The sequence below is a fragment of the Halomonas sp. ATBC28 genome, assembly GCF_005937175.1.
Taxonomy (GTDB): domain Bacteria; phylum Pseudomonadota; class Gammaproteobacteria; order Pseudomonadales; family Halomonadaceae; genus Vreelandella; species Vreelandella titanicae.
The window spans coordinates 115,343-230,275 of sequence record NZ_VCQL01000010.1 but is presented as its reverse complement, the minus strand read 5'-3'; the positions used below and the strand labels follow the sequence as shown (position 1 = coordinate 230,275).

Annotated in this window: 102 protein-coding genes, 4 tRNA genes and 1 rRNA gene (1 of these 107 running past the window's edge); 43 read left to right on the top strand and 64 right to left on the bottom strand. The window is 54.3% G+C overall.

Annotated features, from left to right (window positions below; genetic code table 11):
• From E0L35_RS13790 to E0L35_RS13770, 5 genes are all read right to left on the bottom strand, one after another.
• A 16S ribosomal RNA gene (locus E0L35_RS13790) occupies positions 1-117 on the bottom strand; the annotation flags it as partial.
• A gap of 562 nt (positions 118-679) precedes the next feature.
• Positions 680-2,485: an acyl-CoA dehydrogenase C-terminal domain-containing protein gene (locus tag E0L35_RS13785; protein WP_138800559.1), complete on the bottom strand. Its 1,806-nt coding sequence runs from the start codon at positions 2,483-2,485 to the stop codon at positions 680-682.
• 247 nt (positions 2,486-2,732) lie between these two features.
• A complete protein-coding gene (locus tag E0L35_RS13780) occupies positions 2,733-3,500 on the bottom strand; it encodes an SDR family NAD(P)-dependent oxidoreductase (RefSeq protein ID WP_138800558.1) in 768 nt (255 codons plus the stop codon).
• 99 nt (positions 3,501-3,599) lie between these two features.
• Complete coding sequence (locus E0L35_RS13775; RefSeq protein ID WP_138800557.1) at positions 3,600-5,270, bottom strand: AMP-binding protein; 1,671 nt, start codon at positions 5,268-5,270, stop codon at positions 3,600-3,602.
• Positions 5,271-5,459: 189 nt separating this feature from the next.
• Positions 5,460-6,029 (bottom strand): TetR/AcrR family transcriptional regulator, encoded by a 570-nt coding sequence (locus E0L35_RS13770; protein ID WP_138800556.1) that lies wholly within the window; start codon positions 6,027-6,029, stop codon positions 5,460-5,462.
• Positions 6,030-6,155: 126 nt separating this feature from the next.
• On the opposite strand from E0L35_RS13770, the gene E0L35_RS13765 reads away from it, so the two are divergent.
• The gene (locus E0L35_RS13765; RefSeq protein ID WP_138800555.1) at positions 6,156-7,343 is read left to right on the top strand and encodes an acetyl-CoA C-acyltransferase; all 1,188 of its coding nucleotides are present in this window, start codon (positions 6,156-6,158) and stop codon (positions 7,341-7,343) included.
• A 47-nt stretch (positions 7,344-7,390) separates the two neighbouring features.
• On the opposite strand, the gene E0L35_RS13760 is transcribed toward E0L35_RS13765, so the two are convergent.
• The 3 genes from E0L35_RS13760 to E0L35_RS13750 form a co-directional block, all read right to left on the bottom strand.
• Positions 7,391-8,452: an SLC13 family permease gene (locus E0L35_RS13760; RefSeq protein WP_283241538.1), complete on the bottom strand. Its 1,062-nt coding sequence runs from the start codon at positions 8,450-8,452 to the stop codon at positions 7,391-7,393.
• Positions 8,453-8,607: 155 nt separating this feature from the next.
• The gene (locus E0L35_RS13755; RefSeq protein ID WP_138800553.1) at positions 8,608-10,308 is read right to left on the bottom strand and encodes a methyl-accepting chemotaxis protein; all 1,701 of its coding nucleotides are present in this window, start codon (positions 10,306-10,308) and stop codon (positions 8,608-8,610) included.
• Positions 10,309-10,332: 24 nt separating this feature from the next.
• The gene (locus E0L35_RS13750) at positions 10,333-10,746 is read right to left on the bottom strand and encodes an arsenate reductase ArsC (RefSeq protein ID WP_138800552.1); all 414 of its coding nucleotides are present in this window, start codon (positions 10,744-10,746) and stop codon (positions 10,333-10,335) included.
• A 151-nt stretch (positions 10,747-10,897) separates the two neighbouring features.
• On the opposite strand from E0L35_RS13750, the gene arsH reads away from it, so the two are divergent.
• The 3 genes from arsH to E0L35_RS13735 all read left to right on the top strand — a co-directional run bounded on the left by arsH (position 10,898) and on the right by E0L35_RS13735 (position 13,097).
• Positions 10,898-11,635 carry an arsenical resistance protein ArsH gene (gene arsH, locus E0L35_RS13745; protein WP_138800551.1) on the top strand — a complete coding sequence of 246 codons (738 nt, stop codon included), beginning with the start codon at positions 10,898-10,900 and terminating at the stop codon, positions 11,633-11,635.
• Between the two features lie 13 nt (positions 11,636-11,648).
• Entirely contained in the window at positions 11,649-12,728 is a 1,080-nt protein-coding gene (gene arsB, locus E0L35_RS13740) for an ACR3 family arsenite efflux transporter (protein ID WP_138800550.1), read from the top strand.
• A gap of 75 nt (positions 12,729-12,803) precedes the next feature.
• Entirely contained in the window at positions 12,804-13,097 is a 294-nt protein-coding gene (locus E0L35_RS13735; protein WP_022522929.1) for a CC/Se motif family (seleno)protein, read from the top strand.
• A gap of 55 nt (positions 13,098-13,152) precedes the next feature.
• On the opposite strand, the gene E0L35_RS13730 is transcribed toward E0L35_RS13735, so the two are convergent.
• The 17 genes from E0L35_RS13730 to E0L35_RS13645 all read right to left on the bottom strand — a co-directional run bounded on the left by E0L35_RS13730 (position 13,153) and on the right by E0L35_RS13645 (position 34,803).
• Positions 13,153-14,304 carry an aminotransferase class I/II-fold pyridoxal phosphate-dependent enzyme gene (locus E0L35_RS13730; RefSeq protein ID WP_009288026.1) on the bottom strand — a complete coding sequence of 384 codons (1,152 nt, stop codon included), beginning with the start codon at positions 14,302-14,304 and terminating at the stop codon, positions 13,153-13,155.
• A 270-nt stretch (positions 14,305-14,574) separates the two neighbouring features.
• Positions 14,575-15,741 carry an organoarsenical effux MFS transporter ArsJ gene (gene arsJ, locus E0L35_RS13720; protein WP_101148356.1) on the bottom strand — a complete coding sequence of 389 codons (1,167 nt, stop codon included), beginning with the start codon at positions 15,739-15,741 and terminating at the stop codon, positions 14,575-14,577.
• Between the two features lie 52 nt (positions 15,742-15,793).
• The gene (locus tag E0L35_RS13715) at positions 15,794-16,840 is read right to left on the bottom strand and encodes an ArsJ-associated glyceraldehyde-3-phosphate dehydrogenase (RefSeq protein ID WP_138800549.1); all 1,047 of its coding nucleotides are present in this window, start codon (positions 16,838-16,840) and stop codon (positions 15,794-15,796) included.
• A gap of 159 nt (positions 16,841-16,999) precedes the next feature.
• Positions 17,000-17,839 carry a phosphate ABC transporter ATP-binding protein PstB gene (gene pstB / locus E0L35_RS13710; RefSeq protein ID WP_009288023.1) on the bottom strand — a complete coding sequence of 280 codons (840 nt, stop codon included), beginning with the start codon at positions 17,837-17,839 and terminating at the stop codon, positions 17,000-17,002.
• A 26-nt stretch (positions 17,840-17,865) separates the two neighbouring features.
• Positions 17,866-19,032, bottom strand: a complete 1,167-nt coding sequence (gene pstA / locus E0L35_RS13705) for a phosphate ABC transporter permease PstA (RefSeq protein ID WP_009288022.1) — start codon at positions 19,030-19,032, stop codon at positions 17,866-17,868.
• 18 nt (positions 19,033-19,050) lie between these two features.
• Positions 19,051-20,301, bottom strand: a complete 1,251-nt coding sequence (gene pstC, locus E0L35_RS13700) for a phosphate ABC transporter permease subunit PstC (RefSeq protein ID WP_009288021.1) — start codon at positions 20,299-20,301, stop codon at positions 19,051-19,053.
• 95 nt (positions 20,302-20,396) lie between these two features.
• Entirely contained in the window at positions 20,397-21,410 is a 1,014-nt protein-coding gene (locus E0L35_RS13695) for a PstS family phosphate ABC transporter substrate-binding protein (protein ID WP_138800548.1), read from the bottom strand.
• Between the two features lie 130 nt (positions 21,411-21,540).
• A complete protein-coding gene (locus E0L35_RS13690) occupies positions 21,541-22,272 on the bottom strand; it encodes a sulfite exporter TauE/SafE family protein (protein ID WP_138800547.1) in 732 nt (243 codons plus the stop codon).
• A 59-nt stretch (positions 22,273-22,331) separates the two neighbouring features.
• Positions 22,332-23,519 (bottom strand): multidrug effflux MFS transporter, encoded by a 1,188-nt coding sequence (locus E0L35_RS13685; protein ID WP_138800546.1) that lies wholly within the window; start codon positions 23,517-23,519, stop codon positions 22,332-22,334.
• A gap of 140 nt (positions 23,520-23,659) precedes the next feature.
• Complete coding sequence (locus tag E0L35_RS13680; protein WP_022522924.1) at positions 23,660-24,178, bottom strand: STAS domain-containing protein; 519 nt, start codon at positions 24,176-24,178, stop codon at positions 23,660-23,662.
• Positions 24,168-25,361, bottom strand: a complete 1,194-nt coding sequence (locus E0L35_RS13675) for a SpoIIE family protein phosphatase (RefSeq protein ID WP_027958456.1) — start codon at positions 25,359-25,361, stop codon at positions 24,168-24,170. Before E0L35_RS13675 ends, E0L35_RS13680 begins: the two co-directional genes overlap by 11 nt.
• 8 nt (positions 25,362-25,369) lie before the next feature.
• Entirely contained in the window at positions 25,370-26,194 is an 825-nt protein-coding gene (locus tag E0L35_RS13670) for a VacJ family lipoprotein (protein ID WP_138800545.1), read from the bottom strand.
• 42 nt (positions 26,195-26,236) lie between these two features.
• Positions 26,237-27,358, bottom strand: coding sequence for a beta-ketoacyl-ACP synthase III (locus tag E0L35_RS13665; RefSeq protein ID WP_138800544.1), 1,122 nt, complete (start codon positions 27,356-27,358; stop codon positions 26,237-26,239).
• A gap of 127 nt (positions 27,359-27,485) precedes the next feature.
• Complete coding sequence (gene hrpA / locus E0L35_RS13660; protein WP_138800543.1) at positions 27,486-31,520, bottom strand: ATP-dependent RNA helicase HrpA; 4,035 nt, start codon at positions 31,518-31,520, stop codon at positions 27,486-27,488.
• A 131-nt stretch (positions 31,521-31,651) separates the two neighbouring features.
• Positions 31,652-33,322 carry an AMP-binding protein gene (locus E0L35_RS13655; protein WP_138800542.1) on the bottom strand — a complete coding sequence of 557 codons (1,671 nt, stop codon included), beginning with the start codon at positions 33,320-33,322 and terminating at the stop codon, positions 31,652-31,654.
• 212 nt (positions 33,323-33,534) lie between these two features.
• Positions 33,535-34,314 carry a class II glutamine amidotransferase gene (locus E0L35_RS13650; RefSeq protein ID WP_027958452.1) on the bottom strand — a complete coding sequence of 260 codons (780 nt, stop codon included), beginning with the start codon at positions 34,312-34,314 and terminating at the stop codon, positions 33,535-33,537.
• A gap of 63 nt (positions 34,315-34,377) precedes the next feature.
• A complete protein-coding gene (locus E0L35_RS13645; RefSeq protein ID WP_138800541.1) occupies positions 34,378-34,803 on the bottom strand; it encodes a hypothetical protein in 426 nt (141 codons plus the stop codon).
• A 62-nt stretch (positions 34,804-34,865) separates the two neighbouring features.
• On the opposite strand from E0L35_RS13645, the gene E0L35_RS13640 reads away from it, so the two are divergent.
• Positions 34,866-36,968: a prolyl oligopeptidase family serine peptidase gene (locus tag E0L35_RS13640; protein ID WP_138800540.1), complete on the top strand. Its 2,103-nt coding sequence runs from the start codon at positions 34,866-34,868 to the stop codon at positions 36,966-36,968.
• 15 nt (positions 36,969-36,983) lie between these two features.
• Here E0L35_RS13640 and E0L35_RS13635 read toward each other — a convergent pair whose 3' ends face one another.
• The 8 genes from E0L35_RS13635 to grxD all read right to left on the bottom strand — a co-directional run bounded on the left by E0L35_RS13635 (position 36,984) and on the right by grxD (position 43,033).
• Positions 36,984-37,439: a YcgN family cysteine cluster protein gene (locus E0L35_RS13635; protein WP_041159210.1), complete on the bottom strand. Its 456-nt coding sequence runs from the start codon at positions 37,437-37,439 to the stop codon at positions 36,984-36,986.
• A 31-nt stretch (positions 37,440-37,470) separates the two neighbouring features.
• Positions 37,471-38,049 (bottom strand): ACP phosphodiesterase, encoded by a 579-nt coding sequence (locus tag E0L35_RS13630; protein ID WP_138800539.1) that lies wholly within the window; start codon positions 38,047-38,049, stop codon positions 37,471-37,473.
• Between the two features lie 12 nt (positions 38,050-38,061).
• Positions 38,062-38,376, bottom strand: a complete 315-nt coding sequence (locus E0L35_RS13625) for a YcgL domain-containing protein (RefSeq protein WP_022522914.1) — start codon at positions 38,374-38,376, stop codon at positions 38,062-38,064.
• Positions 38,376-39,509 carry a ribonuclease D gene (rnd, locus tag E0L35_RS13620; protein ID WP_138800538.1) on the bottom strand — a complete coding sequence of 378 codons (1,134 nt, stop codon included), beginning with the start codon at positions 39,507-39,509 and terminating at the stop codon, positions 38,376-38,378. The genes E0L35_RS13625 and rnd overlap by 1 nt, the downstream gene beginning before the upstream one ends.
• Before the next feature lie 47 nt (positions 39,510-39,556).
• Positions 39,557-40,162 (bottom strand): recombination mediator RecR, encoded by a 606-nt coding sequence (recR, locus tag E0L35_RS13615; protein WP_009288010.1) that lies wholly within the window; start codon positions 40,160-40,162, stop codon positions 39,557-39,559.
• A 3-nt stretch (positions 40,163-40,165) separates the two neighbouring features.
• Complete coding sequence (locus E0L35_RS13610; RefSeq protein WP_022522912.1) at positions 40,166-40,492, bottom strand: YbaB/EbfC family nucleoid-associated protein; 327 nt, start codon at positions 40,490-40,492, stop codon at positions 40,166-40,168.
• Positions 40,493-40,567: 75 nt separating this feature from the next.
• Entirely contained in the window at positions 40,568-42,520 is a 1,953-nt protein-coding gene (dnaX, locus tag E0L35_RS13605) for a DNA polymerase III subunit gamma/tau (RefSeq protein WP_138800537.1), read from the bottom strand.
• Positions 42,521-42,682: 162 nt separating this feature from the next.
• Positions 42,683-43,033: a Grx4 family monothiol glutaredoxin gene (gene grxD / locus E0L35_RS13600; RefSeq protein ID WP_022522910.1), complete on the bottom strand. Its 351-nt coding sequence runs from the start codon at positions 43,031-43,033 to the stop codon at positions 42,683-42,685.
• 261 nt (positions 43,034-43,294) lie between these two features.
• On the opposite strand from grxD, the gene argF reads away from it, so the two are divergent.
• Entirely contained in the window at positions 43,295-44,215 is a 921-nt protein-coding gene (gene argF, locus E0L35_RS13595; protein ID WP_009288008.1) for an ornithine carbamoyltransferase, read from the top strand.
• A 73-nt stretch (positions 44,216-44,288) separates the two neighbouring features.
• Here the strand turns inward: argF and E0L35_RS13590 are convergent.
• Positions 44,289-44,364 (bottom strand) — tRNA-Ala (locus tag E0L35_RS13590).
• A 196-nt stretch (positions 44,365-44,560) separates the two neighbouring features.
• On the opposite strand from E0L35_RS13590, the gene uvrY reads away from it, so the two are divergent.
• The 7 genes from uvrY (at position 44,561) to nadB (ending at position 50,079) form a co-directional block, all read left to right on the top strand.
• Positions 44,561-45,211, top strand: a complete 651-nt coding sequence (gene uvrY / locus E0L35_RS13585; RefSeq protein ID WP_138800536.1) for a UvrY/SirA/GacA family response regulator transcription factor — start codon at positions 44,561-44,563, stop codon at positions 45,209-45,211.
• A 41-nt stretch (positions 45,212-45,252) separates the two neighbouring features.
• Entirely contained in the window at positions 45,253-47,067 is a 1,815-nt protein-coding gene (uvrC, locus tag E0L35_RS13580; RefSeq protein ID WP_009288006.1) for an excinuclease ABC subunit UvrC, read from the top strand.
• A gap of 95 nt (positions 47,068-47,162) precedes the next feature.
• Positions 47,163-47,711 carry a CDP-diacylglycerol--glycerol-3-phosphate 3-phosphatidyltransferase gene (gene pgsA / locus E0L35_RS13575; protein WP_027958445.1) on the top strand — a complete coding sequence of 183 codons (549 nt, stop codon included), beginning with the start codon at positions 47,163-47,165 and terminating at the stop codon, positions 47,709-47,711.
• A gap of 84 nt (positions 47,712-47,795) precedes the next feature.
• A tRNA-Gly gene (locus E0L35_RS13570) sits at positions 47,796-47,870 on the top strand.
• Positions 47,871-47,971: 101 nt separating this feature from the next.
• Positions 47,972-48,045, top strand: a tRNA-Cys gene (locus tag E0L35_RS13565).
• 69 nt (positions 48,046-48,114) lie between these two features.
• Positions 48,115-48,201 (top strand) — tRNA-Leu (locus tag E0L35_RS13560).
• A 270-nt stretch (positions 48,202-48,471) separates the two neighbouring features.
• Complete coding sequence (gene nadB, locus E0L35_RS13555; protein ID WP_138800535.1) at positions 48,472-50,079, top strand: L-aspartate oxidase; 1,608 nt, start codon at positions 48,472-48,474, stop codon at positions 50,077-50,079.
• Here the strand turns inward: nadB and E0L35_RS26660 are convergent.
• Entirely contained in the window at positions 50,076-50,504 is a 429-nt protein-coding gene (locus E0L35_RS26660) for a hypothetical protein (protein ID WP_230805493.1), read from the bottom strand. The genes nadB and E0L35_RS26660 overlap by 4 nt on opposite strands.
• Entirely contained in the window at positions 50,464-50,757 is a 294-nt protein-coding gene (locus E0L35_RS13545; protein ID WP_022522904.1) for a succinate dehydrogenase assembly factor 2, read from the bottom strand. The genes E0L35_RS26660 and E0L35_RS13545 overlap by 41 nt, the downstream gene beginning before the upstream one ends.
• A gap of 206 nt (positions 50,758-50,963) precedes the next feature.
• On the opposite strand from E0L35_RS13545, the gene E0L35_RS13540 reads away from it, so the two are divergent.
• The 3 genes from E0L35_RS13540 (at position 50,964) to lapB (ending at position 52,861) form a co-directional block, all read left to right on the top strand.
• Complete coding sequence (locus E0L35_RS13540) at positions 50,964-51,260, top strand: integration host factor subunit beta (RefSeq protein WP_008959540.1); 297 nt, start codon at positions 50,964-50,966, stop codon at positions 51,258-51,260.
• An 89-nt stretch (positions 51,261-51,349) separates the two neighbouring features.
• Positions 51,350-51,655 (top strand): LapA family protein, encoded by a 306-nt coding sequence (locus E0L35_RS13535; protein ID WP_027958442.1) that lies wholly within the window; start codon positions 51,350-51,352, stop codon positions 51,653-51,655.
• Positions 51,656-52,861, top strand: a complete 1,206-nt coding sequence (gene lapB / locus E0L35_RS13530) for a lipopolysaccharide assembly protein LapB (protein ID WP_009288003.1) — start codon at positions 51,656-51,658, stop codon at positions 52,859-52,861.
• A 30-nt stretch (positions 52,862-52,891) separates the two neighbouring features.
• On the opposite strand, the gene pyrF is transcribed toward lapB, so the two are convergent.
• Positions 52,892-53,593 carry an orotidine-5'-phosphate decarboxylase gene (pyrF, locus tag E0L35_RS13525; protein ID WP_009288002.1) on the bottom strand — a complete coding sequence of 234 codons (702 nt, stop codon included), beginning with the start codon at positions 53,591-53,593 and terminating at the stop codon, positions 52,892-52,894.
• A 271-nt stretch (positions 53,594-53,864) separates the two neighbouring features.
• On the opposite strand from pyrF, the gene E0L35_RS13520 reads away from it, so the two are divergent.
• Positions 53,865-54,146, top strand: coding sequence for a ComEA family DNA-binding protein (locus E0L35_RS13520; RefSeq protein WP_039860098.1), 282 nt, complete (start codon positions 53,865-53,867; stop codon positions 54,144-54,146).
• 78 nt (positions 54,147-54,224) lie between these two features.
• On the opposite strand, the gene prpD is transcribed toward E0L35_RS13520, so the two are convergent.
• The 6 genes from prpD to E0L35_RS13490 all read right to left on the bottom strand — a co-directional run bounded on the left by prpD (position 54,225) and on the right by E0L35_RS13490 (position 62,784).
• Positions 54,225-55,709 (bottom strand): 2-methylcitrate dehydratase, encoded by a 1,485-nt coding sequence (gene prpD / locus E0L35_RS13515; RefSeq protein WP_138800534.1) that lies wholly within the window; start codon positions 55,707-55,709, stop codon positions 54,225-54,227.
• 54 nt (positions 55,710-55,763) lie between these two features.
• The gene (prpF, locus tag E0L35_RS13510) at positions 55,764-56,963 is read right to left on the bottom strand and encodes a 2-methylaconitate cis-trans isomerase PrpF (RefSeq protein ID WP_138800533.1); all 1,200 of its coding nucleotides are present in this window, start codon (positions 56,961-56,963) and stop codon (positions 55,764-55,766) included.
• Positions 56,964-57,064: 101 nt separating this feature from the next.
• Positions 57,065-59,674, bottom strand: coding sequence for a Fe/S-dependent 2-methylisocitrate dehydratase AcnD (gene acnD, locus E0L35_RS13505; RefSeq protein WP_138800532.1), 2,610 nt, complete (start codon positions 59,672-59,674; stop codon positions 57,065-57,067).
• A gap of 67 nt (positions 59,675-59,741) precedes the next feature.
• Entirely contained in the window at positions 59,742-60,869 is a 1,128-nt protein-coding gene (prpC, locus tag E0L35_RS13500; protein ID WP_022522897.1) for a 2-methylcitrate synthase, read from the bottom strand.
• Positions 60,870-61,101: 232 nt separating this feature from the next.
• Entirely contained in the window at positions 61,102-61,992 is an 891-nt protein-coding gene (gene prpB / locus E0L35_RS13495; protein ID WP_138800531.1) for a methylisocitrate lyase, read from the bottom strand.
• A 48-nt stretch (positions 61,993-62,040) separates the two neighbouring features.
• On the bottom strand, positions 62,041-62,784 hold the full coding sequence (locus E0L35_RS13490; RefSeq protein ID WP_138800530.1) for a GntR family transcriptional regulator: 744 nt from the start codon (positions 62,782-62,784) through the stop codon (positions 62,041-62,043).
• A gap of 233 nt (positions 62,785-63,017) precedes the next feature.
• Between E0L35_RS13490 and pabB the strand changes: the two genes are divergently transcribed.
• Both pabB and E0L35_RS13480 read left to right on the top strand, forming a co-directional pair.
• Entirely contained in the window at positions 63,018-64,373 is a 1,356-nt protein-coding gene (gene pabB, locus E0L35_RS13485; protein WP_138800529.1) for an aminodeoxychorismate synthase component I, read from the top strand.
• Positions 64,374-64,490: 117 nt separating this feature from the next.
• Complete coding sequence (locus E0L35_RS13480) at positions 64,491-65,111, top strand: phosphoadenosine phosphosulfate reductase family protein (protein WP_022522893.1); 621 nt, start codon at positions 64,491-64,493, stop codon at positions 65,109-65,111.
• 14 nt (positions 65,112-65,125) lie between these two features.
• Here E0L35_RS13480 and cysB read toward each other — a convergent pair whose 3' ends face one another.
• Entirely contained in the window at positions 65,126-66,100 is a 975-nt protein-coding gene (gene cysB / locus E0L35_RS13475; RefSeq protein ID WP_009287995.1) for an HTH-type transcriptional regulator CysB, read from the bottom strand.
• Positions 66,101-66,491: 391 nt separating this feature from the next.
• On the opposite strand from cysB, the gene trxA reads away from it, so the two are divergent.
• On the top strand, positions 66,492-66,815 hold the full coding sequence (trxA, locus tag E0L35_RS13470; protein ID WP_007113240.1) for a thioredoxin: 324 nt from the start codon (positions 66,492-66,494) through the stop codon (positions 66,813-66,815).
• Between the two features lie 68 nt (positions 66,816-66,883).
• Here trxA and E0L35_RS13465 read toward each other — a convergent pair whose 3' ends face one another.
• Positions 66,884-67,987 carry an AI-2E family transporter gene (locus E0L35_RS13465; RefSeq protein ID WP_138800528.1) on the bottom strand — a complete coding sequence of 368 codons (1,104 nt, stop codon included), beginning with the start codon at positions 67,985-67,987 and terminating at the stop codon, positions 66,884-66,886.
• Positions 67,988-68,191: 204 nt separating this feature from the next.
• On the opposite strand from E0L35_RS13465, the gene E0L35_RS13460 reads away from it, so the two are divergent.
• Positions 68,192-69,049, top strand: a complete 858-nt coding sequence (locus tag E0L35_RS13460) for an SIMPL domain-containing protein (protein ID WP_138800527.1) — start codon at positions 68,192-68,194, stop codon at positions 69,047-69,049.
• On the opposite strand, the gene serS is transcribed toward E0L35_RS13460, so the two are convergent.
• Positions 68,994-70,271, bottom strand: a complete 1,278-nt coding sequence (gene serS, locus E0L35_RS13455) for a serine--tRNA ligase (RefSeq protein ID WP_138800526.1) — start codon at positions 70,269-70,271, stop codon at positions 68,994-68,996. The two genes, E0L35_RS13460 and serS, sit on opposite strands and share 56 nt — an antisense overlap.
• A 419-nt stretch (positions 70,272-70,690) precedes the next feature.
• Between serS and E0L35_RS13450 the strand changes: the two genes are divergently transcribed.
• The 3 genes from E0L35_RS13450 to E0L35_RS13440 all read left to right on the top strand — a co-directional run bounded on the left by E0L35_RS13450 (position 70,691) and on the right by E0L35_RS13440 (position 76,003).
• A complete protein-coding gene (locus E0L35_RS13450) occupies positions 70,691-71,938 on the top strand; it encodes a dicarboxylate/amino acid:cation symporter (RefSeq protein ID WP_009287993.1) in 1,248 nt (415 codons plus the stop codon).
• A 162-nt stretch (positions 71,939-72,100) separates the two neighbouring features.
• The gene (locus E0L35_RS13445) at positions 72,101-72,691 is read left to right on the top strand and encodes a DUF4202 domain-containing protein (protein ID WP_022522879.1); all 591 of its coding nucleotides are present in this window, start codon (positions 72,101-72,103) and stop codon (positions 72,689-72,691) included.
• Between the two features lie 102 nt (positions 72,692-72,793).
• Entirely contained in the window at positions 72,794-76,003 is a 3,210-nt protein-coding gene (locus tag E0L35_RS13440; RefSeq protein WP_138800525.1) for an FAD-binding and (Fe-S)-binding domain-containing protein, read from the top strand.
• Here E0L35_RS13440 and trpC read toward each other — a convergent pair.
• The 3 genes from trpC to E0L35_RS13425 are packed head-to-tail and all read right to left on the bottom strand — an operon-like array spanning position 76,000 to position 78,520.
• Positions 76,000-76,803: an indole-3-glycerol phosphate synthase TrpC gene (gene trpC, locus E0L35_RS13435; RefSeq protein ID WP_022522875.1), complete on the bottom strand. Its 804-nt coding sequence runs from the start codon at positions 76,801-76,803 to the stop codon at positions 76,000-76,002. The two genes, E0L35_RS13440 and trpC, sit on opposite strands and share 4 nt — an antisense overlap.
• A gap of 24 nt (positions 76,804-76,827) precedes the next feature.
• Positions 76,828-77,847 carry an anthranilate phosphoribosyltransferase gene (gene trpD, locus E0L35_RS13430; RefSeq protein ID WP_009287989.1) on the bottom strand — a complete coding sequence of 340 codons (1,020 nt, stop codon included), beginning with the start codon at positions 77,845-77,847 and terminating at the stop codon, positions 76,828-76,830.
• A gap of 37 nt (positions 77,848-77,884) precedes the next feature.
• A complete protein-coding gene (locus E0L35_RS13425; RefSeq protein ID WP_009287988.1) occupies positions 77,885-78,520 on the bottom strand; it encodes an aminodeoxychorismate/anthranilate synthase component II in 636 nt (211 codons plus the stop codon).
• Between the two features lie 384 nt (positions 78,521-78,904).
• Here E0L35_RS13425 and E0L35_RS13420 point away from each other — a divergent pair, with 384 nt between their 5' ends.
• Entirely contained in the window at positions 78,905-79,819 is a 915-nt protein-coding gene (locus tag E0L35_RS13420; protein ID WP_022522808.1) for a zinc ABC transporter substrate-binding protein, read from the top strand.
• A gap of 14 nt (positions 79,820-79,833) precedes the next feature.
• Here the strand turns inward: E0L35_RS13420 and E0L35_RS13415 are convergent, their stop codons facing one another.
• The gene (locus E0L35_RS13415; RefSeq protein WP_138800524.1) at positions 79,834-80,577 is read right to left on the bottom strand and encodes a phosphoglycolate phosphatase; all 744 of its coding nucleotides are present in this window, start codon (positions 80,575-80,577) and stop codon (positions 79,834-79,836) included.
• 103 nt (positions 80,578-80,680) lie between these two features.
• On the opposite strand from E0L35_RS13415, the gene E0L35_RS13410 reads away from it, so the two are divergent.
• Positions 80,681-81,979 carry an NAD(P)/FAD-dependent oxidoreductase gene (locus E0L35_RS13410; protein ID WP_138800523.1) on the top strand — a complete coding sequence of 433 codons (1,299 nt, stop codon included), beginning with the start codon at positions 80,681-80,683 and terminating at the stop codon, positions 81,977-81,979.
• A gap of 21 nt (positions 81,980-82,000) precedes the next feature.
• Here E0L35_RS13410 and rpe read toward each other — a convergent pair whose 3' ends face one another.
• Positions 82,001-82,693 (bottom strand): ribulose-phosphate 3-epimerase, encoded by a 693-nt coding sequence (gene rpe / locus E0L35_RS13405; protein WP_138800522.1) that lies wholly within the window; start codon positions 82,691-82,693, stop codon positions 82,001-82,003.
• A 252-nt stretch (positions 82,694-82,945) separates the two neighbouring features.
• Here rpe and cysP point away from each other — a divergent pair, with 252 nt between their 5' ends.
• The 4 genes from cysP to E0L35_RS13385 are packed head-to-tail and all read left to right on the top strand — an operon-like array spanning position 82,946 to position 86,755.
• A complete protein-coding gene (gene cysP, locus E0L35_RS13400; protein WP_009287983.1) occupies positions 82,946-83,956 on the top strand; it encodes a thiosulfate ABC transporter substrate-binding protein CysP in 1,011 nt (336 codons plus the stop codon).
• A 26-nt stretch (positions 83,957-83,982) separates the two neighbouring features.
• Positions 83,983-84,837 carry a sulfate ABC transporter permease subunit CysT gene (gene cysT / locus E0L35_RS13395; protein ID WP_027958424.1) on the top strand — a complete coding sequence of 285 codons (855 nt, stop codon included), beginning with the start codon at positions 83,983-83,985 and terminating at the stop codon, positions 84,835-84,837.
• Positions 84,837-85,664: a sulfate ABC transporter permease subunit CysW gene (gene cysW, locus E0L35_RS13390; protein ID WP_022522802.1), complete on the top strand. Its 828-nt coding sequence runs from the start codon at positions 84,837-84,839 to the stop codon at positions 85,662-85,664. Before cysT ends, cysW begins: the two co-directional genes overlap by 1 nt.
• Positions 85,661-86,755 (top strand): TOBE-like domain-containing protein, encoded by a 1,095-nt coding sequence (locus tag E0L35_RS13385; RefSeq protein ID WP_138800521.1) that lies wholly within the window; start codon positions 85,661-85,663, stop codon positions 86,753-86,755. Before cysW ends, E0L35_RS13385 begins: the two co-directional genes overlap by 4 nt.
• A gap of 62 nt (positions 86,756-86,817) precedes the next feature.
• On the opposite strand, the gene E0L35_RS13380 is transcribed toward E0L35_RS13385, so the two are convergent.
• Complete coding sequence (locus E0L35_RS13380) at positions 86,818-87,426, bottom strand: alpha-ketoglutarate-dependent dioxygenase AlkB (protein ID WP_138800520.1); 609 nt, start codon at positions 87,424-87,426, stop codon at positions 86,818-86,820.
• Between the two features lie 280 nt (positions 87,427-87,706).
• Between E0L35_RS13380 and E0L35_RS13375 the strand changes: the two genes are divergently transcribed.
• Complete coding sequence (locus E0L35_RS13375) at positions 87,707-88,609, top strand: DMT family transporter (protein WP_022522798.1); 903 nt, start codon at positions 87,707-87,709, stop codon at positions 88,607-88,609.
• Positions 88,610-88,902: 293 nt separating this feature from the next.
• Entirely contained in the window at positions 88,903-89,496 is a 594-nt protein-coding gene (locus tag E0L35_RS13370; protein ID WP_138800519.1) for a YajG family lipoprotein, read from the top strand.
• A gap of 49 nt (positions 89,497-89,545) precedes the next feature.
• Here the strand turns inward: E0L35_RS13370 and E0L35_RS13365 are convergent, their stop codons facing one another.
• The 3 genes from E0L35_RS13365 to E0L35_RS13355 form a co-directional block, all read right to left on the bottom strand.
• Positions 89,546-90,178 (bottom strand): thiopurine S-methyltransferase, encoded by a 633-nt coding sequence (locus tag E0L35_RS13365; protein WP_022522795.1) that lies wholly within the window; start codon positions 90,176-90,178, stop codon positions 89,546-89,548.
• 54 nt (positions 90,179-90,232) lie between these two features.
• Entirely contained in the window at positions 90,233-90,868 is a 636-nt protein-coding gene (locus E0L35_RS13360) for a TIGR04211 family SH3 domain-containing protein (protein WP_138800518.1), read from the bottom strand.
• Between the two features lie 88 nt (positions 90,869-90,956).
• Positions 90,957-91,286 (bottom strand): DUF1820 family protein, encoded by a 330-nt coding sequence (locus E0L35_RS13355; protein WP_022522794.1) that lies wholly within the window; start codon positions 91,284-91,286, stop codon positions 90,957-90,959.
• A gap of 208 nt (positions 91,287-91,494) precedes the next feature.
• Here E0L35_RS13355 and E0L35_RS13350 point away from each other — a divergent pair, with 208 nt between their 5' ends.
• From E0L35_RS13350 to E0L35_RS13340, 3 genes are read left to right on the top strand one after another with little or no spacing between them, the layout of a single operon-like run.
• Entirely contained in the window at positions 91,495-92,718 is a 1,224-nt protein-coding gene (locus E0L35_RS13350) for a hypothetical protein (RefSeq protein ID WP_009287975.1), read from the top strand.
• A 30-nt stretch (positions 92,719-92,748) separates the two neighbouring features.
• Positions 92,749-94,821: a hypothetical protein gene (locus E0L35_RS13345; protein ID WP_022522793.1), complete on the top strand. Its 2,073-nt coding sequence runs from the start codon at positions 92,749-92,751 to the stop codon at positions 94,819-94,821.
• Between the two features lie 30 nt (positions 94,822-94,851).
• Positions 94,852-95,610, top strand: a complete 759-nt coding sequence (locus E0L35_RS13340) for a TlyA family RNA methyltransferase (RefSeq protein ID WP_022522792.1) — start codon at positions 94,852-94,854, stop codon at positions 95,608-95,610.
• 20 nt (positions 95,611-95,630) lie between these two features.
• Here E0L35_RS13340 and mscK read toward each other — a convergent pair whose 3' ends face one another.
• Entirely contained in the window at positions 95,631-98,939 is a 3,309-nt protein-coding gene (gene mscK / locus E0L35_RS13335) for a mechanosensitive channel MscK (RefSeq protein WP_283241539.1), read from the bottom strand.
• 221 nt (positions 98,940-99,160) lie between these two features.
• Here mscK and E0L35_RS13330 point away from each other — a divergent pair, with 221 nt between their 5' ends.
• The 4 genes from E0L35_RS13330 (at position 99,161) to E0L35_RS13315 (ending at position 101,324) form a co-directional block, all read left to right on the top strand.
• Positions 99,161-100,192, top strand: a complete 1,032-nt coding sequence (locus tag E0L35_RS13330) for a phospholipase A (RefSeq protein WP_022522790.1) — start codon at positions 99,161-99,163, stop codon at positions 100,190-100,192.
• Between the two features lie 109 nt (positions 100,193-100,301).
• Positions 100,302-100,634: a DUF883 family protein gene (locus E0L35_RS13325; RefSeq protein ID WP_022522789.1), complete on the top strand. Its 333-nt coding sequence runs from the start codon at positions 100,302-100,304 to the stop codon at positions 100,632-100,634.
• On the top strand, positions 100,634-101,038 hold the full coding sequence (locus E0L35_RS13320) for a phage holin family protein (protein ID WP_022522788.1): 405 nt from the start codon (positions 100,634-100,636) through the stop codon (positions 101,036-101,038). Before E0L35_RS13325 ends, E0L35_RS13320 begins: the two co-directional genes overlap by 1 nt.
• The gene (locus E0L35_RS13315; RefSeq protein ID WP_022522787.1) at positions 101,013-101,324 is read left to right on the top strand and encodes a YqjK family protein; all 312 of its coding nucleotides are present in this window, start codon (positions 101,013-101,015) and stop codon (positions 101,322-101,324) included. The genes E0L35_RS13320 and E0L35_RS13315 overlap by 26 nt, the downstream gene beginning before the upstream one ends.
• Positions 101,325-101,535: 211 nt before the next feature.
• Here the strand turns inward: E0L35_RS13315 and E0L35_RS13310 are convergent, their stop codons facing one another.
• Genes E0L35_RS13310 through E0L35_RS13295 form a run of 4 tightly spaced genes read right to left on the bottom strand, consistent with a single transcriptional unit; the run spans position 101,536 to position 105,176 of the window.
• Positions 101,536-102,825: an MFS transporter gene (locus tag E0L35_RS13310; protein ID WP_022522786.1), complete on the bottom strand. Its 1,290-nt coding sequence runs from the start codon at positions 102,823-102,825 to the stop codon at positions 101,536-101,538.
• A complete protein-coding gene (locus tag E0L35_RS13305; RefSeq protein WP_138800517.1) occupies positions 102,818-103,822 on the bottom strand; it encodes an alcohol dehydrogenase catalytic domain-containing protein in 1,005 nt (334 codons plus the stop codon). The genes E0L35_RS13310 and E0L35_RS13305 overlap by 8 nt, the downstream gene beginning before the upstream one ends.
• On the bottom strand, positions 103,822-104,640 hold the full coding sequence (locus E0L35_RS13300; protein WP_138800516.1) for an SDR family NAD(P)-dependent oxidoreductase: 819 nt from the start codon (positions 104,638-104,640) through the stop codon (positions 103,822-103,824). The genes E0L35_RS13305 and E0L35_RS13300 overlap by 1 nt, the downstream gene beginning before the upstream one ends.
• Before the next feature lie 8 nt (positions 104,641-104,648).
• The gene (locus E0L35_RS13295) at positions 104,649-105,176 is read right to left on the bottom strand and encodes a 2,4'-dihydroxyacetophenone dioxygenase family protein (protein WP_022522783.1); all 528 of its coding nucleotides are present in this window, start codon (positions 105,174-105,176) and stop codon (positions 104,649-104,651) included.
• Between the two features lie 225 nt (positions 105,177-105,401).
• Between E0L35_RS13295 and E0L35_RS13290 the strand changes: the two genes are divergently transcribed.
• Positions 105,402-107,204: a sigma-54-dependent Fis family transcriptional regulator gene (locus E0L35_RS13290; RefSeq protein WP_138800515.1), complete on the top strand. Its 1,803-nt coding sequence runs from the start codon at positions 105,402-105,404 to the stop codon at positions 107,202-107,204.
• 184 nt (positions 107,205-107,388) lie between these two features.
• On the opposite strand, the gene E0L35_RS13285 is transcribed toward E0L35_RS13290, so the two are convergent.
• Positions 107,389-108,573 carry an NAD(P)/FAD-dependent oxidoreductase gene (locus E0L35_RS13285; RefSeq protein ID WP_138800514.1) on the bottom strand — a complete coding sequence of 395 codons (1,185 nt, stop codon included), beginning with the start codon at positions 108,571-108,573 and terminating at the stop codon, positions 107,389-107,391.
• A gap of 136 nt (positions 108,574-108,709) precedes the next feature.
• Here E0L35_RS13285 and E0L35_RS13280 point away from each other — a divergent pair, with 136 nt between their 5' ends.
• Both E0L35_RS13280 and E0L35_RS13275 read left to right on the top strand, forming a co-directional pair.
• The gene (locus tag E0L35_RS13280) at positions 108,710-109,792 is read left to right on the top strand and encodes an efflux RND transporter periplasmic adaptor subunit (protein WP_138800513.1); all 1,083 of its coding nucleotides are present in this window, start codon (positions 108,710-108,712) and stop codon (positions 109,790-109,792) included.
• Positions 109,792-112,914 carry an efflux RND transporter permease subunit gene (locus E0L35_RS13275; RefSeq protein ID WP_022522779.1) on the top strand — a complete coding sequence of 1,041 codons (3,123 nt, stop codon included), beginning with the start codon at positions 109,792-109,794 and terminating at the stop codon, positions 112,912-112,914. Before E0L35_RS13280 ends, E0L35_RS13275 begins: the two co-directional genes overlap by 1 nt.
• 140 nt (positions 112,915-113,054) lie before the next feature.
• Here the strand turns inward: E0L35_RS13275 and E0L35_RS13270 are convergent, their stop codons facing one another.
• Positions 113,055-113,483, bottom strand: coding sequence for a DUF3617 family protein (locus E0L35_RS13270; RefSeq protein ID WP_022522778.1), 429 nt, complete (start codon positions 113,481-113,483; stop codon positions 113,055-113,057).
• Between the two features lie 147 nt (positions 113,484-113,630).
• Between E0L35_RS13270 and E0L35_RS13265 the strand changes: the two genes are divergently transcribed.
• Positions 113,631-113,840 (top strand): CPXCG motif-containing cysteine-rich protein, encoded by a 210-nt coding sequence (locus E0L35_RS13265; RefSeq protein WP_027958413.1) that lies wholly within the window; start codon positions 113,631-113,633, stop codon positions 113,838-113,840.
• Between the two features lie 6 nt (positions 113,841-113,846).
• Here E0L35_RS13265 and E0L35_RS13260 read toward each other — a convergent pair whose 3' ends face one another.
• Both E0L35_RS13260 and E0L35_RS13255 read right to left on the bottom strand, forming a co-directional pair.
• A complete protein-coding gene (locus E0L35_RS13260; RefSeq protein ID WP_027958412.1) occupies positions 113,847-114,674 on the bottom strand; it encodes an ABC transporter permease subunit in 828 nt (275 codons plus the stop codon).
• Positions 114,674-114,933 carry the 3' end of an ABC transporter permease subunit gene (locus E0L35_RS13255; RefSeq protein WP_027958411.1) on the bottom strand. The gene runs 649 nt beyond the window's last position, so 260 of the gene's 909 nt are visible here — the last part of the coding sequence; the start codon falls outside the window, past its right edge; it ends in the stop codon at positions 114,674-114,676. The genes E0L35_RS13260 and E0L35_RS13255 overlap by 1 nt, the downstream gene beginning before the upstream one ends.

Here is a 114,933-nt window from a genome sequence, read left to right as displayed (position 1 = left end):
TACTCACCCGTCCGCCGCTCGTCAGCGGGTAGCAAGCTACCCCTGTTACCGCTCGACTTGCATGTGTTAGGCCTGCCGCCAGCGTTCAATCTGAGCCATGATCAAACTCTTCAGTTTAAGATCTATGCGGTTCTTACCTGCCACCCGAAAGTGACAGAAGCGAACCAAACTTGGCTCAAGGTTCAAACGAATTCATTCAAAACAGGTTTCGAAAAACCTTATTGCTTGAGTCGCTTGCCTTGATATTTGGTGATTTGTCACCAACATCAGCAAGCGCCCACATGAATTACCTGATCAAATTGTTAAAGAGCTGTTTCGCTGTGGTGGCTAGCTAATAAACCAACTGGGCCACACGGCTTGCCGTTGAACTGGCTTGCCTCAGCGAGGAAGGCGTATTCTACGCATTTCCTGGTGGTTGTCAAGGGCGTTGTTTTCGATGCAAACCTGACCACATCCAAAACCGCTAACTCTTTGACAAACCGAAGCTTTTACACTTCATTCACCGCTGGTAACGCTTGGCGTCCCCGGCAGCGGATGCGTACTTTAAGGCCTGACTAATAAGATAGCAAGTAAAAGAAGTTATTGCGTATAAAAAAGCGGCAGAAGGCTACCCTTCTGCCGCAAACCACCGATCAGAACGCCTGATCAGAGAGTGCTCTTTTCACATTTTAGCCGTTAATTAAATTTCAAATCCCAGACCAAAATCTTCGCTGGAGATGGCCATCAGGCTTGCAGCACCTGCTTGTATCATCTGCGCATGGGCCTTGGTACGCGGCAATAGACGCTGATAATAGAAGCGAGCAGTATTCAATTTTGCAGCGTAGAAGGCCTTATCGTCACCTTCTAAAGAAATAGACGCCTGTTTGGCCGCGCGTGCAAATAGGTACGCCAGGGTGACATAGCCTGAATACATTAGGTAATCAACACTCGCCGCACCTACTTCCTCACGGTCTTGCATTGCCTTCATCCCCACGCCCATAGTCAGTTCGCCCCACTCTGCATTCAGCTTGGCGAGCGGCCCAACAAACTCTTTGAGTGCAGGGTTGTCGGCTTCAGCTTTACAGAACTTATGGATCTCTTTGGTGAATACCTTCAGCGATTCACCCTGACTCATTAGTACTTTACGGCCTAGCAGATCAAGCGCCTGGATACCGGTAGTACCTTCATAGAGTCGAGTAATGCGAGCATCGCGCACCAATTGCTCCATGCCCCACTCTTTAATGAAGCCATGACCACCGTAGATCTGTACGCCCTCGTTAGTGCTTTCAAAACCAACTTCGGTCAGGAAGGCTTTAACAATAGGCGTTAGCAAGCCAAGCAGGGTTTCAGCGTGATCTCGCTCTTCACCCGGCTCACCATGCTCCACCAAATCGAGCATTTGCGCGGTATAAAGCACCAACATACGCCCGCCTTCGGCGAAGGCTTTCTGGGTCAGCAGCATGCGGCGCACATCAGGGTGGACGATAATCGGATCAGCGGGCTTTTCAGGAGCCTGTTTGCCCGATAAGCCGCGCATCTGTAACCGGTCACGGGCATAGCTCAATGAATTCTGGAAACTGGCTTCAACCAACCCCAGCCCTTGAATCCCCACCCCAAGACGCGCAGCGTTCATCATGGTGAACATGCACGCCAGCCCTTTATTGGGCGGCCCTACCAAGTAGCCGGTTGCGTCGTCGAAGTTCATCACACAGGTGGCATTACCATGAATGCCCATTTTGTGCTCGAGCGAACCGCAGGTGACGCCATTACGCTCACCCACATTACCTTGGGCATCGGGCAAGAACTTAGGCACTACAAATAGCGAAATACCTTTAGAACCTTCCGGTGCGCCAGGCAGTTTTGCCAATACCAGGTGGACAATGTTTTCAGCCAGATTATGCTCACCGGCCGAGATAAAGATTTTGGTGCCAGTAATCGCATAGGCATCGCCATCAGCGGGCACTGCTCGCGTCTTGATCAATCCTAGGTCAGTGCCGCAGTGCGGCTCGGTTAGGCACATAGTGCCCGTCCATACCCCTTCTACCAGCTTGGTGAGATACGTCGCCTTCTGCTCATCGGTGCCATGATGGCGAAGTGCGTCTGCCGCACCATGAGAGAGCCCTGGGTACATGCCCCACGCCAAGTTAGTGGCGCAGATCATTTCCGACAACAGCATCGCCAATGAAGGCGGCAGCCCTTGACCACCATGAGCAGGATCGGCGGCCAGACTCGGCCACCCCCCCTCTACGTACTGCTGGTAGGCCTCTTTGAAACCGTTAGGCGCTTTGACCTCGCCCCCTTCCAGTAGGCACCCTTCTTCATCGCCACTCTGATTGATCGGCAGCAGTACATCGCGGGCGAAGCGTGCCCCCTCTTCCAAAATAGCGCTGACAACATCTGGCGATGCATCGTCACCGCTTGGCAGGCGCGCGTAGTGAGCAGGGTAGTCAAGCATCTCGTCCATAACGAAACGCATATCACGAATAGGGGCCTGATAGCTGGGCATCACACTTCTCCTAAGAAAGGGGGGGGGTTGAAAGCCAAGCAACTCTTAATGGCAGAGAGCTTTCAAACACATGTTTGAAAATTAGCGCGGGCGCCCCTCAGAGTCAAGCGAGCGTTTGAATTTAGCCCAAAAACACTCTAGAACTTTGGTCGCCCAACCAGTAAACCCCTGGTGCAAATAATAAAAAAACTCGCCAACCAAAAGCCGACGAGTCGTTTTATTTTTCTTTTACCTACTGACCATCTAGTTACTGCATGCGAATGCCACCGTCTAAGCGGATCAGTTCGCCATTGAGCATGAGGTTGGTAATAATCTGCTCGGCTAATTGAGCAAACTCATCTGGCTTACCTAAACGCTTAGGAAAAGGTACCGCCGCCGCTAGTGCCTGGGCCGCCTCGTCAGGAATTTCACTCATCATCGGCGTTTCAAATACGCCAGGGGCGATGGCCATCACCCGAATAGCATGGCGCGACAATTCCCGCGCCGCTGGCAAGCTCATACCCACAACACCCGCTTTAGAGGCACTATAAGCACACTGGCCTACCTGCCCATCAAAAGCAGCAATGGACGCAGTATTAATAATCACCCCGCGCTCACCACTCTCATTCGGCGCGTTTTTAGCCATGGCGGCAGCCGCAAGGCGCATGACGTTAAAAGTACCGACCAGATTGATATTGATCGTTTTCATATAGCTTTCTAAATCAGCCGGGTTGCCTTCACGATCAACCAGCTTGGCCACGCTAACCACACCCGCGCAGTGAACTACGCCTGAAAGCCCGTGCTCGCCACCCAGCGCTACCGCCGCATCTACGGCCTGCTGCATCTGTTCGCCTGACGTAATATCCGCCAGAATGGCGCGTGCGCTTGCCCCCAGCTGCTGGGCATGGGCATTGACACTGTCGTTTAAGTCGCATAACACGACGCGAGCGCCTGCAGCGACTAAGCGCTCAGCGGTAGCCGCCCCAAGACCAGAGGCAGCCCCGGTAATTAAAAAGGTACTCTCCTTAACCTGCATTTCCGTATCCCTTTGGTCGTTATGTATGGTTGATATATATCGTGGTGGGTTTATTCACTCGCTTTTTTATTCATTTGATTTGGCTACTCACTTGATGGGCTATTGACTTGCTTTGGCTTCTTCTACTGCCTGGGCACGTAATTTAAAGCGCTGAATCTTGCCGCTGGGGGTTTTAGGCAACTCATCGACAAACTCAATAATGCGCGGAAAAGCGTGGGTCGAAAGCCGCTCGCGCACTCGTTGTTTGATTTCATCAGCAAGCTCGTCACTGGCTTCATAGCCTTCGCGGAGCACGATATACGACTTGATCACCTCGCCGCGGATCTCATCAGGCTGCCCCACTGCCGCCGATTCGGCGACTGCAGGATGCGTCATCACACTATTTTCAACGTCCGTTGGCCCCACCCGATAACCCGCGGTGGTAATAATATCGTCATCACGCCCGGCAAATTGAAAGGTACCGTCTTCATTGCGGATAACCACATCGCCCGTCAGGTAATAGCCTTCCACAAAGGGATTCTTCTCTTGCCAGGTGTAGCCCTGGAAGAAGTGTGCCGGGGAGTTCTTGATATCGACGGCGAGGACACCAGGCTCCCCGGCAGGCAGCTCTTTATACTCCGCGTCCAAAATCGCCAGTCGATAACCCGGCATCGGCACGCCCATTGCGCCCACATGCTTGAGATGGTCAAGGGCATGGTGGTTATTGCACGTCATGCCGGTTTCGGTCTGGCCGTAGTGATCCATAACCGGGCATCCCAACGACTTCTCAACCCAGGTCACTACTTCAGTATTTAGAGGTTCACCCGCCGAGCTAGCCGCACGCAGCTCAAGCTTTTCATGGGCGTCATCAAATAGCCCTGACGCTTTCATTAGACGGTAAGCGGTCGGCGCGGCAGCAAAATTGGTAATGTGGTGGCGCTTCATAAACGCCAGCGCCCCCTCGGCGCTAAATCCTGCCTCACAAAAATGCGTCGTCACACCAAGCAGTAAAGGCCCGGCAATCGCATAGTAGAGACCATAAGCCCAACCGGGATCGGCCATATTCCAGAAGCGGTCATCATTACGCAGGTCAATGGCCAGCTCCATATAGATCGCAAAAGCAGTCATCCCTGCCAGTGGAACGGCAACGCCTTTCGGCTTGCCCACGGTGCCAGAGGTAAACATTTGCAGAAATGGTGCTTCAGGCGCGAGCCTCGGTGGTTTGTCGCTCATTGACGTATGCGTCAACGCCGCCTGCCAGTCGTGATCATCGGCATGCTCACTGGTCGCCCCGCCCACAGCCAGTACCGGCGGGCATTGGCTAAGGCCATCGAATTTATAGCGGTTAGCGTGATCAGTAATCACCAACTTGGTGCCTGCACGCCCTAGCCGATAGTCCACCGCATCGGGGCCAAAGGCGGTAAACAGCGGCTGATAGACCGCACCAATACGCCAAGTGGCGAGCACTGCAATCAATAGCTGTGGTGACCGGGGCAGCATGCAGGCAATGCGGTCGCCTATACCCAACCCCTGGGATTGAAACCACCCTGCCAACTTTGCACTCTGTTCATCTAGCTCGGCGTAGCTCAGGGTATGCATATCACCTTGAGAGTCCTCTTGAACCAGCGCCAGCACCTCGCCGCGGCCAGCGCGCACATGACGCCCACAGCAGGCCTCAAAGGCATTTAGCAGGCCGTCTTGGTGGTCATCCAGGCGAGCGATAACGCTATCCACGGAAAAGTTATCGAGATAGTGGTGATAGTCGGGCAGTGATTGTGATGTCGCTGTCATGATCGCTCTCTTGTGTTATTAGAAATGAGCTCGTAGTGAGAATAAGCGCAAGCAATGTTGTTATATTTATCCGTTGACGTTAACGTAAGCTAAAAGATAATAGCAACGCTAAAAGTAAATGGCGCAGAGAGCAAGCACTGATATAAGCTTCAGCGTTAGACGTTGGTCGAGGCTGTTGTCATCAGAGTATTAAGCAGAGGTGGGCATAATCATGGCGACCAGCTCGTCAGCGAGGTCATCAGGCGAGCGTGGCCCGTTTGGGTCGTACCAGCGCACTGTCCAGTTCAGCGCCCCCAAAACAAAACGCGAGACAAGAAAGCGGTCACCATGGATCAAGCCTGCTTCCAACGCATCGTCAATAACAGTGACCCACAGCGCCTCGTAAGCATCGCGTAAGTGGCTCAAATGAGCACTGGCCGCCGGGTCGAGTCGGCGCCACTCAAAGAGTGCCACCACATGGGCATTGCGGTCGGTAAAGAGGGTTTCGAGATGAGCACGCGCCATGGCACGCAGGCGTACTTCAGGCTCTGCGTCGCATTCGTCGAGCGCTTTACGCGCAATCATCAAGGCATTTTGAGTGCCCTCTTCAATGACCGCAGCAAGGATTTCCTGCTTATCTTTAAAATGATGAAACAAGCTACCGGACTTAATACCCATTTCCTGCGCCAGCATTCGCACCGTCGTGCGATCAAAGCCCTCTTGGACGAATAGCTGAGCAGCGAGGCGCGTCAGTTCCTTGCGGCGAGGGGATGCATTCATTACATTCATGTCATTTACACTAGCGCTTGCTTGGTTACTTTGGAGAGAACCACAGCACCGCCTACGGGTCAACGTATCAACTACCACTTGGCATGATAATCACAATAATCCTGAAGGAGATTGGCCATGAGCAACCCCACCGATGTGGTATTTCTCGCTGCCAAACGCACGCCAATGGGCGGCATGATGGGCAGCCTGGCAAGCATGACAGCCCCACAGCTTGGCGCAGCCGCCATCAAAGCGGCCATTGAAGAGGCGGGAATTGACCCGGCCCTGATCACCGAGGGCATTATGGGCTGTGTACTGCCCGCCGGTGTGAAGCAGGGCCCAGCGCGGCAGGCAATGCGCCAAGCCGGCATTCCGGATGCCAATGGCGCCACCACTATTAACAAGCTGTGCGGCTCGGGCATGAAATCCACCATGCTTGCCCACGATTTAATCAAGGCGGGTAGCGGCGATATTTTGCTGGCTGGCGGCATGGAGTCGATGTCTAACGCCCCCCACGTGCTTACCAAGGCGCGGGGCGGCTATCGGCTGGGGCACGGCGAGCTTAAAGACCATATGTTTTTGGATGGGCTGGAAGACGCCGAAACGGGCAAACTAATGGGCGTGTTTGCCCAGGATGTGGCTACTGAGCGAGGCTACACGCGGGAGCGCCTGGATGATTTTGCTATTGCGTCCCTTGAGCGCGCCATGGCCGCCACCAACTCAGGCCACCTAAGCGCAGAGATCGCACCGGTGATGGTCACCTCTCGTCAAGGCGAAACCCTTGTCGAACACGATGAGCAGCCCTTCCAAGCTAAGCTCGACAAAATCCGCCAGTTGCGCCCCGCTTTTGCCAAAGACGGTACGATTACCGCCGCCAACGCCAGCTCAATTTCCGACGGCGCTTCGGCACTTATCTTGGCGAGTCAGGAAGCTGCAGATCAACAAGGTATTAAGCCGCTAGCGCGTATGCTAGGCCACACGACTCACTCGCGACACCCTAGTGAGTTCACCATCGCGCCAGTGGGTGCGATTGAAAAGCTGATGAAAAAGCTCGATTGGGGCGTGAATGACGTAGACCTATTCGAGATTAACGAAGCCTTTGCGGTGGTGACACTGATGGCCATGGATGACTTGGGCCTGCCCCACGACAAAGTCAATGTGTTTGGCGGCGCCTGCGCCCAAGGCCACCCGATTGGCTCTACCGGCTCACGCATCATCGCTACGCTAATTCATGCCCTACGTACCAAAGGCGGCAAACGCGGTATTGCCAGCTTATGCATTGGCGGTGGCGAAGCAACGGCTGTCGCCGTCGAGCTAGTTGATTAAGCTGCGCTATTACAAAATATAGCCTTTTGTGAAGCGCCCTGACCCTATTACCGCGCCAGGGCGCTGAGCCATACGGCGGCAAACAACCACCCCAGCCCCAACATGGGGAGCGACCAGCAATGAAACTCCTTCCAAATCCCAGGCTGGCGTGCCAAACGTAGCGCGATTAAATTCGCCATTGAGCCTACCGCCAAACCAAAGCCACCCACGCTAACGCCCCAAGCCAGCGGCTGCCACTCACTCTGCTGGGCAAGCAGTAGGGTCGCTGGCACGTTGGATACGACCTGTGAAAGGAGTACGCCAGCACTAACATCGCCACCCGGCCACTGGCGCATTGAATGTATAAACTGCTGAACAACGCTCAGCTCACCGATGACACTTAGATTTACGAACATCAATACAAACACTATCAGCAGTAGCCAATCAATACTGAATACCGCCCGTCGAGCCACCCATAGCATCGAAAGCAAAACGCCAGCCAGCGCCGATAGCACCCACCCCATGTCTACCGCGACCAGAAAAAGTGGATAGCCAATAAGCGCCGCCCATAACGGCTCCTTTCGGCGCTCAGCCGTCATCGCAGAAACTGCTTCCAAGTGTATTGACGCTTTCGGAAATGCCAAGGGAACAAAAAGTAAGAGCAACAGCATCAAGCCCACCCCAAGCGGCAACATTACCCATAAAAAGTCGCCGAAGCGAATGCCTGAAAGCTGCCATAAATAGAGATTTTGCGGATTACCAATCGGGCTCAGCGATGAGCCTGCATTCACAGCCAGCGCCTCAAACACAATCAAGCGTTCAATCGGCAGTGTTGCCATTCCCGCCAGACTAAGCGTCAGTGGTACCACAATAAACAGCGCCACATCGTTAGTGACTATCGCCGAGAGAAGCCCCGAAAACAGAATCAAACCGACCGCAAGTCGGCGCTCACCACGCAGTAGAGCTAATAACTGACGACCCCAGAGCGTTAAATAACCACTCAGTTCTAACGCGCGACTGAGCAGCATTAGGCCGATTAATACTACAAGGGTTGTCCAGTGAACCCGGTCAGCCATTTCACTCAGTGATTGAGGCTCCAGCCAACACAAAACAACCCATAGGATACTCATTGAGAGCAGCATAGGGTCGTTCAGAAAACGCTGAAAAAACAAGCTAAAGGGTGTCACTAACCACTTTGTTGCTAACACGCTACATGACGCTCAGAGAAAATCGCATAATAGCGTTGTAAGCTCAGGAGTAAAGCTAAATTCCTTCATCCAGAATGCTAAGCCGAAGCCAATAATCCCGCCTGACGACGGGCTTGCTCATGGTCATCCGGTAAGGCGCCCTCTTGATGACTGAGCTGCTCCCATTCGGGATAGTCAGTTTGATTTTTATCAATACCAGACAAGCCTGGTTCAATGGCACTCTCCACCACACTAAATTGACCGGCATATTCACGCATCTGCAAAGCTTCTTGGGACAGCACCTCCGCGCTCTGGGCCGCCTGATTGACTAAGCGCATGGTGTCTTGGGTAGTGGTATCGATCTGAGCAACCGCGTGGTTGACCTCCTCAATGCCTCGCCGCTGCTCTTCAGAGGCATGGGTGATTTGCGTCATCAGCGTGTCCACATTCCTCGCTGCTTGCATGATCGCCCGTGTATGTTCACCAGCCTGCTGAGACAATATGCTGCCTTGCTGGACGCTCGCACTCGACGCTTCAATGCGTGAACGAATATCACTGGCGGCACTGGCACTGCGCGTTGCCAGTGCACGCACCTCATTGGCGACCACCGCAAACCCACGCCCGTGCTCACCGGCACGCGCGGCTTCAACCGATGCATTGAGCGCTAAAATATTGGTTTGGAAAGCAATGCTTTCAATCATGCGAATAATGCTTTGAATCTCTTCGGAGTGACTATTTATCGCCTCCATGGTGGCGATAAACTGGGTAATCACCTCATCACCCTGCTGCGCTTTTTGAGACACATCTGCCGTTGACTGGTTAACATGCGCCGCACTTTCAGCATTCTGATTCACCGTGGCGGTTAGCTGTTCCAAGCTCGCTGCCATTTGCTGCAAAGCTGACACTTGAGTGTCGGTTTGGCTCGCCAAAAGCTGGTTCTGCTCAGTCATCTCCTGACTATTGCTATATACCTGCTGGCTGCTCGTATTAAGACGATTAACCGTGGCCGTCAGCGAGTGCTGCATCTTATCCAGCTCACTAAATAGCTGACCAATTTCGTTACTTGAGTGCGCCGTTACTGGCGCCGACAGGTCACCGTTAGCAATGCGCTGGAAGTGCCCAGTGATTTTCTTCAATGGGCGAAGCACATTTTTACGCACGCCCCATACCACTACCGTCACTACCAACAGCGCAGCGCCAAGCGCTGTAATCACTCCCCAAAAAAGTAGCGATGAAACCTGCTCAAAGCGCATAAGCAAGGTGTTACCCCGCTGAGTGGAAGCGCCAATAAAAGCCTCAGCGCTTGCCACAAAGTGCTCGCTACTATCATCCACTCGCGACTCACCCGAGAAAAAGCCTGATATGTCGCGCTCTTCAAGCATCATCATCTGAAGATTGAGATTATTGTTAACAAATGATTGAAAGTTCGAAGCTAACTGTTCGACAAACGACTGCTGATCCTGATCAAAATCACTCGCTGTAAATTGAGTGAAGTTCTCGGATGCCTCATCAAGCAACCGCTGGGCTTCTTCTATCAGAGGGTCAGGTCGATCAAACGAAGGGGTACGAATTAACTCCGCTGCACGGTTCATCTGAATACGCGCACGCAACAGCTGGGTATAGGCGCTATTGAGCTGACTAATTTGTGCCATGTCCCGTTCATGAAGCGACGTAAATGCCTCACGGCCAAAATGGTTGGCGAACAAACCCAGTGCGCCAATGACGACGACCAGGCCGCTAAAGGCCACTAATACAAGCGTCCAACTTGCCTTGACGCTTAAGTTATTAATCCATTTCATCTCGACCCGCCCCTTTCAGTAAGGTTAATCAGATGTGTGGAGAGGCAGCCAGAGCTGTAGGCGCCGACGAATCTCTAATAATGCCTGCTCATAAGCATCTGACTTGCCGATCAAGCGAGGGTCACGAATATCCCAGGATAGAACTTCGCCCGCCTCCCCTTGCCAATCGCGGCAGGCTTGCTGGGCTTTGTCGCACAGCACAATGACAAAATCGAAGGTCTCGCTTTCAAACTCATCCAACGACTTACTGCGCAGGCCCTCGGTGGGAAGCCCGTGTTTACGCAACGCTTCAAGTGTCAATGCATGGGGCTCATCCGGTTCAGAACCGGCACTAAACGCTTCAAAACGATCATCTGCCAAATGGCGAAGCAACGCCTCCCCCATCAGAGACCGTGCAGAGTTAGCATTGCAGAGGAACAACACGCGGCGCTTCGTCATAAATAAACAGCCTCTTATGTAGTTAGTGGCTGTCACTCTACGCCGGGTTCATGACGGCAATATTGCAGGCACACAGTTGCCCTAGAAATATACGAAAAAACATATATGATGGAATCATCAAGCTATTAAGACCCAATCCGAGTAAACCGCGATGATCTCACTGACTGATTTTTCCGACCTGAATGATCTGCCTAATATAGACGCTGAATTCTTTGAACCGCCCAGCAGCGAACGGCTGAGGATTCCACATAGCACTGAACACGCACCTAAAATATTGCTGCTATACGGCTCTCTGCGTGAGCGCTCTTTCAGCCGGTTAGCGGTTGAGGAAGCCGCACATTTACTCAATGCCATGGGCGCAGAAACAAGAATCTTTGACCCCAAGGGGCTGCCATTACCGGATGCAGAAGATGCCAGCCACCCCAAAGTCGATGAGCTACGCCAATTGGCCCAATGGGCAGAAGGGATGGTGTGGTGCTCCCCCGAACGTCACGGCGCAATGACCGGCATTATGAAGGCGCAAATAGATTGGATCCCCCTTGCCCTGGGTGGCGTCCGCCCTACTCAGGGCAAAACCTTGGCGGTAATGCAGGTCTGCGGCGGTTCGCAGTCCTTCAATACGGTCAATCAGCTACGCATCTTGGGGCGTTGGATGCGTATGCTGACGATTCCCAATCAGTCCTCGATACCCAAAGCCTTTATGGAGTTTGATGATAAAGACCGGATGAAGCCTTCACCGTTTTATGACCGTATCGTGGATGTCATGGAAGAGCTGGTGAAATTCACTCTACTAGTGCGTGATCGCAGTGACGTGCTGACGGATCGTTATTCGGAGCGCAAAGAGAGCGCCGAAGAAGTCTCAAAGCGGGTTAATCAACGCGCCATCTAATCAGGAGCTTCACATGCCAGCACTGCAAGACAACGCCTCACCCTCTACCGCCGAAGGCATGGGATTTTTTGAGCGCTACCTCACGCTATGGGTAGCACTCGCCATTGTGGTAGGCATCTTAGTTGGGCAATTGATCCCAGCAGTACCGGAAACGCTGTCACGCTTTGAAGTGGCGCAGGTATCGATTCCGGTGGCGGTGCTCATTTGGGCGATGATATTCCCCATGATGGCGCAAATTGACTTCACCTCGCTACTGGGTGTGCGTCGTCAGCCCAAAGGTTTGATCATTACTACATCAGTGAACTGGTTGATCAAACCTTTCACTATGTTCGCCATCTCCTGGCTATTTCTGATGGTGATCTTTCGACCGTTTATTCCCGCCGAGCTAGCCAGCCAGTATTTAGCCGGTGCAATTCTGCTGGGCGCCGCGCCGTGTACCGCCATGGTGTTTGTGTGGAGCTACCTGACCCGCGGCGATGCCGCCTACACTCTGGTGCAAGTGGCGCTTAATGATCTAATTATGCTGTTCGCGTTTGCTCCTATCGTGGTCTTCCTACTGGGCATTTCCAATATTCAGGTGCCCTGGGACACCGTCGCACTATCAGTGATCCTATATATAGTGATTCCCCTGGCGGCGGGCTATATCACCCGGCAGAGCTTGATTAAAAAGCACGGCAATGAGTGGTACGACAACGTGTTTATGAAGCGGGTTGGCCCTATCACCCCGATTGGCTTGATCATTACCCTAGTGCTGCTGTTTGCCTTCCAGGGCGAGGTCATTCTCAATAATCCGCTGCATATCGTGCTGATCGCGATCCCGCTGATTATTCAGACCTTTTTGATCTTCTTTATTGCCTATGGCTGGGCTAAAGCCTGGAAGTTGCCGCACAATATTGCCGCACCGGGGGCGATGATCGGCGCCAGCAACTTCTTTGAACTGGCGGTGGCAGCGGCTATCGCACTGTTTGGCTTACAGTCGGGCGCTGCGCTAGCCACTGTTGTCGGCGTATTGGTCGAAGTACCGCTGATGCTCGCGCTGGTAAGAATTGCAAACAAGACCCGCCATCATTTTCCGGCTACTGTTAATCATTAAATTTTGAGCTAGGTCACCAGGTCATCATGCCTGTAGCCATCCCAAGCATTGGGCTCAATAACGATTGGATAGGCCATGGGTAATGTGATTGATATAGATAGCAAAGCACTAGACTTTATCAAGCAGCGAGGCGGCATCCTTACCGTACGCCTTTCCCCAAGACATGGCTGCTGCGGTGGGCTTGCCAAGGTCGCCATTGCCGAGGCAAACCCACCCGCAGACTCTTCGCTTTACCAATGCCATCGCTACCAAAATATAACGCTGTTCATTGACCCGGCGCTTATAGGGCAAGGGTTAAGCTTAAACGTTGAGGGATGGTGGAAGCTTCGCCACCTGTATATGGAGGGTTCACCCTTGTTACAGCCTTAGCTAAGAAGACGGTAACAAGGGTTAATGGTACGCGCGGCTTTACGTACATGAGCATTTACGCGTGAGCGCTATCAATGGATTGCTGCAAATCGGCCAGCAGATCGTCGGCCTTTTCAATCCCGACCGACAAGCGCAGCAAATCCAGCGGAACTGGCGAGTCAGAACCTTCAATACTGGCACGGTGCTCAATCAAACTTTCTACACCGCCTAACGAAGTAGCCCGACACCAGAGCTGCGTTTTAGCGGCAACTGCAATAGCGGCTTTTTCTCCACCGGCTAAACGAATAGACAACATACCGCCGAAACCACTGCTCATTTGCTTTTGAGCCACGTCGTGGCCGGAAAAACTTTTTAAACCGGGGTATAACACCTCAATTACATGCGGATGCTGCTCCAGCTGTCCAGCAATATATAACGCACTTTGACAGCTTTCCCGCACCCGTAAAAACAAGGTTCGCATTCCACGTAGTAATTGAGCTGCATCAGTTGGGCCAGGAACTGCACCAGATTGGGCGCGAATGGCAACCAGACGCTGCCAGAAGGCGTTATCTTCCCGTGCAGCCAATACTCCGGAAATAACATCAGAGTGGCCGTTGAGGTATTTGGTGGCTGAATGCATCACGATATCAGCACCAAGGTTCAACGGTTTTGTTAGCAATGGTGTAGCAACAGTAGAGTCAACAGCAAGCAGGGCTCTGCAGTCTTTTGCTAAATCAGCTACTGCAGCAATATCGGTAACGGTCCAGAGCGGATTGCCAGGCGTTTCAAGCCAAATAAGTGTGGGTGCTTTTTCATCAATGGCAAGGCGTAATTCGTCCAGATTTGTAGTGTCCACAAAACGAACATTCAGCCCGCTATCGACACCAAAGGTCTGCAGCCATTTACGCAACGCCCAGTACATCACTTTAGGAGCGATGACTGAATCGCCGGGCTTTAACGCCTGAAAAACAGTTGTTGCCGCTGCCATACCCGAGGCGAATAAACGGGCATCAACCGCATTTTCCAGCTCTGCCAAGAGTATTTCTGCAGGTCGGTACGTTGGGTTGTCAGCTCTGGAATACACTCGACCGCTGCGATATTGATTATCGCTGTCTCGAAGGTAAGTCGTTGATGTATATACTGGCGGGATGATTACTCCATATTCGTGCTCAAGGTGACTACCGCCCTGAGCAAGGAGTGATTGAGACGAAAAAGGATGGTCTGTCATATAAACTCTCGCTTAAGTAAGCTCAATGCAAGATATATCACATATACCATAAACCAATCCAATTCATACAGATCGGACAGTGGAAACTACGTCGCCTTTATATAGACGCCTCGCCCTTACAGTCGAAGCACACGAATACACAGAAGCTCAAATCCCGCTCGCGGGCCATGGGCACCACAAGGATAGCGGTCAAGTAATAGCTGGAGGCCCAGGCAAGAGTTTGTGCACTGCCTAAAGTGAGCGTTAAACCCAGCCTGGGCGAAGCGCGGATCATGCGACTTGCTTAGGCAACGCCAGCGCCATCAATGCGCTGGCAGCCACTAAGGCGGCGGATACCCACAGGCAGGCGCTCAGCCCATATGCCATATATAGCCAGCCCGACAGTAGCGTGCCCACTAAACGCCCCATGGCATTGGCCATATAATAGAAACCAACATCCATGGAGACGCCGTCAGCGCGGGCATAATGCACAATCAAGTAACTGTGCCAGCTGGAGTTAATCGCAAACAATACGCCAAAGGCGAGCAAACCGACGACTAACCAGCCTACCTGCGCCAAGGGCAGCATCGCCAACAAAATCGCCAGCACGCCCAATGCCGCCGCCCAGCCGGCGGTAAGTGCCCGCGCATCGCCTTTGATCAGCCGGGTTAATTTAGGTGCTTGGGTTTGCACCCCGCCATAACCGATCACCCATACCGCTAACAGCCCACCCACTGTCCAGTGTGTCCAGCCGTGCTGATCGTATAAAAACACCGGCAGCGCTACCACAAACCACACATCCCGTGCCGAAAACAGGCAAAAGCGCGCCGCGGAGAGCACGTTAATAGCGCGTGATTTTGAGAAGATTTCGGAGAACTTGGGCTTTACTTTTTGGCGGCCTAAATCCGCCTTAAGCCTCAACAGTGAAAGCAGTAACACGCTGCCAAGCATCACCGCCATGACCAACACAGCGGCCTGGAAGCCAATCAACGTTAGCAGCAACCCGCCAACAAAAAAGCCCAGCCCCTTTAACGCGTTTTTAGAGCCGGTCAGCATCGCCACCCAGCGGTAGAGTGAACTATTGGCGTTAGCACTCTCTTTTGGCACCAGCACTTTAACGGCGCTTTTAGCGCTCATTTTGTTGAGGTCTTTGGCGATCCCCGACAGCGCCTGAGCGGCCATCACCCAAGCAACTGTCAGCAGGCTAGCGGGTACCATCAGCATAGCAAGCGCAATAATTTGCAGCCCAAGCCCCACATTCATGGTGCGGTTGAGACCCAACCGCGCACCCAACCAGCCACCTACCAGGTTAGTCACCACACCAAAAGCTTCGTAAAACAGAAACAGCATGGCGATTTCTAACGGCGAGTAACCCAGTTGATGGAAGTGCATGACCACCAGCATACGCAGCGCGCCGTCGGTTACCGTGAAGGCCCAGTAGTTGCCGGTAATCAGCATATATTGGCGCACCTCGAAAGGTAGCGCCTTTACCCGCTTTAACAACGATAAATCAGCCACGGCCCACCTGCTCACCGCCTACCTGCCCACTACCTACCATCAGGGCCAACTCTGCCGTGCGGTTGGCGTAGCCCCACTCGTTGTCGTACCAGGCATAGAGTTTTAGCTGGGTGCCATTGATCACCATGGTGGAGAGCGCATCAATGATCGAGCTGCGCGGGTCGGTGCGGTAATCAATCGACACTAGCGGGCGCTCTTCATAGCCCAAAATACCGGCAAGCTCGCCATCAGCCGCGGCTTTTAGCGCCTGATTGACCTCTTCGACACTCACTTCACGCTCAAGCTCGAACACCATATCAGTCAGCGAAGCATTCGCCAGGGGTACACGAATCGCATGACCATTAAGCTTACCCGCTAACTCAGGAAAAATGGCTGTGATGGCTTTCGCGGAGCCGGTCGTGGTGGGGATCAAGCTCATACCGCAAGCCCGGGCGCGGCGCAGGTCTTTATGCGGGGCATCTAGAATGGTTTGAGTATTGGTGATGTCATGCACCGTGGTCATCGAGCCATGGCGGATACCAAAGGTTTCCTGAATGACTTTGACTACCGGTGCCAAGCAGTTGGTGGTGCAACTGGCAGCGGTAACGATCTTATGTTGAGCATGATCGTAAAGGTGGTCGTTCACCCCCACCACCACATTAAGCACGTTCGCCTCTTTCATAGGCGCACTCACCACCACACGACCGACGCCTTGATCAATGTACGCCTGCAGTTTATCGGTGGTTTTCATTACGCCCGAGCACTCGATAACGATATCGCAGTTCGACCAATCGCTATCGGCAATTGCTTTATTAGCGCTAAAGACGACAGTTTTTCCATCGAGAACGATAGCGTCATCGGTTGCCAAGATACCCTTCCCTGGTGTCCAGCGCCCGTGAACTGAATCAAACTCCAGCAGGTGGGCAAAGGTTGCCGCATCGCCGCCCGGGTCGTTAATGCGTGTTATTGCTACCGCGCCAGCGTCTACCTGCCCCCACAAACTGCGCAATGCCAAACGCCCAATCCGCCCAAAGCCGTTAATGCCAATACGTAGTGCCATGAGTGCCTCCTAAGCTAACGGTTACACAATCTATTAAGAGAAAGCATAACGGCTATATACGTTAAAACATATATAAACACTTAAAAAAACGCTTACTAACAAACAGGCCCACCACCGTGTAGTAGGCCTGCGTAGTAAGTATTAATTAGCAAGCATTAATTAACCATAACGACCCGAGATATAGTCCTCGGTCTTCTTCTGTGCCGGGGTTGAGAACATCACTTTGGTGTCGTTGTACTCAATGATTTCCCCCAGGTGGAAGAACGCCGTGTAGTCCGCCACCCGCGCCGCCTGCTGCATATTATGCGTCACGGTAATGATGGTGAATTTCTCTTTCAGCTTGTCCATCAGGTCTTCGATGGTGGCGGTGGAAATAGGATCAAGCGCTGAGGTTGGCTCATCCATCAAAATCACATCAGGCTGAACCGCAATAGCGCGGGCAATACACAACCGCTGTTGCTGACCACCGGACAGAGAGGTGCCTGGCTCATGCAGCTTGTCTTTCACCTCGTTCCACAACCCAGCGTCACGCAGCGCTTTTTCAACCAATTCTTCCTGCTCGGCTTTACGGCTGACCAAGTCGTGCATGCGTGGTGCGTAAGCGATATTTTCAAAGATCGACTTAGGAAACGGATTAGGCTTTTGGAAAACCATGCCCACCCGGCGACGGAGCGCCACTTCATCCATTTTAGGTGCGTTAACGTCCAACCCGTCCATCTCGACCAGGCCTTCGGTGCGTACGCTAGGAATCAGGTCGTTCATACGATTCAAACAGCGTAAGAACGTCGACTTACCACACCCCGAAGGGCCAATCAGCGCCGTCACATTTTTCTGAAAAAGATCAATATTTAGATTCTTCAGCGCTTGGTTTTTGCCATACCACAGATTCAAATCGCGAACCCGGAAACTCAGGTCGTGGCACGCAGCTTCATTCCGTGTATAGGGTTGCCCAACCGCAGGTGTCTGCTGGCCGTTCATTACAGTTGCATGGCTATTCATAGAAATGTCCTCTATAACGCACTGGCCTACCAGCGACGCTCAAATTTCTTACGCATCACAACGGCAAAAGCGTTGAGTGAGATGAGTATGGTGAGTAGCACCAAAATACCGCCAGCAGTTTTTTCCACAAACGCCTGCTCAGGTTCACCAGCCCAGGTGAATATTTGCGCAGGCATCACTGTTGCCGCGTTGGTAAAGGAAACGCCCACATCGGGGATAAAGGCCACCATCCCTACAATAATCAGCGGCGCCGTTTCACCCATCGCTTGCGCCAGGCCGATAATAGAACCTGTCATAATACCCGGCATTGCTAAGGGTAGAACGTGATCCCGCACTACCTGCCAGCGTGAACAGCCCACCCCAAAGCCTGCGTGACGGATGGATTCAGGCACGCTACGCAGTGCGGTACGTGTCGAAATAATGATCACTGGCAGCGTCATCAATGCCAGCGTCATACCGCCCACTAATGGAGACGACCGCGGCACCCCGAAAAAGTTAATAAAGATCGCAAGACCCAGCAGACCAAATAGAATCGACGGGATCGCCGCTAGGTTATTGATGTTAATTTCAATAATCTGGGTTAAGCGGTTATCCGGCGCAAACTCTTCAAGATAAATAGCTGTCATCACGCCGATCGGGAAAGATATCGCCAGGGTGACGATCATGGTCATAATGGTGCCGACCACTGCCGATAAAATGCCCGCGTTCTCGGCAATTTTTGAATCACCCGAACCAAAGAAAGTGGTATTAAAGCGTAGATCCACCTGTCCAGATTCGACTCGGGCATCAAGGGCTTCCTGCTCCTCGTCACTCAAGCGATGCCGGTGTCCCTTCAAGTATTGATCGACATCACTATTCGCTAATACCCACTCCGCTTTACTGGTGCCGATCATGTCAGGATTGTTGCGCAACTCTAATGGAATTGTACGCACCGCCGTACGGCTAATTAACGGCAACAGCTCTTCATCAAACGCCCGCCGCCCATCGGTTTCGGCTTCTTGTGTGTAGCTAATCTCGGTTTGTATATAGGCCTGCTGGAAAGCGGGTAGACCTTTACTCAGCATATCGGCAAAAAACAGCACCAGAAAAAGGCCCGCGAGACCTAACGATCCCATGGTTATCCATTTAAGGCGGGTAGACTTTCGGTGACGCCGCTTAAGCTGCTGGCTGATTTCGTCAAAAGAGTGGCTCATCGAAACAGTTCCTCGGCGTTACAGGTTATTCACGCGGTATTTTTCACGGAAACGACGGATCATCAATACTGACACCAAGTTGAGTGCGAGTGTGATCACGAAGAGCACGAGTCCAAGGGCAAAAGCTGATAATGTTTCGGCACTTTCAAACTCTTGGTCGCCGGTGAGCGCCGCCACGATACGCACAGTCACCGTGGTCATATCTTCCAGCGGATTAGCGGTTAAATTAGGCCGCATACCCGCCGCCATAACCACGATCATGGTTTCACCCATGGCACGAGACATACCCAAGAGCGACGCTGAGATAATCCCCGGCATGGCAGCGGGCACTACCACATCACGAATCGTTTCCCCTTTGGTCATACCGAGTGCCAGCGACCCCTGGCGCATGCTATCGGGCACCGAATTGATCACATCATCAGATAGCGATGAGATAAACGGAATGATCATAATGCCCATCACAATGCCGGGTGCCAGCGCATTGTTATAAGACGCATCGAGCCCCAGAAAACCGGCAATATTGACAATGATCGGCGCCACGGTGATGGCGGCAAAAAAGCCATAAACGACGGTAGGAATACCTGCCAATACTTCTAACACCGGCTTGGCGACGGTACGCACTTTGCGCGGTGCAAATTCAGACATATAAATCGCTGAAAGCAAACCGATAGGCACCGCCACCAGCATAGCGATGGCGGTAATCATAAAGGTGCCAGCAAACAGCGGTACCGAGCCAAACTCAGCGCCGCTACCATCACCGCGACCCGCGGATGCTAAAAAGCTCGCGCCTGGATTCCAAGTGGTGCCGGTGATGAACTCCCAGAAGCTGTGCATTTGGAAAAAGCGCAGCGCCTCGGAAATAATCGAAATTAAAATACCAAAGGTCGTCAAAATGGAGATTAACGCTGCCCCAGCCAGGGTCATGCGAATGACCCGCTCAATGGCTTGACGGGCATGAAAATCGGGTTTTACTTGATTAAGACTCACCAGTAGCCCGATGGCTGCTATCACTAAGCTCGCCGCCAGCAGATAAAGCGTAGGAATGTCGGCGCCCATTAGAAGCAAAACGAAAGCGCCCAAGGCACTCACTACCACGGCTGGCCCGGCGGTGGAGAGTACTGTAAACCAAGCGTATTGGTCAGGCTGGGCGAACATCGCCGTACCCGCGCTACGTAACCGAGTGGCTTTTGAACGGCCAGCAAAAAAAGCCAGCAGCCCCAGCAGCAATAATGCACTGCAAAAAATCAGAAGAAGCTGGTTGGTCTGCATCGCATCTCTCTCACGTGGTCACCGGTTAAGAAACCTATCAACAATAACGGGTCGGCAGCTTGCGCTGCCGACCACTTTTAATCTGACCTACCAACTTACTTAAGAACGTCTGCTGTCATTGAAGTGCGATCTGCAACAGCCTGGCGCCACTCTTCGCGCTCTCCTTCTGGCAGAACGATCAAGCCGATATCACGCAAGTAGCCATCATCGCCAATCATCATTTCGCTCATAAACATATCGACGTAATCGTACATCGGCGGGACGTCTTCAGCGTGCTGGTTCTTCACGTAGAACCACAGTGAACGCGCGATAGGATAGTCACCGGAGCTGATCGCCTCAGCCTCAGGATCGACGCCATCAATGCTGGCGGCGCTGATCGTGTCAGTATTCTCTTCAAGGAAAGAGTAGCCGAAGATACCAAAGGCACCGGTGTCTTCTGAAAGGCGCTGAACGATCAGGTTGTCGTTTTCACCGGCATCGATGTAAACACCGTCAGAACGAATATCGGTGTAGCCTTCATCGCCGTAAACATCCATACCCTCAGACGCAGATTCCATTACCAGCTCTTCAAAAGCATCGCGGGTACCCGAAGTTGTCGGCGGCCCATAAATGGAGATTTCACGGTCTGGCAGCGAAGAATCGATCTCGCTCCAGTTGGTGTAGGGGTTTTCAACTAACTCGCCATCAACTGGCACCATGGCAGCTACCGCCATGAAGATCTGTTCGCGGGTTAAAGCAATGTCATCGTTTTCGCTTGATTGACCCAATACGATGCCGTCAGAACCGATTTTAGCCTCGGTGATATCGGTAACGCCGTTCTCTTCACAACGCTCGAACTCAGACACTTTCATGCGACGAGAAGCGTTAGTAATGTCGGGTGTGCCTTCACCAACACCATTACAGAACAGACGCAAACCGCCGCCCGAACCAGTCGATTCAATAACAGGCGTCGGGTTACCAGTAGTCGCACCGAACTCTTCCGTTACGTAGCTGGCAAACGGGTAAACGGTACTGGAACCAACGATTCGGATTTGATCACGGGCTTGAGCAACACCGGCAACGCTCATTACAGCAGCCGCGATAACGGTGGTTTTTAGAATACGGTTCATGCGAAATACTCCTGTTCATGTAGGGATCTGGCCTTCGCAAGGCATACCTTGCACTGGTTCCATGACAACTTCATGACAGCGAGCAAAACGTAGAAAATTTTTCGTTACATAGAGGCAACCAAGCCTTACATCACCACAAAAGTCCTAGCGCCGCGAGGGTGCATAACGCCAGCGAGGCACCTTGCAGCATGCGTCGGTCTAAACGGTGGGCTACGGTATCTGCCAAGGCGTTACCTATTAATACTGCAGGTAGGAAGGTAAGCGCGACCTGGAAATGCCAAAGCTGAATCTGGTCAGCCAAGGCAAGGGTGATTAAGGTCAATAGAGAGGTCAAAATGAAAAAGGCGGCTAGATTGCCGCGCACACGATCAGTGGGTAAGCCGTGCATCAGCAACACGATGGGTGGGCCACCAATAGCCGCAACGGTGCCAAAAATGCCAGAGAGCACCCCAGCGCCAAACAGCGTTATTCGGTTTACCGGCAACTGAAAGCGGCACAAGGTGACGAGTACCGCAAACAGGACGATGACCGCAATCAGCTTTTCTAACACAAACATGGGGGCGGCGAGTAGCAGCCAAATACCCAGCGCATTGCCGGGAAGGCGCCCCACTAGCGCCATGCCAATGGAATCCAGGCGCACCTCGTGCCAGTAATGACGCACCATCATCAGGGAGACGGTAAATCCGAACAGTACCAGAGTGACCGGCACCAGACGAGGCACTAGCATCAACAGTAGCGGTGCGCCAATAATGGCCAAACCAAAGCCGGTAGCGCGCTGCACAAAAGCACCCATTAACAGTACGGCGGAGCAAGCTAACCAAGTGCTCATCGGCATATTGACCCAAGCCAGCATGCTATCCATTCAAACTATCCATATGCTCTATCCATACGCCCTGTCCACACGCCCTATCTATTTGAAAACTATTCATCCGCAGCAGGTGCTTTAGTCAGTTTGCGCACACCGATATTGCCTAGCAACGCAGCGCCCAGCATGGTGAGTACCATGGGCCAAAGATGTTCTACCTCGAACAGCCCTACCATCACTCCCGCGAGGGCGCCGCAGGTAAACTGGATCCCGCCCAGTAGCGCCGTTGCCGTGGCGCTGATATGGCCAAAATGATCCAGTAACGACGAGATCGCGTTGGGCGTGATCAGGCCGATCATACCGGTAAACAGCATAATCAACGGCACCACGATCACTAGCGACGCGATGTCCAGGGCGGTCACCGCTACCAACCCAAGCGCGGCCACCAGCTGTATAAGCAACCCTAAACGCAAATTCTGCTGAGGAGTGCGCTTGCGGAGCAGATGAATATTGACCCGATTAGAGAGCGCAATAACGACAACGTTGACCCCAAACACTAGCGGATAAGTGCCGGGCGAGAGGCCAAAATAGTCGAGATAGAGAAACGGCGAAGCGGTCACGAAGGCAAACAGGCCCGCAAAGGAAGCCGCTACCGCACATATATAGCCCATGCCTTCACGATGCTTAAGCACGCTGGCGTAGTTGCGTATTACTTGCCGTGGTGAAGCTGCAGGCAGCGACATATCGCGGGTTTCAGGTAACCGCGTTCCTAGCAGCCAGAGCAAAAAGCCTGCGTAAACGGCTAAGAACACAAAAATCAGCCACCAGCCGGCCACGTGCAGTAGCAAGCTGCCCACTGCAGGTGCCACCAGCGGCGCCAGCATCATAATCATCGCCATGGTAGACATCACTTTGGCGGCCTCGCGCCCGCTAAAGCAGTCGCGTACAATCGCCGCCGAATTGACCACGCAGGCCCCGCCTCCCAACGCTTGAATAAACCGCCAAGCCAGCAGCGTGGGCAAACTGTCCGCCATCGTAATAGCAAGACTTGCCAGCATAAACACCACCAGTCCGCCCAGCAGCACAGGCTTTCTACCCATCCGATCCGAAAGCGGCCCAAAGCATAGCTGGCCCAATGCAAAGCCGAACAGGAATACGCTGATGGAGAGTTCAGTACGGTGAATACTGGCGCCGATGCTTTCAGCAATGATACCCATGGCAGGCAAATAAGCGTCGATAGCAAAGGGCGCCAGCGCCGTATTGGCAGCAACCAACAGTGCTACCCGGCGAGGATTAAGATCCATGGGTCTCCTTAAGGCGATAATGTACGCACTGGAATAGATAGGCCGCTAATCATAGCTGATTTTAAGGCCTTTGTCGGGATTGGAGACTATCGGTAGATAGCCCTTGGAAGAGGCCAGGGGCTTATCAAGGAGAGGGGAGCTTAGTGGTGCGTAGTGGCGTCTTGCGACTCAAGCATGTCAACCAGTGGCTGAAACTGCTCACGGTTATGCTCGTTCATATGCATTAAAATACGGTGGGCTTCCAGGATGCGATCGCGCAGTCCCTCTTCGTCTGCCGGCTCTTGGGGCAGCTCTTCAAGCTCATTGTTGAGCGTACTCGTCTGTTGTAGCGGTGCTTCCATCAGCGTGAAGAAACGCGCAAAGCCCATCACGTCCAACATCTGCCGTACATCAGGATTATCGACAATAATCGTAGGCGGCTGCTCCAGGCGCCCTTTCACCGCCATCGCGACCTTGGCCAAAAAACCAAGCGCCGTCGAATCGACATTGGTGGCTTCACGCAGGTCAATCAATACGGCACGCAACCCCGGCGTCTCGGCAAGACGCTGGGCTTGAGTATCCAGCGTGGCGCAGAGCGTCAAACGCACATCACCACACAGTTTTAGAATAAAAACACCAGAATCGAACGCCGCTTTAATGCGGCCCTCTTCAATCAGCATGACCAAATCCGCTCACCATCATGATTGTTAGATCATCGGGTAAAGCATCGCGCTCTTGGTTGGCATCAAACTCTGCATCCCCTTCGGCAAGGAGTGCATTCGTTTCTGCTAGCCGGTCGCGCAACTGCTCAAGCGTTACACTCTCGCTTACTAATTGCTCAAGCTCCTTGAGCCGCGTGTCGAGCGTTTTACCCGGCAAGCATTCCAATACTCCATCTGAGCAGAGCCATAGACGAAATTTATTCGGCAATGCACAACTCAGCGAAGGATACTCCACATCGGGGAAAAGGCCTACCGGCATTCCCTCGCCTTCTAAACGGCGTAGCTCTCCCTCTGCTGCCAACAGGGGCATGGGAAGCTGTGCGCCGAGCGAATAGTGAAGAGTATGCGCCTCGTGGTCAATAACACCGACAAATAAGGTGGCATGTTTACCAATATCGGTGCCCTGCAGCTCGCGGTTCATCGCCTTTAACCAATCAGGCGGCAGATTTTCCGGATGCTGGCCATCCCACTCACTCAGCCAGCGGTTGCATAAATATTTGAGCAGCACGGTAACAAATGCCGACGAGGCGCCATGCCCCGATACATCGGCGAAATAGAAGGCACTGTAGCGCTCGTTATAGCGTTGGTAATCGAGAAAATCACCAGACAAATAGAGCGAAGGGGCAAATACGTAGTCGTAATACACCCCGTTAATCACCTTGGGCCGCAGCGGCAACAAACGCCGCTGGATATGCCCTCCGCTCTGCTGATCCATCCGCAGCAGCGCGAGGTGGGTCTCTAGGCTCTCGTTTAACTCCGCCAGACGCGCATGGTCACGCTCGCGCTCCAGCGCCAAATCGTTGAGCTTAATGGCCTTACGGATCATTCGTCGCAACAGCTCGGCGTGTCGCAGCGGATGGACAATATAGTCCACCAACCCCACATCAATCGCTTTGATCAAGTCGGCGTCCTGACGCGAGTCACTGACTACCAGTGTCGGTAGGCGTCGCGTTAGGTGTGTCCATTGCTGCCGCGGAACTGCCCGAGCATGGGCAACAATGAGCGCCGTGTCAGCGGGCAAATGCGCGATATCCTCAGCGGCAAACACCCACATGCCATCGCAGGTAATCGCTTCAGCCAGCGCATCACGTTCACGACCAGGTTCGTCGATCACCGCGATCAACTGCTTAGAATGATCCATCATAAGCCTCAATCGGTGACTTCGTTGTCACCAAAGTCACTATCATCCTGACCGCTGTCATCAAAATCGCTGTCATCAAAGTCGAAGGTTTCGCTGGCAAAGGGGTCATCACCCAATTCTCCATCGCTCACCTCAAAGTGGCGGTTCTGCAAGTAAGCGTCACGAATAAAACGGTAGCGATCACCACGAATTAATTCTTCCTGGTCAAGCAAACCCGCTCGAATATCGATCGCTTTGAGTGCGGTAAGGCCTACTCGAACAATATCGTCTTCTGCATAATTAACGGGGTTCGTTGCCATATTCGCGGGCATACCGGTGGTATCCCGCAGCGTGCTGGGGCCAAAGAAAGGCAGCACCAGATAACGCGAATCTTCCCACCCCCACACCGCTAACGTTTGGCCAAAATCTTCTTCATCCGCAGTAATTTCCATTAGGGTGGCATAATCTAACAGTCCGCCAATGCCTACCGTGGAGTTAATTAAAAAACGTGACGTGGCGAGGCCCGCGTTTGACGGTTTGCCCTGCAGCACGCTGTTAAGCGCAGTACGCACTTCACCTAAGTTGGAGAAAAAATTACCTACGCCCGTTTCTACCGGGTCGGGGGTAATAGCACGATAGCCTGTTGCCACCGGCTTGAGCGCGTAGCGATCCAACACATCGTTAAACGCAAACACTTTGCGGTTAAAGCCTTCCCAAGGGTCTTCGGGAGCAGTATTTTCCGCCATTTGCGTACTGGCACAGCCTCCGGTTGCGAGTAACGTCACCAGTAGTAGTGGCAACCCTTTGCTACGCAGCGAAAGCGCAGGCTGCGCGTTATTAAACCACTGCCACATGACATTTTCCTTTTTCAATTCCCCTGCACCTTATACAGACATCTACAAACGACGAATAACCACACTGCCCGCGCTATAACCCGCTCCAAAGGAGCAAATCACGCCAATATCGCCCTCCACAAGCTCCTCGCGATGGAGGTGAAAGGCGATGATAGAACCCGCTGAACTGGTGTTGGCGTAACGATCCAAAATAATCGGCGCCTGTGTTTCACTCGGGTCATAGCCCAATACCTTGCGGGCAATCAAATCGTTCATATGCCGGTTAGCCTGGTGTAGCCACATGCGCTTCAGATCGCCACCGGTCAACTCTAAGGAGGCCAAATGATCGGTGATCAATTTAGCCACCATCGGACAAACTTCTCTAAACACCCGACGCCCTTCCTGCACAAACAGCTTATCCAAGGCGAGTGGGTCACTGTCCGTTACGCGGTTAAGGAACCCTGCATTATTACGGATCGCGTTGGAAAACTGGGTAACCAGGCGCGTGCCGAGAATTTCAAACTGCTCATCGGCCACCGCAATAGCGCTATTTTCTAGTACCACAGCGGTACAAGCATCGCCGAAAATGAAGTGGCTGTCACGGTCTCGAAAGTTGAGGTGCGCCGAGCAAATTTCCGGATTGACCACCAGGGCACGCTTCACACTGCCGGAGGCTATGGCGTTGGCAGCCGTTTCCAAAGCAAACGTCGCTGAACTACAGGCCACATTCATATCGAACCCGTAACCACTTGTGCCCAAGGCCTGCTGCACCTCGACCGCCACAGCGGGGTAGGCACGCTCCAGGTTTGAGCAGGCCACGATCACCAGCTCGATGTCAGCAGCTTCTACCTTGGCAGCGGCCAGCGCCTGCCGCGCGGCAGCGGTCGCCATCTCGCACTGAATAGAGGGTTCGTCATTGCCCCGCTGCGGAAGTTTAGGCCGCATACGCTGTGGGTCAAGGATCCCAGCTGCATCGAGCACATAGCGGCTCTTAATACCGGAGGCTTTTTCGATAAATTCGCTGCTTGAATGTGCCAGCGGTTCGCGCTCGCCGCGCGCAATGGCTCCGGCATGCTGTTCATTCTCGCTGTCTACCCAAGCATTAAATGCCGCCACCAGGGCCGCATTATCAATGGCGTGTTCCGGTGTATAGAGACCTGTACCGGTAATCACCACATGTGTCATGCCAATCTCCTCTAAGCGGCTTGCCGACGTGACCGGCCATCAATGTAGCGTGCGACTTACGGCGAACCCATCACGTTACTGTGTGCGTAAAATAGCGGTTTTTCCAGCAACTTTTTTCAACCCCTAGCTAAACGCTAGTGATCTCTTGCCAGCGTTTTTCCAATCGTTTTACCGACACCACCATGTTAGTCCCCAACTGCTGTGCAAATAGCGATACTCTAAGCTCCTGCAGCCACCAGCCAAAAGCGACCAATTCAGGATCTTCCACCCTTCCGCGTCGCTCGCTTTCGCGGCGGGCATCAAAGCGGGCCTCTAATGCCTGGACATCTTGCATCATCATTTGATCGCGACCGCGCTCACGGGCGGCTTTTTCAAGCCGAATGAGCGCCGCCTCGGTGTAGCGCGGGTATTCGTCCAGCCAAGCGCCCGCATCGCGAATAAAGCCTGGATAGACCAGACGCTGCATCTGCGCGCTAACATCGCTATACACCAGCGCCAGAGCAAAATTAAGCTTCCCTTTGAGCACCTTACTGACCGCCAGATGCCCTTTTAGCGCGGCCTCTACGCGTACCAGCAGTGCTTTCGCTTCGTCTACAAGCTGACCCTGAGTAGCGTTTAGTCGCTGGCTAAACTCGCCTTCCGAGCGCGGCAGGGGGTGCTGAGCAATCACCTGGGTAAACACCGCAAGCAGCAGATCGTCGATCAAAGCTTGTTTACTACCCACTTTGGCGAACAGTAGCGCGCACTTCTCAACACCCGGCAGTTGTTTAATCGCTTTAACCTGTTCAGGTAGCTTGGCAATTGCCAGCCGAGCGATGCCCTCCTGGTGGGCAGCGTCAGCTTTTGCAGGGTGATCAAACAACGCCACCTTGAACTCGCTGGCGTCAAGACCGCTGGTTTTCGCAATCCGGCTTTCAGCGACCAGGGCAGGATACGCCTCTACGCGAATACCTGCCTGGGTGGTAACGCGCGAAGCGGGCAGCGGCGTCTTGGGTAGCCCGGCCACAGCGGGCTCTTGGCTAACCTGTTCAGCCAGTGCCTGGGCGCCTGCGCTGGCTGCCGCTTCAAAGCGCTGCTCTAAAGCACGCAGATCGCGCCCCTGCCCTAAGGTTTCGCCCGCGTGATCGACCACGCGAATATTCATGATCAGATGCGGTTCGAGCACGTCGAGGCGCCAGTCGTCGGGATGCACCCGCGTCGATGTACGGCGGCGAATGAACTCCCCCAAGGCCTCGGTTAACGGGCGCTGATCGGGCACCAGGGTTTCCAGCGCCGCATCCACCCAATCAGGAATCGGCACCACCTGGCGGCGGATGCTTTTCGGCAGTGACTTCAGAAGCGCAATACACTTTTCACGCAGCAGCCCAGGTACCAACCACTCTAGAGCATGCACCGGCACCTGGGGCAACATTGCAGCGGGAACGGTCAGGGTAACACCGTCATCCTCGGCTTCGGGGTCAAAGTGGTAGCTTACCGGATACGCGACGCCCGCCAGAATCAAATGATCAGGATACTGCGCCTGGGTAACGTCCTCCGTGTCGCGCGCTTTAAGTGAATCAATATCGAAATGCAGTAATTGTGGCTCTTGCTGCTCGGCCTGCTTGCGCCAGTGCTCAAAGCCCTTGCCGTTGACTATCTCCGCCGGGATCCGCTGGTCGTAAAAATCATAGAGCGTGTCTTCATCGACCAGAATATCTCGCCGCCGAGCGCGATCTTCCAGCGCTACGACTTCGTCGATCAACGCGCGGTTATGAGCAAAGAAGGCACCTTTGGTGTGAAATTCCCCTTCCACCAGCGCACGGCGAATAAACAGCTCCCGGGACTCCTGGGGCGCGATTGGCCCGTAATGTACCTTGCGCCGCGCCACAATCGGCAGACCAAACAGCGTGACCTGTTCAAAGGCCACTACCTGGGCGCGCTTCATTTCCCAATGCGGTTCGCTGTAGCTGCGTTTAACCAGGTGCTGCGCCTGGGGTTCAATCCACTGGGGATCGATTTTGGCCACAGTGCGGGCAAACAGCTTGGAGGTTTCCACCATCTCGAACGCCATGATCCACTTGGGCGACTTCTTAGCCAACCCTGAGCCTGGATGAATCATAAACTTGCGATTGCGGGCGCCGAGATACTCGCGGTTCTCCACCAACGTCCCCAGATTAGAGAGCAGCCCCGAGAGTAGCGCCTGATGCACCTTACCCGACGTTTTACGCCGCGTTTGACGCGCCTGTTCTTCGCTCTCGTCTTCATTACGGGGCGGCGGCGCGGGCACGTCGATATCCATATCGCGCAGCAGTTGGCGCAGTTGGCGGAAGGTGTCGTGCCATTCGCGCATGCGCAGGTAGTTGATGTAGTGCTCACGGCACCAGCGGCGCAGCTGATTGCCTGAAAGCGCCTCACGGGCATTCTCAATGCCGTGCCAAAGGTTCAGCAAGGCGACAAAATCGGAATCCGGATCATGCCAGCGCTGGTGAGCTTGGTCGGCCGCCTGGCGCTTATCCGTCGGTCGGTCGCGGGGGTCTTGGATGGCTAGCGCCGAGACGACGATCAGCACATCGCGAAGGCTGCCGAATTCGGCACCCGCCAACACCATTCGCGCCAAGCGCGGGTCAATCGGCAGCCGCGCCAGCTTACGCCCAAGCGGAGAAAGGCGCTGCTTGTCATCCACCGCCCCCAGCTCGAACAGCAGTCGAAAGCCGTCTTTAACAAAGCGGCTATCCGGTGGATCAACAAACGGAAAGGCCTCGATATCGCCGAGCTTGAGCCCCAGCATCGAGAGAATCACCGAGGCAAGGTTGGTGCGCTGGATTTCCGGGTCGGTAAAGCCGGGCCGGGATAGGAAATCCTCTTCGCTGTAGAGGCGAATGCACACGCCTTCGGCAATCCGCCCACAGCGCCCTTTACGCTGGTTGGCACTGGCCTGGCTAACCGCTTCTACCGGCAGTCGCTGGATCTTGGAACGGTAGCTATAGCGGCTGATACGCACGAGGCCGGGGTCGATCACGTAGCGAATACCGGGTACGGTCAGCGACGTTTCCGCGACGTTGGTGGCGAGTACAATGCGCCGACCGCGGTGCGGCGCAAACACACGGTTCTGCTCTTCGTTGGAGAGTCTCGCGTAGAGTGGCAGGATTTCAGTGCCTTTCAGCTCGGCGTGGCGCAGGGTATCGGCGGTTTCACGAATTTCGCGCTCACCAGGTAAAAACACCAGCACATCGCGAGGGCCATGCAACCAGCCTTTTTCACGCTCAACGGCTTCAATCTCTTCCACCGCGTGCAGAATACCCTCTTGCAGCGTGCGGTCTTCTTCATCGTCCTCGTCGCGTACCAGCGGCCGGTAGTGCACTTCAACGGGGTAGGTACGCCCGGTGACTTCCACCACCGGTGCAGGCGCCTTGGCGGTGCCGAAGTGTTTGGCAAAGCGCTCTACGTCGATAGTCGCCGAGGTAATGATGACTTTTAGATCGGGCCGCTTGGGGAGCAAACGTTTGAGGTAGCCGAGTAGAAAGTCGATATTCAGGCTGCGCTCGTGGGCTTCATCAATAATGATGGTGTCGTAACGCAGCAGCAGCGGATCATGCTGAGTCTCGGCCAGCAAAATCCCGTCGGTCATCAGTTTGACCAGGGTCGTCGGGCTGCTCTGGTCGGTGAAGCGCACCTGATAGCCCACCTGCTCACCCAAAGAGACTTCCAGCTCTTCCGCCAGGCGACTGGCGACACTGCGGGCGGCTAGGCGGCGTGGCTGAGTGTGACCAATTAAGCCACGGCGGCCTCGGCCCAGTTCCAAACACATTTTAGGCAGCTGGGTGGTTTTGCCTGAGCCGGTCTCCCCCGCCACCACCACGACCTGATGATCGCGGATGGCGTTGACAATATCCTCCCGGCGTTCGACCACCGGCAATTCTGGCGGGTAATTGAAGGCGACCTTTTGGCTTTCGCGCTGACTGAGCTGCTGCTGGGCACGACCAAGCTCGCGCTGCACCTCGTCCAAGCCACGGCTAATCGGTTTGCTATCACGTAGGCGACGGTTTAAACCAGCCAGCCGGCGCTCCAGCCGCTCTGCATCGCGCAGCATCACATCGCCCGCGGCCTGTTTCAGCGACGCAAGACGTTGACTATCGGTGGGGGCTGGGGATGTGTCGGTGGTCACGATTGAGTCGGCTTCCATTCGCTTGGGCATTTAACAAGAGATATTAGTAAGAGTTATAAAAAATCAACCCGCTCAATTGAGCGGGTCGTATAGTGTAACGCTTTCAGCGCCGCGACGCCTAACCACAGCGCCGAGTCGTCATGTAACGGTTACGTTTTTGAGGGCTCTTCGTCGCGCAGCTGGCGGCGGAGCACTTTACCCACGTTGGTTTTGGGCAACTCATCGCGAAACTCTATGAATTTCGGCACTTTATAGCCAGTGAGCTCTTTCTTGCACCAGTCGCGTAGTGTTTTTTCATCTAGCTGGTCATTTTTACTGACCACAAACAGCTTGATGGCTTCGCCAGCATTTTCATCTGGCACACCGACCGCGGCAGACTCAAGTACATCTGGGTGGGCTGCCACCACATCTTCAACTTCGTTGGGATAAACATTAAAGCCAGAGACCAGGATCATATCTTTTTTGCGATCAACGATGCGGATATAGCCATCATCCTGCAGCACAGCGATGTCGCCGGTGCGGAACCAGCCATCCTCATCGATGGCGTCACGGGTTTCATCTTCACGCTGCCAGTAGCCTTTCATCACCTGTGGCCCTTGCACGCACAGTTCTCCCGGCTCGCCCAATGCCACGTCGTTGCCATCGGCGTCGACGACTTTTACCGCGGTGCCTGCCACGGGCTTACCGATAGTGCCCAGTTGGATCGCATCGGTCGGGTTGAAGCTAACAATGGGAGAAGTCTCGGTCAGACCATACCCCTCGGCAATTGGGCAACCGGTGGTTTTTTCCCAACGCTGCGCCGCTGCTTTGGTCAGCGCCATGCCGCCGGAGATCGTCAGTTTCAATTTGGAAAAATCGAGCTGCTTGAAATCGTCGCGATTACATAGCGCATTAAACAGCGTATTGAGGCCGATAAAAGCGCTAAAGGGCACCCCCTTGAGCTCTTTGATAAAACCATCCAGGTCGCGAGGATTAGTGATCAGCAAAGAGTGGTTACCGGTTTCCATTAGGAACAGGCAGTTAACCGTAAAGGTATAGATGTGATAAACCGGTAGCGGTGCGATAACCAACTCTTCGCCATCGGTCAGATGAGTACCAATCGCTTCCCGCGCTTGCAGCATATTGGCGATGAGATTGCGATGGGTCAGCATTGCGCCTTTTGGCATACCCGTGGTGCCACCGGTATATTGAAGCGCGGCTAAATCGTCGGGGCTCTTCTTGACCTCGGTATGACTTAGCGAGGCACCTTTTTTTAGCGCATCACGGAAGCCAACCGCACTGGGCAGTGAATAAGCAGGCACCATTTTCTTAACGTGCTTGACCACTGCATTGATTAACCAGCGCTTGGGCACATCGTGCAAGTCAGCTAGCTGGGTGACGAGCACATGCTTGATATCTGTTTTATCGAGCACTTTCTCCAGCTTGTCCGCCATATTGGCCAAAATCACAATGGCTTTAGCGTTGGAGTCCTTGAACTGGTTGGCCATTTCCCGCTCGGTATATAGCGGGTTGGTGTTGACCACTACCAAGCCTGCGCGCAGTGCACCGAATACCGCCACAGGAAACTGCAGTACGTTGGGCAACTGGATGGCGATACGATCACCGGGAACGAGGTCGGTTTCATGCTGTAGCCATGCAGCAAAGTCTGCAGAGAGGCGGTCAAGATCAGCGAAAGAGAGCGTTTTTCCCATACAGGAAAAAGCTGGCTTGTCCTTAAAGCGTGTTACTGCGTTATGAAAAACATCCGTGACTGAATCGTACTGATCCAACCCTTCAAGCGCTGGGCCACGTAAAACGGCGGCGTTGGCGTGTTCGCTCATGGGCAATCTCCGCTATTGGCGTCGGCGTAAGTCACCGACCTTGTTGTTGTCGCTAGGCTCTATCTGAAAAAATAGGTTAAGAAGCCCAACGATATACGACCTCTAACAGGCTGTAAAACGATCGATTGAAACTAACGTTTCAACTTTAGCCCATAGTCGGGCTCACTTGATTTTCTGCTGCGTCCCTCATTCCAATTTAGTAGATCGTTTCTTTATGGACAGTAACGCGCCTGAATTTCTCCATCGCGCCAGACCAATAGCTCACCCGGCACCATGCGCTGCCAGGCTTCATTGTGCGTGAGCGGTTCAGTGGCAATTACTGAAACGATGTCGTCAGGCGTGGTATGTTCGGCAAAATTCACCGTCATCTCGGCGTCGGAGAGTTCCGCCTCGCCGAAGGGCGCGCAGCGGGTAATATGTGCAAGCTTCGTGGCGCAAAATGTATATAAATAGCCGCCATCGGAGAGCAGCATATTGAACACGCCCAGCGCTCTTAGCTGCTCACATAGCTGGTGCAAGCGCTCCCACAGCGTTGTGGGATCTGCTGGCGGGCAAGGAAATTCACGGCGAATCTCCCCCATTAACCAGCAGTAGGCGTACTCGCTATCGGTGCTGCCAACCGGGGTGTAGTTTCCTAACGCTAAACGCTCCCAGCCACTTAATTGCCCATTGTGAGCATAACACCAGGGTCGCCCCCACATTTCGCGCGTGAAAGGGTGGGTATTGGCAAGCTTTACGCCCCCCACGTTGGCCTGGCGAATGTGACTGATCACCACATTGGACTTAATCGGGTAATCGCAAATTAGCCGGGCGATAGGGGAATCGACGGAGGGATGGGGGTCGCGAAAATCGCGGTAACCGCCCTCTTCGTAGAAGGCAATTCCCCAACCATCGCGATGAGGGCCGGTGCCCCCACCGCGATGCAAAAAGCCCGAAAAGCTAAAACAGATATCGGTGGGCACATTGGCGCTCATACCCAGCAGTTCACACATACGCTTTACCAATACATAGACACCCGGCGCTCTCTGCAAAAGCATGGAACCTAAACACAGGCATTAACCAATCACCGGTTCGCGACGGCGTGGTGATTCGCTTTCATCGGCACTCTCTTCTTCCTGGGCGACATACTCATCGTCCCCAGGACGGCGCCACCACCACAGAGCAACGCCAATCAGCGCGCCTAATGCCATCCCTAACACCAGCCACATTAGCCCGCCACGAAGTGCTGCGCCGTTGTTTTCTAAAAACCCAACCGCCGCCACCATCGCCGAAGGTGCCCAACCGGTATAGAATTCACCCTCTTCTATTAGCGGCAGCCGGAAAGTGGCGGGTGCCCATATCGCCCCTGCCACCATCCAGGTCAGTACAAGACGTGGCAAGCGAGGCAGAAAAGTGAACGCAAAGTAGACTGCGATAATCACTAACAGCGACAGCCCGTAATAACTCAACCACAGTAGTGGCGTTGAATTTGCAAACAGCATAATACCCCTCATATGGGTGAACTCACCCGACGTTGATTTCCCGTTATGGTACCTATCAATTTATGAAAGCACAGCAAGGCATACCTTCAGGCTTACCCGCTGCACACTATTATCGCGCTAATGACCCGCAATGGCACTGGTTAGAAGAGCGCGACGACCCACAGGTCAGTGCCTTTTTAGAGGCCGCTAACCAGCAACAAGCCGATTGGTTTGCCCCGCTTTCCCCGCTGGAGGAAGCGTTATACCAGAGTCACCTGGCGCGCCGCGAATTAGCCGTGACCAGCCTTAAGACAACGCTTGACCACTTCACGTTCTGGAACGAAACCAGTGCCGAAGATGATTACCCCTGCTGGTGGCGCCACCCCAATCGCCAGCCTGAACAACAGGAATGCTTTTTCGACGTTAGAGCCCGTGCCGCCGAGCAAGACTTTTACGACATGGGCGATATGGCGCTGTCACCCGATGAGCAGTGGTTGGCCTGGACAGAAGATACTCAAGGCGACGAGCGTTTTACTCTGTGGCTGAAAGCGCTGCCTAACGGAACGCCCGTGCAACTATTAAGCGATATTGGTGCGGGGCTTTGCTGGGCAGAAGATCAAACTGCCACTACAGCGACGCTGCTGTTCACGCGGTTTGACGACACTCAGCGCCCAGACAGCGTTTGGCGGCTTGCGCTTTCACTGATGGAGCCTGATGCTGCAAATGAGCCAGTATTGGTGCTACGGGAAGAGGATCCTGAGTTTTGGCTCGGTATTGGCAAAACGCGCTCGCGGTCGTGGCTGCTGCTAGAAAGCGGCTCAAAAGACACCAGTGAAATTCACCTATTGGCCGCTCACTCTCCTGATTCGGCCCCGCTGTGTATTCAGCAGCGCCAGGCGGGGGTTGAGTACAGCATTGATCACCGACCAGGCAGCTTTTACCGCCTGCATAACCAGGCAGGTGCTCACTTCCAGCTCGACTTTCTGCCCGAAAGTCAGCTTGGTCAGCCCCAATTGAATTGGCAAACGTTAATCACCCACCGTGAAGAAGCCACCCTGGAAGGTGTTGATGCGTTCTCTTGGGGGCTGATGCTGGCTGAGCGCGACCATGCCCAAGCGCAAGTGCGTTTGCGGCGTTTACTGTTTGATGCCCAGCATAGCTGCACCCTGGATGAGACCCTGGCACTGCCTGAACAACCCTGCTCGCAGATGCTGGAAGATGCCCCGCACTTCGATACTCAGGTAGTGCGCCTGCGCGAAGAGTCGTTTACCCAGCCGCCCAGCTGGTTTTCACTCGATCTAACCAGCGGCGAGCGGACGCTGCTGAAACGGGTACCTGTTTACGGCAACTTACAGCCGGAACAGCTCATCAGTCGCCGCCTTTGGGCCACCAGCAGCGACGGTGAGCAAGTGCCCGTATCGGTGGTGATGCGCGCCGACCTGGCAGATCAGCCCTTACCCACGCTGCTGTATGGCTACGGCGCTTACGGTGAGGCTCTCGACCCCTGGTTCTCGATCGCCCGGCTGGAACTGCTTGAGCGCGGTGCGGCCTTTGCCGTTGCTCATGTGCGTGGCGGCGGCGAGCGCGGCGAACCCTGGTATTTAAACGGCAAGATGGCCCACAAGGAGAACAGCTTTAACGATTTCCTGGCCGCCCGGGAAGCGCTTGTGGAGCAGGGTGTCAGTGATTCACAGCGCATAGCGGCCTATGGCGCCAGCGCTGGAGGGCTGCTGGTCGGCACCTGCATTAATCGTGCCCCGGAAAAGTTTTGCGCCGCTCTGCTAGACGTGCCCTTCTTAGACGTGCTGCGCACGATGCAGAACCCGGAGCTGCCTCTGACGACCGCGGAGTACAGCGAGTGGGGCAACCCTGAAGAACCAGAGGTCGCCGAGCGAATAGCCGCTTACTCACCTATCGATAACATTAAAGCGCAGATATACCCTGCACTATGGATTGAGGGCAGTTGGTTCGACACCCGTGTCAGCTACTGGGAGCCCGCCAAGTTTTATGCCCAGGTGACACAGCAGCAGCTGGGTTCAGCGCCGATTTTGATGCGTACCGATATGAGCAGCGGCCACGGCGGCGCATCCGGTCGATTCAAAGCGTGGCGCGATACCGCCCGCCAAGACGCGTTTATTCTCTGGGCGCTGGGACTGCACTCGCAAGCATCTTCAACTGCTGAGTAAAGTGCTCGAAGGGAACTACATCGGCAGCACGGCAATAATATGCGACTCCAATTGCTGCTCGGGCACCTCATCTTGGGACACCGCAAAGCTGCGTACGCTGACGCCTTTGCGGTGAACCCGCTCGGCATCATTGCTTAACAGCGGATGCCAACCCGCCAACTTGCGCCCTTCAGCCACCCGCCGATAACCACAGCTCTGCGGCAGCCAGGTGAACTCTTTAACCAAGGCAGGCGTCAGTTGGGTGCAGTCGGGAACGGTTTCAAAGCGGTTCGCATAATCGCTGCACTGGCAACTGTGAATATCCAGCAAGCGACAAGCAACGTTCAGTACTGCTAACTCCTGAGTATCCTCGTCGTGCAACTTTAGCAGGCAGCACTGCCCACAGCCATCGCATAACGCTTCCCACTCCTGGGGCGTCAACTCTTCGAGGGTAAAGCGCTCCCAAAAACGTTCGCGCATTGCGGTCTCCATCGTCTCCTGGCTCATTATTACGAAAAACTCATTATGATGGGGGTGTATCTTGGTGGCTTAATTCAGCCAATAGTTCGGGCCATAGGGTCTGGAAATCGGCCTCTAACGCTTGATAATCGTCGTACAGCCAAGGCACTAAAGCAGCCAACTGATTGGGGCCAGACAAACGCCGCCCAATCCCGGCAACGGCCCGGCAGGTAAACGCAAAGTCAGCATAGCCTCTTAGCCAGTCCTGCTCGACGAGAATCGGCATCATACCGGCCAGCCGGTTCGGCGCGGTACGGGCGGAGAGCAGTCGATAACAACGCTCAATAATCGCGTCCTGATCCGCCTGCCCTGCCGTATCTCGAGCCAGAAAATGATCCCACACCATATCCAGGGCTATCCCCGCATAGCGCCGCTGCCCTGTTGGCGCACGGCGCCGTGCATTAACAACGCTAGGATGACTATCCACCCAGGCATCTACCCGGCGGTGATGGCGAATGCCCAGTGCAGTAGCAGCAGGCCAATCGGCCAAATTGCGCCCCTTAACGCCATCAGCAATTAAATTGCCGTAGAGGAAATCATCGCTACCAGCGCTCACCAACCACGCATGGGCAAGAAAATTCATAGCCGGATGGCGCTACTGTTCGTCAGAGCGGGCATCAGAGCGCGAAGCCACATGGGCACGATGCACGTCGAGCAAATAGGCCTCTTTCGGCGGCGGCATTTGCAGGTAGAACCCTTTGTCTTTAATCCCTTCCACCACGTCTGCCGCATTAACCCGTGACAATTTTTTGTCAGCGGTCAACAGCATGGTAAACACCGGTACAGGCTTGCCGAAGGTTTCAAGTAATTGCGCAGGGACGTCTGCAAATCCTTGACGCTTATCGACATATAAATACATTTCATCTTTACGCGAGCTTTTAAAAACCTCGCAAATCAGCTTGTCGCTCATTATGCTCGCTCCTCAAGGGCCTGGGCCAACGCGCCATTCAGACATTCGCCACGCCAACCGGTCGGCCAGGTGAGAGGTTCCCCTGCCAAGTCCTGCATCACCAGTGTTTCAATATCACGGCGGCGCATGAGCATTTCCGGTGCCACACCCAAGTCATTAGCTTTAGCGGTTACCGCCTTCTTGAGTGCTTTAAAGCGTGATTTGAACGTCGGGTGCATGGGGTCTGGCCAACGCTTGGGCAGCGCCTCTTCATCACAGTGCTGGGCCTGTTTGACCATTGCCAGCAGTGCGTCACCCTCTTTTTTGATCAGCACCGGTTTAACGCCTTCAACCTCAGCGAGCTCGAAGCGATTACTGGGCATCTTTTCGGCGATCGCAAATAGCAGCTTGTCGCTAATCAACCAGTTGCGCGGCAAGTCACGACGGCGTGTCTCGCCTTCACGCCAGGTGGTCATCAGCCGATACGCTTCCATTTGCCGGGGCGTCAAGCGCCACAATTGGCGTTGACGGGTATACCACTGCTGGTCGTTATCGACGCTGCGGCCCGCCTGTTCAATTAAGCTAGCACACTCAGCGTCTACCCATTCACGCCGCCCCAACATGGCGAGTTTTTCAGCCTGGAGCGTCCAGACTTTTAACAAATAGATCACATCCAGAGCAGCGTACTGGCACTGCGCAGGCGACAGCGGGCGTAATAGCCAGTTTGAGCGGGTCTCTTCCTTAGGCAGGGTTTCGCCGACCCAAAATTCGACCAGCTTTTGATACCCCATTCCAGGATTTTCGCCTAAAAATCCTTGTACTACCTGAGTATCGATTAACGGTTCCGGCAATACACCTGCCCAGTGCTGGAAGACTTCTAGATCTTCGCTGCAGGCGTGCAGTAACTTGATAGCACTATTTTGCAGCAGGGCTCGGAATTTATCAGTACACGGGACGGCTACCGGATCAATCAGATAAGCCTCTTCCCCCGCGGTGAATTGAACCAACGCCGGCACTGGAAAGAACGTGTTCTCTCGGAAAAACTCGGTATCCAGAGCAATTACAGAAGCATCGGCTACTTGCTCACACGCTGCATCGAGCGCCTCTGGAGTATCAAGCCATTGATAAGAGGGGGTCAGAGAGGACAAAAGCATTCTTCCAGGTTGGCGCAAATACTAAAGCATTTGCGTTTTAGGTAGGCTTATTCACTGGCAAACGGCAAGCGACCATTAAATGCACGGCTCAAAGTGCCGCCATCTACGTACTCCAGCTCTCCACCCATGGGAACGCCATAGGCAAGCCGCGAGAGTTTGACACCGTGTTCTGCTAGTAGCGAAGCAATATAATGGGCGGTCGCTTCACCTTCGATGGTGGGGTTAGTCGCCAACACCACCTCTTCGATGAGCCCTTCTGCAACACGCGCTTCCAGTAAGTCTAAACCGATCGACTCAGGCCCCACGCCATCTAGCGGCGAAAGGTGCCCGTGGAGCACAAAATAGCGCCCCTTAAAACCACCGGCTTCTTCAATCGCCAATTGATCGGCAGGCGACTCCACCACGCAAAGTAGTGCATCATCGCGCCGCGGGCTTTCACACAGCATGCAGATCTCTGCTTCAGTGAGCGTGCGGCAGCGCTGGCAGTATCCAACTTCATCGATCGCTTGTTGAATAACCGCCGCCAGACGCTGCCCTCCAGGACGCTCACGCTCCAGCAAATGCATCGCCATGCGCTGAGCCGTTTTGGGCCCAACGCCTGGCAATACGCGAAACGCATCCATTAACTGCTCAACGAGAGGAGAAAAACGCATTGCTTAGAACGGCATCTTAAAGCCGGGCGGAAGGTTCAAACCTGCCGTCGCTTCTTCCATTTTCTGTTTAGAACTGACTTCCAATTTGCGCACTGCGTCATTGACCGCCGCGGCTAGCAAATCTTCCAGCAACTCTTTGTCCTCTTCCATGACGCTGGGGTCAATGGTCACGTTTGAAACGTCATGGCGACCGTTCATGGTGACCTTGACCATACCGGCACCCGCCTCACCCTGGACTTCGGCTTTGGCGACCTCTTCCTGGGCTTGCTGCATTTTTTCCTGCATCTCTTGGGCTTGCTTCATTAAGTTGCCCATTCCACCTTTAAGCATGGTCTGATCTCCAACATACGTAGTTAAAAGGTATAGCTAAAACGAGTGTTTCTATCACGCGTCTAGAAAATGAGCTTAGCGCATAGCGTTGGCAGGCTTTACGCTGGATTCTATCAGCTTTGCCCCAAACGCCTGCTGTAACTTTTGTACATGGGGGTCGTGATTGAGTAGATCAACCGCCTGGGCATGACGCTCTTTATTAAGACGCTCTTCGCGCTGCCGTGGCGTCTCAAGGCTATTAGACAACTCGGCAACGTAAAACGCTATTCGCCTTGGCATGCCCTGCTCTTTTAGCGCCCGCTCAATGCGGGTTTGATGTACTTCCGCCTGCATGGCCTCTTGGCTGGGGTCGAGGCGCAGCGTCAGCAGCGTACCGTCGTCACTCTCGACCAGGCAGTTACCCGCCAAATTACGGGTTAAGCCACCCAAGCCAAGAGAATCAAAGCACTGCAACCACTGCGCATTATCCAGCTTGCCAGACTGAATGTCCGGCCGGCTTTCTGGAAAGGCTTCTGGCGCTAACACCGTTGAGGGCTCCACCGTTTGTGGCTCGGCATCGGGTGAAGGCGCTGAGGCTGGCACTGGCTCAGTAGCAAGTTCTGATTCAGACATAGCCTCTGGCTCAGAGGCTTGCTGGGGAGCTTCCACCTCAGACGCTTGCGTATCCGCTTCGACTGCCCAAGGCGGTGGCTCTTGCAGCGGCGGCTCCTCTTCAGCGGCAGACGCTGTCTGCTCAGGGCTTGGCTCTAATGGCGTTTCAGGCTGAGCGCCTGGTGTGGAATGGACTTCTGGCTTTGCATCAGCTGCTGGCGAGGGCTGCGGCGCCGGTGATGGCGTCTCTGCTACTTGGGCACTCGTTTCGGTCGCTGCCGATTGAGAAGGCTCGCGGCGAAGCGGTAGCGGGGTACGCGGCGGTTTCGGTACACCCTGAGGGCGAAATGCCAACATACGCAGCAACGTCATCTCTAACGCGCTGCGCAAATCAGGAGCGTGCACCATGTCCCCACGCCCCTGAATACCAATCTGGTAATAGAGCTGAATGTCTTCAGCAGTGAAGCGGCTTGCCAGCTGCAGGATAGCATCACGATCACCGTGGCTGTTATCCACGGCATCCGGCACCATCTGCGCCACTGCCAAGCGGTGCAGTATGCTCGATAGCTCATCCAACACCGCGGCAAAGTCCGGGCCTTGCTCGGCTAATTCGGCCACTTCGGAGAGCAGGCGCTGTACATCCACATCGGCCAGAGATTCTGCCAGCCCAAGAATATGGCGATGATCCAGGGTGCCCAGCATGGCGGCCACATCCGCATGACGAACGGCCCCCTGGCCAAACGCAATAGCCTGATCGGTGAGGCTCATGGCATCGCGCATTGAGCCTTCCGCCGCCTTACCCAATAGCCACAAGGCGCTTTCATCAAAAGCGACGCCCTCTTCACCCAACACATAGGTGAGATGCTCCACCACGCGCTCTGGTGGCATATGTTTGAGGGTAAATTGAAGACAGCGTGAAAGTACCGTCGGCGGCAGTTTTTGCGGATCGGTGGTCGCCAACAGAAATTTAACGTGAGGGGGAGGCTCTTCCAGCGTTTTCAGCAGCGCATTGAAACTGCTGGTGGAAAGCATGTGCACCTCATCGATCAGGTACACCTTATAACGCCCTTGGGTAGGCGCATACTGGACATTGTCCAGCAGTTCCCGGGTATCTTCTACTTTGGTTCTTGACGCCGCATCGACCTCAATAAGATCAACAAAGCGCCCTTCATCAATTGCCTGACAGCTATCGCACTGCCCACACGGTGTAGAGGTAATGCCCTCATCACCACGTCCGTTAGCCGTGCAGTTCAAACACTTGGCAAGAATACGCGCCAAGGTGGTTTTGCCCACACCGCGAGTCCCCGTAAACAGGTAGGCATGATGCAAACGACCCTGATCCAGGGCATTGACCAAGGCGCGTTGAACATGGGCCTGGCCCACGAGTTCGTGGAATGTGCGAGGCCGCCACTTACGGGCCAGAACCTGATAACTCATGAAGCTGTACTTCCTTCGGCGGGCTGACTTGCCCCACGCTGTAGCCAGCGTGGGGCAAAGGCCACGATGCATAACAAAGACGATGCGAGAACAAACGCCATTCTAACGGTTGCACCGCAGCCCGCCAACCGCCTGAATAAAGCGGGCTATTTTAGACAACGCCTAGGCGTTATCACCACCTTCCGCCGCACCAGCACGCTCAGCAGCGGCTTTTACTAGCTTTTCCAGCTCGCCACTTTGATGCATCTCAACCACGATGTCGCAACCACCCACCAGCTCGCCTTCTACCCACAGTTGTGGGAAGGTCGGCCAGTTAGCAATTTTGGGCAGCTCGGCGCGAATATCCGGATTATCCAGAACGTTAACGAACGCAAAACGCTCGCCACAGCTCATAAGCGCTTGGACGGTCTGGGCAGAAAACCCACACTGAGGCAGTTGGGGCGAACCTTTCATGTAAATCAGGATCGGATTTTCGCTAATTTGACGCTGAATGTTTTCGGCAGTTGTGCTCATACTATTTCCTCGCTTATTGATGACCGATGCCCTCTCACTCATCTACTAGGCTTAGCCCTTGAACCAGATCCTTGAACCTGATTCTAAAACCTAGCCCTTGTAATGGGTACTTGAGACTAGTACTTAAGAAATCGTACTTAGAATAGTACCTGAGTAGAGCGCTCGGCTTTAACGTGTATATGGCATTCTACGCATGCCGTTCGCGTTGCGCATCCCCTGCAGCATAGCTAGGATAGTGTTTTTGCGCGGAGAGAAGCCCTTATGGCGACACGCCATTTCCTGACCTTGCTAGATTTGACCCCAGATGAGCTGGACTATTTGATCCAGCGTGCTATTACGATCAAAACTAATCTAAAAGCCCAAGGTCCTGTTTACACACCCTTCCCCAACCGTACCCTGGCGATGATCTTTGAAAAATCATCGACGCGTACACGGGTTTCGTTTGAAACGGGAATGGCACAGTTTGGCGGCCATGCACTCTTTCTCTCCCCCCGCGATACTCAGCTGGGTCGTGGCGAACCAATTGAAGACACCGCTCGCGTACTGTCTGAAATGGTCGATGCGGTGATGATTCGCACCTTCTCCCACGCTGGGCTGGAAACCTACGCCAGCGCCAGCAGCGTACCGGTGATTAACGCCTTAAGCGATGACTACCACCCCTGCCAGCTACTTGCCGACGTGATGACCTGGACTGAGCTACGCGGCAGCGTAAAGGGACGCACAGCAGTGTGGATTGGTGATGGTAACAACATGTGCCACTCCTGGATCAATGCCGCTCGCCAATTCGGTTTCCATCTGCGCATTTGCTGCCCGAAAGGCTACGAGCCCCGAGCCGATATTATGGCGGCCGCTGGCGATCAAGTAACGCTGCTGCACGACCCTCAGGAAGCGGTAAAGCACGTCGACCTGATCACCACCGACGTTTGGGCCTCCATGGGCCAAGAGGAGGAGCAGGCGAAACGTGAAGCCGACTTCGCAGGTTTCCAAGTTACTGAAGCCATGCTCGATCAGGCAGACCAAGACGTCCTCTTCCTGCACTGCCTGCCTGCCCATCGCGGAGAAGAGATCAGCCACACGCTGCTCGACGACCCACGTGCCGTGGTTTGGCAGGAAGCAGGCAACCGCCTGCATGCACAAAAAGCGTTGATCGAGTTTTTGCTTCTGGGTAAGGTCACTGAATAAACGATTTACTGCAAACAAAAAAAGCCTCGTTTAAACAACGAGGCTTTTTTCTAATATTGGGTGAAATTTTTGTTGGTGGAGCCTAGCGGGATCGAACCGCTGACCTCAACACTGCCAGTGTTGCGCTCTCCCAGCTGAGCTAAGGCCCCACGTGCTGTCTTTCCAACAGCGAGGCGGATACTACGGTGAACATTTACCGCGGTCAAGTTTTTACATCAGCAGCGGACAACTAATTCTCCTTTGTCGTTAGCTGTGGCACTCTATATGCACATATAGTTAACAAGATAGAGTAGTGTCCAAGGCCAACGCCTGAGTCCATGATGTTTCCAAGCAGGAGCCTGTCCATTGATCAGTGTACTTATCGCCGATGATCATCACCTAGTAAGAACCAGCATTGCTCACCTGCTAAATGAAGAGTGTGACATTAAAATTGTGGGCGAGGTCGACGATGGCGAAAGTGCAGTAACACAGTGTCGCCATTTAAAACCCGACATCGTGTTGATGGATATTCGCATGCCGGGCATAGGCGGGCTCGAAGCCACTCGACGCATTCACCGCAACATGGAAGACGTGAAGGTCTTGATCTTGACCGCGCATATGGAAGACAGCGTGCTGCGCCGCATGCTTGAAGCAGGTGCTTCAGGCTTTTTAAGCAAAGGTGCAGATGCGATAGAAATGACCGATGCCATTCGCCAAGTGTTTCATGGCCGCCGCTATGTCAGTCAGGAAATTGCCCAACGCCTGGCGCTTTCGCACTTCACCGAGGAAGATAATCCGTTTAGCCACCTCTCCCACCGTGAGCTACAGATTGCCCTGATGATCGTTAACTGCCAGCGAGTGCAAGATATCTCCGACCGCCTGCACTTAAGCCCTAAAACGGTAAACACCTATCGTTACCGACTCTTTGATAAACTACAGGTTGCCACCGACGTCGAGCTTACTCACTTAGCGCTCCGTCACGGGCTGATCGAGGGGTTTGACGCCACCCAAATATAACCCCTATCTTCCCTGCTGTTATCGGGTACCGACACGCTAATATGACCTTTGATTCAAAACAGTTCTTGAGCTCGGTAAGCTCCTCGCCAGGGGTTTACCGCATGCTCGACGAGCAAAGCAATACGCTCTATGTGGGCAAAGCCAAGCGCTTAAAGGCACGCCTAGCCAGCTATTTTCGTGGTCAACTGAATACCAAAACCCAGGCCATGGTGGGGCGTATCGCCGACGTTCAGGTCACCGTCACCCGCACGGAAACTGAAGCCCTTCTGCTCGAACAGACGCTGATCAAACAATTGCGTCCGCCTTATAACATTTTACTGCGCGACGATAAGTCCTACCCGTTTGTCTTTGTCACCGACCGCCACCCTTACCCGGCACTTGAGTATAAGCGCGCCCGTCAGCGCAGCGACGATGGTCGCTACCTAGGCCCCTACCCTAGCAGCGGAGCCGTGCGTGAAAGCTTGGCGCTGATGCAAAAGATATTTCATATTCGCAACTGCGAGGACAGCGTCTTTGCCCATCGCTCACGCCCCTGCTTGCAGTATCAGATTCATCGCTGTAGCGCTCCCTGCGTCGACTATATCTCCGCCGAAGACTACCGGCGCGACCTCGAACACGCAGTGATGTGCCTGGAAGGCAAAAGTGAAAGTGTTACTCAAGAACTGATGGAGGCGATGGAAAAGGCCAGCCAGGCACTCAACTTCGAGGAGGCCGCCCGTCTTCGCGACCAGGTTCAGCAACTGCGCCAGCTTCAGCAACGCCAGTTTGTCGACACCGGCGGCGGTGATGCGGATATTTTCGCCCTCGCCCAGCGCCCCGGTGCACTGGGCGTTTCGGTGTTGAGCGTGCGCGATGGTCGCCTGCTGGGGGCGCGTCATCACACGCCGAAAAACGATCTGGATCTACCGCTTGAAACGCTGCTCACCGAAGTAGTCAGCCAATACTATTTCGGTCAACCGCACAACGTGCCCAGCGAAGTGATTACCAGCCACCCGTTAGACGACAGCGAGCTGATTGCCGAAGCGCTGACCCAACAGGCGGGCAAGCGCATTCGCGTTACCAGCCAAGTGCGCGGCCACCGCGCCCAGTGGCAACAGCTCGCCATTACCAACGCTGAGCAGCAGCTAGCCTCTCAACTGGCTAACCAAACCCAGCTCACTCAACGCTTTACCGCCCTGCAGAAAGCGCTAGGCTTAGCGGACACACCGCAACGCCTGGAGTGTTTCGACATCAGCCATAGCCACGGCGAGGCGACCGTTGCCTCCTGCGTGGTGTTTGATCATCAAGGCCCACGCAAAAGCGATTACCGCCATTTCCGCATTGAAGGGGTAGCCGCCGGTGATGACTACGCTGCCATGCAGCAGGCCCTAACCCGACGCCTTAAGCGCGTGAAAAGCGGTGAAGCAGTCGCCCCTGACATCCTGATCGTCGACGGTGGCAAGGGCCAGCTCAATATGGCCCGCGAGGTGTTTAAAGAACTCGACATCGTCAACATCATTCTATTGGGTGTCGCCAAAGGCACCACGCGCAAGGCGGGGCTTGAAAGCCTGTTTGTGGAAACAGCGGACAATCCGCTAGATTTGGACCCTGCCTCCCCCGCCCTACACTTGATCCAGCATATTCGTGATGAATCACACCGTTTTGCCATTGCTGGCCACCGCGCTCAGCGCGATAAAGCGCGACGCACTTCAACCCTACAAGATATCCCCGGCATTGGCCCCAAACGTCGACGGGAATTACTGCGCTTTTTCGGCGGCCTGCAGGGTGTGCAAAAGGCCAGCCGCGATGAACTCGCTCGCGTACCGGGCATTAATGCGTCGTTAGCCGAGAGTATTTACCGAGCACTAAACGGATAAACGCCCGTTTGGCATGGATGCCATCGGCCAAGGGGGATAGAATGAGGCCAGACACTTCGAATCCTCTGATTTTCCGGCAAGGATCGCTCTCTGCGATGAATATACCCAACATACTGACACTGGCGAGAATCGCCTTTATTCCGCTGCTAGTGGTGCTGTTTTATCTACCCTTCAGTTGGAGCATGCCCGTGGCGGCCGGTCTATTTGGTCTGGCCTCCATTACCGACTGGCTGGATGGCTATTTAGCGCGACGCTGGAATCAGTCAACGCCTTTTGGCGCTTTTTTAGACCCAGTGGCTGACAAACTCATGGTGGTCGTCGCCCTAGCGCTATTGATCGAGCGTTACGATACCCTGGTGCTGACGCTCCCTGCGCTGGTGATTATCGGCCGGGAAATTGTCATTTCGGCGCTGCGTGAGTGGATGGCTGAAATGGGCAAACGCGGCATGGTGGCGGTTTCTTGGATAGGCAAGCTTAAAACCACTCTGCAAATGGTGTCACTGCTGATCTTGCTGGCGCTTCCACCGACGCACGAATTTGCGCTGTTAGGCGTTGTAGTACTGTATACCGCCGCTATCCTAACGCTGTGGTCGATGATTCAGTACCTAAAAGCCGCCTGGCCGCATCTTAGCCGCTCCATGTAAGCTGCTGATAAGTAAATAAGGAACACACGCTAATTCATTGATTGACAACGCGGTGGCGATCCGTATAATTCGCCCTCGAGTCGAGCGGGAATAGCTCAGTGGTAGAGCATCGCCTTGCCAAGGCGAGGGTCGGGAGTTCGAATCTCCTTTCCCGCTCCATTTTGGATGTGTGGTATTGAAGGCTAGGGTCGTGAGCTGGTGCGCCAGTCCGGCTGGGGGCAGCCCCATCTAATCTACTTTCCCGCTCCAATGACTTTTGAGGCTGGATGGCAGAGTGGTTATGCAGCGGACTGCAACTCCGTGTACGCCGGTTCGATTCCGACTCCAGCCTCCATTTTTGTGTAGCAATGGTGTTTTAAGTAGAACGAAACAGCATTGCGATGTGATCTTTTTGTGATGTATAGCCCGGATGGCGAAATCGGTAGACGCAAGAGACTTAAAATCTCTCGGGGGCAACCCCGTGCCGGTTCAAGTCCGGCTCCGGGCACCATTTCTGTTTTTTTACTTCCCCTCCAGCTTTTCTTCTTCAGTCATTTATTTCCTGTATCGGTTTTCTTTACGCGGCCTTTTACTGCGCCTATTCGCGTACTCGAACATCGCGCAATTGTCTCCCCGAATATCACTCATTTCTTAAGCCGAAGCATCGCTAAACGCTAATCGCCGCGCTATGATGCCTGCCTTCTAACTTTTCGCGCGCGACGAAGCTAGTGACGTTTAGGGTTTGCAATATTTCGGTCAGTATCAAGGGGGAGCGGGCACCATGAGCACGCCAACATCCGATGTACTTATCATTGGCGGCGGCGTCGCTGGGCTCACCCTTGCCTTGGAAGTGGCTGACCACAGGTCCGTGACGCTGGTTCGCCCTGCACAAGATGATCAAGGCGCCAGCCGCTGGGCTCAAGGCGGCATTGCGGCCGTGCTCTCGCCGGATGACGACCTTGACGCGCATATCAATGACACCTTGGTGGCTGGCGATGGGCTATGCGATATCGAGGCCGTTCGCTTTACCGTTACCCATGGGCCCGCTGCTATCCAGTGGCTGATTGATAAGGGTGTTCCCTTTACACCCGAGCACGACCCTGCCGCACGCTACCCATATCATCTAACCCGAGAAGGCGGCCACAACGCACGGCGGATCATACATGCTGACGACGCCACCGGCCGTGCCGTGGTGGATACGCTGGTAGACAAAGTAGCGCAGCACCCCAACATCACCCAGCGCAACGATCTAACGGTGGTTGGCCTGCTACAAGATCCCCAAGGTGCCTGCCGCGGCGCCTATGGCAGCGATGCCAACCACCAGTGGCACTCGCTCACTGCGCGCCATACTGTATTGGCCACTGGCGGCGCAAGCGGCCTTTACCGCCACACCACTACGCCCGCTCCTAGTAGCGGCGAAGGCATGATGATGGCTGCTGAGCTGGGTGCTCGGTTAATGAATCTAGAGTTTCAACAGTTTCATCCAACCTGCCTGTTTGACCTCGAAGGCTCGGCGTTTTTGATAAGTGAGGCGGTTCGTGGTGAAGGCGGGCATCTGCTCAATGAGGCGGGAGAGCGTTTCATGCTGGCGCTGGATAAGCGCGCGGAGCTAGCCCCGCGGGATGTCGTCGCCCGCGCCATTGATGCCGAAATACAGCGCAGCACTCTGGGCCACGTGTGGTTGGATATTCGCCATTTAGGTGAAAAGGCAATTCGCCACCACTTCCCCACTATTCTGGCGCACTGTGCCTGCCGGGGGATTGATATCACCCAGCAGGCTATCCCCGTGGTGCCTGCCGCCCATTATAGCTGCGGCGGTGTCGCCACCGACTTGCAAGGCGCCACGAACGTTGCCAACCTCTATGCCATCGGTGAAACCGCCTGCACGGGGCTTCATGGCGCCAACCGTATGGCCAGCAACTCGCTGTTAGAGTGCTTGGTATTTGCCCGCAGCTGTGCACAAGCGCTGTTAGCCGACGTGGAACAGCACGGCCAAACGACCAGCGGTAGCGGATTTCAGCCCCCGGCGCAGGCTGCGGCGACTGTCTTACCCAAGGCAGTACTCAGCGATATACGCCAACAAATGCGCACCACCATGAGCCAGCATGTCTCCATTGTGCGCAGCGCCACCGGGCTAAGTACTGCCCTGACGCACTTGAAGTCACTGCTAAACAGCGTGGAAGAGATTCAGGGAGCCCTAACAGCCCCGGAAGGCAAACGCCTGCACCAGACCCTACAGTTAGCACTATTGACTGTTCTCGCCGCTCAGCAGCGGCATGAGTCACGCGGACTGCATTACTCCACCGACTGGCCTAGCCGGCAGCCTGAAGCCGTTGCTTCTTCGCTTGCGATGAACGACTTAACAGACGCGTTAGCAACAAACCGCTAGCGGCCCGGACGATGAAAGAGCTTGCGCGCCTCACGCAAGCTTTGTTGAGGCGCGCTATCAGGCCAGAGCCAAACCCGCTGCTTACCCACATAAAGCCCTATTAACCAGGGCCCTAGATAGTCACAGCGTACTCGATCCGTATCGCCCAGAGCCTCATTTCGCGTGAGAGCCCCCTCTTCAGGCTGCGACTCGCGCAGCCAACGACCTTGAACTTGTGGCGCCGTCGACGTCAGCGAGAGCACGCCTTTGGGTTGACGAAGATAGCCGCGCCATCCAAGGACAACGCCTAACACCGTTATCGCCACCGCCGCTGGCATGCCCCCTACCCAATAGCTCAGCGCCACAATGCCGATCAACAATCCACATTGGGCTAGTAGCCAATACTTAGAGGGTACGATAGGCAGAATTATCGGTGGTTTCAGCATGTTCAACGATCATTTGTACGATACGCCGCTGGCTAGGCTCCTCGGGCCACTCTCGGTGCATCAGCCAGACAAAAAGATCCTGATCCTCGCCTTCAATGAGCTGCTGGTAGGCCAGTTGATCCGCTTCGCCAAGATGGTCAAAACGCTGTTCAAGAAATGGAATAAGCAGCAGGTCAAGCTCCCACATACCGCGCCGGGAGTGCCAGTAAAGCCGTTTGCGCAAAATGGCTGCTGGGGAATTATCGTCGTTCAACGTCAGCCGCTCCAGTTATATAAATGAAAGGCCAGTATACCTAAGCTGTGGGGTCGCGCCAGCGCCCTCCATCGCCTATGCTATTAAAGAGTGTAGAACCTTGTTTTATCTGAATTGTTTTATACTGAATTGCGCAGTATGCTGAATTTGATGTTAGCGAGGTCGAGAGCGCGTCACGGCCTTCAATGTTCGCAGGGAGCCAACCGATGACTAAATCTGAATTAATCGAACAAATTGCGATGCGTCAGCCGGAGTTATCCGCCAAAGATGTTGAAACGGCGGTGCGTATTATCCTGGACGACATGACGGATTCTCTAGCTAGCGGCGGTCGCGTTGAAATCCGTGGTTTCGGCAGTTTTTCACTGCACTATCGGGAGCCGCGGGTAGGGCGCAACCCAAAAACAGGCGATGCAGTCGATTTGGAAGGTAAGTATGTGCCGCACTTCAAGCCTGGCAAGGAGCTACGCGAGCAGGTAGACGCAAGTAGAGCACTAGGCTACTAAAACGCGACTATTAATTTCTGTGGGATGACGTCGCTGCTTGAGTCGTACACAATAGCGCTACCGTGAACGTCACAGACTAGGAAACTCACATGCGTTGGATCAAAGGGCTGATTTTAGCCGTTATTTTGCTGATAGTAGTGCTGGTAGGCATTCTGTTTGCCGTTAATAATCAGCAAACCATTGCCTTAAACCTTATCTGGCTGGAGCTGCCAGCGGTATCACTCTCGGTTTGGCTACTCGCGACCCTGGTGTTTGGCGTCATACTCGGCATGCTCGCCATGCTAGGTGTCTACGTGCGGTTAAAAGCCACCCTGGCCCGCAGCCAGCGCCAGAATAAGCAGCAGCGTAAAGAGCTCGATAGCCTACGCACCCAGGAGTTTAAGGAACTGGCATAAATGCTGGATGTCGCGCTGCTAAGCGTACTGTTGGTCGCCATTGCCATTGGTTACGGGTTAGGTTATCGCCAAGCCTTACGCCGCCGACATCGCACCCATCCGCCTGCGGCCTCTTCTCAAGGCCTCTCCCGGGACTACTTCGTCGGGCTTAATTACCTGCTTAATGAGCAGCCCGACGAAGCGATCAATACTTTTATCAACGTGCTAGCGGTCAACAGTGACACGGTTCACACCCATATCGCCCTCGGCAAGCTGTTTCGCGCCCGCGGCGAGGCCGACAAAGCCGTTAGCATTCACCAAAACCTATTGGCTCGCCCCGCCCTTTCGCAGCACACTAACGAACAGATCCAGCTTGAACTTGCTCGGGATTTTATGGCGCTTGGTGTTCATGACCGCGCCCAGCGGCTACTCAATACCCTGCTGGAGCATAGCGGTGATGATGATCACCGCTATGCTGCCAAACAGCTGCTCGTCGACTTACTAGAGCGTGAAAAAGCGTGGCAGCAAGCCCTTGACGTTATTCAGCCGCTGCTTAAACAGTATCCTAAGATGCGTCGCCCCGCGGCGCACTGGCTATGCGAGCTGGCACTGGAAGAAATTAGTGAAGCCAGTCGACCTCTGGCGAAAAAGCATCTCAAAAAAGCCCTGCAGCTGGATGAGAAATGCGTTCGCGCCACCCTGATGCTGGCCGAACTAGAGATGGACAACGGGCACTATGCCCGCGCTATTGAGCGATTAGACAACATCCCCGGCCAGGAGATAGCGCATATCCCCACCATGCTGCCTGCCCTTAAGCACGCCTATATGCGCAATAATGATGACACCGGCTACGAAGCGCACCTCTATCGCCTGCTTGAGCTAGCGCCTTACACCAGTACCATTATTGCCCTAGGTCAGCTCGTTCATCAGCGTGACGGCGTCGACAAAGCGATTGAGTTGATTGGTGAGCGATTGCGCGCCGTGCCGAGTTTAGGCGGGCTGGATTATTTGATCGATCTGTATATTGAAAGCCAGCGCCTTAGTGGAAAACCTTCCCCGGATACGCGCCTACTGTTACTAAAACATCATACCGATGCGCTGCTGCTTAACCGCACGCGTCATCGCTGCCAGCGCTGCGGCTTTGCTAGCGACGCGTTACAGTGGCAGTGCCCCAGTTGCCGCTTCTGGGGCACGATTAAGCCGGTCATTGGCGTGGAGGGCGAATAGTGTTCACAAAGCTAAGGTATGCAGAAATATTTAGTGCCCCTCTAGCTCCGCCTCAATCGCCTCAAGCGCTACCATGGGGTCGTCAGCCTGAGTAACGGGGCGACCAATGACCAGGTGGCTGCTTCCCGCTGCCATAGCCTCATTGGGGCCCATCGTCCGCTGTTGGTCATTAGCGACTGCAAAACTTGGCCGAATACCAGGGGTCACTTTCAAGAACGACTCACCGCATAGCGTTTTGATTCGCGCAGACTCCTGGGCCGAGCAGACCACCCCTTGCAAACCACTTTGCTTGGCCAGGAGCGCTAAGTGCTCCACGTGTTCTGCCAGTGGCGTTTTGATCCCCAGCTCTGCCAAATCATCGGTCTGCATACTGGTCAATACGGTAACGGCGATTAGATGGGTCGTTAAGGCGTTCTGATCCAGGCGTTGCATGGCCGCCTCCATCATCCGCCGCCCACCGCTGGCATGTACGTTGACCATCCACACGCCCTGCTCCGCCGCCGCCTGTACAGCGCTGGCAACGGTATTGGGAATATCGTGGAATTTAAGATCCAAAAACACCTCAAATCCGCGCCCATGCAGCGCCTCAAGCACTGCCGGGCCGCTACGGGTGAACAGTTCTTTACCCACTTTCACACGGCATCGGGTGGGATCCAACTGATCAGCCATGCACAGCGCGGCGTCTAGCGACGGGTAATCAAGGGCAATAATAATCGGGGAATCGGTGGCCACAACGTTACTCCAAGTACGTTTTTGACCATTATATCAGCCTCTCCCTACTCCTCGCGCCCTCATCATGTAAGCCATTTGCCATATATCCATAGCTAAAATCTTACAACTGCTGTCATATATCGCTGACATAAACACGCTTTAAATAAGGCTAAGTTAACAAGTGCAGCGGCGTTTATCTTGCCCACTGATAACGCGGGCACAGGTAGAAACCTCTACACGACGTCGCATGTGTAAACACAAAAAACCAACGCTATTAAAAGGATCATTGCATATGAAAATGACACTTAAAGGAATGCTGGCCGCACTACTGTTTAGCATTAGCTTAGGGCTTTCCAGTGGCGTGCTGGCACAAGATGTAGCCCCGATTAACGTCAATACTGCCGATGCTGAACTGCTGGCCGAACTACCAGGGATCGGCCCCAGCCGAGCCGACGCGATCATTGAAGAGCGCGAAACCAACGGCGTCTTTGAAAGCGCTGCAGATCTTGAGCGCGTCAGCGGCATTGGGCCTGCCACCATTGACCGCATGCGCGATCAAGTGACATTTGAATAGCCTCATTGGAGAGCATGTCGCTCGTTAACGCTACAGTGCCCGGTGTGCATAAGCACCGGGCACTGTGAAAAGCGCATGTTAAATCATCCACATATCCATAAATTTGTGTACAGGCATCGCTTCAAGCGTTGTTTGATGACTGCACAGCTCGGCGATTTTTTGGCAACGACTTGTCGGAAAGCGAGTTGCCAGATTGCGCTCAAACTTTTCAACCAATAGCGGCATCCCCTCTTCCCGACGACGTCGGTGGCCGACCGGATACTCCACTGTCACTTTATCGGTCGCACTCCCATCGCTAAAAAACACCTGCACTGCATTAGCGATAGAGCGCTTCTCAGGGTCGTGGTAATCCGCCGAATACTCGGCGTTTTCTTCTACCACCATTTTATTACGCAGCTCATCTATTAGCGGATGAGCTGCATGAAAGCTGTCTTCATAGTGCTCGGCGGTAAGCGCACCAAAGATAAGCGGCACCGCTGTCATGTATTGCAGGCAGTGGTCACGATCCGCCGGATTGGCGAGTGCGCCGGTTTTGGAAATAATCCGAATAGCCGAATCGTGGGTGGTGAGCACGATTTTCTCGATATCGGCCAAGCGGTCTTTCACCTGCGGATGGAGCGTCACGGCGGCTTCACAGGCGGTTTGAGCGTGAAACTCAGCGGGGAAGGAGATCTTAAACAGAATGTTCTCCATCACGTAGCTGCCAAACTCCCGCTGAAAGCGTAGGCGGCGGTCAGCTTCCGGTTTGAGGCTCAAATCTTTGTTGGCATGACTGAACAGCACATCGTAGAAGCCCCATTGGGGCGCCGAGAGCGCGCTGGGAATACCCATTTCACCGCGCAGGGCGATATCCGCTAAGCGCACGCCCCGTGAAGTGGCGTCCCCTGCGGCCCAGCTTTTACGTGAACCAGCATTTGGCGCATGACGATAGGTGCGCAGGCTCTGACCATCCACCCAGGCGTGTGAAAGCGCCGAGAGCAACTGTTCACGATTGGCGCCCAACAGCTTGGCGGCCACCGCCGTAGAGGCGACCTTCACCAGCACCACGTGATCGAGGCCAACCCGATTGAAGCTATTCTCCAGCGCCAGCCCCCCCTGAATCTCATGAGCCATGATCATGGCGTTGAGCACATCGCGCATCACTAGGGGTGCTTCGCCTTTAGCGACTCGTTGCTGAGACAGATGGTCAGCCACGGCGAGTATTCCACCAAGATTATCGGAAGGGTGCCCCCACTCGGCGGCAAGCCAAGTGTCGTTATAATCCAACCAGCGAATGATACAGCCGATATCCCACGCCGCCTTAACCGGGTCAAGGCGAAGCGAGGTGCCCGGTATCCGCGACCCAAACGGTACTACCGTGCCCTCCACTATCGGGCCTAAGTGCTTTGTGCACTCTGGAAAACGCAGCGCCAACAGCCCGCAGCCAAGCGTATCCATTAAGCAGTAGCGGGCGGTTTCCAATGCCTCATCGGACGCCACCTGATAATTGAGTACGTAATCGGCAATAGCCTGTAGCTCGGGGTCGTAATCGGGCCGCTCATTGGCTTCGGATGTGGCAGACATGGATCTATCTCCTACTGTTGAATCACCTACTCAGTATGGCCCAAGGAATGCGTCCTAAAAGCTGTCACCAGGAATTCTCACAAATCCTTCCATCAACACCCGCGCGCTGCGGCTCATCAGTGCCTGTTCGATATGCCAACGCCCTTCCACCAGGCTTGCCTCAGCTCCCACCCGCAGGCTGCCGGAAGGATGCCCGAAGGTGACCTCGTTTCGTTTACCGCCACCGGCGGCCAGGTTCACTAATGTGCCTTCAATGGCCGCCGCCGCAGCAATGGCAACGGCGGCGGTGCCCATCATGGCGTGGTGCAGCTTGCCCATGGAGAGCGCTCGCACCAGCAGGTCGATATTCGTCGCCAGTACGTTTTTACCGCTCGATGATACGTAATCCGCCGGCGGCGCTACGAAAGCCACTTTGGGCGTGTGCTGTCGTTTACCCGCTTCGCTGACATCACTGATTAGCCCCATGCGCACAGCACCATGGGCACGGATAGTTTCAAACATCTCAAGCGCCCGGCTGTCACCATTGATGGCATCCTGCAGCTCGGCGCCGGTATAGCCAATGTCGGCGGCGTTAATAAACACGGTGGGAATACCGGCATTAATCAGGGTTGCTTTCAATATCCCCACGCCTGGCACATCAAGCTGATCAATGAGATTACCGGTGGGAAAAATGGCTCCCTCACCATCGGCCGGATCCATAAAGGCCACCGGAATCTCGGCAGCAGGAAAGGTCACGCCATCCAGCTCAAAATCGCCAGTTTCCTGCACTTCGCCATTGACGATAGGCACCCGTGAGACGATGGTTTTCTGTATATTCACCTGCCAAATGCGTACCTCGGCCACCCCGTTTTCAGGAATACGTGCAGGGTCAACAAGACCATTGCTAATCGCAAAAGGGCCGACCGCCGCGGAGAGGTTGCCGCAGTTACCGCTCCAATCCACATAGGGCTTGTCGATGGAGACCTGACCGAACAGGTAATCCACATCGTGTTCTGCCGATTCACTTTCAGACAGAATCACCGTCTTGCTGGTACTTGAAGTGGCGCCCCCCATACCATCAATCTGCTTTTCGTAAGGGTCAGGGCTACCGATGACACGCAGTAGCAACTGATCCCGCGCCACGCCTGGCTGCTGGGCCGCTTCGGGTAGGTCGCTTAGTTTAAAAAACACGCCCTTACTGGTGCCGCCGCGCATATAGGTGGCTGGAATTTTTATCTGCGGCACACGGTTGTTTTGAACTGACTCGCTCATCATTACCACTCCTAAAAATAACCCGGTGCTCTAAGCCTGATTCGAAAAGCTAGGTTCGAAAAGCTAAAGGCACCGGGTTCTCTTCGCCAGCTAGGCCGTTTCAATTAAGCCGCCGTGGACTCAAGAAAGTCCTGAGCAAAACGCTGCAGTACACCACCAGCAGTGTAAATAGACACCTCCTCGGCGGTGTCCAAACGGCACTTCACCGTAACCCGCTCGCTTTCACCGTTTTGGCGGTGGATCACCAGGGTGAGCATCGCCCCTGGCGAAACGGCGCCTTCGACATCAAAGGTTTCAGTGCCGTCCAGGCCCAGTGTCATACGCGTAGTCCCGGGCTCAAACTCCAGCGGCATCACCCCCATCCCGATCAGGTTGGTGCGGTGAATACGCTCAAAGCCTTCGGCGGCGATCGCTTCCACGCCCGCCAGCGCCACGCCTTTAGCCGCCCAGTCCCGTGAGGAGCCCTGACCGTAATCCGCCCCGGCAATAATGATCAGCGGCTGCTTGCGGGCCATGTAGGTTTCAATCGCCTCCCACATGCGGGTGACTTGGCCCTCCGGCTCTACCCGCGCCAGCGATCCCTGTTTAACGTTGCCGTCGGCATCGCGCACCATCTCGTTGAACAACTTCGGGTTGGCGAAGGTAGCGCGCTGGGCAGTCAGGTGGTCACCGCGGTGGGTGGCGTAGGAGTTGAAGTCTTCCTCCGGCAGGCCCATTTTGGCCAAGTACTCCCCTGCCGCGCTGTTCAACTGAATCGCGTTGGAGGGTGAAAGATGATCGGTGGTGATATTGTCCGGTAGTATCGCCAACGGCCGCATACCTTTCAGAGTGCGCACTTTAGCCATATTGCCCTCCCAGTAAGGCGGGCGACGAATATAGGTGCTCTGGGGCCGCCAGTCATATAGCGGGCTGACCTGAGCGCGGGCACTCTTGTCCAGATCGAACATGGGAATATAGGTCTGGCGGAACTGCTCCGGCTTCACCGACGATTTAACAATCGCATCGATCTCTTCATCCGCTGGCCAGATATCCTTCAAAGTGACGGGATTTCCCGCCTGATCCACGCCCAGGACGTCTTTTTCGATATCAAAGCGAATCGTACCCGCAATGGCGTAGGCGACCACCAGGGGCGGAGACGCCAAAAAGGCCTGTTGGGCATGGGGGTGGATACGGCCGTCGAAGTTACGGTTGCCGGAAAGCACGGCGGTCGCATAGAGATCACGCTCAATAATCTCCTGCTGGATTTTTGGATCCAGCGCCCCGGACATACCGTTACAGGTGGTACAGGCGTAGGCCACAACCCCAAAGCCGAGGTTTTCCAGCTCGCTCATCAACCCAGCTTCTTCCAGGTACATCTTGACGGTTTTCGAGCCCGGCGCCAGCGACGACTTCACCCACGGCTTACGCAGCAAACCCAACCGGTTGGCGTTACGGGCGATAAGCCCGGCGGCGACCATATTTCGTGGGTTAGAGGTATTGGTGCAGCTGGTAATGGCGGCGATGATAACCGCGCCGTCGGGCATTTTGCCCGCTTTCTCTTCCGCCTGTGCCGCCTCAAGCCCAACAGCAATACCACGCTGGGCAAGCTCTGAAGTTGGCAAATGGGCGTGGGGGTTGGAGGGCCCCGCCAGGGTGCGGGTTACCGACGAGAGGTTAAAGGTCAGTACCCGCTCGTACTCAACCTCGGTCAAGCTATCCGCCCACAGGCCGGTGTGCTTGGCGTAGGTTTCGACCAGCGCCACCTGTTCATCTTCACGGCCGGTAATTTTCAGGTAGTCGATAGTTTGGCCATCGATGTAGAACATCGCCGCGGTCGCGCCGTATTCGGGGGTCATATTGGAGATAGTGGCGCGATCTCCGACCGTTAGCGCGTCGGCACCTTCACCGTAGAACTCCAGGTAGGCACCGACCACCCGCTCTTTACGCAGGAACTCGGTAATCGCCAGCACCATATCGGTGCCGGTAATGCCGGGCTGCAGCTTGCCGGTCAGCTCCACGCCGACGATATCCGGCAGGCGCATCATGGAGGCACGGCCCAGCATGACGCTTTCGGCCTCCAGACCACCCACACCTACGGATATAACGCCAAGGGCATCGACCATGGGCGTATGGCTATCGGTACCCACACAGGTATCCGGATAGGCAATGCCGTCACGGTTCTGCACCACCGGTGACATCTTCTCCAGATTGATCTGGTGCATGATGCCGTTGCCGGGAGGAATTACATCGACGTTCTCAAAGGCCGTTTTAGTCCAGTTGATAAAGTGGAAGCGGTCATCGTTACGGCGATCTTCAATGGCGCGGTTTTTCTCGAAGGCGCCCTCTTCCGACCCTGCGTGCTCCACTGCCAGTGAATGATCGACGATTAGCTGGGTGGGCACTACAGGATTAACCTTGGCGGGGTCACCACCCTTCTCGGCAATAGCGTCACGCAGCCCGGCCAAATCGACCAGAGCAGTCTGGCCTAGGATATCGTGGCAGACGACACGCGCGGGGTACCAAGGAAAATCCAGGTCACTCTTGCGCTCAATCAACTGTTTTAGCGCATCGGTGAGCAATTCAGGATCACAGCGACGCACCAGCTGCTCCGCCAGCACACGAGAGGTATAGGGCAGCTGTGCATAGGCACCGGGCTGGATATCTTCCACCGCCTCGCGAGCATCAAAAAACTCAAGCTCTGTGCCAGGCAGCGGTTTACGGTATTGGGTATTCATAGCAGGCAGACTCACAAGAAGGGGGCTGAAAAAAGCCCGGTGTCCAAGTCACCGGGCAGCAAGCGGTTCAGTCTCGCGCTTCTATCGGCACCCACTCGCTCTTCTCGGGGCCAGTGTAATCGGCGCTAGGGCGAATAATGCGGTTATTGGCGCGCTGCTCAAATACGTGCGCCGCCCAGCCAGTCAGCCGAGAGCAGACGAAAATCGGCGTAAACAGCTTGGTGGGTATATCCATGAAGTGGTATGCGCTGGCGTGGAAGAAGTCTGCGTTACAGAACAGCTTCTTCTCACGCCACATGACCTCTTCGACCCGCTCAGAAACCGGGTAAAGCACCTTATCACCCACATCGTCAGAGAGCTTCTTGGACCAGTGCTTGATAATCGCGTTGCGCGGGTCGGACTCGCGATAAATCGCATGCCCGAAGCCCATAATTTTATCCTTACGCTCCAGCATGCCCATGATCTTGCTTTCTGCTTCTTCCGGCGACTGCCAATCCTCGATCATCGCCATGGCCGCTTCGTTGGCGCCGCCATGCAGTGGGCCGCGCAGCGACCCAATCGCACCGGTCACGCAGGAGTGCATATCGGAAAGCGTCGAGGCGCATACCCTTGCGGTAAAGGTAGAGGCGTTAAACTCGTGCTCGGCGTAAAGAATCAGCGATACGTTCATGACCCGCGCATGCAGTTCAGAGGCGGGCTCGCCGCGCAGCATATTAAGGAAATGCCCGCCTACTGAGTCATCATCCGTTTCGGTATCGATGCGCACACCGTCGTGGGAGAAGCGGTACCAGTAACAAATAATCGAGGGCAGCACCGCCAGCAGCCGATCAGCAACGTCTTGCTGCTGATCAAAATTCTCCTCGGTTTCTAGATTGCCCAGCATTGAAGTGCCGGTGCGCATTACGTCCATCGGGTGAGCGTCTTTGGGGATCTGCTCAAGTACCGTTTTTAATGCATCGGGCAAGCCGCGCAGGCTTTTGAGCTTGCTGATGTAGTGGTCTAGCTCACCCTGATTAGGCAACTTGCCTTTTAACAGCAGGTAAGCGACCTCTTCGAATTTGGCTTTTTCAGCCAGCTCTTTAATATCAAATCCGCGGTAGGTCAGGCCTGAGCCTGTTTTACCTACCGTACACAGCGCGGTGGAACCAGCGCTCTGGCCACGCAGTCCTGCTCCTGTTGCGGGTTTATCAGCCATGGTGTGTCTCCTATTACTGCTTTTATTTTTACTATCGATTTATGAATAAGGTCGTTCATTAAACTTTCGGCAAAGCTATCTTGGTGAGAGGACAGGTTTCCGCGAGGGCGCTGTGAACCCCTCCCTGGGCGCTACTTTTGTCATCCATGACAAAAGACCCTCGCTTCAACCTGTCCTCTCACCAGTTTGCAGAAGAAATCATTTCCAACTGCGCTTCATCTTAACTGGCGGTTTATTGGTCATCGCCTTTCTCGGCAAACAGCGCGTCCAGCTTCTGCTCAAAGTCGTGGTAATTGAGAAAATCGTAGAGTTCGTCGCGGGTTTGCATCAGCGGCACCACGTCTTTTTGGTGGCCGTTGTCGAGGATGCTTTGATAGATCTGCAGTGCCGCAGCGTTCATGGCGCGGAAGGCCGAGAGCGGGTAAAGCACCATGCGGCAGCCAACCTCGCCAAGCTCCGTTTGAGTAAACAGCGGAGTAGCACCGAACTCGGTGATGTTAGCCAAAATGGGTGCATTGACCCGTTCACAGAAGGCTTTGTAATCATCCAGGGTATGAACCGCTTCAGCGAAGATGGCATCTGCACCGGCTTCAACGCAGGCGTTGGCACGCTCAATGGCAGCATCAAGCCCCTCTTTTTGAAACGCATCGGTGCGAGCAATCAAATAGAAGTCGGGATCGATCTTGGCATCCGCTGCCGCTTTAATGCGGTCGACCATCTCCTGCTGGGAGACAATCGCCTTATTGGGGCGGTGTCCACAGCGCTTTTGCGCGACCTGATCTTCCATATGTACCGCGGCCACGCCAGCGCGCTGCATCTCTTTCACGGTGCGGGCGATATTGAAGGCACCGCCCCAACCGGTATCGATATCCACCAACAGCGGCAGCTCGGTAGCGCCGCAGATACGGTGGGCATCTTCCACCACATCATTCATGGTCGTCATGCCCAGATCCGGCAAGCCGAACGAGGCGTTAGCTACGCCGCCACCAGAGAGGTAAATGGCTTGATGGCCAACCTTGTCGGCCATTAGCGCTGTGTAGGCATTAATGGTGCCTAAGATCGGCAGCGGACGGTTAGCCTCAAGCGCGGCTCGAAACCGGGCGCCGGGAGTCATCTGGGACATGGGGCGTTTCTCCTATTGCTAATTTCTAGTTATGTTTTAGCTTCGTGATTAAGAACTTTGCGATTTAGACGCTGACTGTTCGAGAGTCGCTGCATAGCGATCCGCCACATTGGCGCGGGAGGCGCTGACATGGCGGCGCATGAGCAGCTCGGCCAGCTCCGCATCGCCAGCTTCAATGGCATCAACAATGCGATGGTGTTCCACAAAGGCGCGCTGCGGTCGCGTGCCGCTAGCACTGAACTGAGTGCGATAAAGGCGCACAAGGTAGTAAAGGTCATCACAGAGCAGGTTCATTAGCATTTTGTTGTGGCTGCCCTGAACGATGCAGTAGTGAAAATCGAGATCGCCTTCGCGCTGGTAGTAAGCTTCGCCACGCTTTAAATCCGCCTGACCTTCGTGCAGCGCTAGCACATCCCGTAAACCCTGAACCTCTTCCGGCGACATATGCTCTGCCGCCAAGCGCGCTGCCATACTTTCCAAGGCTTCACGCAGATCAAACAGCTCTAAAAGCTCTTTCATCGAGAGCTTAACTACCCTTGCGCCCACATGGGGAACCCGCTCGATGAGGCGGTGTGCTTCCAGGCGGCGCATCGCCTCGCGCAGCGGCCCACGTGAAATACCGTAGGTTTTAGACAATCCCGGCTCGGTGATCTTACTGCCGGGAGCAAGCTCGCCGCGTACGATGGCATCCTGCAACTGATGAAATACCCGCTCGGCGAGCGTGCGTACTTCAGGGGTTGCCATTTCATGCGGCGAGGAATCGGAATAAGAAGAAGAAACAGGTAAGCTCATGGCGAATTGTCGACAATTAGAAACATAGCGAAACTTTAGCCCCGCGAACCACCGCCGTCAACCTGCTTATAAAGCGACTTTATACATCTTTCGTTGTAGGCAAAAAGTCTAGCTGCAAAAACAGTGTCAACAATCCTCTTCCGAGCGTGAGAAATGCGTCAATCGTGCGACTGGTGCCGATCTTCAACGACCTCTAACATATGCAGCCCTTTTACCGGCCAGGCGTTTGCTTAATGAACCAGGCGTTGACGATAACTGCCCTGCCCTATTCACCCGACCCATTGGGAATATTCGCCTGCCTACGTGCCAGGCCCGGCGCGGTGCTGCTCGATAGTGGCCGCCCTATCGCCACTGGTCGCTTTGATATTATCAGCAGCGACCCGCTTGCTACGCTGGAAGTTGCTCATCATGGCGAAGCGAGTATTGCGTCAGATCAGCTTAGCCCGCCGGCGCACATAGCTAACGATGCGTTTGCCCTTCAGCAGTGGCTACTGGATCAACTGGATATCCCTAATAAAACCAGTGAACTCCCTTTTCTAGGCGGGCTAATAGGCTACTGGGGCTACGATTTAGGGCGTAAAACCTTATCGGTTCAGAGTGCTCAGGCAAGCCCGGTCACCTTACCGCAAGCCCGCTTGGGGCTTTACGACTGGTGTATCACCCTGGATCACATGGCCCAGCAGGCGTGGTTAATCGCCACCCCGCAGCGTCGTGAGCAGGTGGAAAGCTGGCTTACCAAGACGCCAGAGCCAACTAGCGCGTTTACATTAACGAATAGCTTTAAAGCAGAACTTAGCCACACCCAATATGTCGCACGCTTTAACGCCGTGCAGCGCTATATTCGCGCGGGTGACTGCTATCAGATCAACCTGGCTCAACGCTTTTATGCCGACTACCAAGGGGATGAGTGGCAGGCGTACCTGCAGTTACGCAAAGCGACCCCCACACCCTATTCAGGTTTTATGGCCTGGGGCGATAAGGCCGTACTGTCACTTTCACCCGAGCGGTTTATTCAGTGCAGCAACGGCGAGGTCGAAACACGGCCGATTAAAGGTACCCGCCCGCGAGGGGCCACACATGAAGAGGATCAGGCGCTGGCGGCACAGCTATTGAGCAGCACTAAAGATCGCGCTGAAAATGTGATGATCGTTGACCTGCTGCGCAATGACCTGGGTCGCGTCTGCCAGCCAGGCTCCATTCGCGTTCCGCAGCTATGTCGCTTAGAGAGCTACCCTAACGTGCACCACCTAGTTAGCGTGGTGCAGGGAACGCTGGCCGGCAACTACACCCCGCTGGCACTGCTTAAGGCGGCCTTTCCTGGCGGCTCAATTACCGGTGCACCTAAAATTCGTGCAATGCAGATCATTGATGAACTAGAACCCTGCCAACGCAGTGTTTATTGCGGCAGCCTTGGCTATGTCGATGTACGTGGCAGCATGGATACCTCCATCGCTATTCGCACTATGGTTGCCGAGGCGGGAAGACTGCATGTATGGGGCGGAGGGGGCTTAGTAGCAGACTCTCAAGCGGACGAAGAGTACACCGAGACTCTGGATAAAATTCGCCACCTTATTGGCGCTTTGGAATAAGCAGTGCGAGCTCTATATCAAAAAGGAATATAAAAGCCAAACTAAACGGTATTGGGGTTCGCTGCCTCCTGTTTGGTAGCCTAGTCAGTATTATTTAATTTCCGATTAGGAGGCAGTATGTCCTCAGAGCTTGAAGCGATTAACAGAGATTTCGCAAATAATCCTCAAGGGTTAGTTGAGTGGGCGCTGACCCAGGGTGCACGACCTATTTGCACCACCAACTTTCGCCCTTTTGAGGCGGTGATTCTGCATATGGTGACCCAGGTGCGCCCGGATATACCCATTGTGTGGATGGACAGCGGCTACAACACCGAAGCAACTTATCAATTCGCTGACGAAGTGATTCAACAACTCAACCTGAACATCGTGAGCTTTGTACCCCGGCGCACGCGCGCCCACCGCGAGGCGCTGGAAGGCCCCATGCCGGGTATCGACGACCCGCGCCACGCAGCCTTTACTCAGGAAGTTAAAATCGAGCCCTTCGAGCGTGCGCTGCGTGAAATGCAGCCCGACGTATGGTTCACCGCACTGCGCGCTGAGGACACCCCCGAGCGCGCAAAAATGCAGCCGGTTAGTCGCAACAGCGATGGCCTATTGAAAGTTGCCCCGTTGCTGCAGTGGAGCGCCAAAGATATGTACCAGTATCTACAGGCGCATAATCTGCCCAATAACTTCGATTACTTCGACCCTACCAAGGTGGAAGAGAAGCGCGAGTGCGGGCTACATTTGCAGCACTAACTCCACACTGCGGGTTAATACTCCGGCAGGTCCAGGTCGTCAAACAACGACTGCTCATGGCGCGGGCCTGCCGTTAATGCTTCATCAACCCGGTCGCGGGTTAAATGAGGCGCAAAGCGCTCCAAAAAATCATACATGTAACCGCGCATAAAGGTGCCACGACGGATACCAATTTTTGTCGTAGAGCTGGCAAACAGGTGGCTTGCATCCAGTGCCACCAAGTCATCATCAAGCGCCTCGTCCACAGCCATATGCGCCACAATGCCAACCCCCATGCCCAGCCGTACGTAGGTCTTGATCACGTCTGCATCGGCGGCGGTTAGCACCACATTGGGCGTTAACCCTTTCGCTTTGAAGGCATCGTCTAACTGCGAGCGACCGGTAAACCCAAACACGTAGGTAACCAATGGATGCTCACCGAGCGCCTCCAGGGTCAACGGGCCCTGATGAGTGGCTAGCGGGTGCCCTTTAGGCACCAGTACGCAGCGGTTCCAACGATAGCAGGGCAGCAGCACTAAATCGGTAAATAGCTCCAGCGACTCGGTCGCGATGGCGAAATCGGCCTGGCCTTCACTGACCATCTGTGCGATCTGCTTGGGCGTACCCTGCTGCATATGCAGCGCCACATCAGGATATTTAAGGGTGAATTCGCTGATAATGGGCGGTAGCGCATAACGGGCCTGGGTATGGGTCGTAGCAATGGCCAGGCTACCGCGGCGCTCATCGCTATGCTCTTGAGCCACCTGCTTGATGTTTTCGGTGAGACGCAGTACCTGCCCGGCCAGGTCAATAATTGACTGCCCAGCAGGCGTCACACGTGTCAAGTGCTTGCCACTGCGCGCAAAAATCTCGACGCCAAGCTCATCTTCTAACAAACGTATCTGTTTAGAGATCCCCGGCTGTGAGGTAAATAGACTTTGCGCTGTGGCCGAGACGTTCAGGTTATGTCGATTGACTTCCCAGATATAGCGGAGCTGTTGTAGCTTCATATCCTCACCTTATTTATTCTCTATACAGATCTATGTAGACCGTATCTTGATGTAGGCCGAATCGTTAAGCACACACAGGCGCTGATGCCACATCACGTCTGACGGATCGTGTCGTCACACTCGGCACTCTACAGCACCATATAGAATAAAAAACACCAAAATAATACTTTTATATTATAAAAAAAACGCCCTACCAGCACCCTTTAATTTCTGCTATTTAGTTAACTCACTGTGCAGGAAATTTGCCAGCAACCTTCGCGCCCGCTAACATCTGCCCACACTTGTCGCGATAGACACGAGGCGCACTGAAAGAGCACCAATGGATCGCGTAATGACCGTTGCTCCATTTGAGGCAACGAAACAGTAAGAGCAACGCAAACGGGAGAAGCAAATGGCTAATAATGTTGATGTCACCAACGCCAATTTTGAGCAAGAAGTCCTCAACGCTGAACAGCCTGTGCTAATGAAGTTCTGGGCGCCCTGGTGTGGCCCATGCAAGGTCATGGCCCCGGTCGTTGATGAAGTAGCTGCAGAACGTCAGGAAAGCCTGAAAGTTGTTAGTGTCAATGTAGACGACGCACCAGAAATTGCTGCCGAGCAAGGCGTCCGCGGTGTACCTACCGTCATGCTGTTTAAATCCGGCACCAAAGTCGCTTCACTGGTTGGCGCGCAATCTAAGTCACAACTGACGCAATTCATCGAACAAAACGCCTGATGAATGTGTAGCACTTGTAATAGCCGCCGACTCTGTCGGCGGTAACACGCCTTCGCTAAATTTCCTACCTAATTTTTGCGCTTCCACGGCGGCAAACTTGCATCGCTTACCCGAATATCTTTTACACGGCGCTTTCCAGGCCCTAACAGCCTAGCGATCCAACGTGTTTGTGGGTGACTATCAAGTGCGATCTTCAACGTCATCGTTAGTACCACCGAAAGTAGCATCCCCGCCGCACCAAAGATCCACCCCCATACCACCAGCGATAAAAACGCCACAAATGTAGAAAGCCCCAACGCCTGCCCCATTACCCGCGGTTCAATCAGATTGCCGAGCACAAAGTTGATGACCAAATAAGCAGAGGCTAGCAGTAACGCTTGAAAAGCGCCGCCGTCTTGGGAGACCAGCAGCAGCAACACGGGGGGTATCGCCGCCAGCGCGGAGCCAATATTGGGAATAAAGTTGAGCGCAAAGGCCAACACGCCCCACAACAGCGGAAAATCCACGCCTACAATCATGCAAGAGAGCCATACCAGCGCCCCGGTGGCCAGGCTAATCATGGTTTTTACGGCTAGATAGCGCTTCAGCGTTAAGCTGAACTCACTAAAACGCTTCAAGCTAGGTGCCGGATTTTCCAGTGCGCGGGAAATTTTATCGCGCACATTCAACGTCTCGAACAGCATGAAGATGACCAGCAGTCCAACAATGATGCTCTGCATAAAGAGGTTGCCAAGCTGACTCAATAGCGCCGGCATCCAGGAGCCTTCATCTTCCCCCTCAAAGAGCGAGTTGATCTGGTCAGGATTAATCGCTAACCCTCGAGAGGAGAGTGCATTGAGCAAGTTCCAATACTGTTCATAAAGCCGCGACTCTATTTCCGGCAACGCCGTCACGAAGGTACTAAAGCTATTGACCACTAGCAGGCCAATCAGCGATATAAACGCCAGCAACACCATCAGGGTTAACAAGGCTGACAGCCGCATGCTCAGCCCACAGCGATGCAGCCACTGCACTGGAGAGGTACATACTACTGCGATAAATATTGCGAGCAGCAGCGGCACTAATAAATCAGCACCTGCTTTCATTCCTGCAATAATCACTACCAGCGCAGCGAGCGCCAAGGTGGCATTGAGGGGAATACTGCGGTAATCCTCGTCCGACAAGTTCGACATAATCTATCCCTAGCTTGTTGTCCATATATAATGGCTGCATTCGGCATATTGCACAAACCGTGCAAATAATAAGCAACTGTTTTGCGACCACTCTTCCGTGCTGAACTTTCTTTTCTACTTCGCTTCAAAGCTACGTCTACTTGAATGATTTATACCCGGTTTTAACTTGGCGGCGCCACTGCCCGCTCACTAAGGAAAACATTTATGCAAGCCATACCAGCTAACCTTCAAAAACCAGGCTCTAAACGTTTACGCAATGGCCTACTAGGCGGCGCTCTATTGGCACTCCTTAGCGCTCCTTTTGCACACGCTTCACCGTCAACACCGCCCCAGCCAAGCTTGCATGTTCAAGCGCAGTCTTGGGTTGAGGTAGAACCCGACAAGGCCACCCTGAATGCACGATTGTGGGAAAACACACCCGCCCTTTCCACCTTGGAAGAGAGCGATAGTAGCGCACTTAGCGATGCCCGCGAGCGCTTAGAGACCCGCGCCAGCGAATTAATCGAACAAATGGAAGCCACCGGCCTTGAACGCAATGCCATCAATGCAGGCTCGCTAAATGTCTATCCTGAGCATATTCAAGGGCCACGCAATGAAGATGGCGAGCATGAGACCTTGCAGCGCACACGTCTTGAGCGCCCGATCACCGTCGAACTCACCGACCTTGGTCAGTTAAGCGAGGTGTTAGACGCGCTAATAGCCGCTGGTGTTAACTCATTGGATGGCGTGCAGTTTGACCTACAAGACCGCGACGCTGCCACTGACGAAGCGCTGGTCAAAGCGCTGGAGAAAGCGCAACACAAAGCAAACCTGATGGCCGACAGCTTAGATGCTGAGCTTGGTCATGTGCAGCGCATTGAAGAGACGCAATCACCTATCTTCCAGCCGCGCATGATGGCGATGCGTGCAGAAAGCGATGCCGCTGGCGCCAGTCAATCCAGTGCCGCCAGTGAGTATCGCCCCGGCACCATCCGCATTGATGCCGGGGTTAGCGTTGAGTGGGCGCTTAAAGGGCCAGACGCTCCACGCCGCCCAGATAGCGACGTAGCGGCTCAGGAATAATCACCGAGCCATCTGCCTGCTGGTGGTTTTCAAGCACCGCCAGCAGGCAACGACCAACCGCCAGCCCTGAACCGTTCAGCGTATGTAGCAACTGCGGCTTTTTGGAATCCGGATGGCGATACCGCGCTTGCATACGCCGGGCCTGGAAATCCTCGCAGTTAGAGACAGACGAGATCTCCCGGTAAGTCTCCTGGCTGGGCAGCCACACTTCCAAGTCGTAGGTCTTCGTGGCCCCAAAGCCCATATCCCCAGTGCATAGCGTCACTACGCGATACGGCAACGCCAGTGCCTGCAGGATCGCCTCTGCATGACCACGCATCTCTTCCAACGCTTCGTAGCTCTTCTCCGGCTCCACAATCTGCACCATCTCGACTTTATCGAACTGATGCTGGCGGATCATTCCGCGGGTATCGCGCCCGTGCGAGCCCGCCTCGGAGCGGAAACAGGGCGTATGTGCGGTAAGCTTCATCGGCAGCGCTGCCTGCTCGACAATTTCATCGCGTACAAAGTTGGTCAGCGGTACTTCTGAAGTGGGAATCAGGTGGTACTCGCGCTCATCGTCCAACTTGAACAAATCTTCGCCAAACTTCGGCAGTTGGCCGGTGCCCATCAGCGAATCGCGGTTGACCATATACGGCACGTAGCACTCTTCGTAGCCGTGCTGTTCGGTTTGGGTATCCAGCATAAACTGCGCCAACGCCCGGTGCAGGCGCGCTATGGGCCCGCGCATGACCGCAAAGCGAGCGCCAGTGATTTTAGCCGCCAGCTCAAAATCGAGATAACCCGACTGCTTACCCAGATCAACGTGATCCAACACCTCGAAATCAAACTCCCGCGGCGTGCCCCAGCGGTGCAGCTCGACATTCTCGTCTTCGCTTTTGCCTTCCGGCACGCTTTCATGGGGCAGGTTGGGAATACCGCTGATAGCGTCGTCCCACTCTTCCTGGACGTCGGCTAGCTCGCGCTTGGCTTTATCCAGGCGATCGCCTAAATCGCTGACTTCATCCAGCAGCGGCTGAATATCTTCACCGTTGGCTTTGGCTTTACCAATCGCTTTGGAGCGCATATTGCGCTCATTTTGCAGCTGCTCGGTTTGCGTTTGCAGCTCGCGGCGACGCGACTCCAGCGCCTGCAATCCCGCTTTATCAAGCACAAAGCCCCGCCGGGCCAGTTGTTGAGCAACCGTGTCAAGATCACCGCGCAGCAGTTTCGGATCGAGCATGAATCCTGTCCCTTGGCCTGAAAACAATAAAAGCACCGCGCCAATGCGCGTGCATAAAGGGGTCTATTGTAGGCAAAAGCGCGGCGAGGAGCTATGGCCGGTATCACCAGACGCACGTTTAGCTACGCTAAAAGGCTCCAGCACCAGAGAAGTCAGCACTAGCTAACGCCACACTCCAGTAGCGCGTGGTAAGCCTACGGCGCACCCGCGAATGCAGCGCATAGCGCTGCTAGAAGGTAGCGGCACGTAATAAGTTTGCGCTATCGCTAAGCAAGGTTCAGTTATCGAATCGACTGTATGTGCTATGACCACTAGGCATATCCATCCCAGCCCGTTAGCCAAAAGTGATAGAGTGCCCGCCGATTCGTCTAACGAATCGATAAATAATAGGTTTTAACACTTTTGACAGGAGAAGCGCAGTGCAGGAGACAGCACAGCAAGGAAAGTTTGCCTGGTGGCGACGAATTGCCCTATGGAAGAAGATTCTCGCCGGCTTGGCGTTGGGTATTTTGGCAGGCGCGCTATTAGGTGAGACCGCCAGCGTGTTTAAACCGCTGGGCGATATTTTTATTAACGCCATTATGATGCTGATTGTGCCACTAGTGTTTTCCACTCTGGTGGTGGGTATTACCTCAATGCGCGACCCCCAGAAAATGGGTCGTATTGGCGCGCGTACCATTACGCTCTATTTGGTCACCACCGCCTTTGCTATCTCCATTGGTCTGGTACTTTCCACCCTGCTGCAGCCGGGCGTGGGCGTTGATTTAAGTTTTGACTCTGAAGTGGCCGCTAACGAAGCGCCATCGCTGGTCTCTATTCTGGTTAACTTAGTGCCGCGTAACCCGTTGGACGCCCTGGCCAACGGCAACATTATGCAGATCATTGTGTTTGCCATTGGTTTAGGTATTTCGCTGACGTTGATCGGCGATAAAGGCGAGCCGGTCATGAAGGTCTTCGATAGCTTTGCCGAGGCAATGTACAAGCTCACCGGCATTGTGATGGCGTTTGCGCCCTTCGGCGTATTTGGCTTAATCGCCCACGTCTCCGGACAGTACGGTTTAGAGATATTGCTGCCGCTGGCCAAGTTGATTGGCGTGGCGTACCTGGCCAGCATTCTTCACGTGCTGGTGATCTACTCGGGTTTGATCTCGCTACTGGGGCGGCTAAACCCCATGCGCTATTTGCAGGGCAGTCTGGACGCTATTGTTGTGGCGTTCTCGTCCGCTTCTTCTGCGGGCACCCTGCCGGTCTCTATACGTTGCGCGCAGAAGAACCTGGGCGTTTCCGAAGGGGTTTCAGGGTTTGTGTTACCGGTAGGCGCCACCATCAATATGGATGGCACCGCGCTTTACCAGGGCGTGGTCGTGCTATTCATCGCCCAAATGACTGGCACTGATTTGAGCATGATGGATTACGGCATGATTGTCGCCACCGGCACGCTGGCCTCCATTGGTACCGCAGGCGTACCAGGCGCTGGCCTGATTATGCTCTCGATTGTAATGGCCCAGGTTGGTCTGCCGCTGGAAGCTATCGCCGTGGTCGCGGGGATTGATAGGATCCTTGATATGGCACGCACCAGCGTCAACGTCGCGGGCGATTTAATGGTCACCACGCTGGTAGGTAAAAGCGAGGGTGAGCTCAACGAAGAAATCTACAACCGTCGCTAACTTTAACGCTAGCATTTATAGCGTATGAAAAGGCGTCCGCTGTGCTTAGCAGCGGGCGCTGCGCTTTACCGCCTTTCATAACCTCCCCTCCCATACAGCAGTTGTGATTCGCACGGTTTCTCGGCAACCTATTAGCATCATTTTTAGCCGAGCAACGCAGCTATGCCTACCGCTTTTGATCAAACGCTCATCGCCATCGATGCCCTGCATGCCGAGGATCCGCGCTCCACGACGCTTGCCGATGGCACATCCATGCCCCAGGAACTGGCTTATGCCCAGCGCATGAGCGACTGGCTAGACCGCGTGCATGACGCTCCAGTTGAGGTGCTGCGCTTAGCCGTACGCGCCCAGCACTTACAGCGCTGGTTAGTACCGCGTGAGGAGTACCCCGAAGGGCGCGTAGGCTACTTAACCTGGCGACGCGACCAGGGAAAGCGCGCAGGCGATACCACCGCCCAGCTAATGCGCGACGCAGGCTATGCAGACGAAGATGCCATCCGAGCCGCAACGATAATCGGCAAGAAAGGCCTGGGTCGCGATCCCGATGTACAAGCGCTGGAAGATTGCGCCTGCCTGGTATTTTTAGAGAACTACTTTGCCGATTTCTCGCGCAAGATCGAGCACGACCATATGGTGCGCATTGTGCAGATGACCTGGCGCAAAATGTCACCCCGCGCCCATGCACTAGCCTTGAAGCTACCGATGTCGGATGCCTCATTAGCGCTAGTAAAAGAGGCCCTGGGAGCAGAGTAAGGTGCAGTGCAAAGCGCGACAGTGAGATGCAGCGGGGCAGCCGCTGCGGTAAAGTAGCGGTCTTCTTTTAATGCGCCCCCGGCACTGACGGCTTGATCAACTATGATTGCATCCTTGGACACCCGTACCGCCCCGTTCGAACGCTTGGGCAATGAGTATGTACGTTTTCTGCAGGCGCTTAAAACGCGCGGCTTCGAAGGCGAAATCGCTCCCGACTATGCCAACCGTACGGTGCTGGCAACGGATAACTCGATTTACCAGCGTCTGCCCCAAGCGGCGGTCTACCCCAAGCATGCCGAAGACCTAGAGCGCCTTACCCGGTTGGTCGCGCAAACCACTCACCGCAGCATTGTATTAACGCCCAGAGGCGGCGGCACCGGCACCAACGGTCAGTCGCTCACCGATGGCATCGTGGTGGATGTCTCCCGCCATATGAATCAGATCCTAGAGATCGATACGGAAGCACGGCGGGTGCGCGTTCAGGCGGGCGTGGTGAAGGATCAATTAAACGCCGCGCTCAAACCCCATGGGCTGTTTTTCGCCCCGGAGCTTTCGACCTCCAACCGCGCCACCATTGGCGGCATGATCTCTACCGATGCCAGCGGCCAGGGTAGCTGCGAATACGGAAAAACCCGTGATCATGTGCTGGAGCTCGATACCATTTTGATCGGTGGAAAGCACCTGCACAGCCGCGCTTTAACATCGGACGAAGAGCAGGCTGAGTGCCAGCAGGAAGGCATTCTGGGCCGCGTACATACCACCGCCGCCAATATTATCGACCAACAGCGCGAATTGATTGCAGCCAAGTTCCCGCCGCTCAACCGTTGCTTGACCGGCTACGATTTGGCCCACCTGCGCGATAGCGAGGGGCAGCTCAACCTCAACAGCCTGCTGTGCGGCTCGGAAGGCTCGCTGGGCTTTTTGAACGAGGCGGTGTTGAATGTGCTGCCGATTCCCAAGCACTCCACTCTGGTCAATGTGCGCTACACCAGTTTTATGGATGCACTGCGGGATGCCAAAGCGCTGATGGCCGCTAGCACCTCTTCACAACCTCAGCCGCAGGCGCTACAACCCCAGCCGCAGGCGCTGCGCCCTACTTCCATAGAGACCATCGACGACACCGTGCTGCAGTTGGCCATGGAAGACTTCGTCTGGGACAGCGTGGCGGAGTTCTTCCCGGCGACCGCTAACACGGTGATTCGTGGCATTAACCTGATCGAATTTAATGACGACGATGAGAGCGCCCTCGCCAAGCGGGTTCGCGCCTTCACCGACCACCTAAGCCAAGACACCACCGTTGAGCGCCTAGGCTACACCTTGGCCGAGGGGCGTGGGCAGATCCAGAAAGTCTACGCCATGCGCAAGCGCTCGGTGGGTTTGCTCGGCAATGTGCAGGGCGAGAAGCGGCCGATTCCGTTTGTGGAAGATACCGCCGTGCCGCCGGAGCACTTGGCGGACTTTATCACCGAGTTCCGCGCCGCGCTGGATGCCAGAGGGCTCGCCTACGGGATGTTTGGCCATGTCGACGCTGGCGTACTTCACGTGCGTCCCGCCATCGATATGAAGGATCCCGAACAGGAAAAACTGATTCGCGCGGTGTCCGATGAAGTGGCGGCGCTGACCCAGAAATATGGCGGCCTGCTGTGGGGCGAACACGGTAAGGGCGTGCGCTCGGAGTATTCACCTAAATTCTTTGGTGAGCTTTATCCCAGCCTACAGCGGGTAAAAGCCGCCTTTGACCCCTATAACCAGCTAAACCCTGGCAAGATCGCCTCACCTCTTTCTAACCCGCCCGGGGCCGCGGGCATTTCCACCTCGCCCGACGCTGCGAGTAAGCCTCAAAGCAGCGAGCTAATCGCCAAAGATAGCGACCCCGATCTGTTGACGGTGGATGGCGTATCCATGCGCGGTCAGTTTGACCGCACCATCGATGAGCGCGCCTGGCAGGCCTACGACGCCGCGGTGTACTGCAACGGTAACGGCGCTTGCTACAACTACGACCTTGATGACCCCATGTGCCCCTCCTGGAAGGCGACGCGGGATCGTCGCCACTCGCCCAAAGGCCGTGCCAGCCTGATCCGCGAGTGGCTGCGCCTGCAGACCCAGGCGGGAATCGATGTTGTTGAGGAGTCGCGCAAGAAAAAAGCCGAAGGCGGCTGGGGCTTTATTAAACGCTTTCCGCTGCGGGTGGCGAATACTCTAAGCCGCAAGCAGCACCACGACTACTCCCATGAAGTTTATGACGCCATGGCGGGTTGCCTGGCGTGTAAGTCCTGCGCGAGTCAGTGCCCGATCAAGGTCAACGTTCCCCAGTTCCGCTCGCAGTTCTTGGAGGTCTACCACGGCCGTTACCTGCGCCCGCTGCGCGACTACGTGATTGGCGGCACCGAGTTTATGCTGCCTACCCTGGCCAAAGCCGCACCGCTGTATAACGCCGTGATTGGCCAGCGCTGGGTAGAGCAACTGATGCGCCGTACGCTGGGCATGAGCGACTCCCCGGCGCTTTCACGGGCCAGTGTTAAAAAGCAACTGAACGCCTGGGGCGTTGCCGAGGCAACACCGCTCTCACTGGCCCTGTTAACCGAACAGCAGCGTGCCACTAGCGTGATTATTGTCCAGGATGCCTTCACCACCCACTTTGAAGCCAAGCTGGTGATGGACGTGGTGGAACTGCTCTCGCGCCTCAATCTACGCGTGTTTGTGATGCCCTATTCGGCGAACGGCAAACCACTCCAGGTGCAGGGCTTCTTGGGCGCCTTCGAACGTACCGCCGCCAAGCAGGCCGAGCGGCTACGCACCTTGGCCCGCTTTGATATCCCCCTGGTGGGCATCGACCCGGCAATGACGCTCACCTACCGCCAGGAGTACGTCAAAGCGCTAGGTAATGAGGCGGTGCCGGAGGTGCTGATGCTGCAGGAGTGGCTCACGACCCGCATCAATACGCTAGCGCCCAACCAACTTAAGCTAACCGACCCCGGCTTTAAGCTGCTCTCCCACTGCACCGAGAAAACCAATGCACCGGGCAGCCCTAAAGCATGGCAGCAAGTGTTCGCGGCGTTTGGGTTAGAGCTTGAGCTGGTGGCCACCGGTTGCTGTGGTATGTCTGGCACCTACGGCCACGAAACCCGCAACGCCGCTACGTCCAAAACGATCTACGCCCAGTCGTGGCAGCCCCAGGTGGAGGCCGAAGAAAACGTAGGCAAGTTACTGGCCACCGGCTACTCCTGCCGTAGCCAAGTGAAGCGTTACTCGGAACAATCATTACCGCACCCGCTTCAGGCACTGCTTGTGTGCCTAAAGCAAGCAGGTTAAAAGAACAGCCTTTTCAGTGCCAAGCCTGGATCACTTTCGCGCATAAAAGCTTCGCCGACCAGAAAACCGTTGACGCTGTGGTCGCGCATTAGCTCAACGTCATCGCGGGTATGAATACCCGATTCGGTAATCACTGTGACGCCCTCAGGAATGCGCGGCAACAGATCCAAGGTGGTATTCAGGCTGGTTTCAAAGGTATGCAGGTTGCGGTTGTTGATGCCGACCAGCTTTAGATCCAGTGCCAGGGCACGCTCAAGCTCGTTGGCGTCGTGCACCTCGACCAGCACATCCATACCCAACTGATTGGCCTGCTGGTGCAGATCGCGCAGTTGAGCATCATCCAGGGCGGCAACGATCAGCAGAATACAGTCCGAACCAATCGCCCGCGCTTCACAAACCTGATAGCCATGGGTGATAAAGTCCTTGCGAATCACCGGCAGCGTGCAGACGTCCCGAGCGGCAATTAGATAGTCTTCATGGCCCTGGAAAAAGTCGGCGTCGGTAAGCACGGAGAGACAGGCAGCACCGCCCTGGGCGTAGCTTTTGGCGATATCCGAGGGGTGAAATTCTTCGCGAATAACGCCTTTTGACGGTGAGGCTTTTTTCACCTCGGCGATAATCGCCGGATCACCCGTTGCGATGCGCGTATTAAGCGCCTCAATAAAGCCACGCGGGGTGCTCTGCTGCTCTCCTAACGCGAGCAAATCCGCCTCTGAAACGGCCTGACGGCGCTCTGCCACTTCCTGGTCTTTGCGAGCAAGAATGCGCGTTAAAATAGTCGGCGTTGCCTGTTGAGTCATGGTGGTCTCTTCTTATTTAAGAACTTACTGCTTAAAAACGCTGGTGAAGTGCGAAAGCTCTCTAAGCTTCTCAAGCGGCAGTTTAGAAGCTTGCGCGTCCTGGGCTACCATCACACCCTCTTTTAACGTATCCGCGACGCCCGAACAGTAGAGCGCGGCCCCTGCATTTAGCGCGACCATATCGGCAGCGGCACCTTCACCGGAAAGCGCTGCCTTGACCAAGCGCAGGCTGTCTTCGGCGCTGGCGGCTTTCAGTGTTGCCAAGCTTTGGCGCTCAATACCCAGTTCTTCGGGTGTAATGGTGTACTGGGTAATCTCACCCGCTTTAAGCTCGGCTACCAAGGTGGGGCTGGCCAGAGATATCTCATCCAGACCGTCCTCGGAGTGAACGACCATCACATGGCGGCTACCCAAGGTTTGCAACACTTCCGCCATCAGCGGCACCAGCTCCGGCGCGTAAACACCCAGTACCTGATTGGGAGCACCAGCAGGATTGGTCAACGGGCCCAAAATATTAAACAGCGTGCGCACGCCCATTTCGCGGCGGGGGCCAATGGCATAGCGCATGGCCGGATGATGATTAGGCGCAAACATAAAACCTACACCCACCTGCTCGATACAGCGCGCTACCTGGTCAGGCTTGAGATCCAGGTAGATACCCGCCACATCGAACAGATCCGCACTACCCGATGAAGACGAAACGCTTCGGTTGCCATGTTTGGCCACATGGGCACCAGCGGCAGCGGCGACAAAACTGGCGGCGGTGGAAACGTTAAACAGGTTGGCACCATCGCCACCGGTGCCGACAATGTCCACAACGTTTTCAGCACTCAGTTCAACGCGCTTCATCAACTCGCGCATTACTTGAGCAGCGGCGCTAATTTCCTCGGCACTTTCACCTTTCATGGCGAGGCCTACTAACAGGCCACCAATTTGTGCATCGCTTGCATCGCCGGTCATAATCTGACGCATCAAAGCGTGCATGGCATCGAAAGAGAGGTCTTCGCGGCGCATCACCGCATTAATCGCATCTCGCATTTGCATGAGCAGAGGGGCCCCTAAAAGCGTGTGAAACCGGCTATCAGCCGCGTTTTAAAAAGTTGGCCAACAGCTCATGGCCTTGGCGGGTAAGAATCGACTCGGGGTGAAACTGCACCCCTTCAATATCCAACTCGCGGTGACGAAACCCCATGACTAAACCGGGGGTTACGTCGTCATCACCTGTCCAGGCAGTGATTTGTAAACAGTCGGGCAGGCTCGCTTTATCGACCACCAGGGAGTGATAGCGGGTAACCTCAACCGGGTTATCCAGCCCTTCAAACACGCCTTGGTTAGCGTGCAGCACAGCGGAGGTTTTACCATGCATCACCTGCGGCGCGTGCACGACCTTGCCACCATACACTTGGCCAATCGCCTGATGGCCCAGGCAAACGCCTAAAATAGGCAGCTTGCCTGCAAAGTGTTTGATGGCGGTCATGGATATGCCCGCCTCGTTGGGAGTGCAGGGCCCAGGCGATACCACCAGGTGTGTCGGCGCCAGCATTTCGATCTGCTCAATGGTGATTTCGTCATTGAGGTGAGTGATGACTTCGGCACCAAGCTCACCCAGGTACTGGACAATGTTGAACGTGAAACTGTCATAATTGTCCAGCATCACCACTTTTTGCGCTGACTGTTCCTGTGATGGCTGTTTATGCACCGACTGAGCTTGCGCCATTGCCCCACTTACTCCGTTGTGTCATTTCGACCACAGATTAAACCGTTAATGGAGTGATGATACCGCAACCGAGCACTTCCTTGCAGGGGTTAAGTGTCAACCAGCCCCCTCCCCTTTAGACCACCAGCGCTATGGGCGATAAATCACAGCTTTGGGGATGCCACACCGATGCCGCGAATAAGAAACCGTTCAGCCAGTCATAAGGCACGCTATGCTTAGGAGTGTAATACTATTCAGCATAGTGGCACTTTTCACTTGAGGGAATCCTCCCTTGGGTAATACTTCTTGCGGCCTCGCATTGCAGTGGAACTGGCAACGGGCCACCGCAGTCTTTATTATCTGCCGTCTTTTTCGATAGTTTTTTTAGCCAGTTAGGAGCGTGGGATGTCAAAGTGGTTTACCTGGGTGTGGGCGCTCTTATTCGTCGCGCTGATAAGCGCTGCGCCAGCTTATGCCAACACAACGCTGCGCGTAATTGCCTCCTTTTCAGTCATGGAGGAGCTGGTCAAACGAGTGGCGGGTGACACTGTCAGCGTCAATGTCATTGTGCCACGGGGAGAAGATGTTCACCGTTGGGAGCTAACCCCACCCAACGTACTGGCGTTAGAAGAGACGCATATTGTGTTTTATAACGGGCTTGGACTAGAGCCTTGGATACGCCATGTTGAGGCGATGTCTGACGACCGGCTAACGCTAGTGGAAGTGGCTAAAAAGGCCGACTATACGCCGCTGACGATTTCCACCGGGCAGTATAAAGGCGAGCCAGACCCGCATATGTGGATGGATCCAGAGGGCGCTGCAGCCTACATCGATGTCATTGCTGAGACCCTGGCCGAGCATCTACCCGAGCAAGCCGATGCGTTTTATACCCGCGCTGATGAGGCACGCAAGGCGCTGAACAATCTTAACCAAGCGGTAAAAGAGCGGCTTGAAGGTATTCCACAAACTAACCGCACATTACTAACCAGTGAGGCAGGTTTTGGTTATTTTGCCCGCGCCTACGCCTTTGATGCTCAAGGGGTGTGGGGGGTTAACCACGAGACCCAAGGCAGCGCCCAGGCAATGGCCAAGATCAGCGAACAGCTTGCCGAGAAACGCCCCCCTGCGCTGTTTTTTGAAAGCACTACACCTAGTATCCATATGGACGCCCTATCCAGGGAGGCTTCACTGCCCCTAGCAGGTCCGCTGTATGTCGACTCGCTGAGCGGTGAAGATGGCCCCGCTGCCAACTACGCGGACATGCTGCGCCATAACGCTGAAGTGATGCATACCGCGCTAGGGGGCGCCACGGCCGAGTAAGCGACCGACCAAGCCTAGTCAATGACCTTTGTCGGTCGAGGTGCGTTCAACAGCAACTCAGTTAACGAACTGAGTACTAGGTCGGGATGGCTATTCTCTATCGGCTCCCCATGGTTATAACCATAGGGCAGCGCCAGAGTAGTAAAGCCTGCCGCCTTTCCAGCCGCCATATCGTGACGTGAATCGCCGACCATCACACATTCAGTTGGCGGTATTTGGCAATAGTGCGCAGCGTGAAGCAGCGGCAATGGGTGGGGCTTCTTTTCGGCCAAAGAATCACCGCCGAGACATAGGGTAAAATAGTTCAGCAGCTCGAAGTGATTTAACAGCGGCTCAATGAAGCGTTCGGGCTTATTGGTAATCAGCACCAGGGTCATACCTTGCTGGTACAGCGCCTCTAGGGCTTGCTTTACGCCAGGGTAGAGCGTTGTCAGGGCATTAGGTGCAGCGCCGTAGTGCCCCATAAACGCATCATAGGCGCGCTGTTGCAGGCTAGGTTCTGGCGGGGCTTGCAACGCCCAGGTCAGAGCTCGTTCCACTAATACCGGCGCGCCATTGCCCACCCAATCCCGTACCTTTGTCTCATTCGGCTCAGGTAAATCCAGCTCGCTTAACGTGCGTGCCACGGCGGCGGCAAGGTCGGGCACTGAATCGATCAGCGTTCCGTCCAAGTCGAAGGCAATTAGCCGTTTTCCCTGTAGCACTGGGTGTCGTTCTGAGTAGTGACTTGGATGTATTTTCAATGCGCTCTGCCCCATTTTGATTTAAAAACCATTTTACCTGCTCAAAGCAAACGTTCGCATTAGTCAGACGCATCAGAACCTTCTATGCTGGGGCTAATTTAGTTAAGGAGGTAGTGATATGCCCACTCCCAGAATCGTGATTGTCGGCGCCGGTGCTGGCGGCTTAGCCCTTGCCACACGATTAGGCCGCACCTTGGGTAAGCGCAAACGCGCAGAAATTGTGCTGCTAGACCGCAATACCACCCACGTATGGAAACCGCTGCTCCACGAACTGGCCACCGGTGTACTGAACTCCAGCATGGACGAGGTGGATCTTCGCGGGCATTCATCGGCTCACTTCTACCGTTATCAGCGCGGTTCGCTAACCGGCATTAATCGCGAGCAACAGACGCTGCAATTAGCGCCGATTCATGATGAAGATGGGCAAGAGGTACTACCCGCCCGCGAGCTTGCCTATGACTATCTGGTCATGGCCATAGGCAGCGTTTCCAACGATTTCGGCACGCCCGGCGTGACAGAGCACTGCCACTTTATTGATTCACCCGAGCAGGCCAAGGTGTTCCAGCGCGATATGATCAACACCTTTCTGCGCTATACCGACCCCAACCTACGCCAGCATACTCAGTTAACCATTGGCATCGTCGGCGGCGGTGCAACAGGGGTAGAGCTTGCGGCCGAATTATTTGACGCTTCGCGCATGCTCAATGCCTATGGGGTGACGTCCGTTGACCACCAGCAAATCAGCGTACACCTACTGGAAGCGGCGCCGCGCTTGCTTCCAGGGCTTTCCGAGCGGGTCAGCCAAACTGTCAAAACAGAGCTTGAGAGCATGGGGGTAACCGTCCATACCGATACCGCCGTTAAAGAAGCTCAGGCGCATCAGTTGATCACCGGTGACGATGAAGTGATCAAGACCGATATCAACGTGTGGGCAGCGGGTATCAAAGCGCCGCCGTTTTTGGCGGAGCTAGGCCTGACAACGAATAAGAAAAACCAAATTGAAGTAAAAAGCACCCTACAAAGCGTCGATGATGAGAAAATTTTTGCTCTAGGCGACTGCGCCAGTTGCCCGATGGGTGAAAGCGGCACGGTGCCTCCTCGCGCCCAGGCGGCTCACCAGCAGGCTAAGCTGCTCGCCAAAAACCTGGTCAATAAACTGGAAGGCAAACCGCTAGCCGATTTCCGCTACCGCGATCACGGCTCACTGGTATCGCTGGCCCGCTACGATGCGGTAGGTAATTTGATGCGAAGCTCCGCCTCCCGCGGCCTGTTTTTAGAGGGCTGGCTGGCTCGCCAAGCCTATGCATCGCTCTACCGCATGCACCAGCTCTCTATTCATGGGGTGCCGAAAACGGGGCTGGCCTGGCTGGTCGATAAGCTTAATCGTTACTTAAAACCGCGCATGAAATTGCACTAAACGACACTCGACACTGACTTTTTACTTGGCCAGCGCCGCTCGCATCTGCTTGATCACCGTGTCATAGCCGTGCGGGTCGGTGGCTTGGTAGGCGCTGAAAATGGCGGATCCCGCCACAAAGGTATCGGCGCCTGCTGCGGCGATCTCGGCGATGTTATCCACTTTCACCCCACCATCGATTTCCAAGCGCATATCAAATTTTGAGGCATCAATGCGCGCCCGTGCTTCGCGCAGCTTGTCCAGCGTGCCGGGGATAAAGGATTGCCCACCAAAACCTGGGTTGACGCTCATCAGCAGCACCATATCGACTTTATCCATCACATAGTCAAGATAGGAGAGCGGCGTGGCCGGATTAAATACCAGGCCGGCTTTACAGCCACCATCACGGATCAACTGCAGCGAGCGATCAACGTGCTCAGACGCTTCCGGGTGAAAGGTGATATAGCTGGCGCCCGCCTCAATAAAGTCGCTGATCATGCGGTCTACCGGTTTAACCATTAGATGCACGTCGATGGGCGCCGTGACGCCATGCTTACGCAGCGCCTTACACACCATGGGCCCAATGGTCAGGTTGGGCACATAGTGATTATCCATGACGTCGAAGTGCACCACATCCGCGCCTGCAGCCAGCACGTTATCCACCTCCTCACCCAGCCTGGCAAAGTCAGCCGATAAAATAGAGGGGGCAATCAAGAAATCCTGCGCAGCGGTCATATTCCATTCCTGCTTATCAATCAGTAGACGAAGGGTAGACACTCGATATACCCGCGAGTGTGCGGGCAAGAGAGCAAAGCCAGGCTGCTATCTTATCAGAGCCGCTTAACAGAACCACGTATCCGCGTCGCGCATCTCATCACACACATATTCTTAAATAGAATATAAAGCATGATTGTAATTCCACATTGATAGATTTAACCTTGCCAATATCGCGATACTAAGCGCTTACTGTTTTTAAGGAGTTTCTCTATGGCACTGCCAACAATTTTCCGCCGCAGCCTGATTGCCATTGCATTAGGCGTTACGGTAAGTGGAACCGCCGCCGCCCAAGAGCGTGAACTACTCAACTCGTCTTACGATATCGCTCGCGAGCTGTTTGCTGCGATCAACCCTGAGTTTCAAGCCTGGTGGCAGGAGGAACACGGTGAAGAGATTGCCATTAGCCAGTCTCACGGCGGCTCTTCCGCACAAGCCCGTGCCATCCTTCAGGGTTTACGTGCCGATGTGGTGACCTTTAACCAGGTGACCGACGTGCAGGTACTTGCCGATGCTGGGCTGGTGGCCGAAGATTGGCAGGATGCGTTTGAGAACAATGCCTCCCCCTACTACTCCACCACCGCCTTCCTAGTGCGTAAAGGCAACCCTAAAGGAATTGAGAGCTGGGACGACTTAGTCAAAGAAGATGTACAGATGGTTTTCCCCAATCCGAAAACCTCGGGTAACGGCCGCTATACCTACTTAGCCGCCTGGGGCTTTGCCGAGAACGAGTTCGATGGCGATGAAGAGCAAATCGAAGAGTTCATGCGCACTTTCCTAGCCAATGTGGCGGTATTCGATACCGGCGGTCGTGGCGCAACCACCAGCTTTATCGAGCGTGAAATTGGCGATGTACTGATTAGTTTCGAGTCTGAAGTCAACAACATTCGCAAAGAGTATGGCAGCGACGACTACGAAGTCATCGTGCCACCCGTTAGCATCCTGGCCGAGTTCCCCGTTGCCGTTGTTGGTGAAAATGCTGAGCGCAACGGTAACAGCGATTTGGCCCAGAGCTATCTTGAGTACCTCTACACAGAAGAAACTCAACGCCTACTGGCAGGCTTCAACTACCGAGTGCATAACGAAGCCGTGGTCGAAGAGTTCGCCGACCAGTTCCCGGAAACCGAACTGCTTGAAGTAGATGAAGTGTTTGGTAGCTGGGATGAAGCCATGGAGACCCACTTTGAGGGTGGTGGCCTTCTCGACCAGTTACAGCGCCGCTAATATTCACTCATGAGCCAGCCTGAACTATGAGTCAACTTGCCTCCTGGCGAACCGGCAGCACCCGAGTGCTGCCGGGTTTTGGCCTTTCTATGGGTATCAGCGTACTGTTTATCTCGCTGGTGCTACTACTCCCTATTACGGGCCTGTTCGGTCAGTTAGCGGAGCTTAGTTTTGCCCAATACTGGGCGATCATCACCGAAGGACGCGTGGTTGCCAGCTATATGGTCACCATTGGCGCGGCAGCCGTTGCAGCGATTATCAACGCCATATTTGGCTTATTGCTGGCGTGGGTGTTAGTTCGCTACGAGTTCCCTGGCAAGCGCTTACTCGATGCCTTAATGGACCTCCCCTTCGCGCTACCCACCGCAGTGGCAGGCATTACGTTGGCAACCCTTTATGCCAGTAGCGGCTGGATGGGTGGATTGCTGGAGCCGCTAGGGTTTCAAGTCGCTTATACCTGGGTGGGCATCGCCCTGGCCATGGCCTTTACCAGCATCCCGTTTGTGGTGCGCACGGTGCAGCCGGTGCTGGAAGATATGCCAGTGGAAGTCGATGAAGCCGCTATGTCATTGGGTGCTACCGACGGCGTGGCCTTTCGCCGCGTGATCTTGCCGCATATCTGGCCTGCCTTGGTGACCGGCACGGGGCTGGCGTTTGTTCGTTCGCTAGGCGAGTTCGGAGCGATCATTTTTATCGCCGGTAATATGCCTTACGAAACAGAAATCACCGCGCTGATGATTTTCGTCAAGCTGCAAGAGTATGACTATGCGGGGGCCTCGGCGATTGCTTCAGTGGTGCTGTTTGTCTCGCTGGCGCTGCTACTGGCCATTAATATTTGGCAGGGCCGCTTTGTGCGCCGTCTGCATGGAGGTAAGGGGTAATGCGTCGAATTGGTGATGCGCCGCTTATCCGGCGCCTGCTGATAAGTGCCGCCCTGGTGCTATCAGCACTGTTTTTACTGCTGCCGCTGGTGGCCATTTTTGCTCAGGCATTCTCCCAGGGCGTTATGGTTTTCTGGTCGAATGTCAGTAACACCTTCACCCTGCACGCGATTGGTCTGACGCTGATGATTGCGCTACTAACCATTCCCGTGTGCCTGGTATTTGGCGTTGCCCTGGCGTGGCTGGTCACGCGCTTCAGCTTTCCTGGGCGGCGCATTTTGCAAACGTTGATCGATATCCCCTTTGCGGTCTCTCCCGTTGTCGCGGGTCTGATTTACCTGCTGCTGTATGGCCGCAACGGCTGGATCGGCACTTGGCTGGACGGCCATGATATTCAGCTGATGTTTTCTTGGCCGGGCATCCTCATGGTGACTATTTTCGTTACCTGCCCCTTTGTGGCCAGGGAACTGATCCCGTTGATGCAGGCCCAAGGCTCCCGTGAAGAAGAAGCAGCCGTGACGCTTGGCGCTTCTGGCTGGACGACCTTCCGTCGCGTTACGCTGCCCAACATTCGCTGGGCACTGCTGTACGGCGTTATCCTTACCAACGCCCGAGCAGTGGGGGAGTTTGGCGCTGTCTCGGTGGTTTCCGGGGCGATTCGCGGTAAAACCAATACGCTACCCCTGCACCTTGAGCAGCTGTATCAGGATTATAACGCCGTGGGGGCGTTTGCCTGCGCGGCCCTACTCGCCTTTATTGCCCTACTGACGCTCGCCGCCAAGGCCGGGCTGGAATGGCGCGCAGCGCGCCGGGAGGCATTTGCATGAGCATTCATTTACATAACATCGCTAAGCACTTCGGCACTACCCAGGCGTTAGAGCCGATCAACCTGGATATTCACGAAGGCGAGCTGGTCGGCCTGCTTGGCCCTTCGGGCTCGGGCAAAACGACGCTGCTGCGGATTATTGCCGGCTTGGAAAATGCCGACCGCACCGCACAACCCAGCAAGATTTTGTTTGGCGACCGCGACGTGACCAATGTACATGTGCGCGACCGGCGAATTGGCTTTGTTTTCCAGCACTACGCGCTGTTTCGCCATATGAGCGTCTACGACAACGTGGCCTTTGGCCTGACCGTGTTGTCGCGTAAACGCCGCCCCAGCAGCGGTGAGATTCGCGCCCGGGTGTTTAGGCTACTTGAAATGGTCAAGCTGGAGCACCTCGCCAACCGCTACCCTGCTCAGCTTTCCGGCGGCCAGCAGCAGCGAGTATCGCTAGCCCGCGCCTTGGCAGTGGAACCGGAAGTACTGCTGTTGGACGAGCCTTTTGGCGCACTTGATGCCAAAGTGCGCCAAGAGTTACGCCGCTGGCTGCGCCACCTGCATGACGAGTTCAATTTCACCAGCGTCTTTGTCACCCACGACCAGGAAGAGGCGCTGGAGCTTTCCGACCGCGTCGTAGTCATGAGCAACGGCCGTATTGAGCAAATTGATACTCCCGATGAGCTCTACCGGGAGCCCAAAAACCGCTTTGTGTTTGAGTTTTTAGGCGATGTAAACCATCTGGAAGGCAAAGTGACCAACGGCGTACTCACCTGTGGCGACGCCTATTGGCACGTGGATCTACCCGATGGCCATGAAGAGCTACTGCTACGCCCCCATGAAGTGCGGCTAACCGAGCAACCCACCTCTGAGAGCCATCTACCGGTCACTATCACGGCGATCTCACCGGTGGGCGCGGAAGTGCGCGTGGAGCTAGAGGCGGATTGGCTCGCCCAGCCTTGGCTGGCTACCGTGCGCCATACTGACTTTGAGCACTTGGCGCTACGCCGCGGGCAACGCTTATTCGCCCACCCCCGCCACTGGCGACGCTTTCCCAAAGCTGAGTCGAAAGCGACGGAGCAAAGCCGCGTGGCATAAAGCTGCGGAAGCGCTAGCTGCCCTAAATGGAGCAGCTAGCGTTGACGTTTCATCGCATTAGCTCAAAAACGCATTTGCCTAAAGGTCAGGCTCACCCGTGGCTCAACATCTTTCTTGGTTTTAGGCAGGCTATGTAGCCAATTTTTCTGTGTGGTGCCTTTCATAATTAACAGACTGCCGTGCTCTAGATTAAGCGACACGCTCTCCCCCGTTGGCTTATGTTTAAACGAGAATTTCCTTGCGCCGCCTAGGCTCAACGCCCCGATTGATCCACTCTCAACAAGGTCTTTTTCGGCGTCACTGTGCCAGCTCATGCCTTCATCGCCTGAGCTATAAAAATTACCCAGACACGAATTAAACATCTCCCCGCAGTGGCTCTCCACCACCTGCTTAATCTCTCGTAAAAAATCAGGCCATACTAACGCCATCTTTGCATATCCTGAGTATGTATAGGAAACCGGCTTATCCGCATACCAGGCTATTTTCCTCTTTGTAACGATCTCTTTGCCGTAAATAAACGCACGATCATGCTCCCAGGTTAATTCCCTTAGGCACTTATCCAGATACATATCGGCGGTAACTGTATCCAAGACTTTACCGTGGTAGTAAACCTCACCATCCCTTGGAAGCAGATTAATCAACTTCATATCGTCGTTTTCAAACAGATCCATTTTCACCCCTCTAATGCCCGAAGCCGCGGAAAGCGGCGCCAGCCGCCCCGTGGCACGAAGCCAACCCCGACGCCTCAAACCATAAGCCTTCACATTCCGGTTTAAAAACACGTAACAAGAGCAAGAAACGGGTTTTTTCGATGCTATCAAAAGCCAATACTGCATTGCCATGGAGTAAAAAACCAAGAAACACCCTGACCACTCCAGATAAAAAACTTAAAAAAACCAACCATCACTTAGCGGCTTGAGGCTAAGAGAAAATCTTGAAAAGGGACATAAAATGAGAGCAATAGATTATATACGACTGCTGTCGCTAGCCGCTATCTGGGGAGCAAGCTTCCTTTTTATGAGAATCGCCTCACCGGCGATAGGTCCAATCAACACAGCATTTTTTAGAGTCTTTTTTGGCCTCATTGGTTTGGCTTTTATCATCGTTATCATACGTAAAAGCCTGGCGTTCAGAGGCAAACTAGGCAAAATTTTGATTTTGGGTGCTATAAATTCAGGCATCCCATTTCTTATGTACAGCATAGCAGCAACACTACTACCTACTGGCTATTCAGCGATTCTAAATGCGACAACGCCTTTAACAGGTGCCATGATTGGCTTTTTTATCTTTAGCGAGAGTTTAACTATAAAAAAATGGCTGGGCGTAACGCTAGGAATTGTTGGCATCACTGTTATCACCACTGTGGGTGACTCAAGTATCGTTGGCAACATCTATATTGGCGTGGCTGCCTGCATGATAGCCACTATTGGTTACGGCTTTGCTGGCTTTCTTACCCGCAAGTGGATAACCCAACAGGGTGGCCTGGATTCAACGCTGGTTGCGTTTGGCAGTCAAATAGGCGCTACCGCTTTTCTCAGCCCTTTTTTGCTTTGGAATATTTCATCTGGCCCCAGTATCGACTGGCTTCAAGGTGATGTGTGGATCAGCCTGTTCGCAGTCGGCTTTTTATGCACCTCCCTCGCTTATATCCTTTATTTTAGATTGATTGCCGACATTGGGCCGTTACGGTCACTCACCGTTACATTCTTGGTGCCACCCTTCGCTGTGTTATGGGGCTTTTTAATCCTTGATGAAACGATTTCCAGCGGATTCTTACTTGGCTCTTTGATCGTTTTACTTTCCGTTTGGCTAATCGTGAGTCCCGATTCTCAAAAAAACAGCCTAACGAGCTAGGGTTTGTACGAAAAGTCGGCGAGCAAAGACTAGACAAGGCAAAAATCAACGAGAAAGCGGAGATTACGGGGTGTAAATGAGCATTTCGAGGCGATTTTTAACGCGGTATTGTCGAGCGCAGGCAGTTTTCGTACAAAGCCTAGCTTGTTTCACTGCTTTCTCATTCACAACGGAGTGCAAAGGCAATATACAGTGAGACATCGGAAGTGATTGAGTAAAGCCACATCGCCAGAACATACCGCCAACGCGCTACCCGCGTTATACTGGCGTTTTAGCCATAGCGGAGGAAGATCATGCTTCGGCGTCACTTTTTACGGATTTCGGGTGTCCTGCTTGCCAGTGCATGGCTTGCTGGTTGCGCAAGCCCCCAATACTTACAGCTCAGCCCTGAACGCAGTGTCCAGGTGCCGCAAGTTGGCTCAGGCCAGCAGGTGACTGTGATTGCCCAGGACGGACGCGAGAGCGACATTATTGGCAATCGAGCAGGTGGTGGTATGTCGACGGCGCATATTACCGTGAGCAGCCACGAGTTAATTCCCCGTCTCCAAGAAGAAGCTGAGCGCGCGGTACGCGATATGGGCTTTAGCCCCACCACCGAGCAGGCCGAAGGCCGCCCAAGCTTAACCCTGGAACTTGCCAGCCTGCACTACGCCCGTGGCGACAGCGGCCAGCCACTGGTAGATGAAGCACGTCTTGAAGGCGTTTTCCGCGCTATTGCTAAAAACAAGGGCACTACCTATACGGGCACCTACACCTCGCGCCGTACCCAGGGCTACGCCCTTAAGCCCGATGCCGACAGCAACGCACGGATGCTTAGCGACCTACTTAGCGATGGCATGAACCGCGCCTTTAGCGATCCAGAACTGGCCAATTTACTCGCACGCTAAGATTACCCTTTATAGAAACACCTCTGACTCGGGCTGCGCCTCTTTACTCCTAGAGCCGCGGCCCGCGTCGTTCAAGTGCCCATACGCTTTCCGTTCGGCCACGCTCATCAGGGCTACCCTGTTCCAGAAACGTCAGCGTGAAGTTGGGGGTGAACAGGCTTTCGATTTCGCTGTTGGGCACGCTATAAGGCGGCCCAGCACTGCCCTCAGGATGCGACAAACTAATCAGCAACCCCTTGGCACCAGGCGGCACCAACTGAGCAAGGTGAAACGCATAGCGCTGCCTTGTTGCAGGTGGCAACGCTATCAGCGAGGCGCGATCATAAAATGCCCCGATCTCGGCGGCTTGCTGGATATGCAGGTGAAAAAAGTCCCCGCACCATAGCTCCACGCTGCCTTGGCGGGAAATCGTAAAATCTGCCTGACGGTAGCGGGATACCGATGTGCTGCGCTGAGCCAAAAACTGCTCAATGGCTTCCGGGGCAAACTCAATTCCCAGAACGGGATAACCCTCGTCTGCCAACCAGCGCATATCAAGGCTTTTACCGCACAGCGGCACCAATACCTTGGTGCCTTTAGCAACGCCGAGCGACGCCCAATGACGCAGCAACGCCGGGTGTGCCTGCTGCAGGTGAAAGCCTATACGCCCTTCTTGCCAGCGCTTGCGCCATTGATCGCTCATTATTTGGCCACCGTGAAGTCGATTGCACTAGCGAAGAGGAGGCTTATCGCGCCGTTAAAACCAGCGGTCACGCTTTTTACGCCGCCGCGGTAGGTGCGGCACAATCAGTCCCACCAACAAACCTGCGCCAGCCACACCGCCGCCATACATGAAGTAACGCATCAGCAGGTCTTCTTCCTGGGTTTCCAGCCGCGCTTGGAGCGCCCTAACTTGCCGGCGGGACTGCTCCGCTTGCGCATCCAGCTCTTGGTTGCTGGCCTCAAGCTCGGCAATGCGACGCTCGCGCAACTCAAGAGTCTCAGTCATTGAGGCCGTACGCTGTTCCCAGGTTTCATTGATACCCTCAAGCTCGGCGGTGAGTTCCTCTACCTGGGCTTCTAACGCAGGTAGCTGTTCAACCGCACTGGGTGTTTCTTGAAGCTCATTGCTCAACACCCAGACCGCGTTGCCATCACTGTTGCGCACTCGGGTGTAGTCACCGCTGGTTTCCAGCACCTCTACCTGCTCGCCTGCGTTGAGCGTGCCAATAATGCGGTAACCATCAGTTGGGCCGCTGCGCACATAGGTGCTCAGTTCATCGGTCACCCAGGCTTGGTTAGCAGATTGGGCAGTGGCATTGAGGCTGGTAACACTGAGTAAAATGCCAGCCGCAGCGGCGTAATTTCGATAACGAGTTCTATTTACTAGCATGACATCATGTCCTGATTAAAAACGCTGCAAGGCGGACGAAGCCAACAGCGCTTATCGCCTAACTTAGCGGTGCGCTTGTCTCATACGCTTACCCTTCTCCGCGCGGGGGCAACGGAAAGGGACGGGGGAACTCCGCTACCCGAGTATCGGTTTTGACCGCTTTCAATGGTCCTTCGCGCTCTACTTCATCAATGCGCACAATCGCATTTAACGGTAGGTAGCTACGCTTGACGCCATCGAAGGTTCGTTGCAATTTTTCAGTTGCAGGGTCAACCACTACCCGTGAAGCATCGTCAAAGACAAACTCCTCGACTTCAATAAAGCCCCAGAGTTCGCTTTGAAAGATTTCTCGGACGTATAAATCCCAAATTTCACCCTGCTGGTGGACCACCACACGGTAGATCGGCTTGGCCGCCATCTTGGCCTAATCCTCTTGCCATTCGTACATTAAAAGTTGAACCGCCTAGCTTACCATATTCCCATCGCCGCGCCTTTAGGCTTAACCCTTAGCAAGCTTAGCGTTAATACGACGGACAAAGCGCTCATTAGCCGGGCATGCGCCTCTCATGTATGGTAGCTAGCGTGGTTTAGCAATAATATTTTTTCACCAAGTAGGAGTCATCAACATGCAGAAGGATCCAAATAAGGGCTATATCGCTCTGTTAGGCTGGAGCCTCAATGCGATTGAAGCGGCCGAAAATTTTGACCGTCGCTACATTGTCGTTGCACCTGATTGGGCGGAAGAGTATTGCCAAAAACACGACATTCCCTACGTGCCTTGGAATTTCGAGCGACTCAATGACCGCTCGATGGAAATTGCCGAGACGCTTAAAGAGAAAGGCGTCGATGTCGCCATTCCACTCTACGAAGAGACCGTTGAGTGGGCCGGGGCCATCAACTCTGTGCTACTGGATAACCCGCGCCTTTACGGTCAGTCGTTGCTGCTACGCGATAAAGCGTTGATGAAGCGTCGCGCCCAACTTGGCGGCATCCGCGTGGGTATCTTTGAAGAAGCCCACGATAAAGAAGATGTCGTGCGCTTCCTAAAGCGCGTTAACCAGACACTGCTTAAGCTGGACGGCGACCCCAACGACCCGATTCACCTTAAAGCGTTTGATAAAGCAGGCTGTCTTGGTCATCGCGTTATTCGTACCCCAGATGAAGTCGATACCATCCCGGAAGAAGAGTTCCCGGTACTGATGGAATCGCACCTGGATGGCTGGGAATTTGCCGTTGAAGCATGGGTTCACGATGGCAAAATCGCTTTCTTGAACATCTCAGAGTACGTGACGCTGGGTTACTCAGTGTTTGTGCCCGCATCGCCTGAACTTGAGATTTACCGCGAGCAGATCACCCAACAGATCGAGAAGTTAATTAAAGCGTTCGACATTGAGTTTGGCTTGATCCATCCGGAATACTTTGTCACCAGCGATGGTGAGATGTACTTTGGCGAAGTAGCTTACCGTCCGCCCGGCTTCAAGGTATTCGAGCTGCTAGAGCGTGTTTACGGCTTCAATGCTTACCAGGCTTCCATGCTGGTGTTCGACCCGAAAACCACGAAAGAAGAAGTGGCCACGTTTTTTCCGAAAGAAGTGGTCGATGCCGATGGCTTTGCCGGTTGCTTTGGCGTTTACCCCCGCCGTCGTGTGGTCAGCCGCTTGGAAATTCCCGAAGAGACCGAAGATCACCCCTACTTCGAGTCTCATGAGCTAACCTCACCAGTAGAAGAAACCGTTACTAAACGCACCGCGTTTGGTACCCATTGGGGTCTGGTCTACTTCAAAGGCGAGGATGCGCATACGATTCGCGATCTGCTAAAACGCCAAGAAGACCTCGACTTCTATGTATAATCCCCGCTAACGCTGGGATAAGGAGTCACCGTGGAGACAGATCAAGTGACGTCTTCTCAAGAAGATAGCAAGCTCAATGGATTGTTGAGCAAATTTGATGACGCCGTTCGCCTGCTTACCCAGGCGCCCGCCTTCTCAAAACCCGCCAAGCTGCCGCGTGTGATGGACACTGCGCGTCGAGTACTGCTTCAGGACGGCGGTTGTGCAGCACTGGAGACCCGCGCGCAAGCGTTTGAGGACTCCGGTGTATTTTTGGGCTCCGATTGGGAAACACCCCAATATTTGGTGCCGACCCTGACAACCTTCTCGCTGAAAAGCGCGGATGCCAATGTTGTCGTCATTGAGGCGCTAAGCGAGCTTCGGCTCCTAGCTGTGGCTAAAGGCAATTTTGAGCATCCACTGGTGTCCGCAGAGCATGCTCACCATTACCTGACTCAGGTAATGGCGATCAATTTGTGGCTACTGTTTTTACCGCCTAGCGAAGCGGAGCGGGAAACCCAGGGGCGCCTGGCCACTATTCCCCGCCAGCTTTTCCAGCATTTAGCCGAGCGCATCGGCTACGAGCACATTGTTGATCGCCTGATCGATGAGATTTGGCGCATTTTAAAACAGCGCCCTATTCAGGTTGATTCGATCAAACAGATGATCACCCAAATTGCGCTGTGTCAGGCCAACCCGGAAATTGATCTTGGCGCCAGCGGCCAGGGCGCCGACCGCCTGGTGAGTTCGCTTTATGGCCCAACTCAAGCCTGTCGTGAAGACCCTGGGGTCGACGTTTACCGTGATCGGTTAGAACGTATGGATCAGGCTGCTTTGCAGGCTGAATCCACCGGTTTCGCCCGGGCGATGCACGACACCGGCCTGGTATCGCCATATCACGCCGTATTACTGCGTCATCTACTCGAAGAGGGGGATCACTTACTCTCCGAAGCACTGGGCCTTTCATCTACCGGCCGCGACTGCCTGCTCTGCTACCGCGAGCTTGTTCAAGCGCTAATTCGTGGCGGCGTTTACCCTGCTACCGCTCAAGCGGTTTACGGCCTGGCGCTGATGCTTGAACGCGGCATTCTCTATCAGCCGCCGGTAGCACCGGCAATGTGGCGTCAGCTTAATCTACCGCTATCAGAGTGGGCACAGTCGCGACTCTCCATGGCCTATGGCGACACTGTTTCTCCCCGGGCACGCTTGATTGAGGGCGTGCTCTGCATGCTGGGATTACCGCTAGGCGTTGGTCAGGGCAACAACCCTACCTGCCAGTCGGCACGGGCGCTCTCCATGTGGGCCTATAACGACCCAGATTACCTGCTGCAGATGGTGGCCTGGGCGGCCCGGGATGACGAAATCATTATGCATTTTGAAGGACAAGCCATTTCATCAATGGCGAGTCTCTCAGGTGTGGCGACCCAGTTACCCATCGATCTCGACCCGGTTTCGCTGATTGTCGTGCCGCACTTGGATCGAATTTATGCCGAAATGGGCCGGCGCTGCATTGGCCGTGAAGGTGACCCTCACCGCTGGGTGAATCCTGAATTTCACGGCTGGTGGTCTGGCCGCGGCTTTCGCATCAATGTCGACGTTGCCACAGGTCAACTAAGCGATGTGGACGACTTTATACGCCACTTCTTCGCTTACTATCACCCTTATTACAATGGCAACCAGCCGCTGATTCACCCTCAGCCAGCGGGCATTGCGGTCACCGATAGCGCGGCGCGTTTTATCGGCTGGCACGCGATTACTATTTTGCGGGCCTCTCTCGACCCCTCTGATGTTATGCGGATTTACTTCTATAATCCCAACAATGATAGCGGGCAGGATTGGGGCGATGGCGTCATTGTGAGTACATCGGGCAATGGTGAACGTTTTGGCGAAGCCTCGCTGCCTTTTGAGCGCTTTGCATCGCGGCTGTATATTTACCACTATGATCCCCTGGAGCGCGTTGACATCGCCGACGTCACCAGCGAAGAAGTGGAAAATGTCAGACACTTCCTGCATCGGAGCTGGGGAGCCTCGCGCCTTCCACCTACCGAGCTACAGGCGGATCAAGGCTCCAACTCAACCCTCCCCCATTCACCGCTACCCGAAACGCCTCGCGACGAAGGGTAACAAGTACGCTTAGCGACACTTTCAATCACTATGATGCGACTCGATCAATTGTTGGTCATCCAGGGGCTGGCCAACTCGCGTACCCGCGCCCAAAGGCTTATTCGGCACGGGCGGATACGGCTTGCCGAGAACGGTAAGCCGTTAACCAAAGCATCCGAAAAATGGCCCGACGATACCCGGTTTGAAGTAGAGGACGATCCCGAAGAGCGCTATGTGTCCCGAGCAGGGTTGAAATTAGAGGCGGTGCTCACAGCGCTTGAGCTGCGTTTTGATGACGCTGTCGTGCTCGACATTGGTCAATCAACCGGCGGCTTCAGCGACTGTGCGCTGCACTTTGGCGCCCACCATGTGATTGGTGTAGAGGTTGGCCACGGACAGCTTGCACCTGAGTTGCGCAGCGACCCACGCGTCACCTGTCTAGAGGGGATAAATGCGCGCTCAATGAGTAGTAGCGAAGCCCTCAATAGCGCGCTTGCTGCTTTCCCCATTGATAGCGCCATCATGGATGTGTCGTTTATATCGCAAACGCTGATTCTGCCCGAGATTGCTGCCCTGCTGCCAGCGGGCGGTCAGTTGATTTCGCTGGTGAAACCGCAGTTTGAGCTAAGCCCTGGCGCCCTGGATAAACGTGGCGTGGTACGCGACGCTAAACGCTTTGCAGAAGTGGAGGCCAACATTCGTCGCAGTTGCGACGCCTGCGGACTTACCATTCAACATTGGCAGGAGAGCCCGATCACCGGTGGCGACGGCAACCGAGAATTTCTCCTGCATGCAGTAAAAGAGCCTTAAAAAAGAGAGCTTAAAGTGCATTACGTAGACGCAGGGGGCAACTGATTCGCCGACTGCACTTTAACCTCCTCGCCTTGCTCAGGGTGTAGCCACACATCCATCTGCTCAAACGCCACGCGTATACCCGCTTCGCGAAACAGCGCATCTATACGGCAGTTGATTTCATCGGCAGCAAACAGCCGGTCGAGCAGATCATTGACGAAAATACGCAGTTCAAAATTGAGGCTGTGCTGTCCATAGCTTAAACAGAAAACCTGAGGCTCTGGGTCGGTTAGCACGCGGGGGTTTTCGTCCGCCACCTTACGTAATAGCTGGTGCACCTTGGCCATATCGGAGCCGTGGGCCACACCGTAGGTGAGCACAACACGGGTGATATTATCCGACAATGACCAGTTGATCAGTTGGTCAGTCACAAAGGTTTTATTGGGGATAATAATCTCTTTACGGTCGAAATCGGTGACAGTGGTCGCACGGATACGGATACGGCTGACGGTGCCGTGCAAATTTCCCAGGGTAATCGTATCGCCAATCCTAATCGGGCGCTCAAACAGGATGATCAAGCCCGATATAAAGTTGGCAAAAATTTCCTGCAAGCCAAACCCCAACCCCACACTCAAGGCGGCCACCAGCCACTGCAGCTTGTCCCAGGAAACGCCCAGGGTCGACAGCCCCATGACAACCCCCGTACCCACAATGGTGTAGGAGAGCAGCGAGCTAATGGCATAGGCGCTGCCCTGTTTCAATGACAGCCGGGATAGCACCATCACTTCTAACAGGCCGGGTAGATTGCCTGCCATGATAAAGGTAATAGCGACAATCAGCAGTGCAGCAAAGACGTCGGATATCGATAGAGCGTTATCGACCAGATCCCCTTCTTGCGCCTCCCACAATGACACATTGTCCAAATAGCCGAGCACCGAGAGCAAGTCTGACCAGACCAAATAAAGCAGCGCACTGAAGCCGATCAAGACAATCAACTTGGAAAGCCGCAGCGACTGGCTATTGATCTGCTCCATATCCAGCGGCGGCTCTTCCACGACTTCGAGACCACCTTCCGCCCCTTCCTGCACCTGAGCACGACGGCGCGCCAGAGCACGGCGATAGGCAAGCCGCCTTGCAGCCACCGCAAGGCTTCTTACCAAGGTCGCCTCCACCACAACCCATAACCCCAGCAAGTAAAGCGTGATCGCGAATCGCCCCACTAGGTGCAACGCGGTGTATTCGTAGCCCCAAACTACCAATCCCAACAGCAACAGCGGCACCGAGGCCATCGCAAGCCCCAACAGCAAGCGAAACAGGCGCACGCCAAAAATAGGGATATGCGCCAGTATCAACTGCGCCAGCCACCAGCTCATCGCCAACAACCCAAGCGACAGCAACCCCAACGCAACGGGACGCAGTGCCAGCGGGGTTTCCATCTCTCCAGACATCGCCGCAATGGCTATGACAGGCACCAAGGCAATGCCTAACCCACCTAACAGCTGGCGTAACCGAGCGTTGTAGTGCGCAGACCAGGTAAAGTGGCGCTCGGCCACGCCATCGGCGACCAATAGCCTGCGGCCCCAGGCGACCACCGCCCAACTTAACGCCAACTGAAGCAGCGCAGGGGCAACGCTATTAGCCAATGGCCCAGTTGCCCCCAAGAGCCCAACCCCAACCCCGGCCAAGGCCAGCGGGCCGGAGAGCGCTAGCAGCGCATTCAGCAGCACCGCTTTGGGGGTATGCAGCTGGGTATCGCTTTTTAACCGACCAATCTGCGAGTGCAGTTTGTCCAATCGGGCTTTAATCTGGCGTCGTGACCCGATTAATACTAGGCTTAATACCATCAGGGGCGCCCCTCTGAGCACCTCCCAAGAGAGCCCTGTCCAGCGAGTGGGTAAAATGGCTCGCCACTCCCCTTCCTGCCACTCCAGCTGGAGGTTGCGGGGCAATTGACGCAGCCAATTGATATCTAAAGGGCGACTATTAGCAACCCAAAACAGCTGCTCATCAATGGTTTTACGCAGCTCACTGGTCGTTGTGACCAGCTGCTGCTGGTTGAGCTGAAGCTCAATCGCCGCACTTAATAAGCTGCCGTAAGACTGTTCCAACTGCTCGACCAGCTCACGGCGGGATTGATAAAGCTGCGAAAGGGAATCGATCAGTCCCGGCGTCGCCTCTATGCCCTCCTCGGACAGCCGCGTAGCAGCATACTGTTCGCTTTGGCGTAGCTGATCGCGCTGGCGGACTAAATCAAACTGCTTTAAGCGCAGGTCGGCAATTTCGTCCTGCAAATCCCGGGGCGCAGACAACGGAGGCAGCGACTTGCGCTGTTCGCGCAGAATTCGCGACAGCAGTTGACTGCCGCGAATAGCCTCGATTTGCTCATTAAGGCTACGCTGTAGCTGACGCACGTTCTCCAACTGCCGCTGGGCTTCAATATTGTCACGCACAACAGTATTAGCACGGTCGGTTGCCCGTAGCAGCTCCAGGCTTAGGGTCTGGTTGGTTTGCTGCGCTTGCACCACCACCGGATGTCCCGCGGCGATCAGCGGGTTATCCCTGGCAGCGTCGGCAATGGCTTGTTCAGAGGCCAACCGACGCTGCCGATCAATCACCCCTTGTAACATCGTTAGCTGCTGCTCTTGATAATCGACCTGCAGCATCAGCACATCGCGCCGCTCCTGAGCTAATTCGCGCAGGCGGCTGTTAGCGCTTAGCTCGCGCTGATAAAAGCTTACTTCGCGTTCGGCCAGCGCCCGTTCAAGGCGTAATTGGATCAGTTGCGCATCGCTAAGGGCAGAAAGTTGACGATCCGCCAGCAAAGCCTCGCGCTCATCGTGCTGTCGGCGTAAACTTTCCGCGCGCTGAAGGGTTTCCGCAATGGATTGCTGGGCCCGCTCAGGGAGTGTTTGAGCGGCTAACAGTTGCGAGTTCACTTCCGCCAATTGGCTTTGCAACTGCTGCAGCTCGACCACGGCGTTAGTTTGCAACGTTTCCAGCTCGTCGAGGGGGCGGTCGCTCAAGTCGGCAACCGTTAGCTGCTGCGAAGCTTCTTCCGCTTCGCTCAACTCGCGCTGCAGGCGTGCTAACATTTCAGGGGCTTGTTCTACCCGGGTATCTAGCGCGGCAAGACGCTCGTCAACAGAAGCCAGCCGCTCATAAGCTTCGAGGGCCGCTTCCAGGGCCTCTTTATCGTTGGCCTGCTGGGCGGTCAAGGGTTCTTCAAGGGCTTCTAACTGAGCAAGCCTTGATGCCAATTCAGCCTGCTCGGGCACCCGCTCCAGCATATTGGTCTGAAGCGCAGCGTAGGCTGGATTAATAGCGACACTGCTCATGACAAGCAGCAGCAACAAACAGGTTATACTCCACTTACAGGCGCATTTCACCACGTTACGTATCAACACGTTACTTAGAGCCTCGCTGACATCAAATGCTCCGCAGAGACGGAGAATGAGGTTATTGTCAGGCGTTCTGATGGTCAGCGCAATCAGAGGTGTTGACTTCCACAGGCGGCGTGATAGAAACAAGCTTGGCGTTTACTTATTCCTTCATTTTGCGAGTCACCTTGATGGTCACCCGAAAATTGCCGTTGACGAAACTTATTGTTCTGCTGAGCCTTGCTACGTTTAGTGTGAATGCCGTTGCCGAGTCTCAGCAAGAGATTGAGGCGCGTATCCGTGCCCTCAATGCTGAACTGTATGATCTGCATCAACAGTTGCAGCAGATAGAAAATCCCGAAGACGCCGCGCTAGACATACCGTTTGAACAGTTGCCTGAAGAGGCTGCAAGGGAAGATTTAAGCGATCGCCGTGAACTTGAGCAGGAATCAACCCGGAATCCGTTTTCAATCACCACCCACCGCACCAACTATCTGTTCCCTGTTAGTTACAATGCTAACCAAAATCGTGAAAGTTTCCGCACGGTGGCTAACGGCACCCCCGCAGATCGCGTGGAGTTAAAATTCCAGTTCAGTGCCAAGGTTAATCTGGCTGAACAGGTATTCGGTAACTACGGCGACGTCTACTTTGGCTACACCCAGCGCAGTTGGTGGCAGGCTTATAATACCGACGCCTCATCACCCTTTAGGGAAACCAACTACGAGCCGGAAGTGTTTATCGACTTTGACAATGCCTGGGAAGCGCTTGGCTGGGTGAATACCCGCAACCGAGTATCTCTCAATCACCAGTCTAATGGTCGCTCAGATCCTCTCTCGCGCAGTTGGAACCGGGTATACCTTGAAAGCACCTTCCAGCGCGGCGACTGGGCGTTCACCCTGGCACCCCACTGGCGGGTACCGGAATCCTCAGAGGATGACGACAACCCGGATATCGAACGCTACATGGGATACGGCGATATTCGCCTCGCCAAGCGTCTCAATAATAACCATGAAGTGAGCGGTCAGTTACGCGGCAATCCCAGCGCTGGCAATATCGGCACCCAGATTGATTACAGCTGGCCCGCTTTCAACAGCTTGCGAGCGCATGTACAGTACTACTACGGATATGGTGAAAGCATGATCGATTATGATCATCGCGTGCACCGCTTGAGCCTTGGGTTTAGTTTAAATCCCTTATTTAGTGCGACAGGGCTGAACCGATAGACGCATTTGCTTGTCTGTTACTAGCTGACTGCTATGCTTGTAGTCAGCAGCAAAAATACAGTAACTAATAGTTAGTAGCCCAATCATTCACTCGTCAAAGGAAGACTCCATGGCTAAACGTCAACCCACCTACTCTACTCAAGCCGATCAACTCAAAGATGATCTGCGCCACTTGAGTGAAACCGTTGAAGAGCTGGTCAATGCGACCGCTAAAGATGCCAGCGGAGAGATGAACGATCTACGTACTCGCGCCGAACGTCGTTTGAAAGACACTCGTGCACGTCTTGAAGCTCGTGGCGAGCGTATTTATGACGAAACCCGCGACTCGCTGACTCATCAGGCCGATGCGTGTGATCGCTACGTCCATGAAAACCCCTGGACAAGTATTGGCATTGGTGCCGCAGTAGGTATGGTTGTGGGTATGCTGCTCGGTCGTCGCTAATGGCTTTGGGCCCCACCCAACGCGTCTTCTCTGCCGCCAAACGCTTGCTGAAATCGCTGATTGCGAATAGCGAAACCCGCCTGCGTTTGGCGGTGTTTGAGTTAGAAGAGGAGCGTGCTCGCTTACTGGTTCTACTTCTTCTGGCAGGAGCTAGCTTACTGCTGCTCTTGTTGGGTATTGCCACTTTGACGGCACTGGTAGTGGTTATATTCTGGGATACCTATCGCTTAACCGCCATTGCCATCAGTGCAGGTGTGCTGATCGGCGCCAGTTTGCTACTCGCGGTTATTGCGATTCGCCAGTCCAAGCAACACTCTCTGTTAAAAGAAACACTCAAACAGCTTGCTGCTGATCGAGCACTGCTTGAGGAGCCAAGTGATGAAACCATCCGCAGACACCGCTAAGCCACCAACCAAACCGCTCAGCCGCGCTGAACGCAAAGCGCTTTTGTTAGCCGAGCTAGAGCAGCAGCGCGTGGATATTTTGGTCGATAGCGAATTTTTACAGCAAGCCGCCTCACCACTGGATAGAAACTGGCAAAGCTTCAAGCTGCCGCTTTACGCCATTGGCGGCTTTGCCGCATTCAAGCTGATGCGCCACCCAGGTGGAGCAATGGCGGCAGGCAGAAAAGTCCTTGCGGGCTATATGCTACTCAAAAAACTTAAATTATTAGCCAAAGTGGCTAGTTAATTTGGACGGCTGTGCGGCTCGCTGACTGTACCTTAGAAGCCAGCGAGCGGAGATTAGCCAAACATCGTTTAAGGCGGCCACTCAGTGAAAAATTCTGGCCTGTCGGCCAACTTAATTTGATCACTTTCGTTAAATAGCTCGCTATTCGCTTTATACCCGACACATTTGGCCCGAAAGCTGAGCTTCTTGTGTGATTATCGGTATTTAGCGACTAACTGCTGAAAGATGCCGAAACATCAGGCGCCTGAGCACGCTTAACCAGAACTGCTGGCGCGGTCTCTTTGAGCCCCAAAGCCAGGACTCCAGCAATCACACAAATAGCGCTCATTAACCACAACGGTGCGGATTGGCCAACACTATCTGCCGCAGCGCCTGCTAGCGCCGGTAGAACCCCACCTCCCAATATCTCACCAATACCCATTACAAAACCCAGGGCTGTTGCAATATGGCGCGAATCGACGGTTTCAGAGGGAACGGTGGCCATAAAAAGCGGAAAGATGCCGTTCAATGCCCAACCAAAGAAAAACAACACTGCCAGAATAATAGCCGAGCCATCAAAATACATGGCGCTTAAGGTGAGGATGAGCCCCATAAATGGGGTAATTACCATTACTGGCTTACGACCAATTTTGTCAGAGATACCGCTGACGACGAAGCTTCCGACCGCTGCCGAGATGCCTAAAGTTCCCATCAGCCACCCCATGGTTTCAGCAGAATAACCACGTACACTGGTTAGGTAAATTGGCATGAAAGACCAGCAAGTTACTAAGTATCCAATCAATAACACCGCAATAAGCGAACATAGCAGCATATTTCGATGAGCGAAGACCTCTTTGAGACTTGGGCGCTGACAGGACTGATTCACACCCGTTGCGATAGGTACTGAAGATGCTGTCGGTTCACGCATTAACCACCAGAGGAGTCCAGCGGCTAGAAGACCTGGAAGCCCTGCAAGGAAAAACGCCTCTCGCCAGCCAAAAGCAGAAGCAACAGCCACAAGGACAACCGGCGCAGCAAAAGAACCCAATAAATTTGACCCGAAGTTCTGCATGACCCCCATAGCAATGCCCCGCCTTTCAGGAGTAACTTCTATTGCCGTTACTGATTGCGATATAGGCAGGATAGGGCCTTCTGCAACACCCATAAGCAATCTAGCACCGAGAAGCAATAAGAATGAGGTGGCAAGACCTGATAAAAAAGAGCAGAGAGAGAACACAATCGTCGCCATGATCAAAAATATCTTTCTTCGGCCACTTCGATCAGACATTGCACCAAATATTAAACCAGATATTGCCCAGGTGACTGATAACGCAGAGGCTGTTAGGCCTATCTGTAGGTTTGTCAAGGCCAACTCTGGCTGAACAAATGGCATCAGGAAGTTAAGTGCATTCCTGTCAAAAAATACAATGCCAAAGTTAAGGCTCAATAGAGTAACTAAAAGGATTTGATAACGAGTGTTATTGGGCGTGTTAGGCAGGGTAGCTGTATTATTGTTAGTCATGGCTTATTAACACCTTGCATTGATGGGTGCGCTTTTTTAACGCTTCAAATGCGGTTGGCACATTGTTAAGTGGCACGGTCTCGGTGATTAAATGGCGAGGCTCTACAACGCCAGAATCGAGAATATCCAACGCACTTTCGTATTCACGTCGTGAGAAGAAAACGGCAGTTTGAAGGCGTATTTCCTTTGATAAAGCACTAAAGGGTATAAAGCTGTCAGGCTTAGTGCATAAACCAAGAAGCAGAATCGTACCGTGCGTGCGAACCTGCTCAATGGCTTGCGCAATGAGACCAGGAACGCCCGCACACTCGAATACTATGTCTGCTGAACCTCCAAGTGACCGCTCTGCAGCTTTAATGGGTTGATACGGATCACAAACAAAACCGGTCGCCCCCATGTCATAGGCACGTTGTTCTTGGTATCGGGTAATATCCTGCATGACAACCGTCTGAGCGCCAAAGCGGCGCGCCCAAAAAGCGACAGCTAACCCGATAGGCCCAGCACCAAGGATGAGGACACGGTCACCAGGTTTCATACCGGATAGCTGGAGACCATGGAGAGCAACGGCTAAAGGCTCTACAATTGCACCGTCGTCCATGCTTGCATTGAGAGGAAGAGGTACGCACTGGCGCGCAGCGGTGACGACATATTCACCATATCCCCCTCCCTCCAACGCCATATCTAGACACCAAGCAGGATTCCCAGAACGGCATGCAGCGCAATAACCGCAACTTCGGAAAGGTATAACGGATACAAGATCTCCTATAGATACATCACTGACTTTTCGACCTAAAGCGACTATCTCGCCTGCATATTCGTGACCCAGCACATCGCCAGGACAAATGCCGAAAATGGGATCCTCAGTCATATGGAGATCGGAGCCACAAATTCCACATCGTTTCACCTGGATGACAACCTCATCGTCTCCTGGTGTAGGGTCTGGAAGTTCGCAAACATCTAAAGGCTGGTGTAACCCCTGAAAGACGGCAGCACGCATCAGCCCACCCTCCCAAGAGAAGTGCCTCCGTCAATAACCAATTGAGCACCGGTCATATAGGAAGAGGCGTCAGAGGCTAGGTATAGCGCCAGTGCCTTGATCTGTTCAGGATCAGCGATTTCCCCTAGAGGTACCTTGGCGTTCCAGGCCTGGCGAACTGCTTCGTCTTTCAACCAGCCACCACCAATGTTGGTTACGAAACCGCCGGGCGCGATAGTGTTGACCCGGATCCGGAACTCTGCCAACTCTAAGGCAACTTGACGTACTAAATGGGACACTCCCGCTTTTGCAGGCATGTAAGCAAGCCCGACCACAGGCTCTGTAATAAAGGCAGCATTGGAGGACGTGACAACAATTGATCCTCGACGCCGTGGCTTCATGTATTTAGCTGCCACTCGCAGAGTATTAAAGACCCCCGTCAGATTAATAGAAATTGTTCTATCCCAGCGGGCTGGATCTAAAACGTCAATCTGACCATCTCTATTTCGCCCTCCTGAAGAGTTCCAAAACCCTGCCCCAGGATCGATCCCCGCATTAGCAAAAACAATATCCAAGTTGCCAAACTGGCGGACATGTTCTTCGAAGGCTCGACTGGTCTGCATTCGATCAGCGACATCTAGCTGGACAGCATGAACCTTGCAGCCTTCGTCACGGAGCCTTTGTGCCTCACATTCGGCTGCGTCGATGTTTATATCCGCTAGTGTCACGTTAGCGCCGTTTTCTGCCAACGCTTCGGCATAGGCAAGTCCTAAACCTGAGGCTCCCCCCGTGATCAGGGCTGAACGCCCTTCTACGCTGAATTGCTCTAATACACGCATACCCCACCTCATAGAAATAACTGCTCATTGATGGGGATATTGTGTTCTTCACAGTAAGTGACGTAGTGATTGATGAACCAGAAAACATCCAGCGTTTCTGCCCACTCCCCCTTCTCATCGAAGAACTCGTTAGCTCCCTGCATCCAAAATAGAGCTTTCATTCCATTAGCATCGTCGGTCACTAACGTGTGAGCCTGTCCGGGCATTTCCGTTATAAACTCTCCAGGCCCGCAAACCCAGTCGTATTCCAAATATCGGAAAGATCCCTCCATTCCTACAGCCCATACCATTCCTCGGTGCTTATGGGTACCAATCACACCAGGGCTTTTAATCCATAAAATATTGCAATAAACATTATTTCTTACATCAAAGGCCAGATGCCGTATAGCTGCATTATCACCAAAAGGAACCCATGGGCTTTCTACCTCAGAGAGCCCTACATAGCTTCCCTCACGCCCAAATCGGTCTTGCATTGCCTTCATTGGTTCAGGAACTTCTACGATACGATAAGCATTACTAGCGGGTGCATTAGCCATTATTGTTCTCACTTTATTTATGGAAACGATGTATTACAGAGAACTATTCAGCAATTGCTATGCCAACTACTCAAAACCTAGACCTTAGTATAAAAAATCAAGTAAAATTCTTATTATTCAAAGGAAGTTAAGAGACTAGACACGACTAAAGTACAACTGAAGGATTGAACAAGACTCGCCAGTATTTAATTAATTTAATATTTTTAATAAAAAAATGAGAAAGACATGACAAAAAAAATGATGCTTTCGAAAATGACAACGCAACCCAATCAAGCGAGTTCTTGTAAGATAGGCCTTGATGATGGAGACCCACCCACTTTACGTGATTTGACAGAGAGGCTGCGCCTTACCCCTAACGATGGAAAAATTTGGTTCGATGATCGCCGCATGGTGCTACTTGGGGCTAATGCATTTGGTGTGTTGCGCAGAGAAATCATTGAATCACTAGGCTTTTCTAGAGCATGCAGCTTGCTGATGCGCGTAGGTTTTTCAGCTGGATCTGCCGACGCAGCTTTTGTACGAAAACATTGGCCACTAAACGATGAAGCTGGTGCGTTGACCGCGGGAGAGCGGTTACATGCGGTCATGGGGATGGTTAAAGTCGAAACGGTACGACGCGACCACGACATCCCGAACGGTATTTTCAATGCCGAGTTCCTTTGGCATGGTTCAATCGAAGCCGCCGAACATATAAATGCGTACGGCCTATCACGTGAACCGGTTTGCTGGATGCAGCTAGGTTATGCCAGCGGCTACGCCAGTGCTTTCTACGGTAAGCGAGTGATATATCGTGAGTTGGAGTGTGCTGGCTGCGGCGGCTCTTTCTGTCGAATCGTAGGTGAGATGACAAATCAAGAAATAGGCAGTACCCATGACCTTAGCTGGCTCACTCCAGGAGAATACCTTGCGCCTGAAGCGCGTAAGTCGTCTCGACAAACCACTGGCGTGACGACAGCATCATCTCCTGCCTCTATCCATGAGAAAATAGATACCCAAAAGATCGTGGGTATTTCAGCAGCAGTCAGTATTGCTTTGCAGAAGATCGAAAGAGTCGCGCCAACGCCAGCCACGGTACTGTTCAATGGAGAATCAGGTGTTGGGAAAGACTTGTTTGCTAACGAGCTTCACCGCAAAAGCAACTTGGCAAACGGCCCCTTTGTCGCCCTTAACTGTGCTGCAATCCCTGACACATTGGTTGAGGCAGAGCTGTTTGGCGTAGAAAAAGGTGCGTTTACAGGTGCAGAAAAAAGTCGACCGGGTCGGTTCGAACGAGCCAATGGGGGCACACTATTTCTTGATGAAATTCCATCATTAAGTTATGAGGCACAAGGTAAGCTTCTTCGCACCCTGCAGAATGGTGAGATAGAAAGAGTCGGTGGTGCACACCCTATTCAAGTTAACGTCAGGGTTGTTGCCGCCTCAAATAAAGATCTTTTCAAGGAAGTGCAGAATGGACTATTCAGAGAGGATCTTTATTACCGCTTAAATGTTTTTCCTATTCGCCTTCCCCCTCTTAGAGAACGCCAGGATGATATCCCCTTATTGATCGAACATTTTTTATACCGCTACTCAAACGTTTATAAAAAAAATATTCCAGGACTCACCCGAAAGGCTAGTGAAGCACTTTTAGACTATAGTTATCCTGGAAATATTCGCGAGCTTCAGAATTTAATAGAACGTGGCGTGATTAACGCGCTAGATTCTGAGCCGCTCAATGTGTTTCATATGTTTGACGACGTTGGCTTTGCCACAAAACTCAATCCCCCTTCAGGCCTCAATATTGATCCCACAGGAGAGCTGGAGGCTGGCACAAGTGGGCCTGATCTATTTGGCCGGGGTAAGATTGACGATACGCAGAAGAGCGCTAAATATCACAGGAGAAGTGAAGCAGAAATTTTGTCAAATGCACTTTATAAAACAGATGGCAACGTGTCTAAGGCCGCCAGAGAACTAGGCGTAACGAGAGCTAAGCTAGCCTATCGAATTCAAAAAGCTGGATTAGATCCTAGTCTGTTTCGGCACTTGTAAGGAAGCGCCTGATCGACCTACCAGCCGACCTCTTGGCAGCATTGCCCTAGGCTCTGTTGACTTTTCAGCGCTGCCATAAGCGAAACGTCAACAGCCCCTAAACTTGAACCCATCGCCAAAATACAAGAGGCTTAATACAGCCAGTGTATCGGTTTACGGCACTTGCAAATCTTTGATCAGCTTATTAAACAGCCTGCCCGCAGGCTACGCCACTCGCCCACGCCCACTGAAAGTTATACCCGCCTAGCTCTCCCGTTACATCTAATACTTCTCCGATAAAGCGCAACTGTGGTAAGCCTTTAACCTCAAAGGTTTTGGACGAAATCGCGTCGGTATTGACCCCGCCCATGGTTACCTCTGCGGTACGCCAACCTTCTGTTCCTGCTGGTTTCAGTTGCCAAGCGTTGAGTCTTTGCGCCCACTCATCCAATGCGGCATTAGCATACTGGGCCAGGGGCCGCGCCAAGTCATGGTCGGGGTACCACTCCAGCAGTGCTTGCGCAAAGCGTTTCGGAAAGCGTTCGCCAAGCCAAGTCGAGAGCTGACGCTTAGGCGTTTCTTGGCGTGCCTCACGTAGGGATTCCGCCACGTTTTCATTGGGCAGTAGATCGATACTAATGCTCTCCCCTGGCTGCCAAACGCTGGATATCTGCAGCATCGCCGGCCCAGACAAGCCGCGGTGGGTAAACAGCATGGGTTCCACAAAGCGGCGACTGCCAGCACTAACAGCCACTGGCACGCTCAAACCAGAGAGGTCAGCTGCGCGCGCTTTCCAGGTATCGCTTAAGGTAAAGGGCACCAGCCCGGGTCGCGTAGCGAATACCTCTAGACCAAATTGACGGGCAATGTCGTAGCCAAAACCCGTCGCGCCCATGCTCGGAATGGAAAGCCCACCGCTCGCGATGACGACCACCCCGGCATCGATTTTACCTATCGAAGTCGTTAGACGCATGGCACTGCCCTGTTGCTCCACGCGGGTAACCTGGGTGCTGAGCCTGATTTCAGCCCCAGCCCACTCACACTCGGTCAGTAACGTATGGACAATATCTTTAGCCGAGGTTGCACAGAATAGCTGACCCGGCGTTTTCTCAACATGTTCAACGCCATGGCGCTCGACCAGCTCAACAAAGTGCTCAGGGCGGTAACGTTTGAGCGCCGAAATACAAAAGTAAGGGTTTGAAGAGTAAAAGTGCTGTGGCGTTGTGCCAAGATTGGTAAAGTTGCAGCGGCCACCCCCGGACATGAGAATCTTCTTGCCCGCTTTGTTAGCATGATCAAGCACTAAGACCCGCTTTCCGGCATAGCCCGCTTGCGCTGCGCACATTAAGCCTGCGGCGCCAGCACCGATGATGACAACGTCATAGATCATAATGGACAGCTCATATTGAGAGCGACTCCCGTCGTAAAAGGCAGGCATTCTAACAGGGTCGCACTTAAAAATTATTATGCGGATACAATTACCATATACAATAACTGTATAAATATTATCTAACGCTGAGAACACTATGCTTTTGCCCTTTCATCAACGACGGCTGTTGCAACTCGCACTCGTGCCTCTCACTCTTCTGCTTTCCAGCGTAGCGCTCGCCCAATCGGCGCCGTCAGTCATAGGCACCCGGGCGATCATGACTACCTGGTCGGATCCAATAGAAGCCTTGGGCACCCTCCGTGCCGATGAGAGCGTCACACTATCGGCTACCGTCACGGATATCGTTGCCGAGATCAATTTCCGTGACGGCGAACAGGTCGAAGAAGGCCAGTTGCTTATTCGTCTGGAGGATGCCGAGGAGCAGGCGCAGCTGAGGGCGTCCCAGGCACTTCGCGAAGAGCGGCGTAATGCGTCAAATCGCGCTTCCCAGTTGCAAGAGCGCAACCTGGCGGCTCGGGCCGATGTAGAAGATAGCCAATCACGGCTGCGCCAGGCAGATGCCGATATTCAAGCGATTGAAGCGGAGTTGGCCAATTACCAGATAAAAGCCCCCTTTAGTGGCCGTGTCGGCTTTCGCAATATCAGTGTTGGCGCCCTGGTCACTCCAGGCATGGATCTGGTGACGCTCGATAAATTGGATGTTATGCAGCTAGATTTCAGCGTCCCCGAAGTATTTCTCGACCGCCTCTCACCAGGCTTGATGCTCAATGCCACAACTGCTGCCTACCCTGACGCCCTCTTTAGCGGTGAAATTGCCACCATCGGCACACGGGTGGATCCAGTCACGCGCAGCGTAAGCGTCCGCGCTGATCTCGAGAATACCGATGGCCGCTTGCGGCCTGGCATGCTGATGGAAGTGATCGTTCAACAGCACGTACGCGATACGGTTGTTATCCCTGAGGCGGCCATTGAGCCTAGCGGTGACCGTCACTTCGTGATGTTAATTGAACAGAGTGGAGGCAGCACACGCTTGGCACGGCGTGAAGTGGTGATCGGCGAGCGCCGCAATGGCGAGGTGGAAATTCTCGAGGGACTCGCCGCCAACGATTTAATTGTCTTTCATGGCCTACAGCTGGCCCGTGACGGGCAAGAAGCCAGGTTAATCGGGATCGCCGATGACGAGACCGGTATACGAGCGCTGTTGGAGGCCGACCGCTAATGCGTTTATCGGATATCTCTGTTCAGCGGCCGGTATTGGCGATGGTAATCGCGGCGCTGATTATTGCCTTTGGCCTGCTGGCACTCAATCGTCTGCCGCTGCAAGAGTACCCCACCATCGACCCGCCAGTGGTCACCATCGATACCCGCTACCCCGGAGCCTCGGCCAGCGTCGTCGAAACACGGATTACCCAAGTATTAGAAGACCGCATTGCTGGCGTTGAAGGCATTGAGCTGATTACCTCGCAAAGCGAGGATGGTCGCTCTCAGATCGAGATCGAATTTGGCATTGATATGGATATCAATGCCGCCGCCAATGATATTCGCGACCGCATCTCCGGCGCGCTGCGCAACCTACCCGACGACGCTGACAACCCAGAGGTCACCAAAGCCGATAGCAGCGAAGAAGTGGTGGTTTGGTTAAGCCTTTCCGGAAACGACTATTCCATTACTGAGCTAACCGACTACGCTAACCGCTTTTTGGTCGACAGCCTCTCCGTTCAGCCAGGGGTAGCACGGGTGCGTGTCGGCGGCGGCAGTGACTACGCCATGCGCGTGTGGCTGGATCGCAATGCCTTGGCCGCACGGGGACTCACCGTTAGCGATATCGAAGACGCACTGCGGGCAGAGAACGTAGAGCTACCGGCAGGCTCGCTTGAATCCAAGGATCGGCAGTTTATTGTCCGCCTCCCCCGTAGTTTTGCCAGTGCCGAAGATTTTCAGCGCCTCGCCCTCAGCTCTCCTCAAAACCAGGAGGAAAACGGCTATCTGGTGCGCCTTGCTGACGTAGCAAGAGTAGAGGTCGGCGCGGTGGAGGATCGTTCTGTCTTCCGCTCTAACGGCATCCCCATGGTCGGCCTAGGTATGATCATGCAGTCGACGGCCAATGTGATAGAGCTCTCTGAAGCCGTTCAGGTCGAACTTGAACGCCTGCAAGGTACGCTGCCTGAAGGGATGTCACTGAGCCTGAACTACGACGCCTCGCTGTTCGTCTCCGGAGCGATTGAGCAGGTCGTTATGACGCTGTTTATCGCCATGGGCTTGGTGGTGGTGGTGATCTTTATGTTTTTGGGCAATTTGCGCACCACCCTGGTACCCGCGGTGACCGTTCCGATTGCCGTTATTGGCGCCTTTACTGCTCTGGCCGCGATGAATTTCTCAATTAACCTGCTAACTCTGCTGGCGCTGGTGCTGGCGATCGGTCTGATTGTCGATGATGCCATCGTCGTGCTTGAAAATATTAACCGGCGTATGCACGACTACGGCGAGACGCCGCTAGTCGCCGCCTTTCGCGGGACCCGGCAAATCGCCTTTGCAGTCATTGCCACCACTCTGGTGTTGGTGGCGGTTTTCTTGCCACTCAGTATGTTGCAAGGCGATATTGGCCGACTATTTTCCGAGTTCGCGCTGACCATGGCCGCCGCGGTCGTAGTCTCTACGCTGCTGGCACTGACGCTTACGCCGATGATGGCGTCTAAAATTCTTAAGCCTGGCATGCACGACAGCCGGATTGGCAAAGCCGTGCAGTGGTTGCTCAGCGGCACACAACGCCGCTACCAGGCCACGTTAGAATGGATGCTCAAAATGCGTTGGCTGGTGGTCGCGGCGTTTGTATTATTGATTGGCGCCACCGCCTGGCTGGCCACGGTACTGCCCAACGAATACACGCCTCAAGAGGATCGCGGTAACTTTATCGTATTAGTGAATGGCCCTGAAGGCGCCACCTTCGACTACATGATGGATTATATGGATGAGATCGAAGCGCGGATGACGCCACTGGTGGAGAGCGGTGAGTTGGAGCGCGTAGTCGTTCGCGCCCCCCGTGGCTACGGCAACATAGAGAATTTCAATAGCGGCTTTATTATCGTCAATATGGCCGACTGGGGCAGTCGACGCAGTGCCTGGGAGATCATGGGCGAAGTACGCGAAAAGCTGCGTACGTTGCCGGGGGTACAAGCCTTCCCGGTGATGCGCCAGGGGTTTGGGCAGCGTACCCAGAAGCCGGTGCAGTTTGTGCTGGGCGGCGGGACTTACGAAGAGCTTGCCCGCTGGCGCGATACGCTGATCGATCATGTGCGTGAAAACAACCCGCGCTTGATGGCACTAGAGAGCAACTACAACGAAACCCAGCCGCAGCTAAGAGTCGATATTGACTACGAGCGTGCCGCTTCGCTAGGCGTTACGGTTACCGAGATCGGCAGAACGCTTGAAGTGCTGTTAGGTGGCCGTAACGTCACTCGCTATGTTGATGATGGTGAAGAGTACGACGTCATTTTGGAAGGTGACCGCGGCAGTCAAAACAGCCCGAGGGCGTTGGATAACATTCAGGTTCGATCCGCTCGCACAGGTGAGCTGATCCCTCTGGCCAGTTTGGTCACCCTCTCCGACTTTGCTGGCGCCAGCACTTTGAACCGCTTTGACCGTATACGGGCGATTACCATTGAAGCCAACCTGGCGGATGGCTACCCCCTTGGCGAAGCTTTGACCTATTTAGAGCAGAGCGCCGCGGAGCTACTGCCGGAAGAGGCGCAAACCAATGTGGCAGGCGCCTCAAGGGACTTCCAGCAAGCCAGTGGCGCCACCGCCTTCCTGCTAATACTGGGCGCGCTTGTGGTCTTTTTGGTGTTAGCAGCGCAGTTCGAAAGTCTGATTCACCCCTTTGTGATAATGCTTACGGTGCCGCTCGCAATGAGCGGCGCTTTGCTCGCCCTGCTGCTAAGCGGTCAATCGCTTAATATCTACAGCCAAGTAGGCTTGGTGCTGCTAATTGGCCTAGCGGCGAAAAACGGCATTTTGATTGTCGAGTTTGCCAATCAGTTGCGCGATGAGGGTAAAGCCTTCCGTTCGGCGTTGATTGAAGCCTCTGTAACGCGTTTAAGACCTATCTTAATGACCGCCGTGACCACCATGGCCGGCGCCATTCCGCTGATTGTCTCGACAGGGCCGGGGTCTGAGTCTCGCTTGGTTATCGGCACCGTGATTATGGCGGGGGTCGGCTCGGCCACGCTGTTTACGCTGTTTGTGGTGCCTGTGGCTTACGACTTGCTGGCGCGCCACACCGGTTCGCCCGGGGCAGTGAAAAGGCGATTAGAGGAGGAAATTGCTAATGCACCATCTGACTGATGTCATTGCCAACGCAGCGAAGCAATCTGGTTTTTAGAGGCCACCGCACGCTTGAGATTGCCGCGTCGCTGCGCTCCTCGCAATGACGACCTCAATGAAAAAGGGTGCCTGTTGGCACCCTTTGAAAAGAGAGCTAGCGATTACTCACACTCGCCAAGATACTCGCCTTCAATCACGGTATTCATGCTCAGCTCACCCATGGGGGACTGGGTAAGGATATCGACGCTGCCTTCGATACGCTCGCCCATAAAACGCATTTCGCCATCGATGGTAGCTTCGCCACCCTCAGCGCGACACACCATGCTGTAGCTTAGACCGTCCGCATTGAGCTCCTGGTCGAGCAGCTCGCAGCCTTCTTCTTCCTCGATGAAGCCAAATTCAGCTCCCTCAAGCTCTTCCTGACTAATACACTGGCGCTCGGTTTCCGTTTGATCCGGAATTTCCATTTCGCCGGTGACGCTGGTTTTGCTCACAAACTCCCACTCACCAGCGGTGACATTGGGGGTTTCAGCCAACGCGACCATCGGAAAGGCCACTAGGGCCGCTACTGCCATGTTACGTAACATCATCGCTACTCTCGCTGCGTTGCTTTGGGAACTTAAATCCTGGGATATCCTACCTGATTCAATCCTACGATGCCCTACCCGACGACCACACTGCTACACTCATTGGGTAAGAAACTGATTTAGCGCATCCGCTATACAAGGTAGCCAACAATGCAAGACGACGCCCTGGTCAATTATGACTTCCACTGCCCCTACTGCGATTCGCCGCTGACCTTCTTGATTGATACGTCACAGGGCAGCCATGATACCTGGGAGGATTGCCATCAATGCTGCGCGCCCATCCAGCTACAGATCATCGTCTCACCGGTGACCGGAGAACTCGATAGCGTCGTCGCCGGGCGCGACGACGACGTTCTATAGTTTGATTTAAACTTCTCGTAGAGCAGCCTTCCGCCGGGTCTCATTACGTCGCATAAGAAACCACGCCAACAGTGTCGCCAGCGATACCGTTAGGATGATCAATGTAGCAAGCGCATTAATCTTCGGCGACACCCCCATACGCACCGAAGAAAACACCACCATCGGCAGCGTATTGGCCCCTGGCCCGGAAACAAAGCTGGCGATCACCAGGTCATCCAGGGAGAGGGTAAACGCCAGCAGCCAGCCTGCAGCCAGCGCGGGGGTAATGATCGGCAGCGTGATAGAAAAAAAGGTTTTCACTGGAGGTGAACCCAAATCCATGGCGGCCTCTTCAATGGAGTGATCCACTTCCCGCAGCCGCGCAGCCACCACGACCGCCACATAGGCACTGCAAAAGGTGGTGTGAGCAATCCAAATGGTTGCCATACCCCGGTCGGCTGGCCAGCCGGTAATCTGCGCCATCTGCACAAATAGCAACAGCAGCGAAAGACCGGTGATGACTTCGGGCATCACCAGCGGCGCTGTGACCATACTCGACAGCGCCGTTTTGCCCCGGAAGTGACCATAGCGTGTCATTACAAAGGCTGCCACGGTGCCCAGGCAAACCGCCATGCTGGCCGCGAAAAACGCGATGCGCAGGCTCGTCCATACCGCCGACAAAATCTGCTGATCTCGAAACAGCTCGCCGTACCACTGGGTGGAAAACCCCGCCCACACCGTCACCAGCTTCGATGCGTTAAACGAATACACCACCAGCACAAACATCGGTAGGTAAAGAAACAGCAGACCAAGCACCAGCATGACCGTTGAGAAGCTCGGCCGTCGCATGCTCATTATTCAAGCTCCTTGGACTGGTAACGATGAAACCAGACTATCGGCACCAGTAATAGCAGTAGCATCACCATGGCCAGCGCCGACGCCACGGGCCAGTCGCGGTTGAGAAAGAACTCCTCCCACAGCACTTTGCCGATCATTAGCGTATCAGGGCCGCCCAGCAGTTCAGGAATCACAAACTCCCCTACCGCAGGTATAAACACCAGCATCGAACCGGCCACAATGCCGCCCGTAGAGAGCGGCAAGGTGACTTTGATAA

Coding starts and splice junctions, on each gene's coding strand:
- arsB (WP_138800550.1), top strand. CDS start 11,649: ATGCCAGCACTGCAAGACAACGCCTCACCCTCTACCGCCGAAGGCATG.
- E0L35_RS13680 (WP_022522924.1), bottom strand. CDS start 24,178: ATGCTGATTGAAGAGGGCCGCATTAAAGCGGCGTTCGATTCTGGTGTT.
- E0L35_RS13765 (WP_138800555.1), top strand. CDS start 6,156: ATGAGCAACCCCACCGATGTGGTATTTCTCGCTGCCAAACGCACGCCA.
- E0L35_RS13285 (WP_138800514.1), bottom strand. CDS start 108,573: ATGATCTATGACGTTGTCATCATCGGTGCTGGCGCCGCAGGCTTAATG.
- E0L35_RS13365 (WP_022522795.1), bottom strand. CDS start 90,178: ATGAGCGATCAATGGCGCAAGCGCTGGCAAGAAGGGCGTATAGGCTTT.
- E0L35_RS13440 (WP_138800525.1), top strand. CDS start 72,794: ATGATTGCATCCTTGGACACCCGTACCGCCCCGTTCGAACGCTTGGGC.
- E0L35_RS13325 (WP_022522789.1), top strand. CDS start 100,302: ATGGCTAAACGTCAACCCACCTACTCTACTCAAGCCGATCAACTCAAA.
- E0L35_RS13695 (WP_138800548.1), bottom strand. CDS start 21,410: ATGAACCGTATTCTAAAAACCACCGTTATCGCGGCTGCTGTAATGAGC.
- dnaX (WP_138800537.1), bottom strand. CDS start 42,520: ATGAGTTATCAGGTTCTGGCCCGTAAGTGGCGGCCTCGCACATTCCAC.
- E0L35_RS13650 (WP_027958452.1), bottom strand. CDS start 34,314: ATGTGTGAACTGCTGGGTATGAGCGCCAATGTGCCCACCGATATCTGT.
- E0L35_RS13750 (WP_138800552.1), bottom strand. CDS start 10,746: ATGACGAAGCGCCGCGTGTTGTTCCTCTGCAATGCTAACTCTGCACGG.
- E0L35_RS13360 (WP_138800518.1), bottom strand. CDS start 90,868: ATGCTAGTAAATAGAACTCGTTATCGAAATTACGCCGCTGCGGCTGGC.
- E0L35_RS13465 (WP_138800528.1), bottom strand. CDS start 67,987: ATGTCGAACTTGTCGGACGAGGATTACCGCAGTATTCCCCTCAATGCC.
- arsJ (WP_101148356.1), bottom strand. CDS start 15,741: ATGCTGATTACCGGCAACTACTGGGCCTTCACGGTAACCGACGGCGCG.
- E0L35_RS13370 (WP_138800519.1), top strand. CDS start 88,903: ATGCTTCGGCGTCACTTTTTACGGATTTCGGGTGTCCTGCTTGCCAGT.
- E0L35_RS13280 (WP_138800513.1), top strand. CDS start 108,710: ATGCTTTTGCCCTTTCATCAACGACGGCTGTTGCAACTCGCACTCGTG.
- E0L35_RS13665 (WP_138800544.1), bottom strand. CDS start 27,358: ATGACACATGTGGTGATTACCGGTACAGGTCTCTATACACCGGAACAC.
- pgsA (WP_027958445.1), top strand. CDS start 47,163: ATGAATATACCCAACATACTGACACTGGCGAGAATCGCCTTTATTCCG.
- trpD (WP_009287989.1), bottom strand. CDS start 77,847: ATGCAAATGCGAGATGCGATTAATGCGGTGATGCGCCGCGAAGACCTC.
- E0L35_RS13320 (WP_022522788.1), top strand. CDS start 100,634: ATGGCTTTGGGCCCCACCCAACGCGTCTTCTCTGCCGCCAAACGCTTG.
- E0L35_RS13770 (WP_138800556.1), bottom strand. CDS start 6,029: ATGAATGCATCCCCTCGCCGCAAGGAACTGACGCGCCTCGCTGCTCAG.
- E0L35_RS13425 (WP_009287988.1), bottom strand. CDS start 78,520: ATGGCGCAAGCTCAGTCGGTGCATAAACAGCCATCACAGGAACAGTCA.
- E0L35_RS13760 (WP_283241538.1), bottom strand. CDS start 8,452: ATGAGTATCCTATGGGTTGTTTTGTGTTGGCTGGAGCCTCAATCACTG.
- E0L35_RS13520 (WP_039860098.1), top strand. CDS start 53,865: ATGAAAATGACACTTAAAGGAATGCTGGCCGCACTACTGTTTAGCATT.
- serS (WP_138800526.1), bottom strand. CDS start 70,271: ATGCTCGATCCGAAACTGCTGCGCGGTGATCTTGACACGGTTGCTCAA.
- E0L35_RS13270 (WP_022522778.1), bottom strand. CDS start 113,483: ATGATGTTACGTAACATGGCAGTAGCGGCCCTAGTGGCCTTTCCGATG.
- uvrC (WP_009288006.1), top strand. CDS start 45,253: ATGACCTTTGATTCAAAACAGTTCTTGAGCTCGGTAAGCTCCTCGCCA.
- E0L35_RS13300 (WP_138800516.1), bottom strand. CDS start 104,640: ATGCGTGTATTAGAGCAATTCAGCGTAGAAGGGCGTTCAGCCCTGATC.
- E0L35_RS13775 (WP_138800557.1), bottom strand. CDS start 5,270: ATGACAGCGACATCACAATCACTGCCCGACTATCACCACTATCTCGAT.
- E0L35_RS13355 (WP_022522794.1), bottom strand. CDS start 91,286: ATGGCGGCCAAGCCGATCTACCGTGTGGTGGTCCACCAGCAGGGTGAA.
- E0L35_RS13295 (WP_022522783.1), bottom strand. CDS start 105,176: ATGGCTAATGCACCCGCTAGTAATGCTTATCGTATCGTAGAAGTTCCT.
- E0L35_RS13630 (WP_138800539.1), bottom strand. CDS start 38,049: ATGAATTTTCTTGCCCATGCGTGGTTGGTGAGCGCTGGTAGCGATGAT.
- prpB (WP_138800531.1), bottom strand. CDS start 61,992: ATGTCCCAGATGACTCCCGGCGCCCGGTTTCGAGCCGCGCTTGAGGCT.
- trxA (WP_007113240.1), top strand. CDS start 66,492: ATGGCTAATAATGTTGATGTCACCAACGCCAATTTTGAGCAAGAAGTC.
- pstA (WP_009288022.1), bottom strand. CDS start 19,032: ATGAGCCACTCTTTTGACGAAATCAGCCAGCAGCTTAAGCGGCGTCAC.
- E0L35_RS13375 (WP_022522798.1), top strand. CDS start 87,707: ATGAGAGCAATAGATTATATACGACTGCTGTCGCTAGCCGCTATCTGG.
- cysP (WP_009287983.1), top strand. CDS start 82,946: ATGGCACTGCCAACAATTTTCCGCCGCAGCCTGATTGCCATTGCATTA.
- E0L35_RS13260 (WP_027958412.1), bottom strand. CDS start 114,674: ATGAGCATGCGACGGCCGAGCTTCTCAACGGTCATGCTGGTGCTTGGT.
- E0L35_RS13640 (WP_138800540.1), top strand. CDS start 34,866: ATGAAAGCACAGCAAGGCATACCTTCAGGCTTACCCGCTGCACACTAT.
- E0L35_RS13385 (WP_138800521.1), top strand. CDS start 85,661: ATGAGCATTCATTTACATAACATCGCTAAGCACTTCGGCACTACCCAG.
- E0L35_RS13330 (WP_022522790.1), top strand. CDS start 99,161: ATGGTCACCCGAAAATTGCCGTTGACGAAACTTATTGTTCTGCTGAGC.
- hrpA (WP_138800543.1), bottom strand. CDS start 31,520: ATGGAAGCCGACTCAATCGTGACCACCGACACATCCCCAGCCCCCACC.
- rpe (WP_138800522.1), bottom strand. CDS start 82,693: ATGACCGCTGCGCAGGATTTCTTGATTGCCCCCTCTATTTTATCGGCT.
- E0L35_RS13715 (WP_138800549.1), bottom strand. CDS start 16,840: ATGGCACTACGTATTGGCATTAACGGCTTTGGGCGGATTGGGCGTTTG.
- nadB (WP_138800535.1), top strand. CDS start 48,472: ATGAGCACGCCAACATCCGATGTACTTATCATTGGCGGCGGCGTCGCT.
- E0L35_RS13735 (WP_022522929.1), top strand. CDS start 12,804: ATGGGTAATGTGATTGATATAGATAGCAAAGCACTAGACTTTATCAAG.
- recR (WP_009288010.1), bottom strand. CDS start 40,162: ATGCGTTTTTCTCCTCTCGTTGAGCAGTTAATGGATGCGTTTCGCGTA.
- cysW (WP_022522802.1), top strand. CDS start 84,837: ATGCGTCGAATTGGTGATGCGCCGCTTATCCGGCGCCTGCTGATAAGT.
- rnd (WP_138800538.1), bottom strand. CDS start 39,509: ATGCTTTTGTCCTCTCTGACCCCCTCTTATCAATGGCTTGATACTCCA.
- E0L35_RS13685 (WP_138800546.1), bottom strand. CDS start 23,519: ATGGATCTTAATCCTCGCCGGGTAGCACTGTTGGTTGCTGCCAATACG.
- E0L35_RS13480 (WP_022522893.1), top strand. CDS start 64,491: ATGTCCTCAGAGCTTGAAGCGATTAACAGAGATTTCGCAAATAATCCT.
- E0L35_RS13670 (WP_138800545.1), bottom strand. CDS start 26,194: ATGTGGCAGTGGTTTAATAACGCGCAGCCTGCGCTTTCGCTGCGTAGC.
- lapB (WP_009288003.1), top strand. CDS start 51,656: ATGCTGGATGTCGCGCTGCTAAGCGTACTGTTGGTCGCCATTGCCATT.
- acnD (WP_138800532.1), bottom strand. CDS start 59,674: ATGAATACCCAATACCGTAAACCGCTGCCTGGCACAGAGCTTGAGTTT.
- E0L35_RS13445 (WP_022522879.1), top strand. CDS start 72,101: ATGCCTACCGCTTTTGATCAAACGCTCATCGCCATCGATGCCCTGCAT.
- E0L35_RS13290 (WP_138800515.1), top strand. CDS start 105,402: ATGACAAAAAAAATGATGCTTTCGAAAATGACAACGCAACCCAATCAA.
- E0L35_RS13645 (WP_138800541.1), bottom strand. CDS start 34,803: ATGCTGTTTGCAAATTCAACGCCACTACTGTGGTTGAGTTATTACGGG.
- E0L35_RS13535 (WP_027958442.1), top strand. CDS start 51,350: ATGCGTTGGATCAAAGGGCTGATTTTAGCCGTTATTTTGCTGATAGTA.
- prpC (WP_022522897.1), bottom strand. CDS start 60,869: ATGGCTGATAAACCCGCAACAGGAGCAGGACTGCGTGGCCAGAGCGCT.
- E0L35_RS13415 (WP_138800524.1), bottom strand. CDS start 80,577: ATGGGGCAGAGCGCATTGAAAATACATCCAAGTCACTACTCAGAACGA.
- trpC (WP_022522875.1), bottom strand. CDS start 76,803: ATGACTCAACAGGCAACGCCGACTATTTTAACGCGCATTCTTGCTCGC.
- E0L35_RS13315 (WP_022522787.1), top strand. CDS start 101,013: ATGAAACCATCCGCAGACACCGCTAAGCCACCAACCAAACCGCTCAGC.
- E0L35_RS13655 (WP_138800542.1), bottom strand. CDS start 33,322: ATGAGCGAACACGCCAACGCCGCCGTTTTACGTGGCCCAGCGCTTGAA.
- E0L35_RS13420 (WP_022522808.1), top strand. CDS start 78,905: ATGTCAAAGTGGTTTACCTGGGTGTGGGCGCTCTTATTCGTCGCGCTG.
- E0L35_RS13635 (WP_041159210.1), bottom strand. CDS start 37,439: ATGGAGACCGCAATGCGCGAACGTTTTTGGGAGCGCTTTACCCTCGAA.
- E0L35_RS26660 (WP_230805493.1), bottom strand. CDS start 50,504: ATGCTGAAACCACCGATAATTCTGCCTATCGTACCCTCTAAGTATTGG.
- E0L35_RS13610 (WP_022522912.1), bottom strand. CDS start 40,492: ATGCTTAAAGGTGGAATGGGCAACTTAATGAAGCAAGCCCAAGAGATG.
- pstB (WP_009288023.1), bottom strand. CDS start 17,839: ATGAATAGCCATGCAACTGTAATGAACGGCCAGCAGACACCTGCGGTT.
- E0L35_RS13265 (WP_027958413.1), top strand. CDS start 113,631: ATGCAAGACGACGCCCTGGTCAATTATGACTTCCACTGCCCCTACTGC.
- E0L35_RS13540 (WP_008959540.1), top strand. CDS start 50,964: ATGACTAAATCTGAATTAATCGAACAAATTGCGATGCGTCAGCCGGAG.
- E0L35_RS13275 (WP_022522779.1), top strand. CDS start 109,792: ATGCGTTTATCGGATATCTCTGTTCAGCGGCCGGTATTGGCGATGGTA.
- prpF (WP_138800533.1), bottom strand. CDS start 56,963: ATGATGAGCGAGTCAGTTCAAAACAACCGTGTGCCGCAGATAAAAATT.
- E0L35_RS13310 (WP_022522786.1), bottom strand. CDS start 102,825: ATGACTAACAATAATACAGCTACCCTGCCTAACACGCCCAATAACACT.
- E0L35_RS13410 (WP_138800523.1), top strand. CDS start 80,681: ATGCCCACTCCCAGAATCGTGATTGTCGGCGCCGGTGCTGGCGGCTTA.
- E0L35_RS13780 (WP_138800558.1), bottom strand. CDS start 3,500: ATGCAGGTTAAGGAGAGTACCTTTTTAATTACCGGGGCTGCCTCTGGT.
- cysB (WP_009287995.1), bottom strand. CDS start 66,100: ATGAAGCTACAACAGCTCCGCTATATCTGGGAAGTCAATCGACATAAC.
- cysT (WP_027958424.1), top strand. CDS start 83,983: ATGAGTCAACTTGCCTCCTGGCGAACCGGCAGCACCCGAGTGCTGCCG.
- argF (WP_009288008.1), top strand. CDS start 43,295: ATGGCGACACGCCATTTCCTGACCTTGCTAGATTTGACCCCAGATGAG.
- E0L35_RS13755 (WP_138800553.1), bottom strand. CDS start 10,308: ATGAAATGGATTAATAACTTAAGCGTCAAGGCAAGTTGGACGCTTGTA.
- E0L35_RS13490 (WP_138800530.1), bottom strand. CDS start 62,784: ATGAGCTTACCTGTTTCTTCTTCTTATTCCGATTCCTCGCCGCATGAA.
- E0L35_RS13730 (WP_009288026.1), bottom strand. CDS start 14,304: ATGACAGACCATCCTTTTTCGTCTCAATCACTCCTTGCTCAGGGCGGT.
- E0L35_RS13690 (WP_138800547.1), bottom strand. CDS start 22,272: ATGGATAGCATGCTGGCTTGGGTCAATATGCCGATGAGCACTTGGTTA.
- E0L35_RS13785 (WP_138800559.1), bottom strand. CDS start 2,485: ATGCCCAGCTATCAGGCCCCTATTCGTGATATGCGTTTCGTTATGGAC.
- E0L35_RS13340 (WP_022522792.1), top strand. CDS start 94,852: ATGATGCGACTCGATCAATTGTTGGTCATCCAGGGGCTGGCCAACTCG.
- E0L35_RS13305 (WP_138800517.1), bottom strand. CDS start 103,822: ATGCGTGCTGCCGTCTTTCAGGGGTTACACCAGCCTTTAGATGTTTGC.
- E0L35_RS13675 (WP_027958456.1), bottom strand. CDS start 25,361: ATGGATCATTCTAAGCAGTTGATCGCGGTGATCGACGAACCTGGTCGT.
- E0L35_RS13350 (WP_009287975.1), top strand. CDS start 91,495: ATGCAGAAGGATCCAAATAAGGGCTATATCGCTCTGTTAGGCTGGAGC.
- E0L35_RS13460 (WP_138800527.1), top strand. CDS start 68,192: ATGCAAGCCATACCAGCTAACCTTCAAAAACCAGGCTCTAAACGTTTA.
- pstC (WP_009288021.1), bottom strand. CDS start 20,301: ATGCAGACCAACCAGCTTCTTCTGATTTTTTGCAGTGCATTATTGCTG.
- prpD (WP_138800534.1), bottom strand. CDS start 55,709: ATGTCTGCCACATCCGAAGCCAATGAGCGGCCCGATTACGACCCCGAG.
- E0L35_RS13380 (WP_138800520.1), bottom strand. CDS start 87,426: ATGGATCTGTTTGAAAACGACGATATGAAGTTGATTAATCTGCTTCCA.
- pabB (WP_138800529.1), top strand. CDS start 63,018: ATGAACCAGGCGTTGACGATAACTGCCCTGCCCTATTCACCCGACCCA.
- grxD (WP_022522910.1), bottom strand. CDS start 43,033: ATGAGCACAACTGCCGAAAACATTCAGCGTCAAATTAGCGAAAATCCG.
- arsH (WP_138800551.1), top strand. CDS start 10,898: ATGATCTCACTGACTGATTTTTCCGACCTGAATGATCTGCCTAATATA.
- E0L35_RS13625 (WP_022522914.1), bottom strand. CDS start 38,376: ATGAGCGACAAGCTGATTTGCGAGGTTTTTAAAAGCTCGCGTAAAGAT.